The sequence below is a fragment of the Phyllobacterium sp. YR620 genome, assembly GCF_900104165.1.
Taxonomy (GTDB): domain Bacteria; phylum Pseudomonadota; class Alphaproteobacteria; order Rhizobiales; family Rhizobiaceae; genus Phyllobacterium; species Phyllobacterium pellucidum.
The window spans coordinates 861,232-974,092 of sequence record NZ_FNJP01000001.1 but is presented as its reverse complement, the minus strand read 5'-3'; the positions used below and the strand labels follow the sequence as shown (position 1 = coordinate 974,092).

At 59.8% G+C, this 112,861-nt stretch carries 106 protein-coding genes and 1 pseudogene (2 of these 107 running past the window's edge); 44 read left to right on the top strand and 63 right to left on the bottom strand.

Translation table 11 applies throughout. From position 1 onward, the window contains the following. A protein-coding gene (locus tag BLR72_RS04525) for a LysE family translocator (protein ID WP_091946583.1) crosses the window boundary here: on the top strand, positions 1 to 453 show its 3' portion. The gene continues 168 nt to the left of window position 1, outside the view; only the last 453 of its 621 coding nucleotides appear in the window; its start codon lies off the left edge, out of view; it ends in the stop codon at positions 451 to 453. A 141-nt stretch (positions 454 to 594) separates the two neighbouring features. Further along, positions 595 to 1,569 (top strand): cysteine synthase A, encoded by a 975-nt coding sequence (cysK, locus tag BLR72_RS04520; RefSeq protein ID WP_091945510.1) that lies wholly within the window; start codon positions 595 to 597, stop codon positions 1,567 to 1,569. Positions 1,570 to 2,083: 514 nt separating this feature from the next. Here the strand turns inward: cysK and BLR72_RS04515 are convergent. Continuing rightward, positions 2,084 to 4,681: a cell cycle histidine kinase CckA gene (locus BLR72_RS04515; protein ID WP_091945507.1), complete on the bottom strand. Its 2,598-nt coding sequence runs from the start codon at positions 4,679 to 4,681 to the stop codon at positions 2,084 to 2,086. A gap of 323 nt (positions 4,682 to 5,004) precedes the next feature. Here BLR72_RS04515 and BLR72_RS04510 point away from each other — a divergent pair, with 323 nt between their 5' ends. Then, positions 5,005 to 6,117: a flagellar biosynthetic protein FliO gene (locus BLR72_RS04510; RefSeq protein WP_091945505.1), complete on the top strand. Its 1,113-nt coding sequence runs from the start codon at positions 5,005 to 5,007 to the stop codon at positions 6,115 to 6,117. Between the two features lie 62 nt (positions 6,118 to 6,179). Here the strand turns inward: BLR72_RS04510 and dksA are convergent, their stop codons facing one another. Beyond that, positions 6,180 to 6,596, bottom strand: a complete 417-nt coding sequence (dksA, locus tag BLR72_RS04505) for an RNA polymerase-binding protein DksA (RefSeq protein ID WP_027231664.1) — start codon at positions 6,594 to 6,596, stop codon at positions 6,180 to 6,182. Between the two features lie 387 nt (positions 6,597 to 6,983). On the opposite strand from dksA, the gene BLR72_RS04500 reads away from it, so the two are divergent. The 4 genes from BLR72_RS04500 to BLR72_RS04485 all read left to right on the top strand — a co-directional run bounded on the left by BLR72_RS04500 (position 6,984) and on the right by BLR72_RS04485 (position 10,789). Further along, entirely contained in the window at positions 6,984 to 7,502 is a 519-nt protein-coding gene (locus BLR72_RS04500; protein WP_091945502.1) for a SixA phosphatase family protein, read from the top strand. A gap of 75 nt (positions 7,503 to 7,577) precedes the next feature. Further along, a complete protein-coding gene (locus tag BLR72_RS04495) occupies positions 7,578 to 9,041 on the top strand; it encodes a YcjX family GTP-binding protein (RefSeq protein WP_091945499.1) in 1,464 nt (487 codons plus the stop codon). Next, complete coding sequence (locus tag BLR72_RS04490; RefSeq protein WP_091945497.1) at positions 9,038 to 10,120, top strand: YcjF family protein; 1,083 nt, start codon at positions 9,038 to 9,040, stop codon at positions 10,118 to 10,120. Before BLR72_RS04495 ends, BLR72_RS04490 begins: the two co-directional genes overlap by 4 nt. A gap of 132 nt (positions 10,121 to 10,252) precedes the next feature. Beyond that, positions 10,253 to 10,789, top strand: coding sequence for a hypothetical protein (locus BLR72_RS04485; protein WP_091921960.1), 537 nt, complete (start codon positions 10,253 to 10,255; stop codon positions 10,787 to 10,789). Between the two features lie 88 nt (positions 10,790 to 10,877). Here the strand turns inward: BLR72_RS04485 and folK are convergent, their stop codons facing one another. Both folK and folP read right to left on the bottom strand, forming a co-directional pair. After that, complete coding sequence (gene folK, locus BLR72_RS04480; RefSeq protein ID WP_244506613.1) at positions 10,878 to 11,399, bottom strand: 2-amino-4-hydroxy-6-hydroxymethyldihydropteridine diphosphokinase; 522 nt, start codon at positions 11,397 to 11,399, stop codon at positions 10,878 to 10,880. Further along, on the bottom strand, positions 11,396 to 12,235 hold the full coding sequence (folP, locus tag BLR72_RS04475; protein ID WP_091945494.1) for a dihydropteroate synthase: 840 nt from the start codon (positions 12,233 to 12,235) through the stop codon (positions 11,396 to 11,398). Before folP ends, folK begins: the two co-directional genes overlap by 4 nt. A gap of 122 nt (positions 12,236 to 12,357) precedes the next feature. Here folP and BLR72_RS04470 point away from each other — a divergent pair, with 122 nt between their 5' ends. Beyond that, positions 12,358 to 12,975, top strand: coding sequence for a DUF922 domain-containing Zn-dependent protease (locus tag BLR72_RS04470; protein WP_027231671.1), 618 nt, complete (start codon positions 12,358 to 12,360; stop codon positions 12,973 to 12,975). A 6-nt stretch (positions 12,976 to 12,981) separates the two neighbouring features. Here BLR72_RS04470 and BLR72_RS04465 read toward each other — a convergent pair whose 3' ends face one another. The 5 genes from BLR72_RS04465 to BLR72_RS04445 all read right to left on the bottom strand — a co-directional run bounded on the left by BLR72_RS04465 (position 12,982) and on the right by BLR72_RS04445 (position 18,500). Beyond that, on the bottom strand, positions 12,982 to 14,010 hold the full coding sequence (locus tag BLR72_RS04465) for an NAD(P)/FAD-dependent oxidoreductase (RefSeq protein WP_027231672.1): 1,029 nt from the start codon (positions 14,008 to 14,010) through the stop codon (positions 12,982 to 12,984). Positions 14,011 to 14,198: 188 nt separating this feature from the next. Beyond that, a complete protein-coding gene (locus tag BLR72_RS04460) occupies positions 14,199 to 14,519 on the bottom strand; it encodes a 2Fe-2S iron-sulfur cluster-binding protein (protein WP_091945491.1) in 321 nt (106 codons plus the stop codon). A 122-nt stretch (positions 14,520 to 14,641) separates the two neighbouring features. Next, complete coding sequence (locus BLR72_RS04455; protein WP_091921969.1) at positions 14,642 to 15,013, bottom strand: Hpt domain-containing protein; 372 nt, start codon at positions 15,011 to 15,013, stop codon at positions 14,642 to 14,644. A gap of 429 nt (positions 15,014 to 15,442) precedes the next feature. Further along, a complete protein-coding gene (locus tag BLR72_RS04450) occupies positions 15,443 to 15,703 on the bottom strand; it encodes an acyl carrier protein (protein ID WP_210183716.1) in 261 nt (86 codons plus the stop codon). Positions 15,704 to 16,205: 502 nt separating this feature from the next. Next, a complete protein-coding gene (locus tag BLR72_RS04445) occupies positions 16,206 to 18,500 on the bottom strand; it encodes an alpha/beta hydrolase family protein (protein WP_091945488.1) in 2,295 nt (764 codons plus the stop codon). 427 nt (positions 18,501 to 18,927) lie between these two features. On the opposite strand from BLR72_RS04445, the gene BLR72_RS04440 reads away from it, so the two are divergent. Further along, on the top strand, positions 18,928 to 24,063 hold the full coding sequence (locus BLR72_RS04440; protein WP_139202493.1) for an apolipoprotein A-IV repeat region-like domain-containing protein: 5,136 nt from the start codon (positions 18,928 to 18,930) through the stop codon (positions 24,061 to 24,063). A gap of 50 nt (positions 24,064 to 24,113) precedes the next feature. Here BLR72_RS04440 and BLR72_RS04435 read toward each other — a convergent pair whose 3' ends face one another. From BLR72_RS04435 to BLR72_RS04415, 5 genes are all read right to left on the bottom strand, one after another. After that, the gene (locus tag BLR72_RS04435; protein WP_091945481.1) at positions 24,114 to 24,392 is read right to left on the bottom strand and encodes a hypothetical protein; all 279 of its coding nucleotides are present in this window, start codon (positions 24,390 to 24,392) and stop codon (positions 24,114 to 24,116) included. Between the two features lie 111 nt (positions 24,393 to 24,503). After that, positions 24,504 to 25,085 (bottom strand): ABC-type transport auxiliary lipoprotein family protein, encoded by a 582-nt coding sequence (locus BLR72_RS04430; protein WP_228018108.1) that lies wholly within the window; start codon positions 25,083 to 25,085, stop codon positions 24,504 to 24,506. Between the two features lie 71 nt (positions 25,086 to 25,156). Beyond that, positions 25,157 to 26,149 (bottom strand): MlaD family protein, encoded by a 993-nt coding sequence (locus tag BLR72_RS04425; protein ID WP_027231677.1) that lies wholly within the window; start codon positions 26,147 to 26,149, stop codon positions 25,157 to 25,159. Positions 26,150 to 26,152: 3 nt separating this feature from the next. Beyond that, positions 26,153 to 27,028, bottom strand: coding sequence for an ABC transporter ATP-binding protein (locus tag BLR72_RS04420; protein WP_091945478.1), 876 nt, complete (start codon positions 27,026 to 27,028; stop codon positions 26,153 to 26,155). 23 nt (positions 27,029 to 27,051) lie between these two features. Beyond that, positions 27,052 to 28,227, bottom strand: coding sequence for an ABC transporter permease (locus BLR72_RS04415; protein ID WP_027231678.1), 1,176 nt, complete (start codon positions 28,225 to 28,227; stop codon positions 27,052 to 27,054). Between the two features lie 66 nt (positions 28,228 to 28,293). On the opposite strand from BLR72_RS04415, the gene dgcA reads away from it, so the two are divergent. Continuing rightward, positions 28,294 to 29,277, top strand: a complete 984-nt coding sequence (gene dgcA / locus BLR72_RS04410) for an N-acetyl-D-Glu racemase DgcA (protein ID WP_091945475.1) — start codon at positions 28,294 to 28,296, stop codon at positions 29,275 to 29,277. Here the strand turns inward: dgcA and BLR72_RS04405 are convergent. From BLR72_RS04405 to BLR72_RS04395, 3 genes are all read right to left on the bottom strand, one after another. Continuing rightward, positions 29,274 to 30,476, bottom strand: a complete 1,203-nt coding sequence (locus BLR72_RS04405) for an MFS transporter (protein ID WP_175492264.1) — start codon at positions 30,474 to 30,476, stop codon at positions 29,274 to 29,276. The two genes, dgcA and BLR72_RS04405, sit on opposite strands and share 4 nt — an antisense overlap. Before the next feature lie 121 nt (positions 30,477 to 30,597). Continuing rightward, positions 30,598 to 31,695, bottom strand: a complete 1,098-nt coding sequence (locus tag BLR72_RS04400; protein ID WP_091945469.1) for a glycosyltransferase family 4 protein — start codon at positions 31,693 to 31,695, stop codon at positions 30,598 to 30,600. Then, positions 31,685 to 32,506, bottom strand: a complete 822-nt coding sequence (locus BLR72_RS04395) for a UDP-2,3-diacylglucosamine diphosphatase (protein ID WP_027231681.1) — start codon at positions 32,504 to 32,506, stop codon at positions 31,685 to 31,687. Before BLR72_RS04395 ends, BLR72_RS04400 begins: the two co-directional genes overlap by 11 nt. Positions 32,507 to 32,734: 228 nt before the next feature. Between BLR72_RS04395 and BLR72_RS04390 the strand changes: the two genes are divergently transcribed. Both BLR72_RS04390 and BLR72_RS04385 read left to right on the top strand, forming a co-directional pair. After that, entirely contained in the window at positions 32,735 to 35,032 is a 2,298-nt protein-coding gene (locus BLR72_RS04390; RefSeq protein ID WP_091945466.1) for an NADP-dependent malic enzyme, read from the top strand. A 91-nt stretch (positions 35,033 to 35,123) separates the two neighbouring features. Further along, entirely contained in the window at positions 35,124 to 36,182 is a 1,059-nt protein-coding gene (locus tag BLR72_RS04385; RefSeq protein WP_175492263.1) for a DUF2865 domain-containing protein, read from the top strand. On the opposite strand, the gene gltX is transcribed toward BLR72_RS04385, so the two are convergent. From gltX to BLR72_RS04340, 9 genes are all read right to left on the bottom strand, one after another. After that, complete coding sequence (gene gltX, locus BLR72_RS04380; protein WP_091945461.1) at positions 36,100 to 37,473, bottom strand: glutamate--tRNA ligase; 1,374 nt, start codon at positions 37,471 to 37,473, stop codon at positions 36,100 to 36,102. The genes BLR72_RS04385 and gltX overlap by 83 nt on opposite strands. A gap of 68 nt (positions 37,474 to 37,541) precedes the next feature. Next, the gene (locus BLR72_RS04375; RefSeq protein WP_091945458.1) at positions 37,542 to 39,356 is read right to left on the bottom strand and encodes an ABC transporter ATP-binding protein; all 1,815 of its coding nucleotides are present in this window, start codon (positions 39,354 to 39,356) and stop codon (positions 37,542 to 37,544) included. 367 nt (positions 39,357 to 39,723) lie between these two features. Then, a complete protein-coding gene (locus tag BLR72_RS04370; RefSeq protein WP_091946575.1) occupies positions 39,724 to 41,394 on the bottom strand; it encodes an NAD+ synthase in 1,671 nt (556 codons plus the stop codon). A 51-nt stretch (positions 41,395 to 41,445) separates the two neighbouring features. Then, the gene (locus tag BLR72_RS04365) at positions 41,446 to 41,796 is read right to left on the bottom strand and encodes a diacylglycerol kinase (protein WP_091945456.1); all 351 of its coding nucleotides are present in this window, start codon (positions 41,794 to 41,796) and stop codon (positions 41,446 to 41,448) included. A gap of 48 nt (positions 41,797 to 41,844) precedes the next feature. Then, complete coding sequence (locus BLR72_RS04360; protein WP_091946572.1) at positions 41,845 to 42,279, bottom strand: GFA family protein; 435 nt, start codon at positions 42,277 to 42,279, stop codon at positions 41,845 to 41,847. 32 nt (positions 42,280 to 42,311) lie between these two features. Beyond that, positions 42,312 to 43,499, bottom strand: coding sequence for a Na+/H+ antiporter NhaA (gene nhaA, locus BLR72_RS04355; RefSeq protein WP_091945454.1), 1,188 nt, complete (start codon positions 43,497 to 43,499; stop codon positions 42,312 to 42,314). 75 nt (positions 43,500 to 43,574) lie between these two features. Then, positions 43,575 to 44,150, bottom strand: coding sequence for an ester cyclase (locus BLR72_RS04350; protein WP_027231690.1), 576 nt, complete (start codon positions 44,148 to 44,150; stop codon positions 43,575 to 43,577). A gap of 147 nt (positions 44,151 to 44,297) precedes the next feature. Continuing rightward, positions 44,298 to 45,677 (bottom strand): class II 3-deoxy-7-phosphoheptulonate synthase, encoded by a 1,380-nt coding sequence (locus BLR72_RS04345; protein ID WP_027231691.1) that lies wholly within the window; start codon positions 45,675 to 45,677, stop codon positions 44,298 to 44,300. A gap of 284 nt (positions 45,678 to 45,961) precedes the next feature. After that, the gene (locus BLR72_RS04340) at positions 45,962 to 46,255 is read right to left on the bottom strand and encodes a putative quinol monooxygenase (RefSeq protein ID WP_091945451.1); all 294 of its coding nucleotides are present in this window, start codon (positions 46,253 to 46,255) and stop codon (positions 45,962 to 45,964) included. A gap of 256 nt (positions 46,256 to 46,511) precedes the next feature. Between BLR72_RS04340 and BLR72_RS04335 the strand changes: the two genes are divergently transcribed. After that, complete coding sequence (locus BLR72_RS04335) at positions 46,512 to 47,399, top strand: alpha/beta hydrolase family protein (RefSeq protein WP_091922002.1); 888 nt, start codon at positions 46,512 to 46,514, stop codon at positions 47,397 to 47,399. A gap of 39 nt (positions 47,400 to 47,438) precedes the next feature. Here BLR72_RS04335 and gor read toward each other — a convergent pair whose 3' ends face one another. From gor to rpiA, 3 genes are all read right to left on the bottom strand, one after another. Beyond that, positions 47,439 to 48,830 carry a glutathione-disulfide reductase gene (gor, locus tag BLR72_RS04330; RefSeq protein ID WP_091945448.1) on the bottom strand — a complete coding sequence of 464 codons (1,392 nt, stop codon included), beginning with the start codon at positions 48,828 to 48,830 and terminating at the stop codon, positions 47,439 to 47,441. Between the two features lie 119 nt (positions 48,831 to 48,949). Next, positions 48,950 to 49,516, bottom strand: a complete 567-nt coding sequence (locus tag BLR72_RS04325; RefSeq protein WP_091922006.1) for a DUF2059 domain-containing protein — start codon at positions 49,514 to 49,516, stop codon at positions 48,950 to 48,952. A gap of 4 nt (positions 49,517 to 49,520) precedes the next feature. Beyond that, entirely contained in the window at positions 49,521 to 50,225 is a 705-nt protein-coding gene (gene rpiA / locus BLR72_RS04320) for a ribose-5-phosphate isomerase RpiA (RefSeq protein WP_091945445.1), read from the bottom strand. 197 nt (positions 50,226 to 50,422) lie between these two features. Between rpiA and BLR72_RS04315 the strand changes: the two genes are divergently transcribed. The 6 genes from BLR72_RS04315 to BLR72_RS04290 all read left to right on the top strand — a co-directional run bounded on the left by BLR72_RS04315 (position 50,423) and on the right by BLR72_RS04290 (position 55,975). Next, a complete protein-coding gene (locus BLR72_RS04315; RefSeq protein ID WP_091945442.1) occupies positions 50,423 to 51,106 on the top strand; it encodes an HAD family hydrolase in 684 nt (227 codons plus the stop codon). 173 nt (positions 51,107 to 51,279) lie between these two features. Next, the gene (locus BLR72_RS04310) at positions 51,280 to 51,750 is read left to right on the top strand and encodes a BA14K family protein (RefSeq protein WP_091946569.1); all 471 of its coding nucleotides are present in this window, start codon (positions 51,280 to 51,282) and stop codon (positions 51,748 to 51,750) included. Between the two features lie 233 nt (positions 51,751 to 51,983). After that, the gene (locus tag BLR72_RS04305; protein ID WP_027231699.1) at positions 51,984 to 53,396 is read left to right on the top strand and encodes a circularly permuted type 2 ATP-grasp protein; all 1,413 of its coding nucleotides are present in this window, start codon (positions 51,984 to 51,986) and stop codon (positions 53,394 to 53,396) included. Positions 53,397 to 53,454: 58 nt separating this feature from the next. Further along, positions 53,455 to 54,396, top strand: coding sequence for an alpha-E domain-containing protein (locus BLR72_RS04300; protein WP_027231700.1), 942 nt, complete (start codon positions 53,455 to 53,457; stop codon positions 54,394 to 54,396). Between the two features lie 5 nt (positions 54,397 to 54,401). Then, complete coding sequence (locus BLR72_RS04295; RefSeq protein ID WP_091946566.1) at positions 54,402 to 55,199, top strand: transglutaminase family protein; 798 nt, start codon at positions 54,402 to 54,404, stop codon at positions 55,197 to 55,199. A 32-nt stretch (positions 55,200 to 55,231) separates the two neighbouring features. Beyond that, on the top strand, positions 55,232 to 55,975 hold the full coding sequence (locus BLR72_RS04290) for a proteasome-type protease (protein WP_027231702.1): 744 nt from the start codon (positions 55,232 to 55,234) through the stop codon (positions 55,973 to 55,975). Between the two features lie 100 nt (positions 55,976 to 56,075). On the opposite strand, the pseudogene ubiA reads toward BLR72_RS04290, so the two are convergent. The 3 genes and pseudogenes from ubiA to BLR72_RS04275 form a co-directional block, all read right to left on the bottom strand. Next, a pseudogene (gene ubiA / locus BLR72_RS04285) lies at positions 56,076 to 56,995 on the bottom strand (4-hydroxybenzoate octaprenyltransferase). Between the two features lie 159 nt (positions 56,996 to 57,154). Continuing rightward, positions 57,155 to 59,074, bottom strand: coding sequence for a L,D-transpeptidase family protein (locus tag BLR72_RS04280; protein WP_091945439.1), 1,920 nt, complete (start codon positions 59,072 to 59,074; stop codon positions 57,155 to 57,157). Between the two features lie 224 nt (positions 59,075 to 59,298). After that, on the bottom strand, positions 59,299 to 59,673 hold the full coding sequence (locus tag BLR72_RS04275; RefSeq protein WP_091945436.1) for a gamma-butyrobetaine hydroxylase family protein: 375 nt from the start codon (positions 59,671 to 59,673) through the stop codon (positions 59,299 to 59,301). Positions 59,674 to 59,867: 194 nt separating this feature from the next. On the opposite strand from BLR72_RS04275, the gene moaA reads away from it, so the two are divergent. The 8 genes from moaA (at position 59,868) to BLR72_RS04235 (ending at position 66,354) form a co-directional block, all read left to right on the top strand. Further along, positions 59,868 to 60,857, top strand: a complete 990-nt coding sequence (gene moaA / locus BLR72_RS04270; protein WP_091946563.1) for a GTP 3',8-cyclase MoaA — start codon at positions 59,868 to 59,870, stop codon at positions 60,855 to 60,857. 86 nt (positions 60,858 to 60,943) lie between these two features. Further along, the gene (locus tag BLR72_RS04265; protein WP_244506612.1) at positions 60,944 to 61,867 is read left to right on the top strand and encodes a DMT family transporter; all 924 of its coding nucleotides are present in this window, start codon (positions 60,944 to 60,946) and stop codon (positions 61,865 to 61,867) included. Positions 61,868 to 61,869: 2 nt separating this feature from the next. Then, positions 61,870 to 62,499 carry a molybdenum cofactor guanylyltransferase MobA gene (gene mobA / locus BLR72_RS04260; protein WP_228018084.1) on the top strand — a complete coding sequence of 210 codons (630 nt, stop codon included), beginning with the start codon at positions 61,870 to 61,872 and terminating at the stop codon, positions 62,497 to 62,499. Further along, on the top strand, positions 62,496 to 63,023 hold the full coding sequence (gene mobB / locus BLR72_RS04255; protein WP_091945433.1) for a molybdopterin-guanine dinucleotide biosynthesis protein B: 528 nt from the start codon (positions 62,496 to 62,498) through the stop codon (positions 63,021 to 63,023). Before mobA ends, mobB begins: the two co-directional genes overlap by 4 nt. Positions 63,024 to 63,246: 223 nt before the next feature. Beyond that, on the top strand, positions 63,247 to 64,038 hold the full coding sequence (locus BLR72_RS04250; protein WP_027231709.1) for a transporter substrate-binding domain-containing protein: 792 nt from the start codon (positions 63,247 to 63,249) through the stop codon (positions 64,036 to 64,038). Between the two features lie 121 nt (positions 64,039 to 64,159). After that, a complete protein-coding gene (locus BLR72_RS04245) occupies positions 64,160 to 64,873 on the top strand; it encodes an ABC transporter permease (RefSeq protein ID WP_027231710.1) in 714 nt (237 codons plus the stop codon). Beyond that, on the top strand, positions 64,870 to 65,706 hold the full coding sequence (locus tag BLR72_RS04240) for an ABC transporter permease (RefSeq protein WP_091945431.1): 837 nt from the start codon (positions 64,870 to 64,872) through the stop codon (positions 65,704 to 65,706). Before BLR72_RS04245 ends, BLR72_RS04240 begins: the two co-directional genes overlap by 4 nt. Positions 65,707 to 65,733: 27 nt before the next feature. Beyond that, complete coding sequence (locus BLR72_RS04235) at positions 65,734 to 66,354, top strand: glutathione S-transferase family protein (RefSeq protein ID WP_027231712.1); 621 nt, start codon at positions 65,734 to 65,736, stop codon at positions 66,352 to 66,354. Positions 66,355 to 66,361: 7 nt separating this feature from the next. On the opposite strand, the gene BLR72_RS04230 is transcribed toward BLR72_RS04235, so the two are convergent. After that, positions 66,362 to 68,821: a penicillin acylase family protein gene (locus tag BLR72_RS04230; RefSeq protein WP_091945429.1), complete on the bottom strand. Its 2,460-nt coding sequence runs from the start codon at positions 68,819 to 68,821 to the stop codon at positions 66,362 to 66,364. A gap of 62 nt (positions 68,822 to 68,883) precedes the next feature. On the opposite strand from BLR72_RS04230, the gene BLR72_RS04225 reads away from it, so the two are divergent. Further along, positions 68,884 to 69,753: an NAD(P)-dependent oxidoreductase gene (locus BLR72_RS04225; RefSeq protein ID WP_091945427.1), complete on the top strand. Its 870-nt coding sequence runs from the start codon at positions 68,884 to 68,886 to the stop codon at positions 69,751 to 69,753. An 18-nt stretch (positions 69,754 to 69,771) separates the two neighbouring features. On the opposite strand, the gene BLR72_RS04220 is transcribed toward BLR72_RS04225, so the two are convergent. The 4 genes from BLR72_RS04220 to BLR72_RS04205 all read right to left on the bottom strand — a co-directional run bounded on the left by BLR72_RS04220 (position 69,772) and on the right by BLR72_RS04205 (position 72,317). Further along, positions 69,772 to 70,251 carry an Lrp/AsnC family transcriptional regulator gene (locus BLR72_RS04220; RefSeq protein WP_027231714.1) on the bottom strand — a complete coding sequence of 160 codons (480 nt, stop codon included), beginning with the start codon at positions 70,249 to 70,251 and terminating at the stop codon, positions 69,772 to 69,774. Between the two features lie 193 nt (positions 70,252 to 70,444). Beyond that, positions 70,445 to 71,065: a uracil-DNA glycosylase family protein gene (locus BLR72_RS04215; protein ID WP_091945424.1), complete on the bottom strand. Its 621-nt coding sequence runs from the start codon at positions 71,063 to 71,065 to the stop codon at positions 70,445 to 70,447. A 2-nt stretch (positions 71,066 to 71,067) separates the two neighbouring features. Next, positions 71,068 to 71,679 (bottom strand): glutathione S-transferase, encoded by a 612-nt coding sequence (locus BLR72_RS04210; RefSeq protein WP_091945421.1) that lies wholly within the window; start codon positions 71,677 to 71,679, stop codon positions 71,068 to 71,070. After that, positions 71,676 to 72,317, bottom strand: a complete 642-nt coding sequence (locus BLR72_RS04205) for a thermonuclease family protein (protein ID WP_091945419.1) — start codon at positions 72,315 to 72,317, stop codon at positions 71,676 to 71,678. The genes BLR72_RS04210 and BLR72_RS04205 overlap by 4 nt, the downstream gene beginning before the upstream one ends. 157 nt (positions 72,318 to 72,474) lie before the next feature. On the opposite strand from BLR72_RS04205, the gene BLR72_RS04200 reads away from it, so the two are divergent. Beyond that, on the top strand, positions 72,475 to 73,995 hold the full coding sequence (locus tag BLR72_RS04200) for a sensor histidine kinase (protein ID WP_091945416.1): 1,521 nt from the start codon (positions 72,475 to 72,477) through the stop codon (positions 73,993 to 73,995). A gap of 88 nt (positions 73,996 to 74,083) precedes the next feature. Next, a complete protein-coding gene (locus tag BLR72_RS04195; protein WP_091945413.1) occupies positions 74,084 to 74,530 on the top strand; it encodes a DoxX family protein in 447 nt (148 codons plus the stop codon). A 31-nt stretch (positions 74,531 to 74,561) separates the two neighbouring features. Here BLR72_RS04195 and cobT read toward each other — a convergent pair whose 3' ends face one another. Continuing rightward, entirely contained in the window at positions 74,562 to 75,581 is a 1,020-nt protein-coding gene (cobT, locus tag BLR72_RS04190; RefSeq protein WP_091945410.1) for a nicotinate-nucleotide--dimethylbenzimidazole phosphoribosyltransferase, read from the bottom strand. 125 nt (positions 75,582 to 75,706) lie between these two features. Between cobT and cobS the strand changes: the two genes are divergently transcribed. From cobS to BLR72_RS04175, 3 genes are read left to right on the top strand one after another with little or no spacing between them, the layout of a single operon-like run. After that, on the top strand, positions 75,707 to 76,474 hold the full coding sequence (gene cobS, locus BLR72_RS04185) for an adenosylcobinamide-GDP ribazoletransferase (protein WP_091945407.1): 768 nt from the start codon (positions 75,707 to 75,709) through the stop codon (positions 76,472 to 76,474). Positions 76,475 to 76,493: 19 nt separating this feature from the next. Further along, entirely contained in the window at positions 76,494 to 76,727 is a 234-nt protein-coding gene (locus tag BLR72_RS04180; protein WP_091945404.1) for a DUF1289 domain-containing protein, read from the top strand. A 5-nt stretch (positions 76,728 to 76,732) separates the two neighbouring features. Next, positions 76,733 to 77,437 carry a TIGR02281 family clan AA aspartic protease gene (locus BLR72_RS04175; protein ID WP_091945401.1) on the top strand — a complete coding sequence of 235 codons (705 nt, stop codon included), beginning with the start codon at positions 76,733 to 76,735 and terminating at the stop codon, positions 77,435 to 77,437. Between the two features lie 95 nt (positions 77,438 to 77,532). Here BLR72_RS04175 and dusA read toward each other — a convergent pair whose 3' ends face one another. After that, positions 77,533 to 78,534 carry a tRNA dihydrouridine(20/20a) synthase DusA gene (dusA, locus tag BLR72_RS04170; protein WP_244506611.1) on the bottom strand — a complete coding sequence of 334 codons (1,002 nt, stop codon included), beginning with the start codon at positions 78,532 to 78,534 and terminating at the stop codon, positions 77,533 to 77,535. A gap of 129 nt (positions 78,535 to 78,663) precedes the next feature. Further along, positions 78,664 to 79,554 (bottom strand): dihydrodipicolinate synthase family protein, encoded by an 891-nt coding sequence (locus BLR72_RS04165; RefSeq protein ID WP_091945396.1) that lies wholly within the window; start codon positions 79,552 to 79,554, stop codon positions 78,664 to 78,666. Positions 79,555 to 79,909: 355 nt separating this feature from the next. On the opposite strand from BLR72_RS04165, the gene BLR72_RS04160 reads away from it, so the two are divergent. Further along, positions 79,910 to 80,971 carry a porin gene (locus BLR72_RS04160; protein ID WP_091945393.1) on the top strand — a complete coding sequence of 354 codons (1,062 nt, stop codon included), beginning with the start codon at positions 79,910 to 79,912 and terminating at the stop codon, positions 80,969 to 80,971. Between the two features lie 61 nt (positions 80,972 to 81,032). On the opposite strand, the gene phnN is transcribed toward BLR72_RS04160, so the two are convergent. The 14 genes from phnN to phnG all read right to left on the bottom strand — a co-directional run bounded on the left by phnN (position 81,033) and on the right by phnG (position 93,085). Beyond that, the gene (gene phnN, locus BLR72_RS04155) at positions 81,033 to 81,647 is read right to left on the bottom strand and encodes a phosphonate metabolism protein/1,5-bisphosphokinase (PRPP-forming) PhnN (RefSeq protein ID WP_348271819.1); all 615 of its coding nucleotides are present in this window, start codon (positions 81,645 to 81,647) and stop codon (positions 81,033 to 81,035) included. Between the two features lie 11 nt (positions 81,648 to 81,658). Then, positions 81,659 to 82,798, bottom strand: a complete 1,140-nt coding sequence (locus BLR72_RS04150; RefSeq protein ID WP_091945387.1) for an alpha-D-ribose 1-methylphosphonate 5-triphosphate diphosphatase — start codon at positions 82,796 to 82,798, stop codon at positions 81,659 to 81,661. Between the two features lies 1 nt (position 82,799). Further along, complete coding sequence (locus BLR72_RS04145; RefSeq protein ID WP_091945382.1) at positions 82,800 to 83,507, bottom strand: DUF1045 domain-containing protein; 708 nt, start codon at positions 83,505 to 83,507, stop codon at positions 82,800 to 82,802. Positions 83,508 to 83,592: 85 nt separating this feature from the next. After that, positions 83,593 to 84,924 carry a phosphonate ABC transporter, permease protein PhnE gene (gene phnE, locus BLR72_RS04140; protein WP_091945379.1) on the bottom strand — a complete coding sequence of 444 codons (1,332 nt, stop codon included), beginning with the start codon at positions 84,922 to 84,924 and terminating at the stop codon, positions 83,593 to 83,595. Next, positions 84,921 to 85,892 carry a phosphonate ABC transporter, permease protein PhnE gene (gene phnE, locus BLR72_RS04135; RefSeq protein ID WP_175492297.1) on the bottom strand — a complete coding sequence of 324 codons (972 nt, stop codon included), beginning with the start codon at positions 85,890 to 85,892 and terminating at the stop codon, positions 84,921 to 84,923. The genes phnE (BLR72_RS04140) and phnE (BLR72_RS04135) overlap by 4 nt, the downstream gene beginning before the upstream one ends. A gap of 72 nt (positions 85,893 to 85,964) precedes the next feature. Further along, the gene (phnD, locus tag BLR72_RS04130) at positions 85,965 to 86,882 is read right to left on the bottom strand and encodes a phosphonate ABC transporter substrate-binding protein (RefSeq protein ID WP_091945374.1); all 918 of its coding nucleotides are present in this window, start codon (positions 86,880 to 86,882) and stop codon (positions 85,965 to 85,967) included. Between the two features lie 84 nt (positions 86,883 to 86,966). Next, entirely contained in the window at positions 86,967 to 87,800 is an 834-nt protein-coding gene (gene phnC / locus BLR72_RS04125; RefSeq protein ID WP_091945371.1) for a phosphonate ABC transporter ATP-binding protein, read from the bottom strand. Between the two features lie 119 nt (positions 87,801 to 87,919). Then, positions 87,920 to 88,534: a DapH/DapD/GlmU-related protein gene (locus BLR72_RS04120; RefSeq protein WP_091945368.1), complete on the bottom strand. Its 615-nt coding sequence runs from the start codon at positions 88,532 to 88,534 to the stop codon at positions 87,920 to 87,922. Further along, positions 88,531 to 89,241 (bottom strand): phosphonate C-P lyase system protein PhnL, encoded by a 711-nt coding sequence (phnL, locus tag BLR72_RS04115; protein WP_027231735.1) that lies wholly within the window; start codon positions 89,239 to 89,241, stop codon positions 88,531 to 88,533. Before phnL ends, BLR72_RS04120 begins: the two co-directional genes overlap by 4 nt. Before the next feature lie 9 nt (positions 89,242 to 89,250). Next, positions 89,251 to 90,027, bottom strand: a complete 777-nt coding sequence (phnK, locus tag BLR72_RS04110; protein WP_027231736.1) for a phosphonate C-P lyase system protein PhnK — start codon at positions 90,025 to 90,027, stop codon at positions 89,251 to 89,253. Then, positions 90,024 to 90,905, bottom strand: a complete 882-nt coding sequence (locus BLR72_RS04105; RefSeq protein ID WP_091945365.1) for an alpha-D-ribose 1-methylphosphonate 5-phosphate C-P-lyase PhnJ — start codon at positions 90,903 to 90,905, stop codon at positions 90,024 to 90,026. Before BLR72_RS04105 ends, phnK begins: the two co-directional genes overlap by 4 nt. Further along, a complete protein-coding gene (locus BLR72_RS04100) occupies positions 90,902 to 91,996 on the bottom strand; it encodes a carbon-phosphorus lyase complex subunit (protein WP_091945362.1) in 1,095 nt (364 codons plus the stop codon). The genes BLR72_RS04105 and BLR72_RS04100 overlap by 4 nt, the downstream gene beginning before the upstream one ends. A gap of 4 nt (positions 91,997 to 92,000) precedes the next feature. Then, a complete protein-coding gene (gene phnH / locus BLR72_RS04095) occupies positions 92,001 to 92,612 on the bottom strand; it encodes a phosphonate C-P lyase system protein PhnH (RefSeq protein WP_091945359.1) in 612 nt (203 codons plus the stop codon). Further along, positions 92,612 to 93,085 carry a phosphonate C-P lyase system protein PhnG gene (gene phnG, locus BLR72_RS04090; RefSeq protein WP_091945356.1) on the bottom strand — a complete coding sequence of 158 codons (474 nt, stop codon included), beginning with the start codon at positions 93,083 to 93,085 and terminating at the stop codon, positions 92,612 to 92,614. The genes phnH and phnG overlap by 1 nt, the downstream gene beginning before the upstream one ends. 90 nt (positions 93,086 to 93,175) lie before the next feature. Here phnG and phnF point away from each other — a divergent pair, with 90 nt between their 5' ends. Further along, positions 93,176 to 93,919, top strand: a complete 744-nt coding sequence (phnF, locus tag BLR72_RS04085; RefSeq protein WP_091945353.1) for a phosphonate metabolism transcriptional regulator PhnF — start codon at positions 93,176 to 93,178, stop codon at positions 93,917 to 93,919. A gap of 1 nt (position 93,920) precedes the next feature. On the opposite strand, the gene BLR72_RS04080 is transcribed toward phnF, so the two are convergent. After that, complete coding sequence (locus tag BLR72_RS04080) at positions 93,921 to 94,532, bottom strand: pyridoxamine 5'-phosphate oxidase family protein (RefSeq protein WP_091945350.1); 612 nt, start codon at positions 94,530 to 94,532, stop codon at positions 93,921 to 93,923. A gap of 139 nt (positions 94,533 to 94,671) precedes the next feature. Between BLR72_RS04080 and BLR72_RS04075 the strand changes: the two genes are divergently transcribed. Then, the gene (locus BLR72_RS04075; protein WP_091945347.1) at positions 94,672 to 95,589 is read left to right on the top strand and encodes a sugar kinase; all 918 of its coding nucleotides are present in this window, start codon (positions 94,672 to 94,674) and stop codon (positions 95,587 to 95,589) included. On the opposite strand, the gene BLR72_RS04070 is transcribed toward BLR72_RS04075, so the two are convergent. The 3 genes from BLR72_RS04070 to BLR72_RS04060 all read right to left on the bottom strand — a co-directional run bounded on the left by BLR72_RS04070 (position 95,586) and on the right by BLR72_RS04060 (position 99,171). Further along, positions 95,586 to 96,614: an aldose epimerase family protein gene (locus BLR72_RS04070; RefSeq protein ID WP_091945343.1), complete on the bottom strand. Its 1,029-nt coding sequence runs from the start codon at positions 96,612 to 96,614 to the stop codon at positions 95,586 to 95,588. The genes BLR72_RS04075 and BLR72_RS04070 overlap by 4 nt on opposite strands. Continuing rightward, complete coding sequence (locus tag BLR72_RS04065; RefSeq protein WP_091945340.1) at positions 96,615 to 98,072, bottom strand: NAD-dependent succinate-semialdehyde dehydrogenase; 1,458 nt, start codon at positions 98,070 to 98,072, stop codon at positions 96,615 to 96,617. It lies immediately after the preceding gene. A 142-nt stretch (positions 98,073 to 98,214) separates the two neighbouring features. Next, complete coding sequence (locus tag BLR72_RS04060) at positions 98,215 to 99,171, bottom strand: AEC family transporter (protein ID WP_091945338.1); 957 nt, start codon at positions 99,169 to 99,171, stop codon at positions 98,215 to 98,217. Positions 99,172 to 99,273: 102 nt separating this feature from the next. On the opposite strand from BLR72_RS04060, the gene BLR72_RS04055 reads away from it, so the two are divergent. From BLR72_RS04055 to BLR72_RS04030, 6 genes are all read left to right on the top strand, one after another. Continuing rightward, positions 99,274 to 99,864, top strand: coding sequence for a histidine phosphatase family protein (locus BLR72_RS04055; protein WP_091945336.1), 591 nt, complete (start codon positions 99,274 to 99,276; stop codon positions 99,862 to 99,864). 105 nt (positions 99,865 to 99,969) lie between these two features. Then, a complete protein-coding gene (locus BLR72_RS04050; protein ID WP_027231748.1) occupies positions 99,970 to 100,251 on the top strand; it encodes an acyl carrier protein in 282 nt (93 codons plus the stop codon). Positions 100,252 to 100,324: 73 nt separating this feature from the next. Beyond that, the gene (locus tag BLR72_RS04045) at positions 100,325 to 101,509 is read left to right on the top strand and encodes a beta-ketoacyl-ACP synthase (protein WP_091945333.1); all 1,185 of its coding nucleotides are present in this window, start codon (positions 100,325 to 100,327) and stop codon (positions 101,507 to 101,509) included. Positions 101,510 to 101,520: 11 nt separating this feature from the next. Further along, complete coding sequence (locus tag BLR72_RS04040; protein WP_091945331.1) at positions 101,521 to 102,798, top strand: beta-ketoacyl-ACP synthase; 1,278 nt, start codon at positions 101,521 to 101,523, stop codon at positions 102,796 to 102,798. A gap of 26 nt (positions 102,799 to 102,824) precedes the next feature. Beyond that, a complete protein-coding gene (locus BLR72_RS04035; protein ID WP_027231751.1) occupies positions 102,825 to 103,853 on the top strand; it encodes a zinc-binding dehydrogenase in 1,029 nt (342 codons plus the stop codon). Positions 103,854 to 103,859: 6 nt separating this feature from the next. Further along, complete coding sequence (locus tag BLR72_RS04030; RefSeq protein ID WP_091945328.1) at positions 103,860 to 104,789, top strand: lipid A biosynthesis lauroyl acyltransferase; 930 nt, start codon at positions 103,860 to 103,862, stop codon at positions 104,787 to 104,789. A gap of 4 nt (positions 104,790 to 104,793) precedes the next feature. On the opposite strand, the gene BLR72_RS04025 is transcribed toward BLR72_RS04030, so the two are convergent. The 5 genes from BLR72_RS04025 to BLR72_RS04000 all read right to left on the bottom strand — a co-directional run bounded on the left by BLR72_RS04025 (position 104,794) and on the right by BLR72_RS04000 (position 110,894). After that, positions 104,794 to 105,696, bottom strand: coding sequence for a dimethyl sulfoxide reductase anchor subunit family protein (locus BLR72_RS04025; protein WP_091945325.1), 903 nt, complete (start codon positions 105,694 to 105,696; stop codon positions 104,794 to 104,796). A gap of 513 nt (positions 105,697 to 106,209) precedes the next feature. Continuing rightward, complete coding sequence (locus tag BLR72_RS04015) at positions 106,210 to 106,977, bottom strand: 4Fe-4S dicluster domain-containing protein (protein WP_091945322.1); 768 nt, start codon at positions 106,975 to 106,977, stop codon at positions 106,210 to 106,212. After that, on the bottom strand, positions 106,974 to 109,829 hold the full coding sequence (locus BLR72_RS04010; protein ID WP_091945319.1) for a molybdopterin oxidoreductase family protein: 2,856 nt from the start codon (positions 109,827 to 109,829) through the stop codon (positions 106,974 to 106,976). The genes BLR72_RS04015 and BLR72_RS04010 overlap by 4 nt, the downstream gene beginning before the upstream one ends. A 355-nt stretch (positions 109,830 to 110,184) precedes the next feature. After that, on the bottom strand, positions 110,185 to 110,589 hold the full coding sequence (locus BLR72_RS04005) for a hypothetical protein (RefSeq protein ID WP_091945317.1): 405 nt from the start codon (positions 110,587 to 110,589) through the stop codon (positions 110,185 to 110,187). Next, positions 110,586 to 110,894, bottom strand: a complete 309-nt coding sequence (locus BLR72_RS04000; RefSeq protein WP_139202492.1) for a hypothetical protein — start codon at positions 110,892 to 110,894, stop codon at positions 110,586 to 110,588. Before BLR72_RS04000 ends, BLR72_RS04005 begins: the two co-directional genes overlap by 4 nt. Before the next feature lie 165 nt (positions 110,895 to 111,059). Here BLR72_RS04000 and BLR72_RS03995 point away from each other — a divergent pair, with 165 nt between their 5' ends. Beyond that, positions 111,060 to 112,331 (top strand): acetylornithine deacetylase/succinyl-diaminopimelate desuccinylase family protein, encoded by a 1,272-nt coding sequence (locus tag BLR72_RS03995; protein WP_091945310.1) that lies wholly within the window; start codon positions 111,060 to 111,062, stop codon positions 112,329 to 112,331. 18 nt (positions 112,332 to 112,349) lie between these two features. Then, positions 112,350 to 112,861, top strand: the 5' end (the start) of a protein-coding gene (locus BLR72_RS03990; RefSeq protein ID WP_091945307.1) for an ABC transporter substrate-binding protein. Its footprint extends 973 nt past the window's final position; 512 of the gene's 1,485 nt are visible here — the first part of the coding sequence; its start codon is at positions 112,350 to 112,352; its stop codon lies off the right edge, out of view.

Genomic DNA, 112,861 nt, shown 5'->3' with positions numbered 1-112,861 from the left:
GTCGTCCTAGGCCTCGCCGTGGTGGCGCAGACTTTTGGAACCGTCTTCCTCATCATCAAATGGGCTGGCGTTGCCTACCTCGCCTATCTTGCCTGGGGCCTCTGGTCCGCTGGTATTTCCGCAGAAAAGATCGAGGCGAAGAAAAGCCGTGGCGGCCCAGCTGCAAGCGTTCTTTCGGGACTTGCCGTCACGCTCGGCAATCCAAAGACGATGCTATTCTATATCGCCCTCACGCCGACGCTGGTTGACCTTCACGCTGTCACCCTCGCCGATTATTCGATACTGGCGACCATTACCGTGCTGGTGTTGCTGATCGTTTTGATCCCTTACCTCGCCCTTGCAGCAAGGGCGCGCGGCCTCCTTGCATCGCCACGGGCGTTGAAGCGGCTAAACCGGACTGCCGCCGCCTTCATGGCCGGAGCAGCGCTTGCGATCGCCGGGCGCGCTTCCTGACTGGAATGATTTTCCAGTTTTCGCGCGATAATGGCAGGATTTTCCAATGACGATGCGTCGACCGAACGGCTTCGACTAGGAAATTCCGCCGCTGCCCCATAAGATCGGCGCAACGACGCAATCCAGGATGGGAGTTCATCAATGAGCAACAATGACGCGCGCAAGCCGGGCCGTGGCCGCATCTACAATTCGATCGTGGATACGATTGGCGATACACCCATCATCCGGCTCGATAAGCTCGCCAAGGAAAAGGGCGTGGGCGCCAACCTTCTCGCCAAGCTCGAATTCTTCAACCCAATCGCCAGCGTCAAGGATCGTATCGGCGTCGCGCTCATTGAAGCGCTTGAGGCGCAAGGCAAAGCGACGCCGGGCAAGACGACATTCGTCGAGCCTACATCCGGCAATACCGGCATTGCGCTTGCCTTTGCCGCCGCCGCGAAGGGGTACCGCCTGATCCTGACCATGCCGGAAACCATGTCGGTAGAGCGGCGCAAGATGTTGAAGCTGCTTGGCGCCGAGCTTGTGCTTACCGAAGGTGCCAAGGGGATGAAGGGCGCGATTGCCAAGGCCAATGAGCTCGTCGAAACGACGCCCGATGCGATTATTCCGGGGCAGTTCGACAATCCGGCCAACCCTGAAATCCATCGTCGCACCACCGCCGAGGAAATCTGGAACGATACCGAGGGCAAGGTCGATATCTTCGTCGCCGGCATCGGCACGGGCGGCACGATCACGGGAGTCGGCCAGGTGCTGAAGCAGCGCAATCCGGAAGTCCGGATTGTTGCGGTCGAGCCAAAGGATTCGCCGGTGCTTTCCGGCGGCAATCCCGGTCCGCACAAGATCCAGGGCATCGGCGCAGGGTTTGCCCCTGCTGTGCTTGACACGCATATCTACGACGAGGTGATCCAGGTCTCCAATGAGGATTCCTTTGCCAATGCGCGTCTCGTGGCCCGGCTTGAGGGCGTCCCGGTCGGTATCTCCTCCGGCGCCGCGCTGACGGCGGCGATCGAGATCGGCAAGCGCCCGGAAAATGCAGGCAAGAACATCGTTGTGATAATCCCGTCCTTCGCCGAACGTTATCTTTCCACGGCACTGTTCGACGGGCTCGATAGCTAGGATTCGCGCGTCCGCGCCACTGTGCTACTTTGGCTTGTCCCGAGGATCAATTATCCGGCCGGAAGGTGGGTTCTCGGGACAAGGGCCCGAGGATGACGGCGGTGGTAGGTCGACGGTAGTGCTGCAAGGATGATGGCAGGGGTGGAAGGATGCGGTAGTTGCCCGACCTTGGTGGCGCGAGGTCGGATGGTCACGCGACCATGACTGCTGTAGAGCAAGGATGACGCAGGCGGTGTGCGAATTATGGCCGTAGGCGGCTGGCCGTAGTGGCCGGAGGATGACGTAGTAATGGGGTGGATGGCGCTAGTGATCCAAGGATGACGGTAATAATGAGAGAATAAGGACGGGCAGACGTTGGTGCGTGGTTTAAGCCCCGCTGTCGACTGACTAGGAAGGGGGTCCCTATTTCCCTATTTCCCTATTTCCCTATTTCCCTATTTCCCTATTTCCCTATTTCCCTATTTCCCTATTTCCCTATTTCCCTATTTCCCTATTTCCCTACTTCCCTACTTCCCTACGCGCCCTCCAGCATCTCCTTGACGGCCGTCGCGAGCTGTTTCAATGAGAACGGCTTCGGCAGGAATCCGAACTTTGCGTCCTCGGGCAGATTGCGGGCAAAGGCGTCCTCGGCATATCCCGAGACGAAGATGAATTTTATGTCGCCATATTCCTTTCGTAACTCGCGCAGCAGCGTCGGCCCGTCCATTTCCGGCATCACCACGTCCGACACGATAATATCGACCTTGCCGCCCAGTTCCTTCATTACCTCCAGCGCCTCGACGCCGCTGGAAGCCTCGTGCACCGTATAGCCGCGCGACTGCAGCGCACGAAGCCCGCCCATGCGCACCGCATCCTCGTCCTCGACGAGGAGAACCGTGGCAGAGCCTGAAAGGTCGGTAGCCTTCTCCGCCTTCTTCTCGCGCTTCGGCGCTTCGGCGGCGATAACCTCGCCATCGGCATTGACGGTCGAGGCCTGCTTCTCCTCCACATAGCGCGGTAGGAATATTCGGAAGATCGTGCCCTTGCCGGGTTCGGATTCGCAGTGGATCGAACCGCCGGTCTGCTTGATGATGCCGTAGACCATGGAAAGGCCGAGGCCCGTCCCCTTGCCCACCTCTTTTGTGGTGAAGAACGGCTCGAAGATCTTGGCGATGACCTCCGGCGGCATGCCGGTGCCGCTGTCTGCAACCTCGACCAGCACGTAGTCCCCCGGAACGAGATCGCGGTAATTGAGCTCGGCAGATTCGGCCTCGCCGACATTGCGGGTGCGGATGATGAGGTCGCCGCCATCCGGCATCGCATCGCGTGCATTGACCGTCAGGTTGACGACCACCTGCTCGAACTGGCCGAGATCGGCCCGTACCGGCCAAAGGTCTCGGCCGTGCTCGATCTTGAGGTTTACTTGCGTGCCGGCAAGCCGCGTCAGCAGCATGCGCACATCGGCAATCACGTCGGTGAGGTTGAGAACCTCCGGCCGCAGGGTCTGACGGCGCGAGAAAGCGAGAAGCTGGCGCACCAGCGATGCGGCGCGGTTGGCATTCTGCTTGATGTTCATGATGTCGGCGAAGGACGGATCGGACGCGCGGTGATTGGACAGGAGCAGGTCCGACGACATGATGATGGCGGTCAGCACATTGTTGAAATCGTGGGCGATACCGCCGGCCAACTGGCCCACGGCCTGCATTTTCTGGCTCTGGGCCATCGTGGCCTCGAGTGCCTTTTGTTCCGTCGTCTCCACCACCGAAACGATAGCGGCTTCCTCGGCGCCGTCCTCCGATCCCGCATCGAACACCGGGCTGATGTAGAAACGCAAATGGCGTTCCTCATTGCCTGGAACGACCGTATCGACAGGCGAAATCTCGGCCTGACCGGCAAATGCAGCCGCAAGTGCCCGGTCAAAGGCTTCGCGGTCGCGCTCGTGCACCACAGTCTCCAGCGGGATGCGCCGGTCGATGTCGTCACGGTCGACGATGGGCGCGAAAAGACCGAGGAACCGCGCATTGGTACGCAGAATCTTGCCTGTGGCATCGACGGCGGCAATTGCCATCGACGCGGAATTGAAGAAGCGCGTGAACCTCACTTCCGCTGCGCGCAACGCGGCCGAGTTGTCCTCGCCCTCGGCGCGATTGAGAACGATTGTGCGGCTCGGGCCCCGCCTTCCGTCGCGCTGCACCTGCACGCGATGGTAAAAACGCACGGCGAGACTCTGGCCGTTGGCCTTGGCAAGGTCGAGGTCAATCACGGTATTGCGGCTGGTGCCGGGCTCGGTCTTGACCGCATTGATCAGCGCCATGCCATTGCCGGCGACGATCTCGCGAACCATCATCGATCCCGGCGTAAACCGCGTCAGATCGACGCCGAGCCATTCGGCGAGCGTCGCGTTGATGTAGATGATGCGACCGTCAGGATCGGCCGAGAAGAAACCGGCAGGCGCATGGTCGAGATGGTCGATCGCTTCCTGAATGTCTTGGAAATAGCGTTCCTGCTCGGCGCGCTCGGCCGAAATATCGGCGATCTGCCAGGCATAGACCGGAGCGGTCTGGTCAGGAATGCCGGCGACCGGGCGCGCCTTGATGCGGTACCAGGTCGGGACCGGTTCGCGCGACGGATCGAGAGGACGCGACAGCCTGAGTTCTTCCTGCCCGGAAATCCCGTCGCGCACGGCATTGGCGAGACGGTAGATGGGATCTGAGGCGGCAGCTTCACCGGAAAGAATATGCTCGATCGGGCGAACATCATTGGAGTTGGTGACACCCGTCAATTGAGCATAGGCGCGGTTTGCGTAGACGATGCGCCCCTTCTGGTCGCAAACGACGGTGCCTTCGGGCAGCGTATCGACAAAGGCGCGTGTCAGCTCGTCGCTCGTGCCACGCGGGGTAAACTGGATGACGTTGATCGCCGAGCCGAAAAGATAGAATACGCCGGTCATGGCCAGCGTGCCGAGCAGTCCAAGAAGGAACTGTTGCCCCAACTGGTCCCGGTAAATGAAGTAGAGGATCGAAACGCCGACGAGCAGCACACCGAGGATGACGAGACGCAGACCCGCCTTGTTCGACTTGGTATTCGCAATGATCGGTTCTGGATAAAGATCGCTGTTCGTTTCTTGAGACATGCGTCTCAAACCCCTTTTTACCTCACAATCGCCGCCACAACCCTGGCTGCGCTGTCTCGCTTCGAATCGTTTGGATCATATCTTTTCGGCGCTATAAACCCTATCTTTCAAATGCAGGGCGTTCGTCCACTACTCGTTGGCTGACTGCCGATTCCATATCGCCGCCGGGCGAATGCTTCCGGCTAATGATTTATCCCAGGGTAGACTGACGGCATCAGGGTTGCGGCGGGCATTGGCTCGCACTAGTGTCACGCAAAGTATTGCGTGGAATCCCATGTCGGGGAACAGGTTTTGGGCTCGCAGACCTTAAAGGAGAGTTCGTCATGAACGCTTGGCTCGCCCCTATCGTCGGTGACACAGCCGCCCCCATTGTCGGTTTTGTCCTGCTGTTCCTCCTGGTGATCCTGCTGTTGCTGATCGTTTTCGCCATCTTGCGGCGCGCAACCGGCGGAACCTTCGTCGCCGGCGGCCGCAACAGGCAGGTGCGCCTCTCCGTCACTGACGCAGCAGCCGTCGACAATCGCCGGCGTCTCGTGCTCGTACGGCGCGACGATGTGGAACATCTCATCCTGATCGGCGGCCCGAGCGACGTTGTCATCGAGCAGAATATCCGCCAGTTCGCAAAGCAGCCATCGCGCAACGAAACAATAGCACCGCCGGTTTCTGCGCCCGCGGCCGAGGTTAAGCGCCCAGCGGCGGTGGATGAACCGCAGCCGGAGCCGATTGCTCCGATCGCCGCCCCGGAACCGGTCGCGCTCGTCGCGGCGCCCGCCCCGTCACGTCCGGCGGCGCCAACCGCACAGGCCGCGCCGCAAATCCCCTTGCGCCCTGCACCGCCCCAACAGCGTCCGGTCGCGCCGCAGCGGGATTTGCGTCTCGCCGAACCACCGAAGCATGCGCCGGCCGCCGTTCCCGTTCCTCCGCTGCCCGCCGCTGCTGGAGCCGCTCGCGTCGCAACGGTTGCGACGGCAGTAGAGGCCCCATCCTTCGCCGCACCAGCCGTCGAGACGCCAGTCGTTAGTGAGCCTGCGGCCGAAAACGGCGTCTGGCCTCGCGTCATGCGGCAGGCATCCGCCCCGCAAACGCCAGCGCCGAAGATGGAATCGCCTTCGCCCGCACCCGCAAGCGAGCGCCCTTCGGAACCGCGCACGACCACCGCCGCAGCTTTTCCCTTTGCCGTGCGCAATGAACCCGCCTCGGCTGCGCCTGCACCTTCGGCCTATAAGGAACCGACGCTCGAAAACGTCGGCCCTGCCGAGACGGTGGAGCCCGACGTGACCCTCGGCGAGATCGACTTCTCCGAGGCCTTCGAGGCGGATCTTGAAAGCGAGCTCAACATTGCACCCGGCAAGGACGAGGCGCCCAGGAAAGCCGACAATATCGAGGACGAGATGGAGCGTCTCCTTGGCGAACTCTCCAAGCCGGAAAAACGATAGACCGTATAAAAACGAAAGGCCCGGAAAACCGGGCCTTTCTCTGGTGCTTTGATTTTCTCCGCTCAGTCGTCGCGGTAAACTTTCTCGCGTCGTTCGTGACGTTCCTGAGCTTCGATAGAAAGCGTTGCAATCGGCCGTGCATCAAGACGCTTCAGGCTGATCGGATCCCCGGTCTCCTCGCAAAAGCCGTAGGTTCCGTCGTCGATACGCTGCAAAGCGGCGTCGATCTTCGAGATGAGTTTGCGCTGGCGGTCACGGGCGCGCAACTCGATGGCGCGGTCAGTTTCGGACGAGGCGCGATCGGCTATGTCCGGCAGGTTGGCGTTTTCCTGCTGCAGGATCTCAAGCGTTTCGCGCGCCTCCCGCAGAATGTCGTTTTTCCAGTTGATGAGTTTTTCACGAAAATAGGATTTCTGCCGATCACTCATGAAGGGCTCGTCATCCGTGGGCTTGTAGTCAAGATCGATCAGTTCATTCATCTTTGAATCACCCTGCACCTATGAGACGCGAGGAGGCCTATATAGGTCGTGTCACATGGGCACACAACTACAAAAAGACATGTAAATCGCAGAAACAAATGGCAGGAATTTGCTCAATTTATTGGCAAAATTGGCAGGATGTTCGAATTTTCTGCACCGAAATGATTGGTTTTCGGGGCCAAACGCGGCCTTTTATAGCTCTTACACTCTACTGGGAGTTGTAGCTTGCACTCCCAAAACGCATGCAGCACAGAATTTCCGCAGACGCCTTTTGCACAATTATTTGATTATTTTGACATTTGCGCCACAGCTGAATCCAGCAATTGCGTCTTTTGAAGAAGCGTGCAACCACTTCTAAAGGGCATCATAGCGCTGGGAAATCGATAGATGAGTCAGGTCTTTTTGTTGCGGCATGCAAAAGCGCTCTGGCCCTCGGCCGGTCAGAAGGACTTTGACCGTGCACTCGATATTGCCGGCATCGAAGCTGCCAAGGTCGTCGGCGAGGAGCTGAAGAGGTCTGGATTTCGGCCCGAAATCGTCCTGTGTTCACCTGCAATCCGGGCACGGCAAACTCTTGAATATATCGCTCTCGAACCACCCTTTATCGTTGAAGACGCCGAAAAGCTCTACTCGGGCGGCGCCGATGGCTACCTTTTGAGCGTGCGCATGGCCGGCCTCGAACACGAAACCGCCAATTCCGTCATGCTTGTCGGCCACAATCCCATGATGGAGGAGCTTGCGATCGCGCTCATAGACCAGGCAAAATCACCGGCACACCCTGACCTGGTATCGGGTTTCCCCACCGCCGGCCTCGCCGTCATCAGTTTCGACGCCCCTCTCGCCGAAATTAACCCGGGAACCGGTATGCTTCAGGCGTTCTTCTCACCCGCCGAACACCACCTCTGAGATGTCAATTCCTTGCCATCGACCGGGCTTCGTCCCATATGGCTGAAACTGTGACCGCGCCATGGGACGATAGAATTGGGAACATTGACGACATTTACCGACGAAGCCAAAATTGCGCTCGATACATTGGCCGACCGGACCAGTGCGCTCGTTTCGCCGTCGCTCCGCCTCGGCGTAACCGGCCTTTCGCGTGCCGGCAAGACAGTCTTCATCACCGCCCTCGTCCACAATCTGATCCATGGCGGCCGGTTGCCGCTGTTCGAAGCGCAGAAATCCGGACGCATCGCCCGCGCCTATCTGGAGGAGCAGCCGGATGATGCCGTACCGCGCTTCCAATATGAAGAACACTTGAAGGCGCTGATCGACGACCGCATATGGCCGGAATCGACGCGAGCCATTTCTGAACTCCGTTTGACGATCGAATATGAATCCGCCTCGATGTGGAATCGCATGTTTTCGGGCGGTAAGCTCTCGGTCGATATCGTCGACTACCCGGGCGAGTGGCTGCTCGACCTGCCGCTTCTCGGTAAATCCTACAGCGAGTTTTCGAGGGATTCCTTTGAGTTGGCTCAACTCGCCAGTCACCGCGATGTCGCAACCGATTGGCTCCAGGAGGCAGCCGGCGCCGAGGCCGATGGCCCGGCCGATGAAATGCTGGCGCAGAAGCTGGCGAAAAGCTTCACCGCCTATCTAAAGGCCGGCAAGGCGGACGAACGTGCGCTTTCGACCCTGCCGCCCGGCCGTTTCCTGATGCCGGGCGATCTCGACGGTTCGCCTGCACTTACCTTCGCGCCGCTTCCCGGCCTTGCCGATGGCAAGCATCGACCCGGGACACTCGCCGCCATGATGGAGCGCCGCTACGAGGCCTACAAGACCCATGTCGTCAAGCCGTTCTTCCGCGAACATATCGCCCGCCTCGACCGCCAGATCGTTCTCGTCGATGCCATGCAGGCCATGAACGCCGGTGCGGCCGCGGTCGCGGATCTCGAAAGAGCGTTGACGGAAATTCTCTCATGCTTTCGCCCTGGCAGCACAAACTTCCTGACGGGACTGGTGCAGCGGCGCATCAGCCGCATCCTCGTTGCCGCAACCAAGGCCGACCATCTCCACCATGAAAGCCACGACCGGCTTCAGGCCATCGTGCGCCGCCTCGTCGACCGCGCGGTGAGCCGGGCCGATTTTTCGGGTGCGAGCGTCGATGTGCTCGCCATGGCCGCCGTTCGCACGACGCGCGAGGCAACCGTGACCCAAGGCAGGGAGGTATTGCCCGTGATCGTCGGTACGCCCTTGAAGGGCGAGACGATCAATGGCGAGACATTCGACGGCAAGACTGAAACTGCCATATTTCCCGGTGACTTGCCGGCAAAACCGGATTCGATCTTTGAAGTTCCGGACCGCCCCACCGACGATCCGGCCATTCGCTTCGTTCGCTTCCGGCCCCCCAAGCTTGAACGCACCGCCGAGGGTATAACACTGTCGCTGCCGCATATCCGGCTCGATCGCGCCCTACAGTTCCTCATCGGAGATCGCCTCGCATGACGGACCAGAACTCGCGCAAGCCCGCAGCCTTCCGCCTCGACCCAGCACCTGCAGCGGAAACACGGCACGCTGCCAGCGCGCCGAAATCACAGGTGCGCCGCCCGACAGCGATCAAGGATGTTGCGGTAATAACGCCGGCTGCTGTCGATGTTTTCGACGCCGATGACGCCGTTGCCAATGAACTCGACGCGCTGACGCCGCCGCCTGCCCTTGCCCGCAAGTCGCGCTTTTCTTTCGCATCGCTCTTCACCGGCGCACTCGGCATCCTGGTATCGCTTGCTCTGGGTTTATGGGCCGACAATCTTATCCGCACCTTGTTTGAACGGGCGCCCTGGCTCGGATGGCTGGCGCTTGCCGTTGCTTTCCTTGCGGCATTTGCACTTGTGGCAATCGTCCTGCGCGAAGGTCTCGCCTTGCGCCGGCTGGCGTCCGTGCAGCATTTGCGCGAAGAGGCAGCGAAAGCCGCCGAGGGCAATGACAGCCGCGCAGCAAAGGCCGTCGTCGGCAAGCTCGTCGCGATCGCCGAGACATTGCCACCCACTGCGAAGGGCCGCGCGCTGCTCCACGATCTGCGCGACGAGGTCATCGATGGTCGCGACCTGATCCGCCTCAGCGAAACCGAGTTGCTGCGCCCGCTCGACCGCCAGGCACGTGACATGATCCTTGCTGCCGCCAAGCGCGTCTCCATCGTCACCGCGGTCAGTCCGCGCGCTCTGGTCGATATCGGCTACGTCGTGTTCGAATCCGCGAGGTTGATCCGGCGCCTGTCGGAACTTTATGGCGGCAGGCCCGGCACGCTCGGCTTTCTGCGACTGACGCGCAATGTGATCGCGCACCTTGCCGTCACCGGTACCGTTGCCATGGGCGACTCGATCATCCAGCAATTGGTCGGCCATGGGCTTGCCGCAAAACTTTCCGCGCGCCTCGGCGAAGGTGTGATCAACGGCCTGATGACGGCGCGCATCGGCATTTCGGCAATGGATCTGGTGCGGCCATTTCCCTTCAATGCCGAACGGCGCCCGAATATAGGCGATTTTATCGGAGATTTGGCCCGTATTGGCGGAACGAAAAAGGAATAGTGCCACGTTCGCCAATTATTGGTTGCAATCTTCGTCGCGACACGTTTTCTGTGGACGGCAACTTTCCGTTAACCATTCCGGACCATGATCGCCCCACGTACCTATTCCAATGATTTGTGTTGAGTCCCGCCGATGAAGAGAAGCGCAACAGCCGCTGCCCTGTCCCTGTTCGCCTGCGCGCTTCTCGCGCCGCCGGCGCATGCGAGGGACAACGATGCCGAGTTCTTCCGCACGGTCGAGGGTCAATGGACCGGACCGGGCGAGATCGTCGCCGGTAAATACAAGGGCACGAAATTCACCTGCACCCTTGACGGAACAACGCCGGCAGAAAAGCCGGGCATGACGCTCGACGGCAGCTGCCGCGTCGGCATCTTCAACCAGCCGATGAAGGCGACGGTCATCCGCTCCGGCAATAGCTACAAGGGCACATTCCTTGACGGCTCCGCCGGCAAGGGCCTCGATATCACTGGCGGCAATGTCGCCGGCGACCGCGTCGTTCTTTCGATCAGCCGAAAGCAGCTCACCGGCGCGATGCAGGCAAAATTCACCAGCGACAACACGATGAACGTGACGATATCCGTTCGCCTTGAAGACCAGCTTATTCCGGTAGTCGGGGTTTCCTTGAAGCGCGTCGATTCGGTGGCTGTCGGAAGTATCGCAAAGAACTGAACCTTCGGCCCTCTTTCGCGTACCCAGAACCTCCCCTTCTCCATCACCTCACGTTTGCCACGGGCTGGCTTGGGATAACGGAGGCGCCTTAAGCCCCTTCGCGCCACCAGCCCGAATCGCCCAGCGCTTCCTCCACCCCGGCCTTGTCGCAACGGGCTAGCCAGTGCGACACGGGCTTGCCAGCAACCACCAGACCCGGGGCGATATCGGCGAGCGGGACGAGCACGAAGGCCCGCTCGGTCATGCGCGGATGCGGCAGAACCAGGGTCGGACTCGCGAAAGTCTCGAATCCGGCATAGGCAAGCACGTCAATATCGATGATGCGCGGTCCCCAGCGCTCGATGCGTTCGCGCTTCATCTCTTTCTCGATGTCGAGGCAGGTCGCAAGCAGCGCCTCTGGCTCCAGCGCGGTCAAAACCTCGGCGCAGGCATTATGGAACCAGGCCTGGTCGGTCTTGCCCCAGGGCGGCGTTTTGTAAACCGGCGAAACAGCGACGACATCCGTATCCTCGCGTCCATCAAGCGCACGCAGCGCCTGCGCCATGGCCGCCACAGGGTCGCCGATATTGCCGCCGAGGCCAAGCCAGGCCTTGTGCATGGGTTGCTTCATCGGCGTTCCCGCCGGGTAGCAAGCATCGCATCGGCAAGCGCGAGGGCGCTACGATTCATTGCCACATTGTGCACGCGGAAAATATCGCCGCCGGCGAGGCGAAGCATAGCCGAAGATGCGGCCGTCGCGACGTCGCGCTGCTCCCCCTCGCCGCCGGACGTTGCGCCGAGGAAACGCTTGCGCGACGTTCCGGCAAGGAACGGATAGCCGAATGCCGCAAGTTCGGCGAACCGGTCCATAAGCGCGATGTTTTCCGCGGTGTCCTTGGCAAAGCCGAAACCGGGATCAAGGACGATCTGCTCGCGGGCAACGCCGGCAAGCTTGGCGATTTCGAGCGAGCGATTGAGAAACGCGAACTGGTCGACGATGACGTCTGGATCGCGCTCGCGTTCGCGCCCTGTATGCATGATGACGAGACCCGCGCCCGTCTCGGCGGCAAGGTCGGCGATGGCAGGCTCCCGCTGGACGCCCCACACATCGTTGACGATATGGGCGCCCGCGCGAACGGCAAGCCGCGCCGTCTCTTCGCGATAAGTATCGACGGAGATGATGACGTCGCTCTCCTTCACGAGGGCCTCGATGACCGGCAGAACCCGCGACTGCTCCACATGCGGTTCTACTCGCGTTGCGCCCGGGCGGGTCGATTCGCCGCCGACATCGATGATATCGGCGCCTTCGGCAATCATCTGCCGGGCTCCGGCAAGCGCCTGGTCCAAGGAATAGTGCTGGCCGCCATCGGAAAAGGAATCCGGCGTAACGTTGAGGACGCCCATGATCAGCGCGCGGTTCCCAAGCGTTAGCGTGCGGCCATGCCCGAGCTTCCAATTCCAATCCATCGCCTTACTCCCTTCACATTCCCCTGTTTTTGAACAGAACGCGCACGGCGTCAATTCATCCGCAATGTTTTTGACGATAGGGTCTGGATCGGGCAGACTTGGCCGGAACACAGGAACAGATCATGCGTATTTTTGCTAAAGCTGCAGCGTTTGCCACAGCGATCGTCCTTGCAGCACAGCCTGCCAACGCAGCGACCGTCCTGCGCAGCTATGAATACTTCAACCTGAACGGCAAGACGGCGGCGGATCTCGACCGCGAGCTATACCGCCGCGGGCCGGTCCTGCAGAAAACCGGGCAGCGCCATCCGGGCATGACCAAGATGCGCTTCGAAAGCCGCATCAAGTACGGCTCCAATGGCAAGACCTGTCGTGTGGTAGATGCGACGATCATCGTCCACGCGCATGTCTACCTGCCCCGCTGGGCGCAGCGGCGCACCGCGCCGGCCGATCTTGCGATGATCTGGGACACACTGTCAGCCGATATCAAGCGGCACGAGGAAAGCCACATCTCCATTGCCCGCACCGCGGCAGGCAATATGGAACGCCAGATCGAAGCGCTACCCTGGCGCAGCGACTGCGCAACATTGAAGAACGATATCAGCACGCTGACCGCGAAACTTATGAAGCAGCACGACCTTGCCCAGGTGCAGTTCGACAAGGTCGAGGCCCTCAATTTCGAGGACCGCTTCGGGCGGCTATTAAGCTACCGCCTGATCCGCGAGTTCGGCAAGACGCCGTAACCGGGCCTAGTTGGCGACGCCGAGTTTCTTTTGCAGACTTGTCGATGATGTCGTGTACTGGAAGACGATCCGCTCGCCCGGGCTGACAATGTGCTTTGCCGCCTGTGTCATCAGGGCGGCTTCGTGGAAGCCGGAAAGGATGAGCTTCAGCTTGCCCGGATACCAGTTGATATCGCCGATGGCGAAGATGCCCGGTTCCGACGTCTCAAAGTTCTCTACATTCACCGGAATGAGATTCTCATGCAGATTAAGCCCCCAATCGGCAATCGGTCCGAGTTTCATCGTCAGTCCGAAGAACGGCAGCATGCGCGTGACCGGAATATCGATTTCGCCTTCGCTGCCCTTGATCGTCGCATGGCTGAGTTGCCCGTCCTCGCCTTTGAGCCCTGATACCTGCCCAAGCTCAAAGCGGACGCTGCCGCTTTCGACGAGTTCGAACATCTTCTTGACGCTGTCGGGCGCTGCGCGAAATTCCGCGCGGCGATGCACGACGGTCAGGCTTCGTGCAATCGGCTGCAGGTTGAGCGCCCAGTCGAGCGCGGAGTCGCCGCCGCCGACGATGAGGATATCCTGGTCGCGGAACTCCTCCATCCGGCGCACCGAATAGAACACGCTCTTGCCCTCATAGGCTTCGATGCCGGGAACTGGCGGGCGCTTGGGCTGGAATGAGCCACCACCGGCCGCGATCACGACCACCTTGGCCTCGAAGACCTCGCCCTCGTCGGTTTCGACATGAAAACCGCCGTCGGCCTGACGCTCCAGCTTCGTAACCATCCGGTTGAAATGGAATTGCGGCGAGAAGGGCTTGATCTGCTCCATGAGCTTTTCGGTGAGATCATGGCCGCTGATGATAGGCCAGGCCGGGATGTCATAGATCGGCTTTTCCGGATAGAGCTCGGCGCACTGGCCGCCCGGACGATCGAGAATGTCGATGAGGTGGCATTTCAGGTCATAAAGGCCAAGCTCGAACACCGCGAAAAGACCGACGGGGCCGGCGCCAATGATGACAATATCGGTTTTGATAACTTCGCTCATCGAAAATTCCTCACGCCAGAAGGTTCTGTATGCCGTGCAGACGAAATTGGGATCTTGGCTGGTGCATACGGGACGCACGGGCTGCACAGCGCGTAGCGACTGCATTCACCAAGGTCAAGTGAGTGCATCCTCGCCCACCCGCAAAATGGCGCGCCGAGCAGCGATTTTAATCCATCGATGAGAAAATATCAGGCCTGCCGCTCGGGAACATGCACCACGAGACCGTCGAGATCGTCGGATACGCGGATCTGGCAGGACAGGCGCGAATTGGGGCGCACATCATAGGCGAAGTCGAGCATGTCTTCTTCCATGGCTTCCGGTTCGCCCGCAATGGCCGTCCACTCTTCATCGACGTAGACGTGGCACGTGGCGCAGGCACAGGCGCCACCGCATTCCGCATCGATGCCCGGCACCGCATTGCGGATCGCATTCTCCATCACGGTCGAGCCGTTTTCTGCGTCCGTTTCGAACCGTGCGCCATCAAAAGTGACAAATGTGATTTTTGCCATAGCATGCCCCAAGCAGGAAATTTTATCGCTGACATAGGGATTTGGGGCGGGAAGTCAATTGCACTCCCTGACGCAGCCCGAGCACGCGCGGCACCGGGCAACGTTATGTCGGAAGCTACGCCTCAACGGGTAATGGCAGCGATATAGTCGCGCACGTCGTCGATGATGGGCCGCAGTTCCTTGAGCTTGCTCAGGTCGGCCGGCGCATATTCGATGGCTTCAGCCACGTCGGCAACGCCGAAAGCGCCGATGATGCGGGCCGAACCCTTGAGCGACTTTGCAAGCCGTGCACGCTCGTCCGGTGTCGCATGGGCGAGCCGATCGACAATGCTGCTGGTCTGGCGGGAAAAGAGGCCGAGAATTTCGGTCTCCAGCGTGCGGTCGCCGAAAGTCTCGCGGGTCAGGTGAACGAGGTCGATCGGTCGTTTGCGCGAAGGGAGCGATTGCTCTCCGCCCGGCAATGCGAATGCCATCGATGCCGCCTGTTGTGCCATTGCTACTCTCCAGAACACGTTTACGAATGAACGAACAAGTTTCATCAAATTGCGCTGATTCAAGGTTAAAACTTGGCAATCGCCGGGCGTTTTGAGGATTATGGTGAACGTTCGGTAAATTTTGATGTTCTGCTGAAATTTGGGCTGCCTTCGTTTATCGACGTGGTGCGGATGTCCGCGCCCAGTGTTCTTGATTAATATGCGATTGAAAATGCGCATCCCGCCTCGGGGTATGCCCGAAGCGGGATGCGTGACTTCATATGCGCTATTTCCGGGCAGATAGTGACAGCGACGCATCCCGGCTGAAGTTTTGCAGCCGGATATCGGCGACCGCCTTGCACCTTTACCCTGGAAAGCTGAACCTCAGCGGCTTCATCCCGGACATAGCGTAGGCAGGTAGCCCTGCCCGTTCAAAACCGCACTGTAAGATCAGGCTGGATTGAACGTCTTGTAGAGGTAGTTGACGACATCCTCATAGCGATAAAACTTCGTAGAATCCTCATCTGCGATTTTGATTCCGAACTCCTTTTCGTATCCGTTTAACAATACCGCGAGGTCGGCTTGATCGGCGCGAAGGTCATCGATGAATTTCGATTCCGGCTTGATCTGGTCATTGGTGACATTGAGTATGTCCATGACCACTTTGCGTGTCCGCTCGTCGATTTCAGCCATGCCTATAGGTGCTACCATTTTTCACTCCCTGGGTTTGGCCGCACTGGCCGGTTGGCCTGCCCGCGACGGCGGGCAGGCTTCTCTGCGATCTGCACGAAGCTTCGCGAGAAAACTGTGGTGGATATCGAATCAGAAGTAAGGGGACTGTATCCCCGGCACTATCAACAAGAATTATAGTTTGCGTCAGGCATTGTGACCTTTCCATTACTGGAAGGAACGCCGACAGCCATCGATTCACCCGGTGTGTTTAGTTGTCAAACACCAATCTAATCACAACTATACGTTGAGCTTACCTGATTGTAAATATATTGGATTGGAAATTCTCCTCCGCGCAGGCCATCCCGCATGGTTTGCGGCGCCATGCTCAAAACGGGTGATCGCATGGGAATTCCCCAATCGCTTCGGCGGCAGGGTCTGCGGGCGCCAATGCGATAACGTCGCCTCAGCAGGAATGAAGTTTGTGAAAGGTGCATCCCGCCTCGGGCAATGCCCGAAGCGGGATGCACGGCTTTAAAATGGGCTACTTCCGGGCGAGTGCCGCCGGCGGCGTCTCCCGGCTGAAGTTCTGCAACTCGATATCGGTAATGGCCACCTTGCCGCTCTCCCTGGGGAAAGTCAGTTTCAGTTCCTTCAGCCCGGTCGTATCGACGCCGCCGAACGCCTTGAGCGGGATCGCCACCATATTGAGTAGCACTTTCATCCGCCCAGTTATGAAAGGCCTATCGCGGGGATCGTCGGTCATCGGCAGTCCGCTCTCCATTTTGCGCGGAGCATTATAGAGCGCGTCGGTGAAAGCGCTTGCGGCAACCGTGGCTGTCTTGCCGCTCTTGTCAGTCAGCGTCACGTTGATTTCCTGTCCGGCGGGACGCACGACCCCAATGCGGAATGTCAACGTATCATAGGGCTTGGCGGAAATATTCTTCATGTCCGTCGCAATCGTCGCGTTGGGTTTTGTCCAGGCAAGCTCGAGATGATCGGCGATCGAATACAGCGTAATAGCAAATGCGTCCAGCGGGGTGCAGACCGTTTCTCCCGAACCGTCCAATTCCATCGGACAAGAGCTGGCCGCATCAAAACCGCTCAAGCTGAAACTGCCGCCAAGTTCATTGCGCTCCATACTGCCACTGCGCTCGAAGCGTTGAATGAGCTTGCGCTTGTCGACACCTTTCTGCACGCTCAGGGCAACCCATTCATCGCATGGACCGTCGGTGAAGGGGCAGGCGGCATTCGGCAGGCGCGCCGCCGCGTTCCAGTAGGCGGCAAATTTCTGCTCGCCGCCTACATGGTAGCGCATGAACGAGCTGATCAGGAAATTGCCGCTGCGCCGCTGATTGTCCTGGCTCAAACGGATGCCGTCCTGCCTGGATGCGTCGCAATATTGTGGCAATTCGCCGGGGAAATAAGAATGTGCTTGATCGTCACGCGTCCATACGGTGTTGTAGTAATTATGGTTGGCGCCCTTGACCATGATCTGGTAGCGCGGCGCCATATCGCTGGCGGGTCCGAAGCGATTGTGATCGTAGGCAAATGCCCCTTGAAGATCGCGCACATCACCATCACAGCCGGGCAGCAGAACGGCAAGCGGCACATTGTTGATGCCGCGATTCCCATCAAAATCGGTCGGAGCCAGCATAAAGGCGCCCTTGAAGTCATAGGGCTTTACGCTCTCGCGCCCGGCGGCATAGAAGAGATTGTATTCCTTGACGGCCGCCGCGAATTTATCGTCATCGATCTCGGCCGGGGCCGCGGCGACCCCTGGGCTCCTTGGAGTCCCCGGAGTGGCTTCGGTTGCCGGTTTGACCGCTTCAAGCAAGTCAGGATAATAACCCTTAAAGAGATCAGGATGGGCGATCAATGACGCGCGCAAATCGTCCTCGGTTACCCCAAGGCGGGTCTGGTTGAACTTAATGGCATAAGAGACGCCCTGTCCGCCGCGCGAATGGCCCATGATGCCGATACGGTCGAAATCGAGCTTGTCTTTCAGCCCATCGAGCGGGCCGGGCTCATTGTCTGAACCGACCTGGCCGGATGCATCGATCTGGCGCAGCCGGTCGAGCGTACCCAATATGAGCTGCGCCCGCGACTGACTGGAGCTATCTCCATCGATCGGGCTGCCGCCATTAATCCAGTTGGCGTCGATCGAAACCACGACATAACCATGCGCCGCCAGATCCTGAGCCATATAATCATAACCCTCATAACTCGGGTCCTCGTTCGAATGATTGCCGTGCAGAAAGACGATGATCGGAAAGCGGTCTGTCGGTGCGGCTGAAGTCAGCGGCGTCGGATAGCGCACCTGGCCCCTGATTGGCGTAACGAAAACCACATCGTCGCTGGCCGTGGCAGTCTCATAACTAACAAAGAGATCATCCCGTCCAGCTGTCGAGGCCACCAGATTGCCGAGGTCATATTGAAGGATGGGCGAAGGCTTAAATTTGGCGCCACCAACCGTATCGGGCGCGATTTCGGTAAACCGGGCCACCTTTTCTTCTTGAGCGGGCGTCACTATTTGCGCGTCGGTTGGCCCGGTGAGCGGAATCGCCTCGCCGCCACCCGATTGCGGAGCGAGCGGCTCCGTTCCCGGGACGACGGTGACGGTGCCGACGACCGGCCCTTGCGGCAGCCCGGGTTTTGCGGTCTCGGTCTGGGTCGAGGCGGCGGTGATTTCGAAGGTCGAGGCCACGACTGCGGGTTCGCCCGTTTGCTCTGCCGACCCGGGCGCTTCCGAATCGCCCTCGCTGCACGCCGATAGAAATATCATCATCATGCCAGCAATGAGCTTTTTTTGTGCAATATGCTTTGTTTTATATGTCATCCAGTTTCACCCCAATATGGCGATGTGCGTTTAAAAATGAATCAAACATGGAGTTTGCCGATTAAGCATCCGGCAGACTTTGTTGGCGCATCCCACGAAGCAATTTTCATGCCAAAGAGGGCGAGGCCCGGCTGCTTTTGAACAACCAAGCCTTGTGAGGAATTGAATCGACACCGCTGTTGCTCGGATCGAAGCTATCCAAAACGAAAGGGGCGCAGGGAGGCGGACTGGCCTTGGGCTGCCAGCACCTGACGCCATAAATTTTAGCGGTGCCACCTTCCCGTTAACCTTGTGTTTAAACTTTTAAGCATTTGCCGAATCCGTTGTTTCTTTCCAATCCATGTGTCAGTACGATAAAGTAGCGGCGTAATGAGTATGGCGCGGGGGACTTCGCATGTGGTCAACCGCCCAATATTGTGAGGTAAACATGGCCACAGCCCCTAGAAGCAAAGCAGCCAAGACCGAAGACGAACTCGGCCAAGCTCTTGAAAAGGCGCTAGAAATCGATTTCGACGAATCGACGCTCGGCATGGATATGGATCTGTCGCCGATCGACGATGATCTTTTGTCCTTGAGCGACCTCGAAGCCCAGATTTCGCAGGCGGCGCAGGAGTTGGCGGCTGAAAAGCACAATTTGACGCCGGAAGCCGAACCCGTGCTGGTGGCTGAAACCAAACCTGCCCCTGCTCCCGTTGCCCCTGCCGCAAATGTTGCACCGCTTCCTGCACCAAAGCCGCAGATCAAGGCCGCGAACCCCATTCCCGCAGCGCCGCCCGCCCCGCCCAAGGCGCCTGCCGTGCCGTCGCAGACTTTCAAGCCGGCAAATGATGACCTGTTGCAAAAGGCCAAAGCTGCCCGCGCCTCGACGCCCGCCGCACAGATGCCGCGCTCTTATGCGCTGCCCACCACAATCGTCAGCGTATTGTGGGCCGCAGGCGTGCTCGCCGTAGGCAATGCGTTCTTCCCGGGGCTGCGCTCGATCCGCTCATTGTCCGACTTTGCCGCTGCTCCATATGCAATCGGCCTTGCCGTCGCGATCATCGTACCGATCATGCTGTTCTGGGCCTTTGCCCTCATGGTGCGCCGCGCGCAGGAAATGCAGTATGCAGCGCGCTCGATGGCAGAAGCCGCCATGCGCCTGTCAGAGCCGGAAATGCTCTCATCCGATCGCGTCGCGTCACTCGGTCAGGCTGTACGCCGCGAAGTTGCCGCGATGAGCGAAGGCGTCGAGCGCACCTTGGCACGCGCCGTCGAACTTGAGACGCTGGTCCAGACCGAGGTTAACCAGCTCGAACGCGTCTATACGGACAATGAATATCGCATCCGCACCCTCGTCGACCGTCTCGGCGGCGAACGCGAATCCGTCATCGGCCATGCCGAGCGCGTACGCGCCTCGATTTCGAGCGCGCACGAACAGCTCAAGGAAGAGTTGTCGCTCGCCGGCGATGCGCTGCGCGACAACATCGCCAATGCTTCGACAAACCTCACAATGTCGATCAGCCAGTCCGGCGAAGGCCTTATCGATCGGCTTACCCAGAGCGGCCAGGCGATCACGGAGTCCATCGTTTCGCGCTCCGACGATATCTCGCACAAGATCAGCACATCGGGCGAAGCCTTTGCGAATCTTCTGGAAATGCGCATCGCTGCGCTTTCGGAGCAGACCGACGCGGTAAGTCTCAAGCTCGCCGACACCCTGGATGGACGGACCAGCAGCATGTTGTCGCTGCTCGGCGACGCAACGCAGACGCTGGTCGGCGAATTCGACAATCGCCTTGCCGGTCTCGACGCGACCATCAACGAACGCGGCCGCTCGCTGTTGGCTGAGTTCGAAACCCGCGCCCAGTCGCTCGATACGAGCACCGAACGCCTCAATTCCGCGCTCGAGGCGCGTGCCCGCCAGATCAACGAACAGTTGATCGAGCGCACGCGCGACATCGCCAAGACCTTCACGGATGGGCGCGCCTCCATCGACGGCATCGTCGACGAAACCAAGGCGAAGATCGGCAACGACCTGTCGAGCCTTTCAGAATCGGTCGGCAGCCTGCTTTCGACCAATGCAAATGCCTTTGCGGACCGCCTCGCCGAAAATCGCGAAGCGCTCGCTGCCACGCTTTCGGGCGAAACCGAACGCGCAGCCTCGATCATCCGCGAACAGGCGGGTCAGATCGGCGACCACACGTCCAATCTGCGTTCGATCCTCGAAACGAGCACCGCCGCCATTGGACAGATCATCGACAGTCACGCTGGCTCCCTCGAAGAGCGCACCTCCGGGCTGCGCGCAGCCCTCGACGACAATGACGCCCGTATCGGCGCCACGCTCGAACAGCACGCCAAGGCGATCGAGGACCGCACGTCCGGCATGCACGCCGCGTTCTCGGATACGGATGCCAAGATTCGGGAGACCCTCGAAGAGCACGCACGTACCATCGACCTGCGCAGTTCGACCATCGAGGCCGCGATCAACGCCAACGATTCCCGTATCGGCCAGACGCTCGACGCCCATGCCAAGATCATCGACGATCGCACATCCGGCATGCGCGCTGCCTTCGTCGACACGCATTCGAAGATCGCGCAGACCCTCGACCATCACGCCAAGAGCCTCGACGAGCGCAACCGTGAAATCCAGATCGCCCTTTCGAGCAGCGACATCAAGCTCGGCGACACGCTGGCAGCGCATACCCAGGCGATCGATGCGCGCAATGCCGAGATCCAGACCACCCTGCTCAATAGCGGTGCACGCATCGACGATACGCTCGGCGGCTTCATCGACTCTGTCGACGATCGCACCAATCGTATCGAATCTGCCCTCGTCAACAGCGATGCGCGGATCAGCGATGTGCTCAATACCCATGCGAGCGCGATCGAGGACCGCACGTCTGGTATCGAGCAGGCTCTGAGCCATAGCGACGAGCGCATCAACCGCACGCTTGCCTCCCACGCCTCGTCCCTCGATGCCCGCGCCGCGGACATCCAGGCCGCGCTGGACAGCACGCATTCGCGCATTGGCGATACGCTTGCCAATCATGCCAGCGATATCGAAGAGCGTACCGTCCGTATCCGTTCGGTGCTCGACGGCAGCAACAATGCCATCGGCAACACCCTCTCCTCGCACATCGCCTCGCTCGAAGAACGCGCATCGGATATCCGCTCGCTCCTCGACAGCAGCAACAATGCCATCGGCGATACGCTTGCCTCGCATATCGGCGCTCTCGAGGCGCGCACCTCCGATATCCGCTCGGTGCTGGACAACAGCAACAATGCAATCGGCAACACGCTCTCGTCGCATATCGGCGCCCTTGAGGCACGTACGGCCGATATCCGTTCCGTGCTCGACGGCAGCAACGGCCAGATCAACGACACGCTTGCCTCGCATGTCGGCGCACTTGAAGAACGGGCGGCGGCGATCCGCGCGCTTCTCGCCGACAGCGACACGCGCATTGGCGATACGTTGAATGCCCATGCAGGCATGCTCGATGACCGCATCGCCTCGATCCGTGCAGCCATGGAACAGGGCAATTCGCTGCTCGGCCAGACCCTGGACGACAAGGCGAGCACGATCAGTGACCGCACGATTGCGCTGCAGGCTGTCTTGCAGGACAGCGCGGACGTTCTCGCCAAGGCCTTCGAAACGCACGGCGGAACCATCGACGAGCGCACCAACACCATGGAGAACGCGCTTTCCATGGGTGTCGAGAACGTGCGCAAGTCGCTCGAACAGAGTGCCTCCGTCGTGGCACGCACGCTGCGTGACAAGATCACCGATGCCGCTGCATCGCTCACCGGCGAAGCGCAGAAGGCAGGAGAAGCTCTCGACGGTCACGGCGAGGCATTCAGCCAGCGCATGAACGAGAGCCTTGCCGAAACCGAGCGTCGTCTTGGTGAGCGGGCCCGCGAAGCTGCGGCCAATCTCGAAGCTCTGGAAGCCCGCTTCTCGGCAGCCACGGATTCGACCGCATCGAAGCTCGCCGAAAGCACCCGCGAACTCAACGAGGTTCTCGCCGCCCGTTCGCAGGAGATACTCGGCATCCTCGACAATACGGCTCAGCCGCTGGTCGACAGCCTTGCCGACAATGGCCGCACCCTTGCCTCGCAGCTTGTCGAAGCGACAACTGCAGCAACGGAACGCCTGCGCGTCGAGAATGCCGCGCTTATCAATGCGATCGCCAGCCGCACGGCCGAAACGATCACGGCCGTTCAGGCCGCGAAGGCCGGCCTTACCGACGACGTAAGCAACCTCATCGACCGTCTATCCGCTTCCAACGCGAAGCTTGGCGAACTCATCGACATGGCCACCAAGAACCTGGGCGATATCGATGGCCGCTTGCTCGACACGACCACGGCCTTTGCCGAGAATGCGACCAAGGCGGCAGAGTCCTTCCAGACGTCGACACGCCTTATCGACGGCAATCTTGGCAAGCTCTCGAACCTCTCGGAGTCGACGCTCACCGACATCGCCTCGATCGCCAAGCGCTTTGACGAGCATGGCAAGATGCTGAACTCGGCTTCCGAGTTGATCAATGCGTCGCAATCAAACCTCGCCTCGACCTTCGACGAGCGCCAGGACGCATTGCAGAAGCTTGCGGCCGGCCTCATCTCCAAGTCGGAAAGCATCGAGAAGACCATGCGTTCGTTCGAAACGCTCGTCTCCTCCGCCTTCGACCGCGCCGAAGGCCGCGCCTCGCAGACCACCGAGCAAATCCGCAATTCGATTTCCGAAGTGGTGGAACAGGCATCGCAGAAGTTTGCGACCGCAACGGACGAAATCCGCCGCTCCTCCGCGGCAATCCGCGCGGAACTCGAAGAGACCCGCTCCGAACTGCAGCGCGGCGTCATGGATATGCCGGAAGAGGCCAAGCAATCGACCGCCCAGATGCGCAAGGCCGTTTCCGAACAGATCAACGCGCTCAAGGAACTCTCTGAAATCGTTCAGAAGTCGGGTCGCCTGACCGATGTTGGTGAAGGCCGCGCCGCACGCACGGCGACCGCTGGTCGGACAACGGCAACCGTCGCCCCGCAGCCGCAACGCACCCCTCCGGCACCCGCGGCCCAGCCAGCGCCTGCCCCTGCTGCACCGCCTCTGCGCGGCAGCCTCGACGCGCGCGCTGCTGCGCCCCGCCCTGCCGGCAATGGCTGGGTTTCGGATCTCCTCCGCCGCGCTTCGAGCGATGAAGGCCCGTCCGAGCCAAAGGCGAAGGCAACGGAAACGCGGTCTCCCGGCCAGGTCGTGGAATCGCTGAACTCGTTGTCCATCGATATCACTCGCGCCATCGACCACGAAGCGTCCGTGGAACTCTGGCAGCGTTACCGTGCTGGCGAGCGCAACGTCTTTACCCGCCGCCTCTATACGCTGAAGGGCCAGCAGACCTTTGACGAGATCAAGCGCAAGTATCAGGCCGACAGCGAGTTCCGCCGTGCCGTCGATCGTTACATGGACGATTTCGAGCGCCTGCTCGAAGATGTCAGCCGCAACGACCGCGACAATGTCACAACGCAGAATTACCTGACGTCCGATACCGGCAAGGTCTATACGATGCTGGCGCATGCGAGTAACCGCCTGCGCTAAAGTGGCGGATAAAGTGGAAACAATAAAAACGCGGCTCTCGGGCCGCGTTTTTATTGGATCGTCCGATCTTTATTCTGCAATTTCTGCACTACTGAACCAAGCTTTTCGCGCAAGGCATCTGCGTCGCCCGAGAGCCTGCGGTTCGCATCGGAAAACCGCCCCACCCGCTCCCGCTCGCTATCGAGACTGTGCTGCAGGTCGGCAACCTTCCGTTCGAAGCCGGCAATCAGTTCGCGGCTTTCGGCGTGTATTTCGGTCTTGCCGGCAGTGCGGCCCGCGAAGAACGAGCAGGTTATCGCGGTCGATCCCGCAACCGCCAGAAATACCATCTGCGTTACGGATAGATGCCTGACAATTTGTAAAAACGATTGCTGGCGATACATCGGCAATCCAATTTAAAAACAACTGCTGGGCTCAAATGCATTCGTAAGTTCGAAAAATTAAATGACCGACAGCGTCCATGAGACAACATCGGACGTCACATTATCAAAGGCGCGGTCGAGGGCAGAAATGTAGGCATCGTTGCCCGGTCCGCTGACGGGCGAGGACGATCGGAAAACCCGTGATGCGCGCACAGTGCCGTTCTTGTCGTTCAGGATTCTGATGGCGATTTCGACCACGGCATTGTTGCCGCGCTCGACATCGATATCGAAGGTGCGGACTTCGCTGAGCACCTGATAGTCGATGGCAAGGCCATCGCCCGGACGCCCGACGCCGCCTAGACGGTGCGTGCTTTCAAAAGCCTGGACAAAGCGCGACTGGACGATGCTCGGGAGTCGGTCCGCCCATTGCGCACCCTTCAAATAGGAAATCGAATGCGGACCTGAGCGCACGACGACGTTTTCGCCATCTAGCGCTTTCAGCGCCGATGGCGCAGCGATGAGAATCTGCCTGCCTTGCTTGCGCGAGGCCGATACGGCAGGCGACGGGCTGGAGAGATCGAACGTGTCAAGTTTCTTGCTGCTGGCGCAGCCAGAAACGGACAAGGCAATAAGTAACGCGGGAACGGTCCTGAAACTCACCAATGCCCCCCAACGAAGCAAAACGAACTGTAAATATCTATTAACCTTCATGCTTTGCGAATCGACCAAAGTCAACGGCGTGTGCGTCCGTCATACTCAGGAACGCTACCGCTACCGCCGAAAATGACCCGCTGCGGATTTTTCTCAAGATCGGTGATCGCCCGCTCGATGCGCTGCACCGACTGGCGGCTCTCATTGACGAGCGACTGAACGTCACGCAGGCCCTGCCCCGAAAAGCGGTTGATATTGTCGGTGATCGGTCCGAGCCGGGCATTCAAATTATCGGCAACCGCGCGATAGGACTTCATCGTCTCACGCGCCTCGCGGACCACGCTGCCGTCCTGATCGGACAATTGCGTGTCGAGCTTGGCAAGCACGCCATCGACGCGCGTCGAAGCGGTGTTGAGCTTGGCCATCATCTCGCGCGCTTCCTTGACGACCGCCTGCACATCCTCGGCGCTCTGGCTGAACTTGTCGATGACCTCGGAATTCTTGGCGAGCGCATCGGTGAACTTCTTGGTGTTGTTGACCGTGTCGACCAGCGGTCCCTTGACCTCGGTAATGAAGCTTTCGATCGAACTGACCGCCCCATCCACGCGCTCGAGAATGGTTTGCGCCTTTTGCAGAAGGTTGTTGACCACGGAGGGGTCGGCGTCCATGCGCGCAATCTGCTCGTCCTTGGCTGCTTCCTCGAGGAGGTTCGGCTCGTTGAGCTTGCCGCCCTTGAGTTCGATGAAGGCCTGGCCGGTCAAGCCGGCAAAGCCGAGCGTCGCCTGCGTGGACCGTGTTATCGGCGTTGTCGCATTGACTTCCGTCTGCGCAATCACGGCGTCGGGATTATTGTCGTCGATCGAGAGCTTCTTGACCGTACCGACCTTGATGCCGTTGAACAGCACCTGGCTGCCCTCGGAAAGACCGGTAACCGAGCCGAGAATACGGATTTCGAGCGTCGCTGTCTCGCTGCGATCGCCATAGCGCGCAATCCAGTATACGAACGCGAACGCAAGGGCGCAGATCACAAGCGTGAAAACACCGACCAGAACATAGTTGGCTTTCGTTTCCATGCGTTAGCTTACCTGACCCTTTTGCCCTTGCTCAGATACCGCCGCCGCACGGACGCCTTCTGATTTGCGCTTTGTCTTGCCGTCATTGACGATCTGGCGCGCACGCTTGCCGCGGAAATATTCCTGAACCCACGGATCGTCAAACGCCAACATGTCTTCGATGGTTCCTTCGACAAGAACCTTCTTCTTTCCCAATACAGCGATTCGGTCGCACACCGCGAACAGGCTGTCGAGATCGTGGGTCACCATGTAGACGGTAAGACCCATCGTATCGCGCAGGTTGGCGATGAGTTCGTCGAAATCGGCAGCGCCGATGGGATCAAGGCCGGACGTCGGTTCGTCGAGGAAGACGATCTCGGGGTCGAGCGACAGCGCCCGCGCCAGCGCCGCGCGCTTGATCATGCCGCCGGAGAGTTCGGAAGGAAACTTTTCGGCTGTATCGGGCTTCAACCCGACGAGCTCGATCTTGAGCCGCGCAAGTTCGTCCATCAGCCTTTCGGGAATATCGAGATATTCGCGCATCGGCACCTGGATGTTTTCAAGCACAGTCAGGGACGAGAACAACGCGCCATGCTGGAACAGGACGCCCATGCGCATGTCGACACTGAGTTTCTCCTGATCATTCGCACTGTCGATGTCATGACCGAAAATGCTGATCGTGCCGGATTGCTTCTGGTTGAGCCCCAGGATCGTGCGCATGAGCACGGACTTGCCCGTGCCGGACGCGCCGACGAAGCCCAGAATTTCGCCGCGATAGACATCGAGCGAGAGATTATCGAGCACTTTGGACCGACCAAAGGAAACGCTCACATCCTTGACCGACAGGATGATGTCTCGTTCTTCGGTATTGCCGTTTTCCTGCTGCGCTGTCGGCGTCATTGGGTCTTCTTAAATCTCCGGCTTTAAAAATTGATCGATGCGTAGAATACGGCAAAAATGCCATCGACCACGATCACGACGAAAATGGATTTAACAACGGATGCGGTCACGCGCTGGCCGAGAGACTCGGCGCTGCCACCGACCTTCATGCCCTCGACAGAGGCCATGACGCCGATGATCATGGCCATGAACGGCGCCTTGATCAAGCCCGCAAGATAGCTCGAAATATCAATGGCATCGCGCAGACGCTGAATAAAGGCATCTGGCGGAATACCGGAATAGGCCCAGGTAATGGTCATGGCGCCGGCAAGCGCGGCAAAATCAGCGATGATGGTCAAAAGCGGCAGCGAAATGACCAGCGCGACCAAGCGGGGAAATACCAGCACGCCGACTGGATTGAGGCCGATGACCGTCAGCGCATCGGTCTCCTCGCGCATTTTCATCGAGCCGATTTCGGCGGTGATCGCGCTGCCGGAGCGGCCGGCGATCATGATCGCGGTAAGAAGCACGCCGATCTCGCGCAAAACCAGGATACCGACGAGATCGACGACGAAAATCTCCGCGCCGAAATAGCGGAGCTGGAATGCACCCTGCTGCGCGATGATCGCCCCGATGATCGTCGACATCAGCACGACCACCGGAATGGCCCCAATGCCCATGCTGTCGATCTGGTGCACGATCGCCGCAGGGCGAATGCTGCCCCGGCGGCTGCCCTTCATCTGCGCGCCGCGAACGGTAGCGCCGAGTATGTGCATGGATTTGACGAAGTCGTCGCCAAACGCATAGACGTTGCGTCCGATTGCGGCAAAGAAACGCACCGTAAGGGATACGTGCTCCGGCGGCGGCGAATCATCAGGCGTGGTCGCAACTTCGCCGACGGCATCGAAGAGCGCGCCCCAGCTTTCCGATTGACCCTCGATCTTGACGTCCTTGCCGGCCTCCTGCAGCGTCGTACGCAGGCGCTCGATCAGCCACGTTCCTGCCGTATCGAGGAGTTCAATGCCGGAAAGGTCGATCACGAGCTTGGAAATGCTGGTATCGCGCTCGATTTCGCGCATGCGCTCGTCGACACGCCTTACATTGCGGGTTGTCCAGGCACCCGATAGCGCAACAGTCGCGCCGTCGCCTTCCTTCTGGAATTCGACGTGGGGCGGCGCGGCGGTAGAAGCACTTGAATTGTTTGCTCTATCGGTCAACATCACACACACATATCGAGTCTCTCGACCGATGTCACTTGAACAATAGTTTCGGATAGGGCCCAAACAATGGCGCTGGAAATTTCGATTTCGGTTGAACGCTGGCCCATTGCCGGAACCTTCACGATCTCGCGTGGATCGAAGACGGAGGCAGCCGTGGTCATCTGCACATTGACGGATGGCCCATTCATTGGAAGAGGCGAATGCGTGCCATATGCGCGCTATGGCGAGAGCCTCGAATCGGTTTGCGCCGAGATCGAGGCCTTGCGCGGCGCACTGACAAACGGCGCGACACGCGATGACCTGCCGGCCCTGCTCAACGCCGGCGCCGCCCGCAACGCGGTCGATTGCGCATTGTGGGACCTCGAAGCGAAGCGCAGCGGAACCTCCGTTGTGGCCCTTGCCGGTCTCGCTCCTCTTCGCGAACTGACCACGGCGGTTACGGTGTCGTTCGGCGAAGCCGAGGCGATGGCAGCTTCGGCCAGGAGTTTCGCCGACAGGCCCGTGATCAAGGTCAAAGTCGGCGGCGAGAACGATGCGGCGCGCATCGCGGCGGTGGCGGCGGCAGCGCCGGCAAGCCGCATTATCCTCGACGCCAACGAGGGCTGGACCGATGCAGATATCATCGAAAACATGCTGGCGGCGGCCAAGGCCGGCGCCGTGCTGATCGAGCAACCGCTGCCCGCTGGAAAGGATGCGATCCTGTCCAGGATACCGCACCCGGTTCCGATCTGCGCCGATGAAAGTGCGCACGGCACCGACGATCTTCCCGCCCTGATCGGCCGCTATGACAGCATCAACATCAAGCTCGACAAGACCGGCGGCCTGACGGAAGCGCTGCGCATGCAAAGGACCGCCCGCGCGCTTGGATTTGGCGTCATGGTCGGCTGCATGGTCGGAACCTCGCTCGCAATGGCACCAGCGATGCTGGTCGCCCAGGATGCGGATTTTGTCGATCTGGACGGTCCATTGATTCTCAAGGAGGATCGAGCGCCGGGCCTGATATTCGAGGGCAGCCGGGTTTTCCCGCCGAGCCGCGATCTCTGGGGCTAATTTTGCCTCTGTTCCAGCCGTAGCGACACGCCCGCAAGCACAAGACCGCAGGCGGCGAGTGCAACCATCACATAGAAGCCGTAAATTTCCGTCCTGGCATAGAGCGGCCCCGAAACCATCGTGGCGATGGCCAGCGAGGTTCCGATGAAGAATGTCGAAAGGCCTTGGGCGGTGCCGCCGCGTTCCTCGGGGATCGTCAGCGCAATCATCTTCTGCATGCCAAGAAATGAGAGCGCGAATGAGAAAGCGTGGAGACTCTGGATGAGAAGGAAACCCGCGACACCCGATCCCGAAGGGGCGACCAGCGGAAACGCGGCCCATCGAAACATGGCAAAGGCCGAGCCGACCATCAGCACCCGCGCAGGGTGAAGCTTTCCGAACAGGCGTCGAAACATCGTGAACATGATCACTTCGGCAACAACCGAGATCGACCATAATGCGCCGATCACCGTTTCGCCTATTCCGATCGACTTCCAGTAGATTGCCGAAAAACTGTAGCCATAGGCATGGCTGGCCTGCGTGATCCCGGTTGCGATCAAGAAGGTGACGAAGGCGGGACGACGCAGTGCCCTGCCCGCATCGGCAATATCGACATCGGAAAGCGGCGAGAGCCGGCGCGGCTTGCCGATGCGCGGTACGACGAAGCTCATGGCGCATGCGGCAATGAGCGTGGCCAGCAGGGCCGAAGGGATGATCCACTCGCCGAAATACTGGATGAAGACGCCGCCCGCGAAGGAGGCAAGCAGGAAGGAGATCGATCCCCAAACCCGCATCTTCGCAAAGTCGGCTCCATAACGTCGCACGCCGGAGAGCGCAATCGTATCGGCGAGCGGTACTTGCGATGTCCATGGCGGCGCCAGCATCAGCGACACAATCAATATGCCGGCAAAGCCGAAGGGAACGAAATAGAAGGCAGCGACGATGACCGCAAGAACGGTTGCTGTCGTCAGGATATGCGCCCGGTCGTTGGACCGGTCGGCGAGCATTGAAACAAGGGGCGCGGCGATGACGCGCACGAAAAGCGGCATGGAAAGGACGATCGAAATCTCGGTCGGTGTCAGCGCCCGGTATTCGAGCCACAAGGGAAAATACGGCAGGTGCAGGCCGCTCGAGGCGAAGATGGCGAAATAAGCGAGAGCCACCCGCAGCTCGAAGCGAGGCGGCTTGTCGAGACCCGGATCCGCAGAGGCGGTGATCATTGCAGGACTTTCGGAAGAACGAAGACGGCCGGGGAGAATCGCAATCATGATCCGCCCGCGCCACGCACCTATCACGAAATACTGCACCCGCCTAGAAATGCTCGCGATAATTGTGGGAGTTCTATAGGTCCGACGGTTGCCGCGCCGGGACCGCGCGCTTGCGGCTAATCCACCTGGCGACTGCTTCGCGCGAAGCAATGATCTCCGTCAGCGCGCTTTCGAAGATATCGGCGCAAGCCTCCCAGCTGAAGCTCCTGAGCCTGGCATCGGGATCGACCTTGCCCATCGCCAGCGCGCCAAGCGCGGCTTCGTTGAGATCATCGGAAAGGACGCCGGCGCCCGAGACGCCAATCACATCCTTCGGACCTGGGACCGGATAGCCAGCCACGGGCACGCCACAGGCGATCGCTTCGAGCAGCACGAGCCCGAACGTGTCAGTGCGGCTCGGGAAGACGAACACGTCAGAACCCGCGTAGTAGCGCGCCAGTTCCTCACCCTCCTTCTTGCCGGCAAAAACCGCATCCGGATATTTGCGTTTGAGCTCCGGCAAACTCGGCCCGTCACCGACGACGAGTTTCGTTCCTGGCAGATCGAGCGCCAGGAAAGCTTCGAGGTTCTTCTCCGGCGCGACCCGCCCGACACACAGGAAGATCGGCCGGTTAAGTTTGAGATCGACCTCCGGCTGCGGACGGAAGAGCTTGCGATCGACGCCGCGGGTCCAGACCTTCAGCGTCTTGAAACCGCGCGCGGAAAGTTCGTCGTTGATCGATTGCGTCGGCACCAGACAGGTTTCCGCGGCATTGTGAAAGCGGCGCAGGAAGGCATAGGTCCAGGCCAGCGGCACCGGCAGGCGCTCGCGCAGATATTCGGGAAAGCGCGTGTGGAAGCTGGTCGTGAACCGCCAATTATTCCTGAGGCAGGCACGTCGCGCCATGATGCCCAGTGGACCTTCCGTCGCGATATGGACGAAAGCCGGCTGCAGCGCCTCGATGCGCGCTTTCACGGCATGCGGCAGCGTTAGCGCCAGGCGAATTTCCGGGTAGGTCGGGCACGGAGCCGAACGGTAGTCGGCCGGCGAGATGATCGTTACCTCGAAGCCGCGCGCCTCCATTTGCTCGCGCAGCTTCGTCAGGGTACGAACGACCCCATTGACCTGGGGATGCCAGGCGTCCGAAACGATAACGAGCCGTTTGGGCTGCGCGCTTGGCTCAGGCCGCATTCGCCGCCTTCGGGCGCTTGTCATCAAGGCGGATCACTGGAGCAAATCCAGCCTGTTCACCGATCAGGTGCGTCCACGACAGGAGTTCCATGCGGCCGTCAAAATGCTCGACGATGGCAGTGCAGCTCTCCACCCAGTCGCCGGTATTGATATATTCGATACCGTCGATCTGCTCGATGGTTGCGTGGTGAATGTGCCCGCAGATGACACCGTCGGCGCCGATGCGGCGCGCTTCATCGGAAACGACTGTCTGGAACGAGCCGATGAAATTGACCGCCTTCTTGACCCGGAATTTCGCCCAGGCCGAGAACGACCAGTAGCGCAGGCCGAGCATGCGCCGCACCTTGTTCATGATGGTGTTGATCGCGAGGGCCGCGTCATAGGCCCAGTCGCCGAGATAGGCGATGTGGCGGGCGTTGCGCACCACCACATCGAACTGGTCGCCATGAATGACGAGGAATTTTCGTCCATCCGCGGTCTCGTGCATCGTCCGGTCCATGACCTCGATGCCACCGAAATGGGTGCCCTGGAAATCGCGCAGGAACTCGTCATGGTTGCCGGCGATATAGAGGATGCGCGCGCCCTTGCGGCTCTTGCGCAGCAGCTTCTGCACGATATCATTGTGCTCCTGCGGCCAGTGCCAGCTGCGGCGCAGGCGCCAGCCATCGACGATATCGCCGACGAGATAGATCGTATCGGCATCGTGATACTTCAGGAAATCCAGTAGAAAACTGGCTTTCGCACCTTTCGAACCGAGATGAACATCGGAAAGAAAAAGAGTGCGGAATTTGCGGGCCTCGTTCTCGACCATGATGCTGATCTCCGTTCAGCGCTGACGCGGGGCGTCCGGTTGCGCTGACACAAACCCGATTCATGTCACAATCATATGACGGTGCGGAAAACTGCATGTTTTCGGACGATAAACACTTGTAACAAAATGGACTTCATTTATGCGTCTGGATGTTATTCAAGCATGCTAGAAATGCCTGAACTGATGATTTGTGAACGCGCCGCACCAATTTCCGGAAGGACCCGCTCCATGGCCAACGACAAAACGCCCAGCAGCTCTGACCTCGATGAAAGCGCGCTGTTCTACCACCGCTTTCCTCAGCCGGGTAAGCTGGAAATCCAGGCCACCAAGACGCTCGGCAACCAGCGCGATCTCGCGCTCGCCTATTCCCCCGGTGTTGCCGCCCCATGCCTTGCCATTCACGGAGACCCGGCGACCGCCGCTGACTATACGAGCCGCGCTAACCTCGTAGCCGTGGTTTCCAACGGAACTGCGGTGCTTGGCCTTGGCAATATCGGCCCCCTCGCCTCCAAGCCGGTCATGGAAGGCAAGGCGGTGCTCTTCAAGAAGTTCGCCAATATCGACGTCTTCGACATCGAGATCGACGCCAAGGAAATCACCCGCATTGTCGACGTCGTCTCCGCGCTTGAGCCGACCTTCGGCGGCATCAATCTCGAAGACATCAAGGCGCCGGAATGTTTCGAGGTCGAGGAACAGCTGCGCGCCAGGATGAACATCCCCGTCTTCCATGATGACCAGCACGGCACCGCCATCATCGTCGCCGCTGCAATCCTCAACGGCATGGAGCTTGCCGGCAAGGACCTTTCCAAGATCAAGATCGTTGCTTCGGGCGCCGGCGCTGCCGCCCTCGCCTGCCTCAATCTTCTCGTCAAGCTTGGTGCGGACCGCAACAACATCTGGGTCTGCGACATTGACGGCGTTGTTTACGAGGGCCGCAATACGCTTATGGACCGCTGGAAATCGGTCTATGTGCAGAAGACCGATGCCCGCGTCCTAGCCGATGTCATCGGCGGGGCGGACGTCTTCCTCGGCCTTTCTGCTGCAGGCGTGCTCAAGCCAGAGCTTCTCAAGCAGATGGCGCCGAACCCGCTGATCATGGCGCTCGCCAATCCGACACCGGAGATCATGCCGGAGGAAGCCCGCGCCGCGCGCGCCGACGCGATGATCTGCACCGGCCGCTCCGATTTCCCCAACCAGGTCAACAACGTCCTTTGCTTCCCCTACATCTTCCGCGGCGCGCTCGATTGCGGCGCGAGAGCGATCAACGAAGAGATGAAGATGGCCGCCGTCCAGGCCATCGCGGCGCTCGCCCGCGAAGAACCATCCGACGTTGCTGCCCGCGCCTATTCGGGCGAGACGCCGACCTTCGGACCGAACTACCTCATTCCCTCGCCCTTCGACCCCCGCCTCATCTTGCGCATCGCCCCGGCCGTCGCCAAGGCAGCCATGGATACCGGCGTCGCCGAGCGTCCGATCGACGACTTCGATGCCTATCTTGACCGCTTGAACCGCTTCGTCTTCCGGTCCGGACTGATCATGAAGCCGATCTTCACGAAGGCGAAAACGGCCGAGAAGAAGCGCGTGATCTATGCCGATGGCGAGGACGAACGCGTCCTGCGCGCCGCACAGGTCGTGCTCGAGGAAGGGATTGCGCTGCCGACGCTGATCGGACGCCCGCAGGTGATCGAGACGCGCCTCAAGCGCTACGGCCTGAAGATCAAGGTCGGCAAGGACTTCGATATCATCAACCCCGAGGACGATCCGCGCTACCGCGATTACGTCGATCTTCTGGTCAAGCTCACCGGGCGGCGCGGCACCACCCCGGAAGTGGCGCGCACCATGGTTCGCGCCAGCAGCACCGTCATTGCGGCGCTCGCCATCGTGCGCGGCGAGGCCGACGCCATGATCTGCGGGCTTGAAGGACGTTTCGAGCGGCATTTGCGCAATGTCGACCAGATCATCGGCAAGCTTGAAGGGATCCGCAATTTCTCGGCGCTCAGCCTGCTTATTTCGCAGCGCGGCGTTCTCTTCCTCACCGACACCTATGTGAGCATCGATCCGACCGCCGAGGAGATCGCCGAAAAGACTGTGCTCGCGGCGAGCGAAATCAGTCGCTTCGGCATCGAGCCCAAGGCGGCCTTGCTGTCGCATTCGAATTTCGGGTCGCGCGATTCCGAAAGCGCCGCAAAGATGCGCCATGCATCCGAACTGCTCCGTGCCAAGGCACCGCATCTCGAGCAGGACGGCGAAATGCATGGCGATTCGGCGCTGTCGCAGGTGCTTCGCGAACGCGTGCTGCCGCATTCGCGGCTGAACGGCGAGGCCAATCTCCTCGTCTTCCCCAATCTCGATGCTGCGAACATCACGCTCAATGTGGTCAAGAGCGTTACCGACGCGCTCCATGTCGGGCCGATCCTGCTCGGCGCTGCCAAGCCGGCCCATATCCTGACGCCTTCCGTGACATCGCGCGGCATCGTCAACATGACTGCGCTTGCCGTGGTGGAGGCATCACAGCGCGTTGATTGAGACAGGGACCGTCTTATTGCTGCCGCATGGCCGTGGATGGTTCAGGCGCATTCGCACCCGTCGAATGCCCCTGAACTTTCCGGACCGCCTCATGCATCGGACACTCCAATCTGGCATCATCGCCGCGGCCGCAATTCTCGCGACGGCCCCGCTTGCTTATGCCAATTCCGACAATTGCGTGCGGATGCAGGAGCGTCTCGACCAATTGAACAGCAATGCCGATGTCGACGACTACGAGTTGCAGCTGCGCCGCGACCGCGTGGTGGCCGCGCTCGATGCTAATGACTGCCCCATCATTGACTCGCCCATTCACGATGAGCCGCATTACGACGTGCCGCTGCGCGATCAACCAATACCCGACTATCCGGTACACGAGGCACCCCAGCGCGATTACCCGCTGCGTGACACGCCGCGGCGTGCGACTGCCGCGCCTTCCTATGAGATTTACGGAACCGAGCCGGAACATGTCGAGCCGGAAATGAGCACGGCCCCCGTCTCCGGCGGACGTTACCAGACGCTGTGCGTGCGCAGTTGCGACGGCTATTATTTCCCGATCTCCTACGATACGGGTGCGGAGAATTTCGCGCGCGATCAAGCGCAATGCCAGTCTCAATGTACCGGCGCGAAACTGTTTTATCGGCCGACCGAGAATCAGGACCCCGCCGCGATGATTTCGCTGCGCGGCGATGCCTACCGGAACACGCCGAACGCCTTCAAATTCCGCAAGGTCAGCGCCAATGGAACGCCGCAATGCAGCTGTCAAAAGACGGCCGGCGACTTCAAGGCACTCGGCGATCCGAGGAAAGTGGCAGCGCCAACGCCCAAACCCGCTATAGCCGAGCCAACCAAACCGGCCGCACCAACGATCGAGACCGCGACGCCTACCGAGGCTGCAAAGCCATCAGCCCAACCACAAGAGGCGAAGACCGAGCCTGCCGTTCCTGCCGGCCAGCCTGCGACGCAGGCCTCCTCGATCATTCAACTCGGAGAACCAGAGGCGAAGAAGGCCGAGGTGGAGAAGCCGAAGCCGCTTACCGAAGACAAGCCGATCGATCCCAACCGCAAGGTCAGGGTCGTCGGGCCAACGTTCCTTCCCGACCAAGAAGGGGCAGCAGATCCGCAAGTTCCGGACCAGAAGTCAGCCCGGTAAGCGCGATGCGCAGCGGCATGAACAGGCCCTTGCCCTTGCGCCCGCTTTGATCCTTGACCGCATCGGTCCACTGTTTCCAGGTCTCGCGGCTCCAGGGCTCGGCCGGCAGCAGGTCGAAGGCGGCGCGCACGAAATCAATATCCTCCGCGGCCACAGCCACATCCGTTGCGGGCCCCTCGTTCACGATCGTCCACCAGGCGGCGGCATCTGAAACCTTCGAAAGGTTGCCGCGCACGGCGAGCCAGAAGGCTCCCGCCCGGTCGCCCTTAATGCCAAGCGCGGCGAGCCGTTCACTGACTTCCTCGAAAGGCATCGCATGGATCAGGGCACGGTTAAGCGCATCGAGATCGGCAGGATCGAATTTCGAAGCGGATTTCGATGTCGCAGCCGGATCAAAAATCGCGGCCAGCGAAGCCATGTCCGGTAGGGCCGTAACATTTTCCGATGTGCCGATCAGCACGGCAAGGCTTGCCACCGCCATCGGCTCGTAGCCATCGCGGCGCAGGCTGCCGATCGACAATGCCCCGGTGCGCTTGGAAATACCTTCGCCAGATGCCGTAGTCAGGAGATTGATATGGCCGAGCGCCGGAACCTTCGCGCCCAGCGCCTCGATAATCGAGATCTGGACGCCGCTATTGGTGATGTGGTCATTGCCGCGGATGATATGGGTAATGTCCATGTCGATATCGTCGACCACCGAAGTGAAGGTGTAAAGATAGGTCCCGTCTTCTCGCACCAGGACCGGATCGGACAGCGAGGAGAGATCGACGGTTTCGCGGCCGCGCACCAGATCGTCCCAATGAACCTCGGTGCGCGCTATCGCAAATGGATCGTCCTTGAAATTCGGCAGTAGAAAGCGCCAGTGCGGCCGGCGACCCTCGGCCTCGAGCTTCTCCCGATCGGCCGCGGTCAGCTTCAACGCCTCGCGGCCATAGATTGGCGGAAGCCGGCGCGCCAGGCGCAGCTTGCGCTTGCGCTCGAGTTCCTCGGCGGTCTCATAGCACGGATAAAGGACGCCCGATGTCTTGAGCTTTTCGGCAGCAGCGTCATAGAGCGTGATGCGCTTCGACTGATATTCGATGCGCACTGGCTCGATGCCCAGCCATTCAAGATCGGCGATCGTTGCCTCGGCATATTCCGTCTTCGAACGCACGGTATCCGTATCGTCGAAGCGCAGGATGAACTGCCCCTTGTTCTGCAGCGCGAACAGCCAGTTGAACAAGGCGATGCGTGTGTTGCCGATATGGATAAAGCCGGTCGGAGACGGTGCAAAACGGACGATGGTGGTCATTGGTGGGGCATATCGGATGGCGCCTGCAATGGCAATATGGGCCGCGATTGCGCGCGGCCCATATTTCTTTAGTCGTCGTTGAGGACGAGGCCCTTCGTCAACTCCAGCGCCTGCCGTTCGAACAGACTGCGGTAGATGCCGCCCCCGAGCCGGATTAGTGCCTCGTGGTTGCCCTCCTCGACGATCTTGCCGTGGTCGAAGACCAGCAGCCGGTCAAGCGAGCGCACCGTGGAAAGACGATGCGCAATGACGAGCGTCGTCCGTCCCTGCATCAGCCGCTCCATCGCCTGCTGGATCAGCACTTCGGATTCTGAATCGAGGCTCGATGTCGCCTCGTCTAGAATGAGGATCGGTGCATCCGCAAGGAACGCCCTGGCGATCGCCACACGCTGCCGCTCACCGCCCGAAAGCTTGACACCACGCTCACCGACGAGCGTGCTGTAGCCCTTTGGCAACGCCGAGATGAACTCGTGCGCGCTCGCCTGCCGCGCCGCTTCCTCAATCTCCTCCTGTGAGGCGCCGGGATGGGCATAGGCGATGTTCTCCGCCAGCGTCCGGTGAAACAGGATCGGCTCCTGCTGCACGATGGCGATCTGCTGGCGCAGCGACGCCTGCCTCACCTCGGCGATATCCTGACCGTCGATCAGAATCCGGCCCGCTTTCACGTCGTGCAGACGCTGGATCAACTTGACGAATGTCGTCTTACCCGACCCGGAATGACCGACGAGCCCCACCCGCTCGCCCGCCCGGATCGTCACCGAGAACCGGTCATAGAGCGGCAGGCGGTGCGCACCGTAGAGGAAGGTGACGTTATCGAACTCAATCCTGCCATCGGTGATGACAATCGGCTTTGCACCCGGACGATCCTCGATGCCGAGGCGTTGACTCTGGATATCAACCAGTTCCTCCATGTCGTTGATCGAGCGCTGCAAGTTACGAATGTGCATCCCGACTTCGCGCAAGTATCCCTGCAGGATAAAAAACGACGTCAGCACGAAAGTGATGTCACCGGCGCTGGCATTTCCGTCTGCCCAGAGGATAAGCGCAAAACCGATCACCGCCGCCCGCAGGAAGAGCAGCATCGTTCCTTGTGTCGTCCCGTTCCACGTCCCCCTGATCCAGGTGCGCGCCGTCCGGTCCTTCCACTTGTCCAGAACCTTGACGAGACGCGCATCCTCGCGGCTTTCCGCGCCAAAGCCCTTCACCACCATGTTGCAACTGACGGCGTCCGCAAGCGAACCGCCGAGCTTCGTATCCCAGCGATTGGCAAGGCTTGCCATCGGCGCGACGAAGCCGAGCGACATCATCACCGTGACAGTGACGAAAACCAGCGAACCGATGCCGATAATGACACCCATCAGCGGCCAATACCAGGCCATCAGGATCGTCGATCCTGCGAGCATGATGATCGATGGAAACAAGGCCAGCAGCAGCGTATCGTTAAGCAGGTCGAGCGCCCACATGCCGCGCGTTACCTTGCGCACGGTCGATCCGGCAAAGCTGTTCGCGTGCCAGTCCGTCGAGAAACGCTGAATGCGATAGAATGCACCGGACGCGATGTCGGTCATCATCTTCAAGGTCAGGTGCGTAACGGCAACGAAGGTGACATGCCTGAGAATGATCGCGCCGAGCGACAGGGCAAGAAGCGCCCCGAATGCCGCCATTGCCGCATTCCAGACAATTTCCTCACGGGCGTGCCCATTGACGACGGCATCGACAAGCCTGCCGGAATAGAGCGGCGTCAATACGTCGGCAAGGGTCGAAAGCATGACGGCGCCGACGATAATGCCCACGCGCACCGGCTGTTTCTGCCAGTGGCGCCAGGTGAATCCGAGAACGGCGCGGAATGCTCCCCCGCGCAGGTTGAAACGCAAAAAATTCATGACAATGTCCGGCGCCCCAATTGCACCGGCCTCACAGATAATCAGGAACGAGCTTGCCGTGTAGTGAATAGGAAAGTCAGTACGGCAGAAGTGATTTGGCGACTTGCCCGAATACGGGAAAGGCCAATGTCGGCGATGGGTTACCTTGACATGTGAAGGTAATTGAAAAGCCTCGTGGGCTTTTCCGCATCACGTGTCAGGAACGAACGCCGCCCCGCGGGGACATATGGAAAACTGTCATTCGAAAACCTCCCGGTCTTCATTGCCGGACTTGGGCTTATAGGTGAATCGCTTTCGCGCGCCAAGCACCAATTTTTTCAACTTCGCGTGTTTGCGACATAGGTGAGGCGCGCTTGCAACAGTTGCCTCAGCGGTCCCGGAATCGATTGGTGATCGGATAGCGGCGGTCCCGGCCGAAATTCTTCCTGGTGACCTTCACACCCGGAGCCGATTGCCGGCGCTTGTATTCGGCGATGTAGAGAAGGTGCTCGATCCGCTCGACCGTCGCCCGATCGTGACCGCGCTCCACGATTTCATCGACGCTCATCTCGTTCTCCACGAGGGATTCCAGAATATCGTCGAGAACCGGATAGGGCGGCAGCGAGTCCTGGTCGGTCTGGTTTTCACGCAGTTCGGCCGACGGCGCCTTGCTGATGATGTTGACCGGAATGACCTCGCCCGATGGCCCGAGTCCACCGGCCGGAACGTTCTTGTTGCGCCACTCGGACATGGCGTAGACCTGCATCTTGTAGAGGTCCTTGATTGGATTATAGCCGCCGTTCATGTCGCCATAGAGCGTGGCATAGCCGACCGACATCTCCGATTTGTTGCCCGTCGTCACTACCATCGAACCGAACTTGTTGGAGATCGCCATCAGGATTGTACCGCGGGCGCGGCTTTGCAGGTTTTCCTCGGTGATCCCTTCCTTGGTGCCTGCAAAAATCGGGCCCAGCGCCTTGAGAAACCCTTCTACCGGCTCGAAGATCGGCACAATGTCGTAGCGGCAGCCGAGCATGCGGGCGCAATCCTCGGCATCCTTCAGCGAATCCTTCGACGTATAGGCATAAGGCATCATCACCGCGCGCAAGCGTTCTTCGCCAAGGGCATCGACGGCAAGCGCGGCGCAGATCGCCGAATCGATGCCGCCGGAAAGCCCGAGCACAACATCCTTGAAACCGTTCTTGTTGACGTAGTCGCGCAGGCCAAGCATGCAGGCACGGTAATTGGCCTCCTCCCCCTCAGGGATGCGCGACATCGGACCTTCGCCGCACGACCAGCCATCTGCGCCCCGCTTCCAGGTCGTCACCATCAGCTGCTCTTCGAACTGCGACATCTGGAAAGCCAGGTTCTTGTCGGAATTGAAGGCAAAGGAGGCGCCGTCGAAAATGAGATCATCCTGGCCGCCGAGCTGATTGGCGAAGATCAGGGGCAACCCCGTCTCGATCACCTGGCGCAGGGCCACCTGATAGCGAACGTCGACCTTGCCGCGATAATAGGGCGAGCCATTGGGAACGCAGAGAATCTCCGCACCGCTCTCCGCCAGCGTTTCGCAGACACCGAGATCACCCCAGATATCCTCGCAGATCGGAACACCGATCCGCACGCCGCGGAAGTTCACTGGGCCCGGCATCGGACCGGCCTGGAACACGCGCTTCTCGTCGAACTCGCCATAATTCGGCAGGTCCACCTTGAAACGCTCGGCGATGACCCTGCCCTCATCCAGCACCATGACGGCATTGTGCAGGCCCGATGGCCGTTTCAACGGAATCCCGATAATCACCCCCGGACCGCCATCCGCCGTATCGGCAGCAAACTCGTTCACCGCCTTCTCGCAGGCATCTATGAACGAACGCTTCAGAACAAGATCTTCCGGCGGATAGCCCGAGATGAATAGCTCGGTGAAGAGGATCAGATCGGCGCTCTGCCGCGCAGCGTCGGCGCGCGCCTCACGGGCTTTGGCAAGATTTCCTTTGATATCGCCGAGCACTGGGTTGAGCTGAGCGACAGCAATGCGGAGAATGTCAGTATTTTTGCTCATAATGAACATATATCGTTTCGTTGCAGGCGAGGCAAGGCGGGCGCGCTCTTCCTAGGCAAAAAACACGCCCCAGAGCATATAGAGCCATACGCCGGCCACAAGGATAACCGAGATGAGCACGGCGAGCGATCCACAATCCTTGGCGATCTGGATCTCCCTGTGAAAATCGAGCGAAACGGCATCGCAGGCAGCCTCAATGCCGGTATTGAGCACCTCGATCAGGATCAGGAACAGAACCGATCCGGTCAATAGCAGAAAGGCAAGTCCCGAAGGCGCAATGAAGGCGGCAACCGGTATCGAGATGAAGAAGAGAGCGAGTTCCTGTTGAACCGCTTTTTCATGCATGGCCAAATGTTTCAAAGCCCGCATGGAATTGATGAATGCCAGTACCAGCCGATGCATGCCCACCCTCATTTGTCTGCACAAGCTTTAGAGCGACTTCGGCTAAGGTCAATCCCCGCGCGTTTCATTGACGGCCACGACAACGCCGCCGCCGCTCTTCTCATATTGGGGCAGATGATCCTCGATGGCATAGTAATCGCCCTTATCGGCGACGAAGATATGGCATGCGCCTCGCAGACTGGTTGGCTCCTCGAATGCGCCGGCCATGACGGAAATATGATCGAGATGGCGATGCTTCCAGAACAGCGCCGAACCGCAATTCCTGCAAAAGCCCCGCCGCGCGAAAGCGCTCGCCTCGTACCAGCTGACGTTCTCTTCGCCCGAAATGCTGATCGCATCGTTCTCAACATTGGTCGCAGCATAAAAATGTCCCGACTGCTTGCGGCATTGCGAGCAATGGCAATAGACGACCCCGCGCAGTTCCCCCCTCGCCTCAAAATGGACCCTGCCGCAAAGGCACGATCCTTTATGCGTTTCCCTCATGCCCATACCTCCCGATGATTGGCGGATTCCAGTTATTTTTTCGGCTCGGGCTTCTTTGAGCGGGCAGCCGCCACAGCAAGTACGAAGGCGCCGAACACCGCCGACAAGAGCGAGCCAAGGAGCACGCCAAGCTTCGTCTCGTCCTGCAGCAGCGGCGACTTGTCATAGGCGAGAAGCCCGATGAACAGGCTCATCGTGAAGCCGATGCCGCACAGGATAGCGACGCCATAGATCTGCACCCATGTCGCTCCAGGCGGGCGTTCGGCAAGACGAAGCTTGATCGCCAGCCAGGCAAAGGCGAAGACGCCAAGCTGCTTGCCGATGAAGAGGCCAGCCGCAACACCGATCGGCACGGGATCGGCAAGGTTTGACAGCGATACACCGCTGAACGAGACACCGGCATTGGCGAAACCGAAGATTGGCACGATGATGAAGCCTACCCAGGGCTGGATGGCATGTTCGAGTTCGACCAGCGGCGAATCAGCCTCGCCGCGCTTGCCTTTCATCGGAATTGTCAGGGCGAGGAGAACACCGGCGATCGTTGCGTGGATGCCGGACTTGAACACCAGAATCCAGAGGATGATGCCGAGAACGAGATAGGCCCAGAGCCGCACCATGCCGAGATAATTCATGGCGACGAGAATGGCGAATACCGCCGCCATGCCGGCGAGCGCCGGAACATTCAGTCCTTCGGAATAGAACAGCGCGATGATGATGACCGCACCGAGATCATCGATGATGGCAAGGGCGGTCAGGAAAACCTTGAGCGAAAGCGGCACGCGCGCGCCGAGCAGCGAGAGGACGCCCAACGAAAAGGCGATATCCGTCGCCGAAGGAATTGCCCAGCCGCGAATGGTGGCGCCCTCATTGAAGAACAGAAAGATCAGCGCGGGGACCATCATCCCGCCGACTGCCGCAAAGCCTGGCAAAGCGCGCCGCGACCAGGTGGACAATTGTCCGCTGATCATTTCGCGCTTTATTTCAAGCCCGACAAGCAGGAAGAAAATCGCCATCAGGGCGTCATTGATCCAATGGAGGATGCTGAGCCCGCCGACGTAAGTCTTGAGAAAACCGAAATAATCTTCGCTGAGCGGTGAATTGGCGATGATCAGGGCAAGAGCCGCAACCGCCATCAAAATGATGCCGCCAGCAGCCTCATTCTCCATGAACGAACGGAACGACGCAGTCAGGCGGATTCGGCGCGTGGGTTTTATGTCCATGCAAACTTGATAGAATCCTGAAACGGAAAACTCCAGTCCCGAAATCCGCCTTTCCCGCGTTGGTTGCGTGGCGGGCTATTGCGCCAGCCCGATCTGCTTCATGAAACTCAAATTGTCCCAGAAGAGATATTCCTCGTCCATCACGCCGGCAGGCGTCCAATGGCCAAGCGTCGCCATCGTCAGCTTGAACGGCTTGCCGGTGGGCGCGATGGACTTTCCATCGGGTGTCGGCATCGGTTTGGTGAACGTGCCTTCCATCACTCCAATCACGCCGGTCCATTGCCCTTGGCCGAACCGCACCGGGTGCACATTGATATGCGTATCCGGCGCATAGACGAATATCGCCTTCAATTCCTCGACGTGATCGTGAAGCCCCTTCGTCGTGTGACCATCGGGATAGTGGACGAGAATATCGGCAGCGTGGCTTTCACCCAGACGATCCCATTTCTGGTTCGTATAGACATCGAAGTCGAGCGTATCGAATGTTTTCAGATTGGTGTCCGTCGTCTTCTCGGCATTCTGATATTTGGCGAGTTCTTCCATGAGGGCGGGAAGAGCCTTCTCCGCAGCCTTTGCGGGATCTTCTGCATGTGCTTGAGCTGGCAGTCCGATCGTCAATGCAGCGAAGGCAACAACAATATAGTTGTTCATGGCTGAATTCCTTTTCTGGAAATATTTGGAATGGAAATCGTCAGTATTGGCCAGGCCAAAATCGCCAGCCTGCCGTGACGTACGTTATATAAACAAAGGGCGGCCATAAAGACCGCCCTTTGGGAATAGTGGCAGACAGTGCGTCGCTCAGGCGTTGACTGCCAGCTTCTGCGGGTGGCTGTCGCGCTCCTTCTTCAGAAGCTCGGCGACGAGGAATGCCAGCTCCAATGCCTGGTCGGCATTGAGACGCGGATCGCAGTGCGTGTGATAACGATCCGAGAGGTCGTCCGCCGATATGGCGCGGGCGCCGCCAGTGCACTCCGTGACGTTCTTTCCGGTCATCTCGATATGGATGCCGCCGGGATAGGTCCCTTCGGCATGATGAACTGCAAAAAAGCTCTCGACCTCCTTGAGGATACGGTCGAAGGGCCGCGTCTTGTAGCCATTGGCGGTGATCGTGTTGCCATGCATCGGATCGCAGGACCAGACCACGTTGCGGCCTTCCTTTTGTACCGCGCGGATCAGCTTGGGCAGATGGTCGCCGACCTTGTCATGGCCGAACCGGGCGATGAGGGTAAGGCGCCCTGCTTCGTTGGCCGGATTGAGCAGGTCGATCAGGCGGATCAGGTCATCTGGCTCAAGCGTCGGGCCGCATTTCAGGCCGAGCGGATTCTTGATGCCCCGGCAGTACTCCACATGCGCGTGATCTGCCTGACGCGTGCGATCGCCGATCCAGATCATGTGGCCGGACGTGCCGTACCAGTCGCCGGAGGTGGAATCGACGCGGGTCAGCGCTTCCTCATAGCCGAGCAGCAAGGCCTCATGGCTGGTGTAGAAATCCGTCTCGCGCAGTTGGGCGTTGGTTTCCGAGGTGATCCCGACGGCGCGCATGAAGTCCATCGTATCGGCAATGCGGCGGGCCAGCTTGCCATAACGCTCGCCCTGCGGGCTGTCGGAAACGAAGCCGAGCATCCACTGGTTGACGTTTTCGAGATTGGCATAGCCGCCCTGCGCGAAAGCGCGCAGCAGGTTCAGCGTAGCGGCGGACTGGCGATAAGCCATCTCCTGACGCGCCGGGTCCGGGATACGGGCCTGCTCGGTGAATTCGGTGCCGTTGATGATATCGCCGCGGTAAACGGGCAGCTCAATGCCATCCTTCGTCTCCGTGTCGGCCGAGCGCGGCTTGGCGAACTGGCCGGCGATACGGCCGATCTTCACCACCGGCTGCGACGCGCCGAAGGTCAGGACAACGGCCATCTGCAGGAAGACGCGGAAGAAGTCGCGAATATTGTCGGCGCCATGCTCGGCAAAGCTTTCGGCGCAATCGCCGCCCTGGAGCAAAAATCCCTCGCCGCGCGAGACTGCGGCCAGCTGCTTTTTCAGCTTGCGCGCTTCACCTGCAAAAACGAGCGGCGGATAGGTACGAAGACGGGCCTCGACATCGCTCAAAGCCTGAGCGTCCGGATAAAAAGGCATCTGCTTTACCGGTTTGCCTCTCCAGGAAGTCGGTGTCCAGTTCTTAGTCATTATTGCACCCTGTTATGACCTTCAATATCGGTTGTAATTGATTGTGTTTTCCCGGGCTTTGCCGGAGGCGCTCATATAGTCCAATTGCTGCAGATATACCAGTCCCGTCGGCAACAGCGGACAATATCAAGCGAACATGCCCATGGACATACGGGACGCCCCTCTCAGGAACCGACATTTGAGCGTTCAGAGGGTCATTATAGCGTCTGCCATAACGTGTTGATTATGGCCTATGGGCAAGGGAAGACGCGATCGATTACACGATGAAACGGTTCCTGCAATCTCTACTCAAGTTCCTCGACAGTGTATTCTCGGGGGATGGTGGACGTCGCAGTAAACCACTCCGACGCGCGGGTTCGTTGCTGATGAAAATCAAAGGCAGCGCGATCTACAAAAAGCTCCTCCACCCGCCACACCAGAGCATCATCGGTCTGCAACACATCAAAAGAGATGCAGCCTGGCTCGGCCCTGGTAAGTCGAAGGTGGTCGGGAAGATAATCGATGACAAGCGCAACATCGTGCATCGATGCGCATCGCAGGAAGCCGGAGAGTCTGACTGCGCCTGTTCTGTTATCCATAATATTCCATCCATTTACGGCATCGATTTCATCGTGCTGCTGCCCTTAGCCCGCCGGTTTCAGGGTCAAACAGGTCTTGAGTGTACCAACGTCAGCGTACCGTTTGATTTTCGCTTTTACATCAATGAGCGCGGCGTGGCTCCAGAGCCGAGAGACATTAGTTTTTAAGTTCGCGTGTTGCCAGTTGCGAAAATCACCATTGTCGGCAGCGCCGTTTTGATTTACGTTAACGTCAAGGTAAGATCTGGGAGGATCGATGAAGGATATACGTTTTCTGGCGGCGGACGGCTTTCCGCTGCACGGTCATCTGTATGAAGGCGGCGGCGAAGAGCCGGCCGTCCTGATTTCGTCTGCAGCCGCCGTCCCTGACGCAATCTACCGGCATTTTGCCGCCCACCTCATCGATCTCGGCGCATCCAAGGTTCTTACCTACGATTACCGCGGCGTCGCCCGCTCCGAGGCTCCCAGCCGCTGGAAATCGCGCCTCAACCTCAAGGATTGGGGCGTTCTCGATTTTCCGGCCGCTGTTGATGAACTCAGGCGCCTCTCGGGGTCGCGGCCCATGGTGGGTATCGGCCATTCCTATGGCGGCGTTGCTCTCGGTCTCAGCAACCGGTCTGCGAGCTTCGAGCGATATGCACTGCTGGCGTCCTTGTCCGGCTACTATCGCAATACGGCGCAGCCCTGCGCCATGTACGCCAAGATGAACCTTGTCGGAGTGCCGCTTACAATTCCCTTCGGCAAATTGCCCAAATGGGGCGGGCTCGGCGAAGCCGTGCCGGGCACGATATTCCGTGACTGGGCCCGCTGGTGCCGCAATCCGAACTTCCTGTTCTCCGACCCTGCGGTTCCAGAAGCGCAAAACTTTCAGAAGGTGACGATCCCCCTCCTCTCGGTTGGCATCACCGACGATGTCTGGGGAACGCCCCGCGCGGTCGAAAGCCTGCTGCGCCGCTTCGACAATGCCTCCGTTCTGCACGAGATGTGGTATTCCCCGGCAAGTTCGGACGGCGCGCCGATCGGTCATCTCGGTTTCTTCCGCAAACACCAGGCCAATAAGTTGTGGCCGGCCGTGACGGATTGGCTGCTTAACGCCAAGGTTCCGGATGGTGCGGCATTGCGGCCGGAAATGCGTGCCGCCTAGGCCTGCCTTTTGACGCGAGCCACCGCAGCGCGGGCCCGGTCAATCGACACGTTTGCCATCGACCACCCGGTAGCTCGGCCTGTACATCGTCACCAGCTCTTCGGAAGCTGTCGGATGCACCGCCATCGTCCTGTCGAAATCATCCTTGGTGCAGCCTGCCTTGATCGGAATGGCGAGGAGCTGCGCCATTTCACCGGCATCCGGCCCGAGGATGTGCGCGCCGATGACCCGCCGTGTTGCCGCATCGACGATGAGCTTGGTCATCATTTTGTCCCTGGCGCCGGATAGCGTGTTGCGCATTGGGCGGAACAGGGCTCGGTAGACTTCGAGCTCCTTGTATTCCCTTGCAGCGTCCGCCTCGCAAAGGCCGACCGTGCCGATCTCGGGCTGCGAGAAGACCGCCGTCGCAATGTATTTGTGGTCAGGTTTGGTCGGATTGTTCTTGAATGCCGTCTCGAGGAAGCACATCGCCTCGTGGATGGCGACGGGCGTAAGCTGCACGCGGTTGGTCACGTCGCCCACCGCCCAGATATTGTCTTTGGTCGTGCGCGAATAGGCATCGACCTTGATCGCGCCAAGTTCGTCGACCTCGACGCCGGCTGCTTCAAGGCCAAGCGACGTTGTGTTCGGGACGCGCCCGATGGCGAGCATCACCTGGTCGGCTTCGATGCTGTCGCCCGAGCCGAGCTGCACGGCGAGCCTGCCGTCACCCGAACGCCTGACTTCCTTGATCATCTCGACGCAGCGAATGCGGATACCCTTCTCGGTCATCGACGCATGCAGCAATTGCCGCAAATCATGGTCGAAGCGCGAAAGGATTTCCTTGCCGCGGTAGATGAGGGTCGTTTCAACGCCGAGGCCATGGAAAATATTCGCAAACTCGACGGCAATATAGCCGCCGCCTTCGATGACGATGGCTTTCGGCAGTTCGGCAAGATGGAACGCCTCGTTGGAACTGATGCAGAGATCATGTCCCGGCAACGCCGCATGCGGATTGGGATGACCGCCCGTCGCCACAAGAATTTGATCCGCTGTCACCCGCTTGCCGGTCTTGAGGATCTCGATCGTGTGGTCATCGATGAGCACTGCCCGGCTGTCATGGACCTCGACGTTGGAATTGTCGAGCCCCAGCCGGTAAAGGCCTTCGAGGCGGGCAATTTCGCGGTCCTTATTGGCAATGAGCGTCGGCCAGTCGAAGCTCGCCTCCCCGACGCTCCAGCCATAGCCGGCCGACGCCTCGAAATGTTCCGGAAATTGTGACGCGTAGACGAAGAGCTTTTTCGGCACGCAGCCGCGGATGACGCAGGTGCCGCCCATCCGGTATTCTTCGGCAAGGCCGACTTTTTTGCCCATGGCGCCCGCAAGCCTGCCGGCGCGCACGCCGCCCGATCCGCCTCCGATAACGAAGAGGTCATAATCAAAGCCTGTCATGGCAAGGCACTCCGAATCTGCTGAGGTTCATTGCATATGGGTTCTATCGCGGTGTCTTGAAAGAACAAAGCCCGGCGCTGGGGCCGGGCTCTGTGGAAAATTTCAAAGGGGCGACGCCGTTACTGCTTCGGCTTTGCCGGCGTCTCGGCCTTGGCAGGCGCCGGTGCATTGGCTGGCGCCATCGTCGCAGCGGTTGCCGCAATCTTCTCGGCGACAGCCTGCGCGAGGTCGCGGGCGACGCCGCGCTGCCAGATCGAGGCGGCCTTGTTCACTTCACGCGTCACGATCGGCCCTTCCGAAAGGAGCTTGAGGCCGGCCGGGGACGTGTAGAAACCGGTGATGGCGTTAAGTTCCTCTTCAGTGAAGGAAACCGCATAGGCACGGGCGGCTTCGTTCTCAAGGTCGGCACGGCGCGCTGCGAGCTTGATCGCCTGCTCGTCGACGGCAGAACTGATCACCGATTCGAGATTGGGATCTTTCTGGATGAGCTCGGCCTTGAGGCCGCGCGCAGCATCGGGAAGGATCGAGTCGAACATGTCAGTCGCCTTGATGGCGGCCACCGCTGCACGGGCAGCTGCGAGATGCGAAGGGGTGATTTCCTGCGCTTGTGCCGAGCAGAGACCGCCCAGCACGATCGCAACAGACAAGGGTGCAATCAAGCGGCGAAAGCCAGATGCAAGGTTCATGAGTTTATCGCTCCGTTTTCGTTGTCAGTGTGCGGATGCCGTCAGCGCCAGCTAGAATGGCCACGCGCGCCAGATCCAGAAAAAGTCCATGCTCCACCACGCCGGGAATGGCGTGCAAAGCGAGTGATAAGGCTCTTGTATCCGGAATGCGGCCAAAAGATGCATCCAGGATCAAATGCCCGCCGTCTGTAACAAATGGTTCGGCTCCCGTCATCCTCAATGTAAGCGACCCCGACAGATCGAGTGAGGATGCGGCGCGCTCGATGGCAATCTTCGTCGCTGCTAGCCCGAAACGATTAACCTCGACAGGCAGAGGAAACGCACCGAGTGCTTCGACAAGCTTGGTTTCGTCGGCAATAACCACCATCCGCTTGGAGGCGGCAGCAACGATCTTCTCACGCAGCAGGGCCCCGCCGCCGCCCTTGATGAGGGTCAGCTCGGGATCAACCTCGTCCGCGCCGTCTATCGTCAGGTCAAGTTCCGGCGTCTCTTCGAGCGTCGTGAGCCTGACGCCAAGTTCGCGGCAAAGCGCGGCCGTGCGCTCCGACGTCGGCACGCCAATGACATCAAGACCGTCCTTGACCCGAACCGCGAGCAGCCGCACGAATTCCTCTGCGGTCGAGCCCGTGCCGATGCCGAGCCGCATGCCGTCCTCGACATAGGTCAGCGCCTCGGCCGCGGCCTTGATCTTCAATGTTTTGGCATCCATCGGTGGTGCGCCTTCTTGTAGCTTTGACTTGATATGGCTTTGCCTTGACACTGGGCTCCCTAACACGTCAGACGATCGGGTCAAGGCTCATTGCCGGATTTATCCCGGCCTGATTATCGTACATGCATGCATCAGGGCACCGAACTCACAATTTATCGCAACCTTCGCTCCGAACCGCGAATGCCACAGGAAAAAATATGCCTCAGCCAATCGTTGTTTTCGACCTAGACGGAACCCTGGTGGATACGGCCCCTGATCTTCTCGACAGCCTCAATCATTGCCTTGAGGCCAAGGATATGGAGAAAATCGATCCGGTCGCGCTGCGCCGCTATGTCGGTCATGGCGGCCGCGTCATGATCGAGCGCGCCTTCGAGGCGCAGCAGAAGCATTTAAGCACGGACGAACTCGACCGGCTGGTCGACATCTTCATCGAACACTACGGCATGCACATGCCGGGTCGCTCGGCGCTTTATGAAGGTGCCGAACAGGCGATGGAACAGTTGGCCGAAGCCGGCTATCTCCTCGCCGTCTGCACCAACAAGTTCGAGGGGTTGTCGGTCAAGCTTCTGGACGGGCTTGGCCAGACCTCCCGCTTCGGCGCTATTTGCGGCGGGGATTCATTCTCCTTCCGCAAGCCCGATCCGCGCCATCTCCTCGAGACCATCCGCAAGGCGGGCGGCGATCCGGAGCGCGCCGTCATGATAGGCGACAGCCGCACGGACATCGACACGGCCAAGGCGGCAGGCATTCCTGTTGTTGCCGTCGACTTCGGTTATTCGGACTTGCCGGTTTCTGCTTATGATCCTAGCCGCATCATTTCGCATTTTCGCGAATTGAAGGTGGAACTCGCAAATGAGTTGATCGGGTCGGTGGATGCATGAGGCAAGCAGCCTGCCGGAACAAATGAAGACCGGGCACGTTTAAGTTTCCGAGATAAAAGGCCGTTTTGGCCGAAATCTGCGTATTTCTTACTTCTATGAAACGTGTGCGAGGCACTGCGTCTCGCAAGGAGGAGAAATTGAAGAAACTGACCTCGATACTTTCTGCCTTGGCAATGGTTGGGGGCGTGGCGACTGCCACAAGCGTTCCTGCCTACTCGGCACCGCTTGCGCCGGTGACGATTGAAACCGGGAACGCCAACATCGATCAGGTCCAGTACCGGCGCCATTGGCGCGGCGGTGGCTGGAACGGCAACCGCGGATGGTATGGTGACCGCGGCTGGGGCGGACGCCCGTATTGGCGCGGTGGCGGCGGCTATTGGGGAGGCTATCGCGGCTACAATTACTATCGTCCAGGCTACAGATACTACAACGGGGCATGGTTCCCGCTTGCAGCCTTTGGCACCGGCCTCATCATAGGCAATGCTTTCAGCGCGCCGCCTGTCTATCGCTACGGTGGACCTGTCTATAGGACTGGCGGATCCCATGTGCGTTGGTGCTATGACCGCTACCGCTCATATCGTGCTTACGATAATAGTTTTCAGCCCTATTCCGGGCCGCGCCGCCAGTGTGTTTCGCCTTACTGAACAAATGAATCGGGGTGATTCATCAGGGCCCGGGACCAAAATCTCGGGCTTTTCTTTCGGTTATCCCCATTCGTAGCCCATGGATTAGACGAAAGTCGTCTTGCGCTTGCCTCTGCCGTGATGCAGTTGCCTAATTTTTAATCCGGCCGCCCGGCTACAGCCTTAAACGATGGATTGTGCTTGCTTTTTTCGATGAACCCGCTTGAATGTCCCTTATATGAAGGGGATTTTGAGTGAAGCCATTTGACGAGATGATCAAAACAGGCGGCGACGTTCGACCGCCCTATGAACAACTGAAATGCTGGCTCGACACCCAGAACCCCGAGCGGTTGGCACAAAAAGCCCTTGATGCTGAAAACGTTTTTCGCAAAACGGGTATCACTTTCGCCGTCTACGGCGATGAAGAGGCAGCCGAGCGCATCATACCCTTCGATATCATCCCGCGCATCATCACCGGCAATGAATGGCGTCGCCTGTCACAAGGCATCGAACAGCGTGTCATGGCGCTCAACGCCTTCCTCGACGATATTTATCATCGCCAGGAGATTATCCGTGCCGGACGCATCCCGCGCGAACTCTTCACGCACAACGATGCCTACCTTCCGGAAATGGTCGGATTTCGTCCGCCCGGCAACGTCTACACGCACATTATCGGCGTCGACATCGTCAGGACACAGGAGAACCAGTTCTACGTTCTCGAAGACAATGCCCGCACGCCTTCCGGCGTTTCCTATATGCTGGAAAACCGCGAAACCATGATGCAGTTGTTCCCGGAGCTCTTCCAGCAGATCAAGGTTCGCCCTGTCGAGACCTATCCGAAGCTGCTCAGGCAATCGCTGGCCGCAGTAGCGCCGCCCGGATGCAAGGGCCCGCCCACGATCGCAGTCCTCACCCCTGGTATTTTTAATTCAGCCTATTTCGAACATGCGTTCCTAGCCGATCAGATGGGCGTTGAACTCGTCGAAGGCAGCGATCTCAAGGTGGAAGACGGCAAGGTTGTCATGCGGACCACCGAAGGCAATCGCGCCATCGACGTGCTTTACCGGCGCGTGGACGATTCCTTCCTCGATCCCCTCACCTTCCGCAGGGATTCCGCGCTTGGCGTGCCCGGCATCATGGATGTCTACCGCTCGGGAAACATCACGATCGCCAATGCGCCCGGCACCGGAATCGCCGACGACAAGGCGCTCTATTCCTATATGCCGGAGATCGTCGAGTTCTATACGGGCCGCAAGGCAATCCTCGAAAACGTGCCGACGCATCGCTGCTCCGAGCCCGACACCCTTAAATATGTGCTCGAGAATCTTGCCGATCTCGTCGTCAAGGAAGTGCATGGCTCGGGCGGTTACGGAATGCTGGTCGGTCCGGCTTCGACGAAGAAGGAACGAGAGGTCTTCGCCGCCAAGCTCAGTGCCAATCCGAAGAACTACATCGCCCAGCCGACGCTGGCGCTTTCGACGACGCCGATCATGACCGAAAAGGGCCTCGCCCCGCGCCACGTGGATTTGCGCCCCTTCGTCCTGGTCTCCGACCGCATAAGGATCACGCCCGGAGGCTTGACGCGGGTCGCGCTCAAGGAAGGTTCGCTCGTTGTCAACTCCAGCCAGGGCGGCGGAACGAAAGACACATGGGTGCTCGACGACTAGCATTTTGATCAAGAGCCGCCGAAGACGGTTCCACAAGAACGAGGGATGATACTGGAAAATGCTGCTCGGCCGAACCGCAAATGGTCTTTACTGGATGTTCCGCTATATCGAGCGGGCGGAAAACATGGCTCGGCTGATCGACGCCGGTTTGCGCATGGCCCTGACCAAGACCTCCGATGCGCCTGAAGAATGGTCCTCCGTCCTGATGAGCGCCGGCGTGAAGATCGGCTATGACAGCAAGTACGCCGAATACAATGCCGGCCTCGTGTCCGACTTCCTGCTGCGTGACCTCAACAATCCCTCGAGCGTGATGTCTTGCGTGGAGACGGCGCGGCTCAACGCCCGCATGGTGCGAACCGCCCTGACGCGCGAAGCTTGGGAGAGCGTCAACGAGACGTGGATGATCCTGAAATCCACGCTCGCCAACCCGATACCGGAAACCGACCTGCCGCGCGTCCTCGACCAGATCAAGCGCGAGACAGCGATCATCCGCGGCGCATTTCATGGCACGATGTTGCGCAATGAAATCTTCAATTTCGCCCGTATCGGAACGTTCATAGAGCGCGGCGACAACACCGCCCGCATCCTTGACGTCAAATATTACGTGCTCCTGCCTTCGATCTCCTATGTCGGCACGACTCTCGACAATTTTCAGTGGGAATCGATCCTGCGCTCGGTCTCGGCGCACCGTTCCTACCGCTGGGTCTATGACGTCGAATACAACCCCGTGAACATTGCCGATTACCTGATCCTCAACTCGCGCATGCCGCGCTCGCTCAACTTCTGCTACTCAAACATCGTCGACAATCTGAGATTTCTGGCCAATGACTACGGCCGCCGCCACGCCTGCCACGACATGGCGGAAGGCATCATGACCCTGTTGCAGGACAATGATATCCGGACCATATTCGACAGCGGCCTGCACGAGTTCCTGAGTGACCTCATCTATCAAACGAACAGCTTGAGCACGAAAATTGCTGAAGCCTACAACTTCGATTGAAGATCATGCTTCTCAACATCCAGCACATTTCCAGCTATCATTATGACGCTCCCGTACACTATTCGGTTCTACGGCTGCGTATGCACCCGCAAAGTGGACCGGGCCAGAAAGTCATCGACTGGTCTGTGCAAGTGGAGGGAGCGACACAAGAGGCAAATTACCGCGACGGTTACGGCAACCGCACCATGCTAATCCGCCTGCAGCGCGATACAGAACGCCTCGTCATCCGTGCCATGGGCCAGGTCGAGACCGAGGATAAAGCTGGCGTGCTCGGCAAGGTCTATAACTTCATGCCGATCTGGCTCTACGAACGCGATACCGCGCTGACCAAGGCCGGAGATGCGATCCGCGCTCTCGCCGCGGATCTCGACAGCAGCCTCGAGCGGCTGCCTCTCATGCATCAACTCATGGGTCTGCTGAACCAACGGGTTGCCTACACGCCGGGTTCGACGACGATCACGACGACGGCAGAAGAGGCGCTGCTTAACGGCAAGGGCGTGTGCCAGGATCATACGCACATCTTTCTTGCGACGGCGCGCCTGCTCGGCATCCCCGCCCGCTACGTCTCTGGCTACCTGATGCTCAATCACACGATTGAACAGACGGCGAGCCATGCTTGGGCGGAGGTGCATATCGACGGGCTTGGCTGGGTCGGTTTCGACGCCGCCAACGATCTGTGCCCGAATGAGACCTATGTGCGCATCGCCTGCGGGCTGGATTATCGCGAGGCGGCGCCGATTTCAGGTATACGCATGGGACCCGGCATTGAATCACTTGCCGTCGAGGTTAATGTGGAGCAGTAATCGGCTCTGGCTTTTAGAATCTGGGATTGATTATGACCTATTGCGTGGGGCTCAAACTAGACCGCGGCCTCGTGTTCATGTCCGACACGAGAACCAATGCGGGTGTCGACAATATTTCGACATTCAAGAAAATGTACACCTGGGCCAAGACTGGCGATCGGGTCATCACCTTGCTATCGGCCGGCAATCTTGCCACCACGCAGGCCGTCATCAGCATTCTCAACGAACGCACCAAGATGCCGTCCGAACGGGCGCCCAGCATCTATGACATGCCGTCAATGTTTCAGACCGCGCGCCTCGTCGGCGATACGATCCGCCACGTCATCGACGAGGTGGGCGCCAGTGGGCAGCGCGCCGATTCATTCGGCGCCTCGATTATCCTCGGCGGCCAGATCAAGGGCGGCGATCCGCGCCTGTTTCTCATCTACCCCGAAGGAAACTTTATCGAGTCGACGCCAGATACGCCCTTTTTCCAGATCGGCGAGCACAAATACGGCAAGCCGATCATCGTCCGCTCCTATGATCCGGCCATGACCTTCGAGGAAGCGACCAAGCTGCTTTTGGTCTCATTCGATTCGACGCTGAAATCCAATCTTTCAGTGGGCCTGCCGCTCGATCTGCAATTCTACCAGGCGGACAGTTTCAGGCTTGGTTTCGAACGACGCGTGGAACGTCACGATCCCTATTATGAAATGATTTCAGATGGCTGGTCGCAGGCCTTGAAGCTTGCGCTGCAAAGCCTGCCGCCCTTCGAAATCGAGCCCAGGGGACACTAGGTTAGAGCTTTGCCGTCTGCGCGGTGACCGGACTTGCCTCACGCACCGCCCGCGTCTTGTCGATCGCCTTCTGCAGAGGGAGGAGACTAAGACTCCACCGCTAGCGTGTTCCCAACAGTGCTGTGCCAGCTAAAATCATACTCGTCACGATGTTGGACTTGAACAGCCGATAATTGAGATCAGGCCGTTCCAGATCAATTTGTACAGTTTGCCGAATCAGCCGGGCAGCAATCACGACGGTTCCAACGGCATATCCTGCGACATTCCCAGCAGCCACCCACCCGATAACCAGCACGCGACTGCTAAGAAATACAGAAGCCCGACACACGCCTTACCCCTAACACCAAATAGGATGGCAGTCGATTTCAAACCTAGCCGCCTATCATCAATCACGTCGACATACGCATATACCGTGTCATATCCCATCTGCCAGGCAATCGCGCCGATCCACATCAAAACAGCACCTAATGGGATGTATCCAGCCACCTCGGTCCACGCGACTAACATGCCCCAGTTAAACGTCGCTCCGAGAATGGCTTGGGGCCAATGGGTAAATCGCTTGCAAAAGGGGTAAATGAAAACGAGCGGCAAAGCGGCTATCGCAATTAGCCTCGCATAGGGGCTCAAAAAGAATAATAGCGATCCCGCCAACGCCAGTTCACCGCAAAGAAAAATTAGAGCATGGCGAATGTCCAGCTTGCCACTCGCCAATGGACGAAATCGCGTTCGCGCTACATGTGCATCAAAATTGCGATCTGCGATGTCATTGGCCGTAGAACCTGCGCTTCTCATCAGGATCGCTCCCAAGGAGAATACCATCACCAATTTGGCTGATGGAATTCCCTGTGAACTCTGAAAAAGAGCCGCAAGTGTTGGAAACAAAGCCAGCCAAATGCCGACGGGTCGGTCCAAGCGCGCAAGTCTCGCATATGGCCGTAAACTTGGGGACAAGCCGCGATCAACCCAATCGCCGGCGACGATGTCACTCAAATCGGACCGGTTCGTCACGGTAACTTCCAAGTTTGCATTTCGCCATCAGCGACTCAGCGCCCCACCCGAGCCCCGGTGACGTCGCTGCCACAAGACATTAGTCACACCTTAGCCCTGCATCTATTATGCAATAGTATCAGTCGTGAAATACACTTTGGCGACGGGCTGGGGCGTAAAAGGCCTACGCCATCAGAGCTTCGCCGTCTGCGCAGTGACCGGACTTGCCTCACGCACCGCCCGCGTCTTGTCGATCGCCTTCTGCAGATAGGCGTCGCGCTCATAGACGTCGTCGTAGAACTTGATTTCGCCCGTTGCCGCATCCGGCCAGGCGGTGAAGTACGAGACATAGACCGGCAGCGGGTTGGCTACCTTCACGCTGCGCTCGTTCTTGCCGAAATACGGCGTCAAGTCCGCGACCGACATGCCGAGCACGGCTGCAGCCATGTCACGCGGGTGCTCGAGACGGATGCAGCCATGGCTGAGCGCGCGCATGTCCCGCTTGAAATAGGACTTCGCCGGCGTATCGTGCATGTAGATATCGTGGCTGTTGGGGAACAGGATCTTGAGTTCGCCGAGAGCATTGTCGAGGCTCGGCTTCTGGCGAATGCCGACGCCGCCACCGTTGGCGGCAACCTGCGACCAGTTCACCGCACTTGACGGAATGACGCGTCCCGACTTGTCGTAGACCTCGTAGCCGCTGCTTTCGAGATAGGACGGATTGTTGAGGATTTTCGGCATCATCTCGTTGAGGATGATCGAGCGCGGCACGCCCCAGGAAGGATTGAAAACAACGGTTTCGATGGCGTCGTTGAAGAAGTAGGTCTGGTTGGTCGGCGATCCGACGACGATATTCATCGCCAGCTTCTCGGTGCCGCCATCGAAATACTGGGCGCGAAAGGCCGGCTGATTGACGAATACATAACGCTGGCCGAAATCATGCGGCAGCCAGCGCAACCGCTCCATGGAATAGACGATGCGGTCGCGCTTCGACGTGTTCGATTCAGCCTGAAGCGCTCCGATCGTGCTGGTGCCGATCACGCCATCCGGCTTGCGTCCCTGATCACGTTGGAAATCCTTGATGGCCTCGACGAGGCTCTCGTCGTAGACGCTGGCATTCTCGTGGGCATCGAGGACGGCCTCGTGCGTGAGAAGATAAGATTTCGGCGCCTTCGCCTTGATCAACGTCACCACATTGCGCAATTCCGGATTGTCGTCGCCCGGACGGATCTTCGTGCCGGGTGCGACGCGGACGGTCGGCTCCGACGCATCGCCAAGCGCGGCGAGGCTCTGTTTCAGTTCGGCGTACCATTTGCTCTGTGGTGCAAAGCCGGCGAGCACCACGGCCGGATCGCTGGCGGTGGCAAGCTGATTCATCACGTCGCGGGGTTGCACGCGATCGACAGCAAAATCATGAAATCCGCTGAGGCGGTTCGGATTGATGCGGCCGTCGCCCTGATCCATCGCATAGCGGAGTGCGCGCGCCGACAGCGTCAGCTCGAAATCCGCGAGTTCTTTCAGCCGGGCCGGGATATCGCTGCGATCATAGTCGTCGGAGGGCATCTTGACGGCATAGTCGGCCGGATCGAGCCCCTCTTCGCCCGCCTTGGCAAACAACGCCATGACGGCCTTTGCCTTGGGGCTGACATCATAGGAAGCGGTCCAAATCGGCTGCTGCTTGGCGGCGTAATAGGAGACGACAGCATCGGCAATGTTCTTTTCCGCCAGGACATGCGCTTCCTTGAAGTGGTCGAGCTTTAGCCCGAAACGCTCCATCTGCGGTGGCGACACAATGCCGTGATCGGCGGACGCCGTCAGTTGCGGATCAACCTTAGAGAAGTCGATCTGAGTTACCTGCTCCGGCTTATAATCGTAATTTGTCGGGGCCGTAACCGTCACGCGCTTGATCGGTACGGATGGGCGCCTTGCCTCGCCGGGCGCCTCGCCCGGGCGAAGCGCGCGCGGCTGGACGACTGGCTGCGACTCGACGCGGCGCTGGCCGAACAACAGCTCCATCAGATTGTTTGCGGCAGATGCGGGCGACAGCGGGGTGGCTGTTGCCGAAAGCATCGCAGCCAAAAAGATCGCACGTTTTTTGGAATAGGAATTCATGATGTCCGCCCGGATGGTACTTGCCCACGGGTGTATCATGGGCCGGCCTCTGATTTGGTGTTCGGCCAGTTTCATCGCATCCTATTTAGAATCTTTTAACAATGCCCATCGATCGTTTGATTATTCTTGGACGGCACAATTTTGCCCCGTGTGCCGATTTCGACACAGGCGATTTTCACGGTGGCGAAGCAGAAATAACCCGCGCGACACGGCGTATGGTGGTGTCAGTGTGGCCGAATTGCCGGCTCGCGGCTCAAGCCCTTTTCAACAAGTTCGTCGAGATAGGACTGCCAGCGGTCGTCCTTGTTGCGCCCGAGTTCGATCAGGTAATCCCAGCTAAATAAACCTGTGTCATGCATGTCATCGAAAATGATTCGGACGGCATAATTGCCGACCGGCTCCATTTTCATGATCGCGACATTGATCTTGCCGGGCACCGTAACGCGCTGCTCAGCCGAGTGCCCCTGCACCTCGGCCGACGGCGAGGCAACACGCAGAAATTCGGCGGAAAGAATGTAAGTCTCGCCATTGTCGAAGCTGACCGTCAGCGACCGGCGGTCCTTGGCAACACGCAATTCTTTCGGCCAGGCACTCGTCATGGTGTATAATCCTCAACATTCGCCACCCTTGTGTAGCATGCGCAAGGCGGCCTGCAAGCCGGCGTATAGTTTTCCTTGAAACAGCATGCTAGCGGCGATGACTGGACAAGCAAGCGGCCGCACCTTATCTCTCCTTCAGGAGGAAGCTCGTGGATCACGTTTCACTGCTCGAACGACCCGGCATTCAGGCACCAATGGTCGACCCATTCGGTCGAACGATCAGCTATTTGCGGGTTTCGGTGACGGACCGTTGCGATTTTCGCTGCACCTATTGCATGTCCGAGCACATGACATTCCTGCCGAAGCGGGATCTGTTGACGCTCGAGGAACTCGATCGCTTGTGCACGGCCTTCATCGAGCGCGGCGTCAGGAAGCTGCGGCTGACCGGCGGCGAGCCGCTTGTTCGCAAGAACATCATGCATTTGATCGGCGAACTGTCGCGCCACCTTCGCTCCGGCGCGCTCGAAGAATTGACCCTGACGACGAACGGCTCGCAGCTGGCGCGCTTTGCCGCCGAGCTCGCCGATCACGGCGTCAAGCGCATCAACGTATCGCTCGATACACTCCATCCGGACAAGTTTCGTCAAATCACCCGCTGGGGCGATTTGGGCCGCGTCATGGAGGGTATCGATGCGGCACAGGCTGCCGGCATCAAGATCAAGCTGAACACGGTTGCACTCAAAGGTTTCAACGATCACGAAATACCTGAGATGATCCGCTGGGCCCATGGCCGCGGCATGGATCTGACATTGATCGAGACGATGCCTATGGGCGAGATCGATCTCGACCGAACGGACCAATATCTGCCACTGTCGCTGGTGCGTTCGAAACTTGCCGAAGAATTCACGCTGCATGACATCGCCTACAAGACCGGCGGTCCGGCGCGCTATGCGCAGGTCGAGGAAACCGGCGGCCGCATAGGCTTCATCACGCCGATGACCCACAATTTCTGCGAGAGCTGCAATCGTGTCCGCCTCACCTGTACCGGCACGCTCTATATGTGCCTCGGGCAGGAAGATGCGGCAGATTTGCGTGCGCCGCTGCGGGCATCCGAAGGCAACGGCCTTCTCAACGATGTCATTGACGAGGCCATCGGCCGCAAGCCCAAGGGCCACGACTTCATCATCGATCGCCGCCACAACCGCCCTGCGGTCTCCCGCCATATGAGCGTTACCGGCGGCTGATAATTCCGAATGCGCGGATTGATATAGGCTGATATATCAATCCTTGCGATTCCGGAGGAGGATCGCTGCAATTTCGGATAAAAGTCTTGGCATTATCTCCCAATCTGCGCGGCGCGATTTACATGGCCATCGGCATGGCCAGCTTCACCTTCAACGACGCGACGGTGAAATATGTCGGCGAACATATGAATATGGGCCAGGTCATGCTGGTGCGCGGCTCGATCGCCACCGTGCTCATCCTGGCGCTCGCATGGCACAAGGGCATGCTCATTCCGCTGCGCGAGGCGCTGCACAGGATGACCATTGTCAGGGTGATCGGCGAAGTCGTTGGAACCGTGAGCTTCCTCGTCGCGCTTGTTCATGTTCCGCTGGCGCTGACCTCCGCAATCCTGCAGGCGCTGCCGCTTGCCGTTACCATGGGCGCGGCGATTTTCTTCGGCGAGCCGGTGGGCTGGCGCCGCTGGGTCGCCATCGCTGTCGGTTTCTGTGGGGTGCTGATCACTGTGCGTCCAGGCGGCGAAGGCGTCAGCCCCTATATCCTGCTCATCGTCGTCACCGTCATTTTCGCGGCGCTGCGCGACCTTGCCACGCGCAAGGTGCCGAAGACCATCCCGGTGCTCATGATTTCGGCGCTGACATCCATCGGCGTATCGCTTGCTGGCGTTGCCATGATCGGGCCGCTCGGCGGCTGGAAGCCCATGTCATTGATGAATACGATGCTGCTGACGCTTGCCGCCTGCTGTGTCATCGTCGCCTATCATTTTCTCATCCTCGCCATGCGTGAAGGCGAGATCTCGTTCATCGCCCCGTTTCGATATACCAGCCTGCTCTGGGCGATCCTCCTCGGCTTCCTGTTCTTTGACGACCTGCCCGATGTCCCGATGATTGTCGGCTCGCTCATTGTCATTGGCAGCGGGCTTTATACGCTCTACCGTGAGCAGATCGTCGGCCGTATGAAGCCAGTCGAAATTGCGGCGGCCGCGGCGCGAACATCGCCAGATGGAGTTTAGCGGTGCGCATTGCAGGCATCATTCTCGCCGGGGGCCAGTCGCGACGCATGGATGGCCGGGATAAGGCCATGCTGCCATTCGGCGATCGCCGGCTCATCGACCACGTTCATCAGCGCTTGTCACGCCAGGTCGAAACGATCGCCCTCAACAGCAACGCCGATGCCGGGGGCTTCGCCAACCTCAACGTTCCGGTGATTGCCGACGACATTCACGGGTTCGCCGGCCCTCTCGCCGGCATCCATGCGGGCATGGAATGGGCGGCAGCACAGCCGCTCCCGTTCTCGCATATACTTTCGGTCGCGACGGATACGCCTTTCTTCCCCGAGGAGCTCTTGGCCGGGATCAGTCAGACGATCCTTGATGCAGACGGCCACATAGGCATTGCAGCCTCGGGCGGCCGGGTTCACCCTACCTTTGGCCTTTGGCCGGTGTCGCTGCGATCCGATCTAAAGCACTGGCTCGACGATCCTGCCAATCGCAGGGTTACCGCTTGGCTGCAAAGGCATCCGCACCGGGTTGTGGAATTTCCGCTCGTCAGGGCGCGGACAGGCGATCCATTCGACCCGTTCTTCAATATCAATACGCCAGCAGATATCGCGGCTGCGCGACAGCATTGGAAGACAGCGGAATGAACCCTAGCGATCACCCCATTTTCGGCATTACCGGCTGGAAGAATTCCGGCAAGACGACGTTGGCGGTCAAGCTCGTCAGCGAACTTGCCAGGCGCGGCTGGAAAGTGTCGACGGTAAAACATGCTCACCATGATTTCGATATCGACAAGGAGGGCACCGACTCATGGCGCCACCGGAAAGCGGGCGCCGGAGAGGTCGCCATCGTTTCCGACCGGCGCTGGGCGCTGATGCATGAATTGTCGGAAGAAGCGGAACCCACCCTCGCTGAAATCATCGCCCGCTTCGCCCCCTGCGATCTCGTCCTTGTTGAAGGGTACAAGCGTGAGCACCACAAGAAAATCGAAGCGAGAAGGCTGGATGCCCGATCGACGGATCCCTTGTCGACCGACGACCCGACCATCGTCGCAATTGCCAGCGATCATGCGATCAGCGGCGAGACGATCCCCGTTTTTGATCTCGATGACATTGCCGGCCTTGCCGATATGATCGAACGTGAAATGCAACTTTCGCGCGATCCGAGTTAGAAAATGCCGTTTCAACCGAAACGCGCGCAACAAAAGTATCAGATGCCAATTTTAATGCGATTGGGCTCGCCGGATTTGCGCGCCAGCGAACGATTCCCGGTTGCAATTCTTCAAAAACTAGTGGGAATATCGCGCCAGGAGCAGTAACAGCTGCGACTTGCCCGGAAGGCTGTTCAAAAAGAAACAGGGGAACAGCCGGGCCATAATAGAGAGGTTCAAATATATGCGTATCACCAAGCGTCTGGCACTTGCGTTTTCCGCTGCAGCCATTGCCTTCACAATGGGTGCGGCCCACGCAGAGGACGCCCTGAAACTGACGATTGCTTCCGAAGGCGCTTATCCGCCCTTCAACAACCTCACCCCCGACGGCAAGCTGGTAGGCTTCGACATCGATATCGGCAATGCGCTGTGCGAAGAGATGAAGGCGCAGTGCACCTGGGTATCGCAGGATTGGGACGGCATGATCCCGGCTCTGCAGGCCGGCAAGTTCGACGCAATCATCGCGTCCATGTCGATCACGCCCGAACGCCTTCAGAAGGTAGATTTCTCCAAGAAGTACTACAATACGCCCCCCGGCATTGCAGTTCCGAAGGATTCCGACGTCAAGGACATTACTCCGGAAGCACTGAAGGGCAAGACCCTCGGCGTTCAGGCTTCGACCAGCCATTCGAACTATGCGCAGTCCAAATATGCCGGTTCGGAAGTGAAGATGTATCCGACTGCCGATGAGTACAAGCTCGACATTTCGAACGGCCGCGTCGATGCGGTTATGGATGACGTGGTCGTTCTCGGCCAGTGGCTCGATAGCGATGCGGGCGCATGCTGCAAGCTCCTTGGCACGGTCACGCCTGACCCGGCGATCCACGGCCCTGGTGCCGGCGTAACCGTCAAGAAGGGCAATACCGCCCTCGCCGACAAGTTCACTGCCGCGATCGCAGCCATTCGCGCGAATGGCAAGTACAAGGAAATCAACGACAAGTACTTCAAGATCGACGTTTACGGCGGCGAGAACTGAGCCGTTTGACCTGACATAAAAAGGTGAATGGCGGTCAGCCGCCATTCACCGATCTTCCAAGAATGACGGGCAGGCCGGACTAAAGGGCCTTGGGGAATTGCCCGCGAAAAAGAAAGTCGCTATGGAAGGCTCAATTGCATTACTCGGTTTTGGCGAGGGCGGATGGGGCCCGAGCATTGCCAGCGGTGTCCTCGTGACGGTAAGTTTGGCGCTGGCGACGCTGCCCGTGGGGCTGGTGATCGGTTTCTTCGTTGCGCTTGGCAAGCAATCGCCTGAACCGTCGGTCAGGCTTGCCTCCAACATGTACACGACAATATTCCGCGGCCTGCCCGAATTGCTCACGCTGTTCGTCGTCTATTTCGGTGCGCAGATCGGTATCCAGAAACTCGCGGTGCTTGTCGGCTATACCGGTACCGTTGAAATCAATTCGTTTATCGCCGGCATGTTCGCGCTTGGCGTGGTGTTTTCGTCCTACGCCAGCGAGGTGTTCCTCTCGTCGTTCCGGGCAATCCCGAAAGGCCAATATGAGGGCGGCTATGCCATCGGCCTTTCAAACGGCCAGACGATGCGCAAGGTCATCCTGCCGCAGTTGATCCGTATCGCGCTGCCTGGCCTTGCCAACCTCTGGATGATCCTTCTCAAGGATACAGCACTCGTTTCCGCAATCGGCCTTGCCGACATACTGCGCCAGACCGGCGTTGCGGCTCGGGTAACCAAGCATGCTTTCCTGTTCTTCGGCACAGCCTGCATGATCTATCTTGTCCTCGCTGTCGTCTCTTCCTTCTTCATCGACGGCATTGAGCGCTGGGCTGCCAAGAGCGGGGTGAAGCGATGACCCAGACCTTTATCAACGCGCCGGCGCCGACAACGATGCGCCCGCCTGCCCCACCCCGGCGCTGGACGAAACCACGTATCGTCGGTAACGGGCTGGTGGCGCTGTGGGCCGCTCTGATCCTCGGCCTTGTATTTTACCTCTATACGGCCTGGGATCCGGAGGTCATCGGGAAATATGCGCCGAGCTACTGGGCCGGTCTGAAAACAACGATCGGCCTTGTCACGGCGTCGATCATCCTTGGCGCGATTCTGTCGGTACCGGTTGTCCTAGGCCGGTTGAGCAAAAACCGCATCATCGCGTCGATTGCCTATGGCTATGTTTATTTCTTCCGCGGCACACCGCTGATCGCGCAGGTGTTTTTGATCTATTACGGCCTCGGTTCATTCAAGCCGTTTCTGGAGGCGATCGGCCTCTGGGTCTTCCTGCGTGAGGCCTGGTACTGCGCCTTGCTCGCCTTCTCGCTGAACACTGCGGCCTACCAGGCGGAAATCCTGCGCGGCGCCATCAGAAGCGTTCCGCTTGGTCAATGGGAAGGTGCCGCATCACTCGGCGTCTCGAAGTTCGTCACCTTCCGCAAGGTGATCCTGCCGCAAGCACTGATCGTCGCCTTGCGTCCCTATGGCAACGAAGTAATCCTGATGATCAAGGGCTCGGCTATCGTCGCGCTGATCACGGTCTACGACCTGATGGGCTATACCCGCCTTGCCTATTCCCGCACCTTCGACTTTCAGGCCTATCTCTGGGCAGCCATCATCTATCTTATTTTGGTGGAAATCCTGCGCCACGTATGGGATTGGATGGAGCGACGCATCACGCGCCATCTCATCCGATAAACTCCCGTGCAGAAGTGATTTCCGGCCATGTTGAAGATTTGGGGTCGCATCAATTCGACCAATGTCAAGAAAGCGCTATGGGCCGCCGAAGAAGTCGGCGTCGCCTATGAGAACATCCCCGCCGGCGGCGCCTATGGAATCGTCGCCGATCCAGAATATCGGGCCAAGAACCCCAACAGCCTCGTGCCGACGCTTGAGGATGACGACCTCGTGCTTTGGGAAAGCAATAGCATCGTGCGCTATCTTGCCGCCAAGTACGGTCAATCGTCGCTCTTAACGGCCGATCCAGCGGCAAGGGCGCTTGCCGAGCGCTGGATGGACTGGCAGATATCGACGCTGGCCGGACCATTCCGGCCCGTTTTCTGGAACACGGTTCGCCTGCGACCCGAGGAACAGGATCACGCGGCAAAAGCCAAGGGCGTTGAAGAGTGCTCACGGCTCTTCGCCATTGTCGATGCAGCGCTTGCGCGCAGCCCCTACCTGTCAGGCGAGACGCTCGGCGTCGGCGATATTCCGCTCGGTTGCGTTGCCTATGCCTGGTTCGAAATGCCGATCGAAAGGCCCGACCATCCCAACCTTGCCGCCTGGTATGAACGGCTGAAACAGCGCCCGGCCTATCAGAAGTCCGTGATGACGCCTCTGACTTGAACCGTTCTCACTTCCCCGGCTTCAGGCTCCAAACGCCCAGCAAACCATCCTGATAGGCGGTCTCGTCGGTCGGGATGGTGATTGCTCCGGTGTTTGCCCATGTCTCGGCAAAGTCGCGATAGTTTGACGAGAACACGTTACCCGACTGACCTGTCGTCTGGATGTAGGTCGAGCGGTCAAGATCGGCTAAATCGAACAATCCACGGTAACTCGTGCCGTGGGTCACCCGGTAGGGATTGCTCTCGTCGGTATAGGCAAACTTGCCGCGGTCGAGCGTGAAGGCCCCGCCGGAAGCTGGGACGGTCACATTAAATATCCGGTCGAGCGGGCTGACCTGCGAAAACGGCCGATGCGCCCCATAGGCATAATGCAGCGCGCCATAGGTCCACGCGTTACGATCCGATCCGAGCCGCGCTTCGAGGTCCTTGAGCGCATCCTTGAGCGACAGCGCCAGGATGTCGCCGCAGCTTTCCTTCTCCGGGGTCCGCCGGTCGTCGCACCAGTCGCGTGCCGGGCTCGGTCCAAGCCAGCGCAGCATGGCGGTGACATGGGCCTGCCAATAGGAGGGCAGCGCATCGCCGAGATCGTCCTCGAGAATGCGCTTGATCGCAATGCGAAGCCAGGCATTGAAGAGCAACGGTTCTATTTTGGCGCGATCCTCGACGAAGTCCCAACCCTTGAGCCTTGCCAAAGCATCCTGATCAACGTCGCTGCGGCCTTCCAGGGCCTTTAGCATCACCGGCAGGAGCACTGCGAAGCCATCGCTGCGGGCGTCGCCCTGCACGTTGCGATTGCTCTCCAACGTTTGTCCGTCTGCGCCAAACACCAGGGTCTTGATGCGATTGAGCCGCCAGGGCTCATCCCAGTCGAAGGTGAGGAAATGCGGATAGCTCGAATCGACGATCTTGGTATTGGCGGTGGCGAGCACATTATCGGCTGGACTGTCGATGCGTGGCAGTTCGCCATAGGGAATGACGCCCTTCCAATCGTAGGTAGCATCCCAGCCCGGCGATGGAGCTCGCCCCATGATCTGGTTCGCGGGATCGCGCACCGGCACCCTTCCGGGCGCAATCATCCCGATATTGCCGTCGACATCAGCAATAACGATAGATTGCATCGGTGTGATAAAATCCTGCATGCCATTCTGGAAGTCGCTGACCGTTGCAAAATCCCACAGCTTGAAGCCCGCCGCGATCGTCTTGTCGTCGCCGGAAAGCGCAGTCCATGACAGGGCCGCGACGGTGCCTTCCGGCATGTAATGGTTGAGGCCGCGATAATCGGCAGGGAGGACGGGGCCGTGGCGCGTCGAGAGACGGTCGAAGCTGACGCTCTCTCCGCCCTTCACCGTGATGTCGATCCGTCTCTTGTCGAAGGCCTGAAAACCCTGCGGTGTCTGGTACTCGTCCGGATTGGCTGGATTGATCTTTTCAACGAAGAGGTCCTGTACGTCGGCGCCGGCATTGGTGAAACCCCATGCCAGCTTGTCATTGCGCCCAAGCAGGACAAGCGGCGCGCCGGGCAATGTAACGCCGACGAGGTTTTTTACCGTGCCGTCGCCCGCTTTCACCTGCAGATGAGCGAGATACCAGATGGCGGGCGCGCTCAAGCCAAGATGCGGATCATTGGCGAGAATCGGCTTGCCGGTTTCGGTGCGTGCACCGCCGACGACCCAGTTGTTCGATGCTCCAGTGGAGACGACGTCGTTGAGCGCGGCGTAGCGGCGTTCCGCTTCCGATGCTCCGGCTTTCAACGTTCCGGATTGAAGGCCGAGCACCTGCCGCAGATCCGGCAGCGGCGGCGGCGTATCGCCCTCGACCGGCGGCTCGAGATCGGTGATCTCCGCATCGCTCATCCCGAGCCGGGCGAATTTCAGGCGCAGGACTTCGTCATCGATATTGGCGCCGAGCGACACCGACATCAGCTTCAGGATTACGATGACGTCCGCAGCCGTCCATTTCTCCGGCTTGTGACCAAGGATTACGAATTCCGGTGAGTATTTGGAGCCGAACGTCGGCGGCGCGCTATCGATAAACGCATTGATTCCGTGCACATAGGCGTCGATCTTGCCACGATCCGCCGCGTCCAGAGATGCGACCGAGCTTTCAGCCGATTCGTAAAGACCAATCGACCGGATGCAACGATCAGTGAAAATGGTCTTGTCGCCGAATATCTCGGAAAGGCGGCCCTGCCCCGCCATGCGGTTCATTTCCATCTGCCACATGCGCTCCTGCGCATGGACGAAACCGAGCGCCATCAGCACATCCTCGACCGAACTGCCGCTTATGTGCGGAACGGCGTTCCTGTCGCGGGTAATGCTGACGGGTGCTGACAGGCCCGCAAGTGTCGCTTCACCTGCAGCCGGGGTAACCGAGCGGGCAAACCAGATATAGGCGAGGACCGAAGCAAGCAATGCTATGGGGATGAGCGAGAAGACAATCCACAATAGGCCTTTGATGATACGCCGCATTGTCCTAACGTCCCCCGAAGCCACACTTACACAACGACCTATCTGACAGAGGAATTTACGCAATGGCAACAGTCGCTTTTATTGGCCTCGGCGTCATGGGCTACCCGATGGCCGGTCACCTGAAATCACGCGGCGGCCATGATGTTACTGTCTTCAACCGCAACAATGCGAAGGCGGAGAAATGGGCCGACGCATTTGGCGGCAGTCACGCGCCGACGCCTGCGGCAGCCGCAGAAGGCAAGGATTTCGTCTTCTCCTGCGTCGGTAATGATGACGATCTGCGATCCGTGACAATCGGCGAAAACGGCGCCTTTCATGGCATGAAGCAAGGCGCAATCTTCATCGACAATACGACGGCCTCAGCTGAAGTCGCCCGTGAACTCGACGCGGAAGCGCGCAAGCGAGGCTTCCACTTCCTCGATGCGCCGGTTTCGGGCGGACAGGCAGGTGCGGAGAACGGCGCTCTGACGGTGATGGTCGGCGGCGAAGCAGACGCGTTCGAGCGGGCCAAGCCGGTCATTGAATCCTTTGCAAAGATGGTCGGGCTCATGGGTTCTGCCGGTGCGGGGCAACTCACCAAGATGATCAACCAGATCTGCATCGCCGGCCTCGTCCAGGGCCTTGCCGAGGGAATTCACTTCGGCAAGAAGGCCGGTCTCGACATCGAAAAGGTGATCGAGGTCATTTCCAAGGGCGCGGCCGGATCCTGGCAGATGGAAAACCGCCACAAGACCATGAATGCCGGGAAATATGATTTCGGCTTCGCCGTGGACTGGATGCGAAAGGACCTTGGAATCTGCCTGGCGGAAGCGGAACGCAACAAGGCCAAGCTGCCGGTTACTGCGCTGGTCGACCAGTTCTACAAGGACGTGCAGGAAAGCGGTGGCAGCCGCTGGGATACGTCATCGCTCCTGGCGCGGCTTGAGAAGTAGGCGAGACCCGGCCTGGACTCAGGCCGGCTCCTTCTCGATACTCATATAGTCGAGGGGCAGTTCCGTCGTGTATTTGATCTGCTCCATGGCGAAAGCCGAGGAAACGTCGCGAATGTCGATCTTGGTGATGAGGCGCTTATAGACGGCGTCATATGCGGCAATATCCGGCACGACCACGCGCAGGAGATAATCGACGTCGCCGCTCATGCGATAAAATTCAACGACTTCCGGGAAGTCCTGCACAACCTCCGAAAAACGCTTGAGCCACTCGTTCGAATGCGAGCCGGTCCGGATCGAGACGAAAACAGTCACCCGCGTATTGACGCGCACGGGATCGAGGATGGCGACGCGGCGCTGGATCACGCCGTCTTCCTCGAGCTTCTGGATGCGCCGCCAGCACGGCGTCGTCGAAAGCCCCACCTTCTTGGCGACATCCGCCACCGCGAGCGTTGCGTCTTCCTGCAAAAGGCGAAGGATCTTCCGGTCGAGTCTGTCCATTTGCGTGTTCCCCTTACTGCGCGCTGCCCGCTGGCCGCACAAACAACGCAGTAATTGTTTGAATTTGCGCACAAACCGTTCGGTTTTGGCTCATGCCCTGGAATGAGATACTTTATGGTCTGATAATCATCGAGCGTACAAGAAAATTATTCCAATCTTTATAATTCTCAAAAAAATTTCGTGCATATATTCACTAAGTTAGAATCCTGACCTTCTCCCGCAGCGCCGGAAGAACGTTATCTGCGAACCAAGGGTTTTTCTTCAGCCACCCGCTATTGCGCCAGGATGGATGCGGCAGCGGCAAAATTGCCGGACTGGTACTTGCGACAAGGTAATCCTGCCAGTTCTGAACCGTCGCCGTCATGCCGCGCCGGCGCCGGTCACGAAGGTGATAGGCCTGAGCATATTGGCCGATCGTCAGGATCAGTTCGAGTTGCGGCATCGAGCCGAAAACGCGTTCGTGCCAGGTTTCCCTGCACTCGCGCCTTGGCGGCAGGTCGCTGCCATGCGCATCATAGCCGGGAAAGCAAAAACCCATCGGCACAATGGCGAATTTGTCGGCATCATAGAAGATCGTTCGGTCGACACCCAGCCACTCGCGCAGCCTGTCACCCGAAGGGTCGTTGAACGGGATGCCGGAATTGTGCACGCGAATGCCGGGTGCCTGCCCGCAAATGGCAATACGCGCCGTGGATGAAAGAATGCAGACCGGGTTTGGCTCATGCGGCAGTGCCGGGCCGTAGCGCGGAGCATCCCGGCAAATCCGGCACGCCTTTATCTCGGCCGAAAGCGTGCCAAAGTCGGCGGTGGACATTGTCACGCCTTGGCGCTTGGCCGGCCGGATACCGCAACATGCCAACGGCGCAAATGCTCCAACTCCTCTGGTATCTGCAACTTGGCCGGCTTCAGGAAGTCTGTTGCAACGAGCAAGGTGATGTCGGCAATGGAGAATCGGCTCCCGGCAATAAACTCGTTCTGTCCCAGTTGGTCATCGACGATCTTCATATATTGCAAGGCCTTGGGGCGGTTTGCTTCGCCCCAGGCGGGAACCTGTGGCACTTCCCATTCGATCATGGCGGGGTGGGTATGGCGGAAGGCGGCGGTGATCGCCGCCATGAGATAGAGCTCGACGCGCCGGTTCCACATTTCCACCATGGCCTTGCCAAGTGCGCCGACGCCGAAGAGCGGAGGCTCCGGGTGCATCTCCTCGAAATAGCGGGAAATCGCCACTGACTCGGTCAGGATCGTGCCGTCATCGAGTTCGAGGATCGGCAGGCGCTGCAGCGGATTGAGGGCTGTGATCCGGGCGGACTTGTGCTCCATCGCTCCCATATCGATTGGGACCAGCTGCACCTCGATGCCCTTCTCGGCAAGGAAAATCCGCAATCGGCGCGGGTTGGGCGCTCGCCCTCCATCATAGAGTTTCACCACAATCCTCCCAATAGCCGGCCGAGCCAGGCAAAAAGCTCATCCATGGGACCTGGCAAGGATTTCGGCGCTTGTTCGTTGGCAGCCGCCTCATGTTCCCTGCGCCAATCCTGCGGAGTCTCGAATTCAATGGCCCATAGACCCCGCCTCGCCCGCACCGCTTTCGCTTCAACGTCATGATAATCGCCATAGGCGACTGCCTGTCCAGCCTCGACCATAGCGCGATTGAGATTGATGTCACCTGAATAACAGGTGGCGAGCGTCCGGTCGTATTTGTCTTTCCCGGATGCCTCGCAGCGGACATCCCGTCCACCGACGAAGCCTATCAGCGCCTGACGCGAAGCATGCCCGCAGCCCGTCGCAGCCTGCCCATTCCCGCAATCCTGCGCAAGCTCCGGCGCGTCGATCCCCTTGAGACGGATTCGATTGCCGGAAATCGAGACCGTGTCACCATCGATGACATAGACCCTGCCGGCAAGCGATTCTGCCAGCGGACGCACGTTTAGCCGCGCCGCAAGCAGTGCCACAAGCGCGAAGAAGATAATCATCAGCGCGAAATCGAACGCACGGCGCCAAGGCGGGCGCTGCGCCTGAACAGGCCGCGGCCATCGGCGGCGATACCTGCGATAGCTGCTCATTGGCAAACCATGAGAGTGTGTGGCATCTGGCGCTCGTGCCTGGCTTCAATCATTCGAATCGCAGCAATGGGTTTGATTCTCTATTAATCATTTCTGAATAGGGTTGCGATGCAATGCTGCCGACAAGTGCAGATTTGGGCCATCTGGAACGAGGCATATGGCATCGCTAGACGCAATCTCAGCAGACAAGAACATTGTTGACCGGCGCAAGCTGCCGCGCAACAAGGACCTGTCGGCCGTCATGCGCGGCGCCCGTGACCAGTTGATGGAACGCGCCGGCGGCAACCATCTCGAGCGCGAATTGCTGTTCATGCACACGCGCGCCCTGATCGTGAACACGGCAACCTTCCCGCTCCTGATCGTCATGATCGCCGGTGTCGGCGTCTTCTCGGGTTTTGGCGGCAGCATCATCGTCTGGGCCCTGGTCACCATGGGCCTTTACATGCTTCTCGGCCTGCTGGCACGCAGACTGGCAAAGCGCGGCATCGCCAATCGCCACGTCCATAAATGGCAGATGATTTTTCTCGGCGGTCACTTCATGACCAGCATTGGCTGGGCCTATTTCGCCGTACTCGATTGCGCGCCATGCGGCATCAGCTACTACCCTGTCGTCAAGGCCGTGGTGATCATCCTCGCAATGGCGATTACGGCCATCGTCACCTCCGCCTTGCGCGCCGCGATCCTTGCCGCTTTCACGCTGCCTGTCGTCGCCTATACGCTGCTTGCGGCCAAGCAACTCGGCAGTCCGCTTTCGGCCATCATGGTGGTTATGCTGTTTGCCGGCCTCATCTTCTTCTACCTCGTAGCGCTCCGGCTTAACCAGTCCGTCGCCATAACGCTGGCTCTCCAGGCGGAAAAGGACGCGCTGATCGCTGAACTTGAAACAGCCAATGCCATGTCCGACGAAGGGCGCAGGCGCGCCGAAGAAGCCAACCTTGCGAAATCACGCTTCCTCGCCTCGATGAGCCACGAACTGCGCACGCCGCTCAATGCCATTCTCGGTTTTTCCGAAGTGATGGCCAAGGAAGTGCTTGGGCCGATCGAGAACGGCACCTACCGCGAATATGCGAGCGACATTCATGCATCCGGTGAGCATCTCCTCAATTTGATCAACGAGATTCTCGACCTGAGCCGCATCGAGGCTGGCCGGTACACGATCAACGAGGAGCCTTTGCTTCTCGCCGATATCGCCAATGAGTGCATCCACATGATGAAGCTCAAGGCGCGCAACAAGGATATCACTATCGTTCCGCAGTTCGAGAAGGGCATGCTGCGCATCAAGGCCGATGAACGTTCGATCCGCCAGATCGTGCTCAATCTCATGGCCAATGCGATCAAGTTCACCCCGACCGGCGGGCGCGTCCACATCAAGGTTGGCTGGACAGCGGGCGGCGGGCAATATCTGACGATCCGCGACAATGGCCCAGGCATTCCGCCGGAGGAAATTCCCGTCGTCCTCTCGACGTTCGGTCAGGGCTCGATCGCCATCAAGAACGCCGAGCAGGGAACCGGCCTCGGCCTTCCAATCGTCCAGGCCCTCGTCAACCTGCATGACGGTCAGTTCCACCTGTTTTCGAAATTGCGGGAGGGCACCGAGGCGCTTGCAACATTCCCGCGCAGCCGTGTCATTGCTGACGAAGCCAGGCGCAGGGGTGTCCCGCACCGAAAAGCTGCTTGAAACACTCCACTTCAATTTATTGTCATTTGCCCTGGCGTGAGCGCGTCTGCATTGCTGGCGTTAACGCAACGAAATCAACGGGTAACCAATGAATGCCAACGGCAATGACCGCCCTCTCATCATCCCGGCGCTCGGCCGCATCTACCAATCGCTCGGCGACCTTTCCGAGACGATCCTGCGTGTCGTCACCGGTGCGGCACTCATTGTCCATGGATCGGGCAAGATCGCCAATCCTCTCGGCGCAGTCGGCATGGTCGAGGGGCTCGGCTTCTACCCCGGCGTCTTCTGGTCGCCTCTCCTGGCTGCCACAGAGTTCTTCGGGGGCATTCTGCTCGTGCTCGGGCTCTTGACGCGCCCCGCCGCCTTCGCAACGACGATCGTTCTTCTCGTCACCATCTACTACCACTGGATCGTGCAGGGACAGGGTTGGGGCGGCTCGGAAAAGTCGATCCTCTGGACGGCTATCCTGTTTTTCTTCGTCATTCGAGGCGCAAGCCGTCACTCGCTCGACGCGAGGATCGGCAAGGAGTTCTAAAAACGAAGGCCCGCTTGCGCGGGCCTTTGTGTCAATCGCGGTTGCTGACGCCAGCCTGGTCGAAGGTCGCCATCCCGGAGTGGCAAAGCGCTGCGGCCTTGACGATGCCGGCTGCAAGCGCCGCGCCGGTGCCTTCGCCGAGCCGCATCCCAAGGTCGAGCAGCGGCTTCTTGCCGAGTTGCTCGAGAACCTTGCGATGGCCCGGCTCCGCCGAGACATGCCCGAAAAGGCAATGATCGATCGCCTGCGGATTGGCGCGGTGCAGGATCGCAGCGGCGGCAGTCGCAACATAGCCGTCGATGATAACGGGGATTTTCTCGACGCGCGCTGCGAGGATGGCGCCGACCATGGCGGCAATCTCGCGCCCGCCGAGCCGGCGCAGGAGTTCGAGCGGATCCTTGAGATGCGACGCGTGCAAGGCAACTGCCGTGCGGACAGCTTCGATCTTGCGACGCAGGCCCTCACCATCGGCGCCCGTGCCCGGGCCGACCCATTCTTCAGCCGTGCCGCCATAGAGGCCGTGGAAGATCGCGGCGGCAATGGTCGTATTGCCAATGCCCATCTCACCGATGCAAAGAAGATCGGTGCCGCCGGCAATCGACTCCATGCCGAACGCCATCGTCGCCGCGCAGGTCTTCTCATCCATCGCCGCTTCCTCGGTGATGTCCGCGGTCGGATATTCGAGTGCGAGGTCGAAGACCTTCAGGCCGAGATCGTAGGCGATGCAAATCTGGTTGATTGCAGCGCCGCCCGCGGCAAAATTCTCGACCATCTGTGCGGTGACCGACGACGGATATGGCGAAACCCCCTTGGCGGTGACGCCATGATTACCGGCAAAGACCGCGACCAGCGGACGCGTGACCTGCGGGCGCGAACGGCCGGTCCATGCTGCGATCCACTCCACGATCTCTTCCATGCGGCCCAGCGCGCCCGGCGGTTTCGTCAGCGTCGCATCGCGCTTGCGCACAGCCGCGACGGCGGCTTCGTCGGGTCCGGGCAATGTCTCGATCAGCGTGCGAAAATCGTCAAACGGCAGGCCAGTGGTCATGATGGTCCCTTGCGGTCAAGTCTTCATGGCAAATTAGAAGTCCACGTCCTATAAGCGCTGGATCGAAAAAGGCAAAGGTCAACACGCGCCACAGAGTGTCGCGGCTTCCATATTGAGAGGTGTGCGGCATGGATTTGCTCAACGAGACGATGCGGGCGCTCGCTTTCCTCTCGCGACTGCCGGTTTCGTCGCGCTGGTTCCGCGATTATGACGGCGCGCTGGCAAGTTCGGTCCGCGGCTTTCCCCTCGCCGGGATCATCATCGCCCTGCCCGCGGCACTTGTGTTGTTGGTGACATCGTCGCTGCCGGCCTTTGCAAGCGCGCTGCTCGTCACCGCTGTCTTGGCCGTGACGACAGGCGCTTTGCATGAAGACGGCCTCGCCGACGTGGCCGATGGCTTTTATGGCGGAAACTCGCCGCAGCGCCGGCTGGAAATCATGAGGGATTCGGCGATCGGCTCCTATGGCACCCTCGCCCTTATCTTCAGCGTGCTCCTGCGTACTGCATTGCTTGCAACGGTCATCGGCGAAGTCGGTTCTTTGCAGGCGCTCGCTGTTCTTATTGGAACCGAGGCCGCGAGCCGCGCCGCACTTGCAAAGTTCTGGCAAAGCCTGCCCTCGGCGCGTCCTGGCGGCGTTGCCGACCGGGCCGGCGTTCCGACCACCAATGCCGCCAATTCTGCCCTCGCCATAGGTGGCGTCGTGCTTGCGGTGGGCTATGGCTTTGCCGCCGGCATCCTCGCAGTCATCGCCGCCGGCGCCTTGGCCACCCTTGTGTTTTTTGGCTTTGCCGCTCTCTGCCGCGCAAAGATTGGCGGCCAGACCGGCGATACGCTGGGAGCCCTGCAGCAGTTCGTCTCTATTTCCCTGCTGCTTGGGCTTGTCATTGTCCTCTGATCATACCAATTGTTGAAACATGAGCATCATAGAGTCACCGTGCATCCTCGTTTGCGCCATCGACATGAAGACCGGGTACTGCTTCGGTTGCGGTCGCACGCGCGAGGAAATCGCGGCATGGTCGAACTTTTCGCCGGAAGCCCGGCGCGCGATCATGGCGGTCCTGCCGTCCCGCCTCGAAACAGTCGAGCGGCGTCCCCGCCGCGAAACCCGCCGCAGCCGCATGGCGCGCGAGCGCGAAGAGGAGGCCTGACCAGCATGGGCCGGCTATTCTGGATTATCATTGCACTGGTCGGCGCAGCCTTGCTCCTTCTGATGGCCAACAGTGACGCCGGCTCGACCTTCGGCATGGCCAATGACGATTTTGCCCGCTTTGCCTATATGGGCATCTGGGGCATCGTGCTCGCCTCTGCGCTTCTCGGCTCAGGCATCCGGCTCGGCCATTTCCTGCGCAGCATGGCAATCTGGATCGTCATCATCCTCGCCCTCGTTGCCGGTTATCAATATCGCTATGAATTGCAGGATGTCGGCCACCGCATTACCGCCGGCCTTATTCCCGGCAGCCCGATCTCCAACCGTGATGCCAATGGTTTGATCACGGTGACGCTGGCGAAATCGGAAAGCGGACATTTCGAGGTGCGCGGCGAGGTCAACGGCGCGACGGTGCCGTTCATGGTCGATACCGGCGCTTCCTCCATCGTCCTTTCGGCCGGCGATGCACGCCGGGCCGGGCTCGATCCCGACAAGCTTGCCTATGCCACGTCCGTGCTGACCGCGAACGGCATGGCCAAGGCCGCCAACGTCACCCTGGACGAGGTCAAGATCGGCGCTATCGAGCGGCGCAACGTCCGCGCCATGGTGATTCAAGACGGCCGCATGGACGGCAGCCTGCTCGGTATGAACTTCCTCAACTCACTCAGCGGCTTTTCGATGCGCGGCGACCGACTGGTGCTTTCGGATTAGTCTCACTGCCGTCCGCAAGAACACTGGTGAATTCTGAAGGACGAGTGGGTCCTTGAGAAAAGAGCCCGATGACGACGGCGATTGCCTCCTCCCGGTCACGCCGCCTCGGCGGCGGCGTTGCCGATGCCCTCATAGGCACGGCGGATCACCGAACTGTCGGCGTCAACGCGATTGGCCTCCGTGGAAAGCATTTGACGCCACCGGCGCGCGCCAGGAGCGCCATGGAACATGCCGACCATGTGCCGTGTGACGTGCGAGAGCCGTCCACCACGGGCAATATGCGCATCGGAATAGGCGCACATGTGGTCGATGATGCCCTCGATCGTCGGCGAAACCGTCGGCTCGCCATAGATCCTGCGCTCGACATCGAGGAGAAGCAGCGGATCCTGATAGGCCGCGCGCCCGACCATCACACCATCAACGTGCTGCAGGTGCCGTTCAGCCTCTGCGAGCGACTGGATACCGCCATTGATGCCAATGAATTTCGCAGGATTGTCCTGCTTCAGGCGATAGACGCGGTCGTAGTCGAGCGGTGGAATCTCGCGATTTTCCTTTGGCGAAAGGCCCTTGAGCCAGGCTTTGCGCGCATGCACCCACAAGGCATCCGCCCCTGCCGCAAAGACACGGCCCGTCAGATCGTCGAGGGCGGCTTGCGTGTCCTGGTCATCGACGCCGATACGGCACTTGACGGTCACTGGTATCGCCACTGCCTGTTTCATCGCGTCGATGCAAGCCGCGACGATCTCGGGCGTTTGCATCAGGCAGGCGCCGAACGCACCCGACTGCACGCGGTCCGACGGGCAACCGACATTGAGGTTGATTTCCTTGTAGCCCATGGCCTCGCCGATGGCTGCCGCCTGCGCCAGCTTCGACGGGTCCGATCCGCCAAGCTGCAGCGCAACAGGATGCTCCTCGGCGTCGAAACCGAGGATTTTTTCGCGCTTGCCGTGGATGGCAGCATCAGCGACGACCATTTCGGTATAGAGCAGCGCGCGGCGCGTGAACTGGCGATGCAGCATTCTGCAATGCCGATCGGTCCAGTCGATCATCGGGGCCACGGCGAAGATATTTTCTCCGCTGGCATAGAGGTTTGCCATCAAATTCATCCAGGTCGTTAAGCTGAGCGCACGCCTTTTAGGGCCTTGCGCCTTCGCGGCTCTTTACCACGCCCTGCAGCGCAAGGTCCATCACCGGCTATTTAGCGCAGGATCAGCGCTGGACAAGGCTCAAACCGCATCCAATGCGCTGATTGCCGTCATGATGCGGTCCTGATCGGCGGTGGAAAGCGGCAAGATGGGCAGCGGCGGCTTTGTGGTCGCAAGCCCCATGGCATTTGCCGCGGCATGAACCACCCGATAGCTCGAAAGCTCCTTGAACAAGGCAAAGAGGGGCGCGAATAGGCCATCGATGCGCTCGACCTCGGCGACATTACCGACCTTTGCAGCACGCGCCAGTTTCAGCGATGGTACCGGCAGCAGCCCGGCAACCACGCTGTACCACGCGGCCCCGCCGGCAAGCAGCGCCCCCGGCGCATTCCAGTCGCCGCTATAGCCAATGGCAAACCCGACAGGGAGTTGGGCCTCAAGCGCTTGGTGCACCGCTCGCATCTCCGGTAAAGGCTGCGCGGGATTTTTCACTGCCACGATATTCGGTACCGCGGCCATGCGTGCGAGCAGGGCATTGCTGATCGTAAAATGCGTGGTGCCCGGATTGTTGTAGACGCACAGGGGAAGATCGGTGGCGCCGGCGACGCCACTATAATGCTGAAGCACTTCGTCATCGGTCAGCGGGGTATAGGAGACCGGGGCGAGAAGAAGGCCGTTTGCACCCGCACGCTTGGCGTCGCGCGCGAGATCCTCGGCGTCGCCCGTCCTCAAGGCGCCGGCGCCGACGATGACGGGCACCCGCCCGCCGAGACATTCCCTCGCCGCCTCGATCGTCCGGCGTCTTTCAGCACGCGAAAGATACATGTAGGAACCGGTACTGCCGAGAAGGCCGACAGAATCGACGCCGGCGCGCTCCAGCCGCTCCAGCAGCCTGCAAAGCGATTCGACGTTAACGTGCCCGCTCTCATCTGCAGGCGTAATCGGAAATGCGGACAGACCATGGAACAGCAAAGTTTTTCCCTCGGTTGAATCAACCTGAATTCGTTAAGACTGATCGTCTTAATACATCGATATACAATGAACATGTATGAAAACCAGGCGGATTTAGCCGTTAATGCACTCCGGGACATCCAATTCAGAGACTAAAGTCTAATTTTGCCTAATTCTTTATCGTGTTACGCAAAGCCCTATTGTTTGGGCAATTGCGCCCCGACGAAACCAAGTCATTACCCCGCGTGTCAAAACCGCAACAGCGATTTCCGAACCGGCGGTTCGATTGCATATCGATTTTGCGTGATCAAACGAACAGGAATATCCCTGCTGCGGGGACACGAGCTTTGGTATCAACTTGATCGGAGAACCGATAATGCGAATAAAGAGCTTCTTCCTTGGTTCCGCTGCAGCGCTGGTTGCAGTTTCAGGAGCACGCGCCGCCGACGCGGTTGTCGTGGCGGAACCCGAACCCGTCGAATATGTGCGGGTTTGCGATGCTTATGGCACGGGCTTCTTCTATATTCCGGGAACGGAAACCTGCCTCAAGGTAAGCGGCTATGTCCGCTATGACGCACAGGGGGGTGACGACGTCTATAATGGCGGCCCGCTCGACACTTGGGCCAAGCACACGCGCGCCGAGGTTCGCTTCGACGCCCGTTCCGAGACCGAACTCGGCACTTTGCGTTCCTACATCCAGTCGCGCTTCGACTTTACCGATGGTTCGGATGACGGCGCCAGCCTCCCGCAGGCGTTCATCGAGCTCGGCGGCTTCCGTGTCGGCGTTGCCGATGAAATCTTTGGCGCCTGGAACGGCTATGCCGGCGATATCATCAATGACGATGTGATCAACTACAACAGCTGGCAGAGCAACCAGGTGAGCTACACGTTCACAGGGGCAGACGGTTTCTCGGCCATCGTCGCCGCTGAACAGGGCTCGGTGCACGACGATTATCCCGACTATGTCATCGACAACTACATGCCGCATGTCATGGCCGGCGCCAAGTACGAGCAGGGTTGGGGAACGCTGTCCGGTATCGTCGGCTACGATTCCAACGTCGAGGCCTTTGCCGCCAAGGCGCGCCTCGATGTTAACATCACCGATACGTTCAAGGTCTGGGGCATGGGGGCCTACCAGTCCGACTACGACTCCACGCGCGAGGAACGCAACTTCCTGACGCCGTGGCAGGGCGACTGGGCCGCCTGGGCCGGTTTTGCTGCAAAGCTTTCCGACAAGGCGACGGTCAACGGTCAGGGTGCGTACGCATCTGAGGGGACCTACGCCTTTGCCCTCAATGTTGCCTACGAACTTGTACCTGGTTTCACGATCACGCCGGAAATCAACTACACCAAGTTCGAGGACTTCCGTCAGGGCGACGGCACACTCGTCAACGACGATGCCCTCGGTGGCATCGTCCGCTTCCAGCGGAATTTCTGATCGCCTGACACAAAAAATCCGGAGGCAAACGCCTCCGGATACCTCTACGACAAAGCTGCAATCAAATCTGGTCCGAAACCGCAGCGACTACTGCCGATTTTCGCAACAGCGCGACAAGTTCATCGCCCGCGTCGGCGACCGGACCTGAATTGTCAATGGTGACGGCATTTTCCGGATCGCATGGATTGGGCGCGGCCCGCGCCAGGCGACGCTCGATCTCCTCGGCGCTTTCGCGCCCGCGTGCCGCAAGGCGATGCGCCAGAACCTCGGGCGACGCCGTGATATGGACCACCAGGAAATTGGCGTAGGCCGATTTCAGATCGGGGAGAATGCCGCGCGATACATTGGCGATCGCGACCCCGCCCCGTTCGATCTCGTGATCGACTGATTTCGGCAAGCCGTAGTAAAGCCCATGGGCGAACCAGTCGTGGCAGAACGCTCCTTCGCGCTTGGCCGTCAAAAACGCGTCCTCGCTCAGCGTATCGTGGTCCTCCGCGTCGACCGCCGAGGGCCGGGTGACCACGCGGCGGACGAAATGGAATCCCGGCTCGTTGGCGAGCGCAGCGCGGGCATAGTCGATAATCGTATCCTTGCCGGCACCACTCGGCCCGACAACGGCAACGAAGGCGCCGTTGCGCAACGGCGCGGACCCCAATTCGAGTGCGCGTTCGATCATTGCGGCGGCCATCATACGACCCGGCGGCCTTCGCGCCAGACAGTGCGGACCACGGGAATGTGCTCATCGACGCGAACGCGTACGAGGTCGGCGCGCTTGCCGATCTCGATGACGCCGCGGTCGTCAAAACCAACCGCCTCAGCCGGGTTCTTGGTGACGAGGCGCACCGAATCCGGCAGCGATATGCTGTCCGCGGTCTCGCTCAGCATGAAGGTCGACTGGATCAGGCTGAACGGAATGTAGTCGGACGACAAAATGTCGAGATAACCATGCTCCACGAGTTCGCGCGCCGAGACATTGCCGGAATGCGAACCGCCGCGCACGACATTGGGCGCACCCATCAGGACGGCAAGGCCGGCGCGCTTGGACGCAGCCGCCGCCTGGAGCGTCGTTGGAAACTCGGCAACGTGGATGCCCTGCTCTATGGCCTCGTCCACGTGCGCTTGCGTCGCATCGTCGTGGCTGGCGAGAACGATGCCACGCGCGCGGCATTTTTCTGCCAGCGCCTCGCGCTGCGGCCCCGAATACTGCGCGGACTCGCCCATGCGTTTCTCGCAATACAACTGGAAATCGCGGTCGCTGAGCTTCAGCTTGCGCTGGTAATAATAGGCGTAGGTTTCGATATCGACGAACTGGCGCTGCCCCGGCGCATGGTCCATCAACGATGCGAGCCGCACGCGGCTGTCATTCTCGAACAGTTGAAAGCTCTCAAGGCAATCCGGCGCCGAGACTTCACAGCGCAGATGCAGATAGTGATCGGCTCTCAACCGGCCCTCATGGACGCTGTTCTCGATTGCGTCGCCGAGCTTGCGCATTTCCGGCGCCGAAAGGTCCGCATCCTCATCCATGCCGACGCGCAGCGCATCGAGAACAGTCGTAATGCCGGAGGTGGCGATCTGCGCATCGTGGGCAAGGACAGCCGCGATCGGGTTCCAGCGTACCCGCGGGCGCGGGAGATAATGCCCCTCGAGGTGATCGGTATGGAGTTCCACCAGGCCGGGTATGAGATAGTCGCCGCCGAAATCCTCGCCGCCGGATGCCGTTCCTTCCGCAATGTCGGCTATCTTGCCGTCACGCACCAGGACGGAACCGGTGATGACTTCGTTTTCGAGGACGATTTTCGCATTATTCAAGATCAGTTCGGCGGACATTTCAGGCAGACTTTCTACGGTTCGTTCCAGCAAGCGGGTGCAGTGAGTTGATTTCAAAAGGAGATCCGGGTTGGGCCTCGGTAAATAGAGCAAGATTGTTGATCTCGACCGGCTCTTCGAGAACCGGCTCGAGGAATTCACCGAGGATGCGCTCAATTCTTGGCTGGTCGGCCTCCGGTACCGGACCGGTCAGGGTCATGTGAAAACGGAACTCCTCGAACACGTAGGGATAGCCCCACTGTTCGAGATTGCGTTGCTCTGATACCGAAAGCGCATCGGGATTGCGCCGCTTGATCTCCTGCTCGCTTGGAGCGGCGCGGAAGCGATCGAAGGCGACAACGATATCGTTGGCCAACTGGTTGAGGCGGTCAAGCGGCTCGCTGGGAACAAGCGCGAAGAAACCGCCAAGGCAGCGAATTTCAAGTTTTGGAATCTCGACCGGATCGACCGAGGAGGCAAAATGCATCATGGCGGAAAGCAGTTCGCGCTCTTCAAACCCCTCCGCCAGACGGAAAGGCGCTTTCAGCGTCGCATGGAAACCGTAGCGGCGTGGCGAGTCGGTAAGCTGCGCGAAGTCCGCCGGATCGAGCCCGCGAATATGCGGGACCTTCACCGCTTGCCCGCTGAAGGCATTGCGGCCGAGCCAATTCGCCGCGACTTTGAGAAGCGGGTCGCTCGCCGGCGGCGTGAAGTAGATCGCATAGCGCATGTCAGTGTGATTCCCTAAAAACAGTCTCGCGTTACGCTCCAATTATGACAAGCTTTGTATCACTTGGGATCTGCGGATCGACAATCTAGTGCTGCTTTCCAGTCAGGCGCGAGCGCAGTGCGTTGGAAATATTGTCGAAGATGAAGATGACGATGAGAATGAGCACGACCATATAGGCGACATTATGCCAGTTGGTGTTGGTGCGCATCGCCTCCCACAGCTTGAGACCGATGCCGCCCGCACCGACGGCGCCGATGATCGTCGCCGAGCGCGTGTTCGATTCCCAGAAGTACAGCGCCTGGCTGGCGAATACCGGCAGGACCTGCGGCACGACGCCATAGCGTTGCACGTTCACCGGCGATGCACCCACGGATTTGACACCCTCGCGCTGCTTGTCATCGATGTTTTCCAGCGTCTCCGAATAGACCTTGCCGAGCGTGCCCGTATCGGTGAAGAAGATCGCGGCGATACCGGCAAGCGGCCCCGGACCGAAGGCGCGGGTGAAGAAAAGTGCCCAGATCAGCATGTCCACCGAGCGCAGGAAATCGAAGAAGCGCTTGGTGATCTGGTTGGCGAAGAAATTCGGCATGATGTTGCGGGCCGCAACGAACGCGAGCGGAAACGCGATGATCGTTGCAAGCAAGGTGCCGACGAAGGCCATGACGATTGTCTGCAGGAGCTTGGTCCAAACGTCGCCATGCTGCCACGATGAATTGTACCAGATATTGTCGAAGGCAAGCGCTGCATTCGACATCTCAGGCTTGATGCGCTCGCCGCTGCTGATCATCGACATCACTTCGCCGAACGACTTGCCCCAGAACGGCGATGCGGTATCGAAGACGAAATTGGCCCATCCGAGGAAGCGCCGGCTCACCACGACACGCTCGGGAATAATATCCGCCTGCCCGGCAAAGCCGAAATTCACCGTAACCTGGTCCTCCTTCAGCTGTGCCCATTTCGGCAAGGTCCCTTGCGGCTTGGCGCCGTTCGGTTCGAGAAGGATCGTCAGGCTTTCGCTTCCCCGCGTCGCAATCACGCGCTGGGCGTTGATATCGAGCGACTTGCTGGAGCCGAAGCGGATCGACACGTCATTGCCATTCTTGATCACCCAATCCGGATTGGGATTGTTGCCAAGCTCGGAAAAGCGCGGATAGGAAACCGTTGTCGCCTCCGGGCTCATCTTGACGGTCGCCCTGACCGCGTAGGAGACCCAGTCGCGCGCATAGATTTCGGCGCGCTGCCACTGCCCGCTCGCGAGCACGGTGCCGATCGAAAAGAACCACCAGCAGTAGACGACGTAAAGAACGATGCCGGCAGCGATGAACAGCGGCAGGAAGCGCTTCCACACAGGCGGGTTGAAGACCTCCGGGTGACGGCTTTCGTAATCGGCAATGGCGGCAGCGGACAGGGCGGTCATGACTGTTTGCCTCCAAAGGCGAAAGCCTGCTTGCCGACGAGACTGCGGCGCAGCCAGGCGGAAAACTGATCGACGGCGATGATGGTCACCAGCAGCAGAAGGACGATGGCAAGCGTCTTTGCCTGGTGGCCGCGGCCGATCGACAGGCGCAGTTCCTCGCCGATGCCGCCGCCGCCGACCGCGCCGATGATCGTCGAGGCACGCACATTGATTTCAAGGCGAAGCAGCGCATAGGACATGAAATTGGGCATCACTTGCGGCACGATGCCGAAACCGACCCGTTCGAACCAGTTGGCGCCGGCGGCGCGCAAACCCTCATCCGGTTTCATGTCGGCATTCTCGACGACTTCGAAGAAAAGCTTGCCGAGCGCGCCGATCGTATGGATGGCCACGGCGAACATGGCGGGTATGGCGCCGAGCGAGAGGATTGCGGCGAAGAAGCCGGCGATAACGATCTCTGGGAACGCGCGCAGGATCTCCATCGTCCGGCGCACAACTCCGCGGATCAGCCGGTTCTTGACGAGGTTCTTGGCGGCAAGGAAGCAGAGCAGGAAGCCGAAGATGAAGCCGACAAGTGTTGACAGGATTGCGATATTGAGGGTCTGCAGCATCTTGTGGAAATACTCCGGAAAGTAGAACCCGCCGAACAGATAGACCCGGCCTTCCGGATAGTCGTATTTAAGGCTGCCGTCGTAATAGGGTGACGGCAGATCGAACAAGGCGCGCCACACTTCCCAGCCGTCGCGCGGAACGAGATCGCCCGCAAACTCGAAGAAGTGCGGCAGACGGTCGAAGAACTTGCCGGCGTTTGAGTCGTTGGCGAACCACAGGGACCCGGCGACCGCCACGAGCAGACCAATGCCGATCAGCCATGAATAGGCACGCCGGCGCGTCGCAAGCTCCAGCCAGTGGCGTTCTATCTCGATACCGTCGGGCGACAGCGTGGTGGTCGTAGCCTGGCTCATCAACCGATCCTTAGTGAGCACAAAAAATTCACGGCCAGAACCTTGAGGGAACTGGCCGTGATCATTGGATGGCTATCAGCCGCCGATCTGCGCCTTGCGGGCGTCGATGATCGGCTGGTAGAACTGCGCGTTAACTTCCGTGTAGCCCTTGCGGTCGCCACCGGTCGAAGAAGCCGCGGCGAAGCAGGCTGGATCGGTCTTCGGCAGGTTCATCAGATATTCTTTGTACTTGGCGATCGTGTCCTTGTTCATCGATGAGCGAACAACGGTCGGACCGTTCGGAATAAGCGGCGACTTCCACAGTTCGACAAAATCCTTCATGTCGATCAGGCCCTTGTCGACCATCTTGCGCAGATTGCCGGAAGAGTATCCCTCTTCGAACTTGCCGACGCCCGAGCCAAAGGTCGTGCCGGCGTCGAACTTGCCGTCCTTGACGGCAAGAACGAGGTTTTCATGACCGCCGCCGAACCCGGTTTCACCGAAGTAATCCTTGACCGAGGCATGGATGTCCTTCGGCAGGGAGGTAACGGGGATGAGGTAGCCGGAGGTGGAATCTGGATCGGCAAAGCCGAGCTTCTTGCCCTTCATGTCGGCAAGAGTCTTGATGCCGCTGTCCTTGCGGGCAATCATGATCGAATAATAGCCGGTCGAACCGTCAGTCTGGACGTCGGTCAGGATCGGTTCGACTGCCTTCGGATTGGTCAGATAGATCTTGGCATATCCGGATGCACCGAGTTCAGCAGCATCGAGCGTGCCGCCGAGGAGACCCTGAATGACGCCGTCATAGTCGGTTGCCGGGAAGAGCTTGACTTCCTTGACACCGAGGACCTTGGGCAACTGGTCGACCACGCACTGGTAGTTGCGCAGGCGGTCTGCTTCGTTTTCGCCGCCGATCAGACCGATGCGGAATGTTTCGAGGTTTTCGGCACGCGCCATCGAACCGGCCAGCATGGCGCCGATTGCGATTGCACTAAGAAGGGCTTTCTTGAACATAGTTCTCTCCTGTCAAACGTCGATATGAGTTTGCGATCAGTTTCATTAGTGGCCCGTATCGTGGGCGAGCCGATCTCGGTGCGCTCAACGCGCAGCCAGAACGGCCTCCAGCTCTGAAATCGGCTTGGGTGTGCCGCGGCTGATACTTGTGGAAGTGATTGCTTCCGAAAAAGCATCCTTCATGCCGTCCGCGCCATAGATGCGGCGCGCGGCAAGTTCGGTGAGATCGTCGGGTCCGCCGTCAAAGACAACCTTGCCTCCCTGCATGCCGATGATACGCTGGCAGAAATGGCGGGCCGTATCGAGCGTGTGCAGATTGGTGATGACCGTCAGGCCCTCGCGCTCATTGATGTCGCGCAACGACTCCATCACCACCTGAGCATTGCGCGGGTCGAGCGAGGCGATCGGCTCGTCGGCAAGAACAACTTTGGGATTCTGCATTAGAGCACGGGCTATCGCGACGCGCTGCTGCTGGCCCCCGGAGAGCGTTCCGGCCCGCTGTAACGCGGTCTTCGCGATGTCGAGGCGCTCCAGCGCCGCAATCGCCATCGCACGCTCCTCGCGCGAAAACATGCCGAGCAGGCTCTTGATCGTCGAGCGATGATTGAGGCGACCGAGCAGAACATTGGTCAGAACGTCGAGACGCGGCACCAGATTGAACTGCTGGAAGATCATGGCGCAATCGCGCTGCCAGTTACGCAAGGCGGCGCCCTTCAACTGCGCCACGTTGGTGCCTTCAAAAAGGATCGCACCTTCCGAGGGATCGACGAGACGGTTGATCATGCGAAGCAACGTCGACTTGCCGGCGCCGGAACGGCCGATGATGCCTACCATCTGACCCTGGGGAATCTCCAGGCTGACATCGTCGATGGCAGTGAACTTGCCAAAGCGGCGCGTCACGTTTTCAATCTTCAGCATAAGCAGGTCCCTATTGGCGCTGCACTGTCCTAGGACACGGATGTGAACGTGCGATGTCGTTTTTGTTGCAGCCGAATGACAACTTGATGTCAGTCCGTTAACCCTATCGCTCGTTCGATTTAGACCGCGTGTTTCTCAAGGAACGCCTCGATGGAGAGCGAGCGAAAATCATCGAGCGCAGAGCGCAACTTAGCGTGGTCCCAATCCCACCAGGCAACGAACTGCAGTTGTTCAGCCCTTTTTCGGTCGAAACGATCACGAATTTTGTGTGCCGGAACGCCGCCAACGATCGTGTAGGGGTCGACGTCCTTCGTGACCACCGCCCCTGCCCCGATTACCGCGCCGTCGCCAACGGTGACGCCCGGCAGCACGGTCGCGCCATGGCCGATCCAGACATCATGGCCGATCGTGACCGTATTGGTGCGCCGCCAGTCGAAAAATTGCTCGTCAACCGTGCCATCGTCCCAATAGTCGCCCGAACGATAGGTGAAATGGTGCAGCGTCGGCCGCCACGTCGGATGGTTGGGCGCGTTGAGGCGAACGCTCGACGCTATATTGGCGAATTTGCCGATCTTGGCGCACCAGGCAGATCCGTCCTGCATGATGTAGGAATAGTCGCCGAAGCTCGATTCACTGAGGCGGCAGCGCTCGGCAACTTCAGTATAGCGGCCGAACGCGCAGCCTTCGACGCTCGCCGTCGGATGGATCAGTGGCGTTTCCGAGAGTTTCGTCATGCCGCAACTCCGCCTGCGGTGGAAAACGCCGTGACATCGATGATCCGGTCGGCAACGGCCTCGCGCACGTCCTCGTCGTGAAAGATGCCGAGCATGGCGACGCCCGCCGCCTTCTTGGCCTCGATCATAGACACAACGACGCTGCGGTTCCTGGCGTCGAGCGATGCTGTCGGCTCGTCGAGCAGCAGGATTGGATGATCGGTAATGAAGCCGCGCGCAATGTTGACGCGCTGCTGTTCGCCGCCGGAGAAGGTGGCGGGCGGCAGCGCCCAGAGCCGTTCGGGGAGATTGAGTCCCGAGAGCAGCACCGCCGCCTTGTCGCGGGCTTCGCCGCGATCGACGCCGCGGGCGACGAGCGGCTCGGCGACAACGTCAAGCGCCGAAACGCGGGGCACGGTACGCAGGAATTGACTAACATAGCCGACCATTTCGCGGCGGATACCGAGCATGGTTCGCGGATCGGCCGAGGCGATGTCAACAAGGCGGTCGCGGTAGGGAACGATGATCTGGCCCTGATCCACGGCATAATTGCCGTAGATCATTTTCAGGATCGAACTCTTCCCGGCGCCGGAAGGGCCGCCAAGAACGGCGCACTCGCCGGCCTTGATCGAGAATGACACGTTGGTGACCACCGGCAAGCGGATGCCGTCACGCAGGTGCATGGTGAAACTCTTGGCGACATCGGAGACAACGAGAGGCGTTGGCATGATCTTCTCCTAGACCTGCAGGATGGATGAAACGAGAAGCTGGGTGTAAGGCGCTTGCGGATCGTCGAGGACCCGGTCGGTAAGGCCGGTTTCAACGATATGACCGTCCTTCATCACCATCATGCGGTGCGAAAGCAGCCGCGCGACGGCAAGATCATGGGTGACGACGATAGCCGCAAGGCCAAGGTCGCTGACGAGGCCCCGCAAAAGGTCGAGCAATCTCGCCTGCACCGACACGTCCAGCCCACCGGTCGGCTCGTCCATGAAGATCAGGCGCGGGTTGGTTACGAGGTTGCGCGCGATCTGCAGGCGCTGGCGCATACCGCCGGAGAAGGCGCGCGGCTCGTCATCGATGCGGTCGGCGGCGATTTCCACCCGCCCGAGCCAATCGGTCGCGGTCGAGCGGATGCGGCCATAGTGTCGGTCGCCGACCGCCATCAGCCGCTCGCCGACATTGGCGCCGGCCGAGACGGTCATGCGCAAGCCATCGGCCGGGTTCTGGTGCACGAAGCCCCAGTCGGTGCGCATCAACAACCGCCGCTCGGCTTCGCTGATGCGGTAAAGATCGCGGAACTGGCCGTCCCGCATGCGGTATTCGACAGAACCTGCCGAAGGCGCAAGCCGGGTCGCCAGACAGTTCAGAAGCGTGGTCTTGCCTGAACCGGATTCGCCGACGATGGCGAGCACTTCGCCCGGCCACAGTTCGAACGAGACATTCTGGCAGCCGATCCGGCTTCCATAGAATTTCGAAACTGCGTTGACTTTGAGAAGTGGTGTATCGCTCATTCTGCTGCCTCCGCCGGATTGGCCGAAAGATGGCCGCGATGGCCATGCGCCTGCCGGTCTTCACAAAAATCCGTATCCGAGCACACGAACATGCTGCCGCCCTTGTCGTCGAGGATCACCTCGTCGAGGTAGGTACCCCTGGCGCCGCACAGCGCGCAGGGCTCGGAAAAGCTCTGGATTTCGAATGGATGATCTTCAAAGTCGAGGCTGACGACTTCCGTGTAGGGCGGAACCGCGTAGATGCGCTTTTCTCGTCCTGCACCGAATAGTTGCAGCGCTGGCGAGCGATGCATCTTCGGATTATCGAACTTCGGCGTCGGCGACGGGTCCATGACATAGCGCCCTTCGACCTTTACCGGGTAGGCATAGGTCGTCGCGATGTGGCCGTGGCGGGCGATGTCCTCGTAGAGCTTCACATGCATCAGGCCGTATTCTTCGAGTGCATGCATTTTCCGGGTTTCCGTCTCGCGCGGCTCGAGGAAGCGCAGGGGTTCGGGGATTGGCACCTGATAAACCAGGATTTGGCCTGCGGTGAGCGGTGTTTCCGGGATGCGGTGCCGCGTCTGGATGATCGTTGCTTCCGTTGTGCTGGTCGTGACACGGACATTTGCAGTCTTCTGGAAAAAAGCGCGGATCGATACGGCGTTGGTGGTGTCGTCGGCACCCTGGTCAATAACCTTCAGCCTGTCATCGGGTCCGATGACTGCCGCGGTCACCTGCACGCCGCCCGTGCCCCAGCCATAGGGCATCGGCATTTCGCGCGAGGCGAAAGGCACCTGGTAGCCCGGAATGGCAATGGCTTTCAGGATGGCGCGGCGGATCATCCGCTTCGTTTGCTCGTCGAGATAGGCAAAGTTGTATGTTGCGAGTTCGGTCATTCTGCTGCCTCCTGGACGTCGCGGCGTTCGTGTTCGGCCCGCATACGACGCACCAGGTCGAGCTCGGCCTGGAAATCCACGTAGTGCGGCAGCTTCAAATGCTCGACAAAGCCGGTCGACTGAACATTGTCGCTGTGGGAAATGACGAATTCCTCGTCCTGGGTGGCGGCGGTAATATCCTCGCCGAGCTCCCTCGCCCGCAATGCGCGATCGCAGAGCGACATCGACATCGCCTTGCGCTCGCTCTGGCCGAACACCAGGCCATAGCCGCGGGTAAACTGCGGCGGCTGCTTCGCCGAACCCTTGAACTGGTTGACCATCTGGCATTCGGTCAGGCGGATGCGCCCGAGCGTCAGCGGGAAATCGAGTTCCGCGACTTCAAGTTCGACCTCGACTTCGCCGATGCGGATTTCGCCAACGAAGGGATGGCTGCGGGCATAGCCCCGCTGTGTGGAATAGGCGAGACCGAGAAGAAAACCCTCATCGCCGCGGGCAAGCGCCTGGAGACGCAGATCGCGCTCAAGCGGAAACGCCAGCGGCTCGCGGGTCAGATCGCCAGGCGCTGTCCCTTCCGGCAACTCGCCATCCGTCTCGATCATGCCGTGATGGCCGAGAATGTCGGTGACGCGGGGCGCAGGCTCGTGCGTTTCCTCCACCCGCTCCTCCGGCGCTTCGACCGCGGCATCGGCGGCGAGTTCCGGATCGAGCAGGCGGTGCGTATAATCGAATGTCGGCCCGAGCAACTGTCCACCCGGCAGATCCTTGAACGTTGCGGAGATGCGCCGTTCTATCGCCATTGCCGCGGTTTCGACGGGAATCGTATAGCCAAAACGCGGCAGCGTCGTGCGATAGGCGCGGACAAGGAAGATCGCCTCTATCATGTCGCCCCGCGCCTGCTTGATGGCGAGTGCCGCAAGCTCGAGGTCGTAAAGCGATCCCTCGGCCATGACGCGGTCGACGCCGAGTGCCAGTTGTTCGACGATCTGGTCGAGCCGGATCGACGGCACGGAGCGATCACCCCTGCGCTTGTCGGCAAGAAGCCTGTGGGCATTGCGGATGGCGGTTTCGCCGCCTTTGACTGCAACATACATGGTCTTACGCCTCCTTCTTCGCAACGCGCGTCGTGCGCGGCAAGGCGGCGAGCGCTTCCCGTCCGGCAAAGATCAGATCGATGCCGCGCGGAAAGGCGGCGCGATTGCCCGTCCATTGATCGATGAACATTTTCGGCAGCTGGCTCGGCGCGAAGTCCTGCGTATCCTTGATACCGGGTCCACGGAAGGTGAGGACGTTCTCGCCCTCAAATCCATCGAGCTGCAAGATCACCGTCGTCGACCGGTCGGGATATTCCGACGTTCCCTTGGCAAAGGCTTCGAAGGACGGCATTGCGGCGACGTCTTTCACCAGCGCGAATTGCGCAGCCGCCGGATCGGAGACGAGTTCGAGGCCGGTATGAAATTTCAGCCAGCCGATGGCTTCCTTCGAGGCGCTGATCGACTTGTCGCACCAGACCGTGGCATCGTGATCGAACAGCGTGGCGGCGATCGCCGCCATTACTGGCGTCAACGGCGCCGGCGCTACGACGAGTTCCGGCACGTCAAAGACGCGGCCGGGATTGGCCATGGCATCCATCAGAGCCCGGAAAATCTGCTGCGATCCCATGACCGGATTGGCAAAGCCGCCCTCAAAAACCTGAGTATTCGTGCGCATCAGTCTTCCCCTCGCACCATTGTGAAGAAATCGACCTTGGTTGCTGCCGTCTCGGCCCGCTTGATCCTCAGTTCCTCGTCGAGCCGCTGCGCGATCGGCGCAAGGACGGACGTTTCGACCACGTCGCGTTGGGCATCGTCCTGCCAAAGCGCATCAAAGACGGCGGCAAGGCGGACCTTTTCGCCCTGGCGACCGAGCGCATAAGCGTGGCCGACGGCACCGCTGCCGAGCCGCACGGTCGCGCGGGTCACAGTCGCTTCCCCGAGATTGAACGGAGCCCCCGACCCGCCGATGCGTCCACGAACCATGACGAGGCCCGTTTCGGGCCCGCGCAAGGTCTCGACTGCCGGCTTGTCGGTCCAGACCGACCAGAAGCGGTTCATCTCATCGGCGGTCGCCTGGGCGAGCAATGCCATGGCGGCCTTGCGCCCGGCATCGACGGTCGCCGGCATTTCCTGAAAATCTTTGGTCATTGACACCTCGCTCAAACTTGTCTATTCGTCTATACAACTAGACAATAAATCCATCTATAGGGATGGTCAATGACAGGAGCATGACAAAGCGTGACTTCAGCGCGATTCATTACGCGAAACAGCGGTGTCGCCATCTGGCGGCAGATTGCCGACCAGATCCGCGGCGACATCACGGCGGGGAGAATGGCGAGTGGCGCACGCATGCCCCCCGAAATCGAACTGGCCGCGCGATTTTCCGTCAATCGCCACACCATCCGAAGCGCAATTGCCGCGCTTACGAAGGAAGGCGTGTTGCGCGCCGAGCAAGGGCGAGGCACATTTGTCGCTAACAGCCGCAAGTTGATCTACCGCATCGGCGAGCGCACGCGGTTCTCGCAGATACTCGCAACGCAGGTGCGCGAGACCAAGGGCGTATTGCTCTCTTACCGCACCGAAGCGGCGACGCCCGAAATTGCCGCGGCGCTTGGCATGCCGAAAGGAGACGTAATCCGCATCGACACGCTGCACACGGCGGATGGCAACCCTGTCACCTGCTCGACGGCCTGGTTCGATGCGGCGCGCGTGCCCAACGCCGCCGAGGATTATCGTTCATCCGGATCGATAACATTTGCGCTCAAGGCTGCGGGAATAGACGATTATCTGCGCAAGTCGACGATTATCGCGGCAAGACATGCCGATGCCGACGACCTGCGCCACCTGCAACTGTCGCCGGGGGCGATCGTGCTCGTTGCGACTGCGATCAATGTCGATATGGATGGCCGTCCGGTCGAATATGCCAAGACCCGCTTCGCCGCCGACCGCATGGAAATTGCGATCGACAACAAGGCGCTTTGATCTACCACATGGTCTTGGCTGCACGCTGCGGCCATTCGCGGTCATAGGCCTCGCCGCCGACACGGTCTTCGCTGAGAGCGGCGAGAACCTGGCCGGGGGTCGGAAACTCTTTCGGCGAGCGATGATTCTTCGGATTCCAAAGTTCGGAGCGGATCAAGGCGCGGGCGCACTGGAAATAGGCCTCCTCCACCTCGACGACCATCACCGATCGCGGCGTTTTTTCTTCGACGGCGAAACTGTCGAGCAATGCCCTGTCCGTATCGAGGAAGGCGCGGCCATTGACGCGGAACGTCGTGTTGACGCCCGGGATCAGGAAGAGCAGCGCGACGCGCGGGTCGCGGACGATGTTGCGCAGCGAGTCGACCCGGTTGTTGCCGCGGCGGTCGGGGATCATCAAGGTGCGATCGTCATGGATGCGGACAAATCCCGCCAGATCGCCGCGCGGCGAGCAATCGAGCCCCTCCGGGCCGGATGTCGCCAGGGTCACGAACGGCGAGCCTTCGATCAGGCGGCGATATTCCGGCGTGATTCGGTCGGTGACCTTGGCCGTCGATGCCTCGGCAACACCGCTGTAAATCGCCTCGAGTTGTTCGATCGACGTGATGCGCGACATTCGATTCTCCGTGCAAATATGGCGCGGCTACCATTGCATTATTAAGCAAATATGACAGCCCCTGCCCCCGGAACTTTCCCATGACAGCAGTCGCCCACTCGTATATCAGTCGCAACCGACCGGATTTGCGGAGGACTTCATGAACGGATTTGCGGCTATCGGCGAGTGCATGATCGAACTCTCGGGCGCCAATGGCGACCAGTGGCGCATGGGCTTTGCCGGCGATACGCTGAACACCACCTGGTATGTTCGGGCCCTCGCCGATCCAGACCTCGCCGTCGATTACGTGACCGCATTTGGCGACGATCCCTTTTCCGTCAAGCAAAAGGCATTCTTGCGCGACAATGGTATCAACACGGCCCACAGCCCGACGATTGTCGGCGCCCGGCCCGGCCTTTACGCAATTACCCTGACCGGTGCCGAGCGGTCTTTCACCTATTGGCGCAATGACGCCGCTGCGCGTCAGTTGGCGGATGACGCCGATGCGCTGGCCAAGAGCCTTGAAGGCCGCCGTATCATCTATTTCTCCGGCATCACCATGGGCATTTTGAGCCCAAAGAGCCGCCAGACTGTGCTCAACGCCGTCAGCAATGCGCGGCGTCACGGTTCGCTCATCGTATTCGATGCCAATTATCGTCCGCGTCTGTGGGAAAATGCCGAGACGGCGAAGCAGGTATTGAGCAACGCGTTCCATGTCAGCGATATCGCCTTGCCGACATTCCCGGATGAAAACGCGCTCTTCGGGGACGTCACGCCGGCCGATACGGCTGCCCGCCTTGCGAGCTATGGCGTCAAGGAAATCGTCGTCAAGGATGGAACGGAACCGGCGCTGGTCGTTTCGGGAGGAGTGAGTACCAACGTGCAGGCCGCCAAAGCCAATGCCATCGACACGACCGGCGCTGGCGACAGCTTCAATGGCGGCTATATTGCTGCCCGCCTCGCCGACCTCGATCCGGTTGCGGCCGCAAAACGGGCGCATAAGGTGGCGGCGCGCGTCGTCGAATTTCACGGCGCGCTTGCCCCGATGGACGAAGCGCGCAAAGCCTTTGATGCTTAAGCCTGCTTTGCCTTATTGAAACTGTACTTGGTCATTTGGCTGTAGGTCTCCTGCGGCCGAAGTATTGCCTGCGGGAAATACGGGAAATGGGTTGAGTCCGGCCAGACCTGCGCCTCAAAACAGAAGCCGGCATAATTATCGTAGGTGCTTCCTGTCAGCCCGATCGGTGGACGCCCGCCCAGGGTATTGCCGGCATAGAACTGCACGCCGGGTTCCGTGGTCAGAACGTTCATCTCGACGCCCGACTTCGTGCCCTTGGCCGATGCGACCCGCCGCAGGGGCTGGCGCTGGCTCGAGAGGCAGAAATTGTTGTCATAGACCACCTGGGCGCCACGTTCTTCGCGGCGGATCGACCGGTAATCCCGAAAATCATGCGTCGTGCCCGCCACCGGGAGAACCCGCCCGTCGGGAATGAGATCGGCATCGACCGGCAGATAGGCCGCCGCATCGATGCGCACTTGATGGTCAAGCGCATCGGTTGCACCGCCATCATCGAGATTGAAGTAGCTGTGATGGGCAAGATTGCAGATGGTGGGTTTGTCGGTCACGGCATCCATTCGGATTGCGAGTGTGCCCTTTGATTCCAGCATATAGGTGCAGGTGATGTTGAGATTGCCGGGAAACCCCATCTCGCCATCACCAAGCTGGATGGTCAGCGTCACATAATCCGAGCCGACGGCGACGACGTCCCAGTTACGCTTGCCGGCACCCCGGCTCCCACCGTGAATATTGTGCCTATCGTGAAAATTTCTCTCCAGCGCATAGGTCTCGCCGTCGATCGTGAGTTCGCCGCCACGAATGCGGTTGATCGACCGGCCGACCGTCGCGCCAAGATAGGGCGAGTGTGCCGGATAGTCGACGAAGTCCTGGTAGCCCAGGACCAGCGGCGGTTCGTGGCCCTTGAGGCGCAGGTCCTGGATAACTGCGCCCCAGGTCAGAACCTTGGCGGTCAGCCCCCCGCCGGAGATCGTGATGCGGTGGACTGCTTCGCCCTCAGGCGTGTGGCCGAATAACTCAGTGTTCATTTAGAGGCCGAGACCTCCGACGCAGACATATTTCGTATCGAGATAGTCTTCAATGCCCTGATGTCCGCCCTCCTTGCCGAGCCCCGATTCCTTAACGCCGCCAAAGGGTGCCTCGACCGTGGTGATCATGCCTTCGTTGACGCCCACCATGCCGTATTTGAGCCCCTCGGAAACGCGGAACACGCGGCCGAGGTCCCGCGTATAGAAATAGCTCGCAAGGCCGAACTCGGTGTTGTTGGCAAGGTCGATCGCTTCCTGCTCGGTCTCGAATTTGTAGACCGGCGCCACGGGACCGAAAATCTCTTCCTTGGTGAAAAGCATGTCTTCCTTGGCGTCGCTGATGATCGTCGGCTCGTAGAAGCTGCCGCCGAGCGCATGGCGCTTGCCGCCGGTCACGACCTTGCCGCCCTTCTGCTTGGCATCGGCGACGAATTCCTCGACCTTGGCGACTGCCTTCTCGTCGATCAGCGGACCCTGTTCTGTACCGGTTTCGAGGCCGTCGCCGACCTGGAGTTTCTGGGTCGCCGCAGCGAACTTCTCAATGAACGTGTCGTAGATACCCGATTGAACCAGGAAGCGGTTTGTACACACGCAGGTCTGGCCGGAATTGCGGAATTTCGCGATCATCGCACCCTGGACGGCGCGATCGACATCCGCATCGTCGAACACGATGAAGGGGGCATTGCCGCCAAGCTCCATGGACACCTTCTTTACGGTGTCCGCCGCCTGCTTGATCAGGATCTTGCCGATCTCGGTCGAGCCGGTGAAAGTGATCTTGCGCACGAGGGGATTGCTGGTGATTTCGCCGCCGATCTCAGAGGCAGAACCGGTGAGGATGTTGACGACGCCCTTCGGAATGCCGGCCTCCTCGCAAAGCGCACCCCATACAAGCCCGGAATAGGGTGTCTGCGTGGCTGGCTTGACGACCGCCGTGCAGCCTGCAGCGAGCGCGGGACCGATCTTGCGTGCCAGCATCGAGGACGGGAAATTCCACGGCGTGATGGCCCCGATGACGCCAACTGGCTCCTTCGTCACGAGGATGCGGCGATCGGCCCAGGGCGATGGAACGATATCGCCATAGGTCCGCCGCGCCTCTTCGGCGTACCAGAGAATATAGGCCGCCGACATGCCGACCTCACCCCTGGACTCGAACAGCGACTTCCCCTGCTCCAGTGTGAGGAGTTCGGCCAGGGCGTCCTGGTTATCGAGGATCGCGTCGTGCAACTTGCGCATCATCTTGGCGCGCTCGAGCACCGATGTCTTGCGCCAAGTCTTGAAGGCCTCGGCGGCAGCGTCGATGGCGCGCCGCGTTTCGGCCTTGCCGGAATTCGGAACCGTGCCAATCTTCAGGCCGGTTGCAGGGTTGATGACGTCGATCGTCTTGCCGGAATCGGCGCCCACCCACTCACCATTGATCAGGTTTGCCTGCTTCATGAACGGGCTGGATTTCTGCAACATCATATTTCTCCCTGTGTTCGAAGGGTTATTGTTGTCCGTGAGTTCCGTGAAGGATAACCCTGCATCGCCTTTGGCAATGTGCGTCTCGTGAAGACGATGGGGCTACCCTGCTCCTTTTTGCCAAAAGCTGCAACTGCCTTGCCTAGCCGAAAATATGCGTGACGACGGAAACCCAGAACGCGAGCGTGAGGGCCGATAGCGCCGTTGCCATGACCATGGAATTCGAGGCGAGCGCCTGCCCGGTGCCGAAGCGCGTCGCAATCAGATAGGAGTTGACGCCGGCAGGGAGCGCGGCAGCGGTGACGGCAATCTTGGCGGTAAAGGGCGGCAGGCCGATGAGCAAAGCCGCAGCAAGGACAACAGCCGGCATCAAGAGGAGCTTGATTGCCGACATGACAAGCGAAGCGGCGATATGGCCTGACACACCGAATTTCTTGAGGCCGATGCCCATAGCGAAAAGGGCGACCGGACCGGCGACGCTTCCCAACGTCTGAATGAGCGAATCGGCAACGACGGGCATCCGCAGGCCAGTCAGACGCCATAGCCAGCCAGCCAGGATACCGATAACGAAGGGGTTGCGCAGCAGGCTTTTGAAGAATGAGGCGACCACCGCGGATAAATGACTCTCGCCATCGAACACACCGTCGCGGCGCAGGGCAAACTCGTGCAGCGTTATGGACGCGGCCATCATGATCGGCATGTGAACGGCGACAATCAGCGACAGGATGGCGAACCCCTCCTGCCCAAAGACACCGAGCATCAGTGGCATGCCCAGGAATACGAGATTGGAAAAGGCACCCGAAACCCCGGCGACGACGCCGGCGCGATTGTCGCGGCCAAACAGCACCTTGATTGCCAGATCGGATGCAATCCAGGCAACGACCACACCAATGAAGTAGCTGATCCACAATTGCCAAGGGGCAGCCCCGTGGAAATCGGCCGTCACCATGGTCCGGAACAAGAGAAGCGGCGCAGCGACGACAAAGACGAAGTCCGACAATCCATCGCCCACCCGCTCATCAAGCAGCTTGAACTGGGCTGCAGCATAGGCGATGGCGATCACACCGAAGACGACAAGGATTGTTTCAACGAGACCCATTACATTCCGCAATAGGCGGGCGCGCCATGCCGCGCAAGCAGTTCCAGGACTTCACTTTATTTTTCTTCGCCAAATCACCATTTCGCCTGATAAGGAGGCCAGATGTCGAGGCTGCTTATCCATCCCTTACGTGTCCATATGCTCGCGTTGGCGTTGAGCGCGCTCGCATTTCTTTCTACCGCCGAAGCGACGGATGCGGCCTGGGCGCGGGTCCAGCGGGGTGGATATACGATCCTCATGCAAGGCGCCGATGTTTCGGGAACGCTAAGTCCAACCGTCGATCACTCCGTCGACTGCTCGGCGACGCAGACGCTTTCTGATCGCGGCCGCCAGCTCGCGCAGAAATTGGGCGCGCGGTTTGCGGCGCGCGGCGTGCGTATCGATCGCATCCTGACCAGTTCCACCTGCAATGCGCGTGAGACGGCGCGCCTGTCGTTCGGCTCCATTCCCGCCGAGATTTTCAAGCCGCTCGATCCGCTCCCTGCCGATGACGCGGAAAAGGCCGCTGAACTCGAAAAGATCCGCGTTCTGATCACAGGCTTCAAGGGGTCCGGAAATCTGGTAATGCTGACCGATCGCGCCAATATAACGGCTCTGACGGGCGTAACTCCGCGGCCGACGGAAGCCGTGGTGGTTATCCCCAATGAAGAGGGTGAAGCTATTCATGTGGCTGGACGAATTATATTCGACTAGACGACGCACAACCTTGGGTCTTTCCATAGACCTTGAAAAACGTTAGATACCGGCTCATCAGACATCAGTGCCTTCGACGGGCACCGGAAGAAAAAGGAAAATCAATTGTCCGAAACATTCGACAAGGTTGCCGATATCATTGCCGAAACCAGTGAGATCGATCGCGACTCCATTACGCCGGAAAGCCATACGATTGACGATCTCGGCATCGATAGCCTTGATTTCCTTGATATTGTTTTTGCAATCGATAAGGCCTTCGGTATCAAGATCCCGCTCGAACAGTGGACGCAGGAAGTCAATGACGGCAAGGTCCCGACCGAAGAATACTTCGTGTTGAAGAACCTGTGCGCCAAGATCGACGAACTCGTCGCCGCCAAAAAGGCCTGATTTCCGAGCAACGATTCGGACCTGGTCAACTTCCACCTAACGGGGTGCACCGCGTGGACGGTGTTGCGAGACAATGCAGAACAACACCGTCGTCATCACTGGGATTGGACTGATCTCATCGCTGGGCGAAGGCGCCGATGCCCATTGGCAGGCGTTCAGCGGCAAGGCTGAACCGCGCACCGACAGTGAAACCTTCCGGCCATATACGGTCCACCCGCTCGGCGAGGTTGACTGGAACAATCAGATACCGAAGCGCGGCGACCAGCGGCAGATGGAAACCTGGCAGCGCATCGGCACCTATACCGCCGGCCTCGCGCTGCAGGATGCGGGCATCAAGGAAGACGAGGCGCTTTGCGCCACCATGGATATGGTCGTTGGTGCCGGCGGCGGCGAACGCGATGTTGCAGTTGATCTGCAGATCCTTGCCGAAGCGCGCGTGCGCAATGACCTCGGCACGATGCTCAACGAAAAACTATCGACGGAACTGCGCCCGACGCTGTTCCTCGCCCAGCTTTCCAATCTCCTTGCCGGCAATATTTCGATCGTCCACAAGGTCACCGGTTCCTCGCGCACTTTCATGGGTGAAGAGGGCTCCGGCATTTCTGCGATCGATACAACAGTTGCGCGTATCCGTTCGGGCCAGAGCACCCACGCTCTCGTCGGCGGCGCATATAACGCCGAACACCCGGACATGCTGCTCGGTTATGAGCTGAACAACATGCTGCTGCAGAATGGCTGGGCGCCGCTGTGGCAACGTGAAGACGCGGCCGGCGGCGGCATCGTCACCGGTTCGGGCGGCGCATTCCTGGTCCTCGAAAGCGAGGAACACGCGAAGAAGCGCGGCGCCCGCGCATATGCGGCGATCGACGGCGTTTACAGCACGCAGATCCGCCGCAGCCGCGACGACCTGAAAGAAACGATCGCCAAGCTTCTCGGCGCGGCAACGGCCGACTCGCCGGCTGACGTCATCATTTCCGGGGCATCCGGCGCCAAGCGCATCACCGCTGCCGAGAAGGCGGCGCTCGACGCATTCTCGAGTTCGTCCATACGCGGTATCGCCGGCAAGCTCGGTCATTTCCGCGAGGCGCAGTTCCCCCTGGTCGTTGGCCTTGCCGCGCTCAGCATCTATCACGGCACCGCTTTTCCCCCCATCGATCCCGACAATGAAAAGGCCGGCCCCGAGCGTGTCGACACTGCGCTGGCTACCTCGATCGGCGGCTCGCGCGGCGAAGGCGTTGCCCGTCTGGTCAAAGTTTAAGGATATGCCTCATGTCCAAATATACTGATCATCAGGGCCGCCCGCTTGTTGCGATTACCGGCCTCGGCGTTGTTTCCTCGCTCGGTCAGGGCAAGGAGGAAAACTGGGCAGCGCTGACATCCGGTACGTCCGGCATCCACAGGATCACCCGTTTTCCCGTCGATGGACTGCGCACGCAGATCGCCGGCACCGTTGATTTCCTCGAAGAAAGCAACAAGGGCGCTGTCGCGCTGTCGCAGAAACTCGGTTCTCTCGCCGGCGAGGAAGCGATCAAACAGGCCGGCCTCTCCGTCGATGATTTCGGCGGTCCACTGTTTCTGGCAGCGCCACCGGTCGAACTCGACTGGCGCAACCGCTTCGCGCTCGATGCGCTGATCCGCAATGAAGGCGAGCCGGGCTACGATCTCCTTCTCGCGGCCTGCCGCCGCGCGCCGCAGGTCGACATGTTCAATACTGTTGAGTTCGGCTACATCGCCGAACAGCTCGCCGAGAAGTTCGGAACGCGCGGCCTGCCGGTGACGCTGTCGACGGCCTGCGCGTCTGGCGCGACAGCGATCCAGCTCGGCGTCGAGGCGATCCGCCGCGGCGAAAGCGACAAGGTGCTGTCAATCGGCACCGATGGTTCGGTTTCCGCTGAAGCACTGATCCGCTTCTCGCTGCTCTCTGCCCTCTCCACCCAGAACGAGCCCGCTCACAAGGCTGCAAAACCATTCTCCAAGGATCGCGATGGCTTCGTCATGGCCGAGGGTTCCGGGGCGATGGTGATGGAATCGCTGGAAGCAGCCGTCGCCCGCGGCGCCAACATTCTCGGGATCATGCGCGGCTGCGGCGAAAAGGCCGACGACTTCCACCGCACCCGTTCGAAGCCGGATGGATCGCCCGCCATCGGAGCGGTCCGTGCAGCGCTCGACGATGCCGGCATCGCAGAGGATGCGATCGACTATATCAACGCCCACGGCACCTCCACGCCGGAGAATGACAAGATGGAATATCTCGCCCTGTCGACCGTGTTCGGGGAGCGCATCTCGAAGCTGCCGACGTCGTCCAACAAGTCGATGATCGGCCACACATTGACGGCGGCCGGTGCCATCGAGGCGGTATTCTCGATGCTGACGATCCAGACCGGCACTATCCCGCCGACGATCAACTACGACAATCCCGATCCAGCCATCGATCTCGACGTGGTGCCCAATGTGAAGCGCGAGGCGAGCGTTTCATCGGTGCTTTCCAGCTCATTCGGGTTCGGTGGACAAAATACCTGTCTTGTCATGACCGCAGAACCGAACTAATCCGTGGCCTGAACAAGGAAACGGATATGCGTGCACTACAGCTGATCGACGACCGCAAGCTCGAATTGGTCGATATTGCCCCTCCGCCCCCGCCTGGCGTCGGCGAGGTCACGGTGAATATCAGGGCCGTTGCGCTCAATCACATTGACGTCTGGGGCTGGCGCGGCATGGCCTTCGCCAAGCGCAAGATGCCCCTGACGATCGGCGCGGAAGCATCCGGCGTTGTCGATGCGATCGGCCCGGGCGTCAGTTCGGTGCTGCCCGGACAGCTTGTTTCGATTTACGGCGCGCAGACCTGCGGCCTTTGTCGGCCCTGCCGCGAAGGCCGCGACAATCTCTGCGAACACGTATCCGGGGTCCATGGCTTTCACCTTGACGGCTTTGCCCAGGAAAAAGTCAACTTGCCGGCGCGCCTCCTCGTCCCGGCGCCTCCCGGCGTCGACGAGATCGGCGCTGCGGTCGCGCCCGTTACCTTCGGTACGGTCGAGCACATGCTCTTTGACAACGCCAAGCTCGAGCCCGGCGAGACGATCCTCGTACACGCCGGAGGGTCGGGCATTGGCTCGGCCGCGATCCAGCTTGCCAAGAAGATCGGCTGCACAGTCATTACGACTGTCGGTTCCGACAACAAGATCGAGAAGGCGAAGGCGCTGGGCGCCGACCACGTCATCAACTACCGCGAAGATCGCTTCGAAGGTGTCGTGCGCAAGCTGACGAAGAAGAAGGGCGTGGACGTTGTGTTTGAACATGTCGGCGCGGACACCTGGGCGGGTTCCATGCTGTCGCTGCGGCGCGGCGGGCGTCTTGTCACGTGCGGCTCGACATCCGGCGTATCGACGAACATGAACCTGATGATGCTGTTCCAGCAGCAGTTGAAGCTGCTCGGCTCCTTCGGCTGCCGCATGGAGAACATGGCGGATGCGATGCAGAAGATGGCGCGCGGCCTCGTTCATCCGGTCATCGATACGCAAGTCGGTTTCGATGAAATCGACACGGCGCTGAAACGGATGGAAGGCCGGGACGTTTTCGGCAAGATCATCCTGCGCATCAACTGATTTCCGATGAAGCTCAATACGAAACTTGCTCTGTTCCGGTGGAGCCAGAGGCTCAAGTCGTTTAACTACTGGCTGACGGCGAATGTCGTCTTCGGCATTTTGTGGCTGTTGCGCCGCCTGCCCGCACGGGCAGCAATGGATTTCATGGACGCCGCGGCGCGTAAGATCGGTCCGCTGATGGGACGTCATCGCGTCGCCATGAACAACCTGCGCAAGGCCTATCCGGAAAAGTCCGAGCAAGAACTGCAGGACATCGCGCGCGACATGTGGGGGAACATGGCGCGCCTTACTGCCGAATATGTCTTCCTCGACGCCATCTTCGACTATGATCCGCACAGCGACAAGACCGGGATCATCGAAGTGCACGGCCGGGAAATCTTCGAGCGCCTGCTCGGGGAAAAAGACCGGCCGCACATATTCTTCACCGGGCATACGGGCAATTTCGAACTCTTGCCAATCTGCGCCGCGACATTCGACTTGAATGTCACAGCGCTGTTTCGCCCGCCGAACAATCCCTATGTCGCCAAGCGCATCCTGGGCGCTCGCCGCACCAATATGGGGCACCTCGTTCCATCGAAGGCCGGGGCGGCATGGTCGCTCGCGACTGTCCTCAATGCCAACGGCAATGTCGGCATGCTCGTCGACCAGAAATTCCGCCGCGGCATCCCCTCGACCTTCTTCAATCGCCCCTGCAAGACCAATCCGCTTCTGGCTAAGCTCGCGCGCCAATATGATTGCGATGTCTATCCAGCCCGCTGCATCCGCTTGCCCGGCGGCCGCTTCCGCCTCGAACTCGAGGAAAAAATGGAACTGCCGCGCGACGAAAAGGGTGCGGTAGACCTTGCTGCCACTGTGCAAGCCTTGAACGATAAGGTTGAGAGCTGGGTGCGCGAGTATCCCGGCCAGTGGATGTGGTTCCACAAGCGCTGGAACTGATCACCTAGTAATAGTTCATCACCGCGTGCCGGGCCTCGGCGAAGAAGAGCCAGCGCTCGGTAAGGAGGCCGAGAAGATGCGCGAGGACGCCTACGGCAAGGACGAATTGTGCCAAGAGGCCGCCGCCAATCGCCATGGCAGCAAGCAAGGCAACGACCGGCAGCACGATGCCGCTCAGGAACGCTATCATCCAGAGCTTGGCCGCATGCTTGCGGGCAACGCGAAAGCCCATTTCGCGCGTCAAGTAATTCTCCAGCGCGTGAGGACGCTCGAACAACCGCACCTTGCCGATATGTCCGAGCCCGGTTGCCGTCTCCGGCGTCGACAGGGGAACGAGTGTCATTGCCCCCTTGCGCCAGATCATCTTGGCGACAAGGGCAAGCAGAATGAATGACAACGCCAGAAGCTCGAGACCGAGCGCGCCTCCGGCAAAACTCGCCGCAAGCAGAAACCCGCCGGCCAGCGAAAACAGCAGGAAGCAAAGCGGCGTCAGCGGGGTATTCCAGTTGCCGACGGTCTTGAGCGACGCGTAGATCATCGATGTGCAATAGACGGTGATCAGCGCGCCGGCGACGGTGATCAGGCCAAGCAGCACATCGTGGCGATCGCCGAAGACAGCCAGTGCGGCGCTCAAGGTCAGCGGCACGAAGGTTGCGATCGCCATCACTCCTTCGCGCGACAGCCAGCTCGATCGCCATTGGCTGAGCGCCCTCCACGCGCGCTGGGGATTGCCGAGATGGAGAAGCGACGACGACAGCCCGATGCCGATCAGCCCAATCGAAACGACATAGGCGATCTTGGTCGAGAGCGAGGCCGGATCGAGAAAGCCAAGCCCGAGGACAACGGCAAGACCATAGCCAAGGCCGGACAGGGTCGTGAAGACGATGATCGAATAGGCTGGATGCATTTATTGCGGCCTCGACATTGCGGGGACGCGGAGATGTTGAGCGTTACCCCCCTCTGTCCTGCCGGACATCTCCCCCACAAGGGGGGAGATCGGATGGCCGCAAGCCTGTGTTCCAATTGGTACGGCGGTAGTTAGGCAAACCCGTGAAGCAGGCTGATCTCCCCCCTTGTGGGGGAGATGTTCGGCAGGACAGAGGGGGGTGGGTGCATCATCGGTCAATGACTTTCGAATGCAGGGCGCCGCCTTTCCCTCCCCCTTGTGGGGAGGGTGGCTGCGCAGCAGCCGGGAGGGGCGTGCCTGGTAGGGAACAAATCGCTTTGCCGTCGCAAGGACCCCGCCCCGGACCTTCGGTCCGACCCTCCCCACAAGGGGGAGGGAAGCACGGAATCCGCCGAGCCCAAGGGTTTGCTGATTTGTGAAACGGTCCGCTGCCGATCGATCTCCCCCCTTGTGGGGGAGATGTCCGGCAGGACAGAGGGGGGTATCGTAGGAATGCAACCCTGACATGCTAACTCACATCCGATCGAGCGCTCTGTCGAGCCAGGCAAAGAAACCGGTCGCACCTTCGCTGTTCTCGGCAAGCGGCACCAATGGCGCACTCTCGCTCAGTGCCTTTCGCGGGCGCGGCGGCAAGTATTTGTTGGTCGGCCGCGTCCCCTGCTCCGGCATCAGATCGAAACCACCGCGCTCCGCCACCATGATCGACACCTCGGATGTCGGATCGCCGAGATCGCCGAAGTGGCGCGCGTTGGCGGGACATGTGCGAACGCAGGATGGTATCCGGTCCTCCTGCTGCAACGTCTCGTTGTAGATGCGATCGACGCACAGAGTGCATTTCTTCATGACACCGGCGGCGAGATCCATCTCGCGTGCGCCATAGGCGCAGGCCCAGGCGCAGAGCCCGCAGCCGATGCATTTGTCCTCGTCGACAAGCACAATGCCATCTTCAGCTCGCTTGTAGGAAGCGCCGGTCGGGCAGACCGTGACGCAGGGCGCATCCTCGCAATGCAGGCAGGATTTCGGAAAATGAACGATGCGCGCATCGCCTGCTTCCCCGATGACTTCACCACCCTCCGGCACCACTTCGAAACTGTGAATGCGGTTGAGAAACGTGCCCGACACGTCGTCGCCGTAAGGATGCTGGTCCGAGAGTGCATTGCCGTAGCCGCCCGTGTTCCATTCCTTGCAGCTGATGACACAGGCATGGCAGCCGACGCAGACATCGAGATCGATGACAAGGCCGAGCTTCCTGGAGGTGCGGTTTTGCGGCAGGCTGGTCATTTGAGCGCCCACTCCTGACCGTAGCGAATCTCTTCGGCCCCAGGCTTCTGGCTGCCGGGCCGTTCAATGGCACCAAACTGCGGCTCGCTCATCGCATCGCCTTCCTCGGCCTTTTCGATACGGACGCGCAAATCATACCAGGCCGCCTGTCCGGTGATCGGGTCGGAATTCGACCAGCGCATGCCGTCGGCCTTGGGCGGCAGGAGTTCATGGATGAGGTGGTTGAGCAGGAATCCCTTCGTCGCCTCCGGCGCATCGGGCGCGAGAGCCCAGGCGCCCTTGCGCTTGCCAATGGCGTTCCATGTCCACATGGTGCGCCCGTTTACCGCCTCTGTCCGCGCAATCTCGCATTTGATGCGGCCATGATGCGAGATTACCCACGCCCAATCGCCGTCGTTGAGCCCAAGCTCGTCGCAGATCCCACCCGGAACATAGAGCGGGTTGCGCGTATGGATTTGCCGGAGCCAGGCATTTTGCGACCCCCAGGAATGGTACATCGCCATCGGACGCTGCGTCAGCGCGTGATAGGGAAAGGCGTTCGTGTCGATGCCCTGTTCCTCGAACGGCCGGTACCAGTCCGGCAGCGGATCGAAGCAATCGATGAGGCGCTGCCTGTACGCTTGCGGCGCAACCGGCTGGCGCACGCCCTCGGCGGACAGACGGAACTTCTGCAGCGTCTCGACATAAAGCTGGATCGTGACCGGCTGCGGGGCGTCGAAGAAGCCCATATCGATGGCAAATTGCTGGTAGGCCGCGTTATGATGCTTGAAGTAGAGCGCTTCCTCCGGAATGTGCTTCACCCAGAAGGCGCCGTGTTCGATATATTGCTTGAGCTGATCCTTGTTTGGCGCGCCCCTGCCCTCATCCTCGCCAGCCTCGCCGCGAAAGCCGGAAAGCGGCCCGATGCCGGGCTTGCGCTGGTGATTGACGATGTAATCGGCGTAATCCTTGTAGAGCGCTTTGCCATCCGCATCGACGAAGCCGGGCAATTTCAGGCGTGCACCAAGATCGATCAGTGCCGACTGGAAGCCGCGCACGTCGCGGTCGGGTTTCAGCACCGGCCACCGGATTGCGTCGCAAGCCGCTTCCGGCTCCGAGATCGGACGATCGAGCAGTGAAATGCAGTCATGGCGTTCGAGATAGGTCGTATCCGGCAGAACAAGATCGGCATAAGCCACCATTTCCGACGAGTAGGCGTCGGAATAGATTATCTTGGGTATCCTGTACTCGCCTGTCGCAGGATCGCGCTCCTCGAGCATCCTGATCGTGCCGCGCGTGTTCATCGACGAGTTCCAGGCCATGTTGGCCATGTAGAGAAAGAGCACGTCGACGGGATAAGGGTCGCCCGCCGAGGCATTGGCGATCACCATATGCATCATGCCATGGGCCGAAAGCGGCGCCTCCCATGAAAAGGCCTTGTCGATCCGTTGCGGCTTGCCGTCTGCGTCGACCAGTAGGTCCTCCGGCCCCAGCGGATAACCGAGATGGGGTCCTGCCAGCGGCTGGCCAGGCCTCACATGCTCAGGCTTGCCGTGCGGGCGAGGATGAGCCGTGGCGGGTTTCGGATATGGCGGCTTGTAGCGATAACCGCCGGGGCAGTCGATCGAGCCGATGATGGTCTGCAGCACGTGCAAAGCACGGGCAGACTGGAACCCGTTGGAATGGGCGGAAACTCCGCGCATGGCGTGAAAGCTGACCGGGCGCCCGATCATCACCTCGTGCTGTTCTCCCTTCATGTCCGTCCACGGCTGCGCAATGACGATCTCTTCCTCGAAGGCGACCCGCGCGATTTCGGAGGCAAGGCCGCGAATGGTTTTTGCGTCGATCCCGGTTTCGGCCGCCACTGCCTCCGGCGCATACTTCGGATCGAGATATTTTTCAGCCATCAGGCGAAGCACGCTGCGCACCTTGCGATTGTCGGCAGTCGTGAAATCCGCGTTGAGATCCGCGACATGTCCGGGCTCGTCAAATCGAACGAGTGCCCCGGTCGCGCGGTCGCGCACCAGTGCCTTGCCGAGATCGTCGCGCAGAAAGAGCCCATGATCCTCATGACCCGGATCGTCGATCACCAGCCAGGGGGCGTTGGTGTAGCGGCGCAGATAGTCGAGATCGATGCGGCCGGTGCGAAAGAGTTCATGGATAATGGACAGGATCAGCAGGCCATCGGTGCCAGGCCGGATGCCGATCCAGTTGTCGGCGACGGCGGAATAGCCGGTGCGGACGGGATTGACCGAAACAAAGCGCGCGCCCCGCTTTTTCAGCTTGGAAATGCCTATCTTGATCGGGTTGGAATCGTGATCCTCGGCAACGCCGAAGAGAACGAAAAGCTTGGTCTTGTCCCAATCCGGTGCACCGAACTCCCAGAACGCACCGCCTATCGTATAGATGCCGGCGGCCGCCATGTTGACCGAGCAGAAGCCGCCATGGGCCGCATAATTCGGCGTGCCGAAATTCTGCGCCCAGTAGCTGGTCAAGGCCTGCGACTGGTCGCGCCCGGTAAAGAAAGCCAGCTTCTGCGGCGCATTTTCTCGTACCGGTTGCAGCCAATCGACGGCGAGCGACAGCGCCTCGTCCCAGCTGATTTCCCTGAATTGGCCGGAGCCGCGCGGCCCGGTGCGCAGGAGCGGCGCCCGCAGGCGCGCGGGCGAATAGTGCTGCATGATGCCGGCAGAGCCCTTGGCGCAGAGCACACCCTTGTTGATGGGATGATCGCGATTGCCCTCGATATAGCGGACCTTGCCATCCTTCAGATGGACATCGATGCCGCAGCGGCAAGCGCACATGTAGCAGGTGGTCTTGCGAACTTCATCACCAACCGGCTCCGACAGGGCAAGGTCTGGTTCTGAATTCATCTCTTGAGTCGCCCCGCTGTTTGCATACCCGATTGTTTCACAATGCGTAGTGAAAACAATCCTGTAACAGTCGATCAGTTGCAGTTTGGCGAAGCGTTTCAGCCTCGACTGCGAGAGCCTGCCCGACTCGGAGGCATTTTAGCGGTTTTGCAGCGGGGTATTGTAGGGAAAGCGGCACATGGCTTTATTTGTGCAGACAAATCGCAACCGGGCGCGAATCAGGACCGATCGGCACGCCGCCGCTTGTACATGGTCCAGGCGTCGCGGATCTCCCGCAACGGCATCTGGGGATCAATGATCCTGGCCAGCGGCACAATGTCCGCGAGCGACCCAGCCTTGGGCCGCTCCACGCATATCAAATCGATGAGCCGTTCGCGCCGATCGAAAAGCGGCGGAATTTCCAAAGGCCCATCGTGTCGGCGGTCCAGGCGCCCTGGCGAACCATGCGGCGCCTCGCCTTGAGGAAAAGCACTGCTGCCAGCGCCGCGATCAAGAGGCCGGCGCCTACGTTCCAGACCATCGAGATACCGACGGCTATTAGGATGACGAGAACCGGGATGAGGCGGCGAAACCAGGTTTCGACGACGGCGTCGCGGTCGGCCTTGAGCCGGCGCTCGCGCATCAGTTCAGCCTTTTCGTGCCTGGTCATCACGACACCTTCAAACATGACGGCACAAGGGTCATAACCTGCGGCTTCGGGGTCGAAAGCCTCGTCAATACGTCGTTGGCGGCGATATTCCGCCAGAGTCCAGCGTGTCATTTTACGAGTTCTACAGCCAAATGGGGCATCGGCACGTCAGCATGTGATGGCGCAAGCAGCGCCAGCGCAAGGATAAGGCCAATAACGCAGAGGACACCAATAGCACAGGAGCCGCGGCGCTCGTCGGAGCTGCCTTCGTGCTCTTGTTCCATGCGTGCATATTCAGTCTCTGCTACTCGTTCTTCGCGGAGCATCGTCGTGGTCCTGTTTGGTGAAAAAGTTGCCGTTACATTGCGGCGATTGACCAGATGGCCCTTGTCGAGTTCAAGTTCAATCGGGTGCGACAAAACTGTACAAATGCGCAATTTACTTGCTGCGAAGGGCCACTTTGTAACGCTTACTTACGTTTGCCGGGCATCCGTCAAAGAAAGTGCAAAGTAGTGCAATGCATTCGTGAACCTGTTGCAATGGCGCCTTGGCGCAGCACTTGCCTCTTGCCAAATCAGCGGGTCCCCTGATTTGATGCGCGCATGGACGAAAAGCTGCGCCGGGCCATTGATAGACGCCGTGACGACCTGGTCGCGCTGACGCGAGATCTCATCCGCTTTCCGACGATCAATCCGCCCGGCGAAGCCTACACGCACTGCGCCGAATATCTGGCGAAGCGCCTGCAAAAATCCGGATTCGAAACGCAACTGATTCGGGGCGTCGGCACGCCGGGTGATACTGACCGCTATCCGCGCACCAATATTATCGCCCGCTTCGACGGCCGCACCCATGGCCAGACCGTGCATTTCAACTCGCATATCGATGTCGTCGATACCGGTGAGGGCTGGACGGTCGACCCGTTCGAGGCCGTGGTCAAGGACGGCAAGATTTATGGTCGCGGCGCCTGCGACATGAAAGGCGGACTGGCGGCATCGGTCATTGCCGCCGAAGCCTTTCTCGAGGTCTATCCGGATTTCGCCGGCGCAATCGAGATTTCCGGCACCGTCGACGAAGAGTCGGGCGGATTTGGCGGCGTCGCTTTTCTTGCGAGCAAAGGCTTTTTCTCGAAGCCGCGTGTCGACCACGTCATCATTCCCGAACCGCTGAACAAGGACCGTATCTGTCTCGGACATCGCGGGGTGTGGTGGGCCGAAATCGAGACCAAGGGTGAAATCGCCCACGGTTCGATGCCGTTCCTCGGCGACTGCGCGATCCGGCATATGAGCGCGGTGCTCGACGCCTTCGAGAATGAGTTGTTCCCGGCACTCGACAGGAAACAAACCCGGATGCCGGTCGTACCGGAAGGCGCGCGACGCTCGACCATGAACATCAACGCCATCCATGGCGGCCAAACCGACGACTATTCCGGCCTGCCCTCGCCCAACGTGCCGGATTCCTGCCGGCTGACGATCGATCGCCGCTTCCTGCTTGAGGAAGATATTGCCGAAGTGAAACGCGAGGTCACCTCGATCCTCGACCGGTTGCAATGGGAACGGCCGAAATTTCACTACGAGATTCGGGACATCATGGAGGTGCAGCCCATCATGACCGAGCGCGACGCGCCGGTGGTGACAGCGGTGGCGGAGGGCATCCGGACCGTATTCGGACGCGAGCCCGCCTATGTGATTTCGCCCGGCACCTATGACCAGAAGCATATAGCCCGCATCGGGCTCCTGCACGATTGCATCGCCTATGGGCCCGGCATTCTCGATCTCGCTCACCGGCCGGACGAATATGTGGGCATCGACGACATGCTCGAATCCGCTAATGTCATGGCGCTTGGGCTCAAGATTCTCTTGTCCGGATCGGTTTGACCTGTTGGGAGTGGTTGAATGAACAATTTCGCAAAATCGGCACTGGTGGGCGCGGCCCTGGCGCTGCTCACCTCGAGCGCAGCCTTTGCCGCGCGCGCCGATCTCGTGCTCGGCATCGTCCTCGAGCCGCCGCATCTCGATCCGACAGCAGGCGCGGCTGCTGCCATCGACGAAATCGTCTACGCCAATATCTTCGAAGGGTTGACCCGAATCGGGCCGAAGGGCGAAGTCCTGCCGGCGCTGGCGGAAAGCTGGACGCTTTCCGACGACGGCAAGACATACACGTTCAAGCTGCACAAGGACGTGAAATTCCACGACGGCACCAGCTTCGACGCGGAAGACGTGAAGTTCTCGCTGGACAGGGCGCGCGGCGGCGACTCCACCACTGCGCAAAAGGGCCTGTTTGCAGCAATCGATACAGTCGAGGTTGTCGATCCGTTGACGGTCAAGGTCACGCTGAAGCAGCCGAGCGGCGACTTCCTTTATAATATGGGCTGGGGTGACGCCGTCATCGTCGCGCCGGAAAGCGC

Excerpts from the sequence above, each read along its gene's own strand:
- cysK (WP_091945510.1), top strand. The coding sequence starts at position 595 with ATGAGCAACAATGACGCGCGCAAGCCGGGCCGTGGCCGCATCTACAAT.
- BLR72_RS04515 (WP_091945507.1), bottom strand. The coding sequence starts at position 4,681 with ATGTCTCAAGAAACGAACAGCGATCTTTATCCAGAACCGATCATTGCG.
- BLR72_RS04510 (WP_091945505.1), top strand. The coding sequence starts at position 5,005 with ATGAACGCTTGGCTCGCCCCTATCGTCGGTGACACAGCCGCCCCCATT.
- dksA (WP_027231664.1), bottom strand. The coding sequence starts at position 6,596 with ATGAATGAACTGATCGATCTTGACTACAAGCCCACGGATGACGAGCCC.
- BLR72_RS04500 (WP_091945502.1), top strand. The coding sequence starts at position 6,984 with ATGAGTCAGGTCTTTTTGTTGCGGCATGCAAAAGCGCTCTGGCCCTCG.
- BLR72_RS04490 (WP_091945497.1), top strand. The coding sequence starts at position 9,038 with ATGACGGACCAGAACTCGCGCAAGCCCGCAGCCTTCCGCCTCGACCCA.
- BLR72_RS04485 (WP_091921960.1), top strand. The coding sequence starts at position 10,253 with ATGAAGAGAAGCGCAACAGCCGCTGCCCTGTCCCTGTTCGCCTGCGCG.
- folK (WP_244506613.1), bottom strand. The coding sequence starts at position 11,399 with ATGAAGCAACCCATGCACAAGGCCTGGCTTGGCCTCGGCGGCAATATC.
- folP (WP_091945494.1), bottom strand. The coding sequence starts at position 12,235 with ATGGATTGGAATTGGAAGCTCGGGCATGGCCGCACGCTAACGCTTGGG.
- BLR72_RS04470 (WP_027231671.1), top strand. The coding sequence starts at position 12,358 with ATGCGTATTTTTGCTAAAGCTGCAGCGTTTGCCACAGCGATCGTCCTT.
- BLR72_RS04465 (WP_027231672.1), bottom strand. The coding sequence starts at position 14,010 with ATGAGCGAAGTTATCAAAACCGATATTGTCATCATTGGCGCCGGCCCC.
- BLR72_RS04460 (WP_091945491.1), bottom strand. The coding sequence starts at position 14,519 with ATGGCAAAAATCACATTTGTCACTTTTGATGGCGCACGGTTCGAAACG.
- BLR72_RS04455 (WP_091921969.1), bottom strand. The coding sequence starts at position 15,013 with ATGGCACAACAGGCGGCATCGATGGCATTCGCATTGCCGGGCGGAGAG.
- BLR72_RS04450 (WP_210183716.1), bottom strand. The coding sequence starts at position 15,703 with ATGGTAGCACCTATAGGCATGGCTGAAATCGACGAGCGGACACGCAAA.
- BLR72_RS04445 (WP_091945488.1), bottom strand. The coding sequence starts at position 18,500 with ATGACATATAAAACAAAGCATATTGCACAAAAAAAGCTCATTGCTGGC.
- BLR72_RS04440 (WP_139202493.1), top strand. The coding sequence starts at position 18,928 with ATGGCCACAGCCCCTAGAAGCAAAGCAGCCAAGACCGAAGACGAACTC.
- BLR72_RS04435 (WP_091945481.1), bottom strand. The coding sequence starts at position 24,392 with ATGGTATTTCTGGCGGTTGCGGGATCGACCGCGATAACCTGCTCGTTC.
- BLR72_RS04425 (WP_027231677.1), bottom strand. The coding sequence starts at position 26,149 with ATGGAAACGAAAGCCAACTATGTTCTGGTCGGTGTTTTCACGCTTGTG.
- BLR72_RS04420 (WP_091945478.1), bottom strand. The coding sequence starts at position 27,028 with ATGACGCCGACAGCGCAGCAGGAAAACGGCAATACCGAAGAACGAGAC.
- BLR72_RS04415 (WP_027231678.1), bottom strand. The coding sequence starts at position 28,227 with ATGTTGACCGATAGAGCAAACAATTCAAGTGCTTCTACCGCCGCGCCG.
- dgcA (WP_091945475.1), top strand. The coding sequence starts at position 28,294 with ATGGCGCTGGAAATTTCGATTTCGGTTGAACGCTGGCCCATTGCCGGA.
- BLR72_RS04405 (WP_175492264.1), bottom strand. The coding sequence starts at position 30,476 with ATGATCACCGCCTCTGCGGATCCGGGTCTCGACAAGCCGCCTCGCTTC.
- BLR72_RS04400 (WP_091945469.1), bottom strand. The coding sequence starts at position 31,695 with ATGCGGCCTGAGCCAAGCGCGCAGCCCAAACGGCTCGTTATCGTTTCG.
- BLR72_RS04395 (WP_027231681.1), bottom strand. The coding sequence starts at position 32,506 with ATGGTCGAGAACGAGGCCCGCAAATTCCGCACTCTTTTTCTTTCCGAT.
- BLR72_RS04390 (WP_091945466.1), top strand. The coding sequence starts at position 32,735 with ATGGCCAACGACAAAACGCCCAGCAGCTCTGACCTCGATGAAAGCGCG.
- BLR72_RS04385 (WP_175492263.1), top strand. The coding sequence starts at position 35,124 with ATGCATCGGACACTCCAATCTGGCATCATCGCCGCGGCCGCAATTCTC.
- gltX (WP_091945461.1), bottom strand. The coding sequence starts at position 37,473 with ATGACCACCATCGTCCGTTTTGCACCGTCTCCGACCGGCTTTATCCAT.
- BLR72_RS04375 (WP_091945458.1), bottom strand. The coding sequence starts at position 39,356 with ATGAATTTTTTGCGTTTCAACCTGCGCGGGGGAGCATTCCGCGCCGTT.
- BLR72_RS04370 (WP_091946575.1), bottom strand. The coding sequence starts at position 41,394 with ATGAGCAAAAATACTGACATTCTCCGCATTGCTGTCGCTCAGCTCAAC.
- BLR72_RS04365 (WP_091945456.1), bottom strand. The coding sequence starts at position 41,796 with ATGCATCGGCTGGTACTGGCATTCATCAATTCCATGCGGGCTTTGAAA.
- BLR72_RS04360 (WP_091946572.1), bottom strand. The coding sequence starts at position 42,279 with ATGAGGGAAACGCATAAAGGATCGTGCCTTTGCGGCAGGGTCCATTTT.
- nhaA (WP_091945454.1), bottom strand. The coding sequence starts at position 43,499 with ATGGACATAAAACCCACGCGCCGAATCCGCCTGACTGCGTCGTTCCGT.
- BLR72_RS04350 (WP_027231690.1), bottom strand. The coding sequence starts at position 44,150 with ATGAACAACTATATTGTTGTTGCCTTCGCTGCATTGACGATCGGACTG.
- BLR72_RS04345 (WP_027231691.1), bottom strand. The coding sequence starts at position 45,677 with ATGACTAAGAACTGGACACCGACTTCCTGGAGAGGCAAACCGGTAAAG.
- BLR72_RS04340 (WP_091945451.1), bottom strand. The coding sequence starts at position 46,255 with ATGGATAACAGAACAGGCGCAGTCAGACTCTCCGGCTTCCTGCGATGC.
- BLR72_RS04335 (WP_091922002.1), top strand. The coding sequence starts at position 46,512 with ATGAAGGATATACGTTTTCTGGCGGCGGACGGCTTTCCGCTGCACGGT.
- gor (WP_091945448.1), bottom strand. The coding sequence starts at position 48,830 with ATGACAGGCTTTGATTATGACCTCTTCGTTATCGGAGGCGGATCGGGC.
- BLR72_RS04325 (WP_091922006.1), bottom strand. The coding sequence starts at position 49,516 with ATGAACCTTGCATCTGGCTTTCGCCGCTTGATTGCACCCTTGTCTGTT.
- rpiA (WP_091945445.1), bottom strand. The coding sequence starts at position 50,225 with ATGGATGCCAAAACATTGAAGATCAAGGCCGCGGCCGAGGCGCTGACC.
- BLR72_RS04315 (WP_091945442.1), top strand. The coding sequence starts at position 50,423 with ATGCCTCAGCCAATCGTTGTTTTCGACCTAGACGGAACCCTGGTGGAT.
- BLR72_RS04310 (WP_091946569.1), top strand. The coding sequence starts at position 51,280 with ATGGTTGGGGGCGTGGCGACTGCCACAAGCGTTCCTGCCTACTCGGCA.
- BLR72_RS04300 (WP_027231700.1), top strand. The coding sequence starts at position 53,455 with ATGCTGCTCGGCCGAACCGCAAATGGTCTTTACTGGATGTTCCGCTAT.
- BLR72_RS04295 (WP_091946566.1), top strand. The coding sequence starts at position 54,402 with ATGCTTCTCAACATCCAGCACATTTCCAGCTATCATTATGACGCTCCC.
- BLR72_RS04290 (WP_027231702.1), top strand. The coding sequence starts at position 55,232 with ATGACCTATTGCGTGGGGCTCAAACTAGACCGCGGCCTCGTGTTCATG.
- BLR72_RS04280 (WP_091945439.1), bottom strand. The coding sequence starts at position 59,074 with ATGAATTCCTATTCCAAAAAACGTGCGATCTTTTTGGCTGCGATGCTT.
- BLR72_RS04275 (WP_091945436.1), bottom strand. The coding sequence starts at position 59,673 with ATGACGAGTGCCTGGCCGAAAGAATTGCGTGTTGCCAAGGACCGCCGG.
- moaA (WP_091946563.1), top strand. The coding sequence starts at position 59,868 with ATGGTCGACCCATTCGGTCGAACGATCAGCTATTTGCGGGTTTCGGTG.
- mobB (WP_091945433.1), top strand. The coding sequence starts at position 62,496 with ATGAACCCTAGCGATCACCCCATTTTCGGCATTACCGGCTGGAAGAAT.
- BLR72_RS04250 (WP_027231709.1), top strand. The coding sequence starts at position 63,247 with ATGCGTATCACCAAGCGTCTGGCACTTGCGTTTTCCGCTGCAGCCATT.
- BLR72_RS04245 (WP_027231710.1), top strand. The coding sequence starts at position 64,160 with ATGGAAGGCTCAATTGCATTACTCGGTTTTGGCGAGGGCGGATGGGGC.
- BLR72_RS04240 (WP_091945431.1), top strand. The coding sequence starts at position 64,870 with ATGACCCAGACCTTTATCAACGCGCCGGCGCCGACAACGATGCGCCCG.
- BLR72_RS04235 (WP_027231712.1), top strand. The coding sequence starts at position 65,734 with ATGTTGAAGATTTGGGGTCGCATCAATTCGACCAATGTCAAGAAAGCG.
- BLR72_RS04230 (WP_091945429.1), bottom strand. The coding sequence starts at position 68,821 with ATGCGGCGTATCATCAAAGGCCTATTGTGGATTGTCTTCTCGCTCATC.
- BLR72_RS04225 (WP_091945427.1), top strand. The coding sequence starts at position 68,884 with ATGGCAACAGTCGCTTTTATTGGCCTCGGCGTCATGGGCTACCCGATG.
- BLR72_RS04220 (WP_027231714.1), bottom strand. The coding sequence starts at position 70,251 with ATGGACAGACTCGACCGGAAGATCCTTCGCCTTTTGCAGGAAGACGCA.
- BLR72_RS04215 (WP_091945424.1), bottom strand. The coding sequence starts at position 71,065 with ATGTCCACCGCCGACTTTGGCACGCTTTCGGCCGAGATAAAGGCGTGC.
- BLR72_RS04205 (WP_091945419.1), bottom strand. The coding sequence starts at position 72,317 with ATGAGCAGCTATCGCAGGTATCGCCGCCGATGGCCGCGGCCTGTTCAG.
- BLR72_RS04200 (WP_091945416.1), top strand. The coding sequence starts at position 72,475 with ATGGCATCGCTAGACGCAATCTCAGCAGACAAGAACATTGTTGACCGG.
- BLR72_RS04195 (WP_091945413.1), top strand. The coding sequence starts at position 74,084 with ATGAATGCCAACGGCAATGACCGCCCTCTCATCATCCCGGCGCTCGGC.
- cobS (WP_091945407.1), top strand. The coding sequence starts at position 75,707 with ATGGATTTGCTCAACGAGACGATGCGGGCGCTCGCTTTCCTCTCGCGA.
- BLR72_RS04180 (WP_091945404.1), top strand. The coding sequence starts at position 76,494 with ATGAGCATCATAGAGTCACCGTGCATCCTCGTTTGCGCCATCGACATG.
- BLR72_RS04175 (WP_091945401.1), top strand. The coding sequence starts at position 76,733 with ATGGGCCGGCTATTCTGGATTATCATTGCACTGGTCGGCGCAGCCTTG.
- dusA (WP_244506611.1), bottom strand. The coding sequence starts at position 78,534 with ATGGCAAACCTCTATGCCAGCGGAGAAAATATCTTCGCCGTGGCCCCG.
- BLR72_RS04160 (WP_091945393.1), top strand. The coding sequence starts at position 79,910 with ATGCGAATAAAGAGCTTCTTCCTTGGTTCCGCTGCAGCGCTGGTTGCA.
- phnN (WP_348271819.1), bottom strand. The coding sequence starts at position 81,647 with ATGATCGAACGCGCACTCGAATTGGGGTCCGCGCCGTTGCGCAACGGC.
- BLR72_RS04150 (WP_091945387.1), bottom strand. The coding sequence starts at position 82,798 with ATGTCCGCCGAACTGATCTTGAATAATGCGAAAATCGTCCTCGAAAAC.
- BLR72_RS04145 (WP_091945382.1), bottom strand. The coding sequence starts at position 83,507 with ATGCGCTATGCGATCTACTTCACGCCGCCGGCGAGCGACCCGCTTCTC.
- phnE (WP_091945379.1), bottom strand. The coding sequence starts at position 84,924 with ATGACCGCCCTGTCCGCTGCCGCCATTGCCGATTACGAAAGCCGTCAC.
- phnD (WP_091945374.1), bottom strand. The coding sequence starts at position 86,882 with ATGTTCAAGAAAGCCCTTCTTAGTGCAATCGCAATCGGCGCCATGCTG.
- phnC (WP_091945371.1), bottom strand. The coding sequence starts at position 87,800 with ATGCTGAAGATTGAAAACGTGACGCGCCGCTTTGGCAAGTTCACTGCC.
- BLR72_RS04120 (WP_091945368.1), bottom strand. The coding sequence starts at position 88,534 with ATGACGAAACTCTCGGAAACGCCACTGATCCATCCGACGGCGAGCGTC.
- phnL (WP_027231735.1), bottom strand. The coding sequence starts at position 89,241 with ATGCCAACGCCTCTCGTTGTCTCCGATGTCGCCAAGAGTTTCACCATG.
- phnK (WP_027231736.1), bottom strand. The coding sequence starts at position 90,027 with ATGAGCGATACACCACTTCTCAAAGTCAACGCAGTTTCGAAATTCTAT.
- BLR72_RS04105 (WP_091945365.1), bottom strand. The coding sequence starts at position 90,905 with ATGACCGAACTCGCAACATACAACTTTGCCTATCTCGACGAGCAAACG.
- BLR72_RS04100 (WP_091945362.1), bottom strand. The coding sequence starts at position 91,996 with ATGTATGTTGCAGTCAAAGGCGGCGAAACCGCCATCCGCAATGCCCAC.
- phnH (WP_091945359.1), bottom strand. The coding sequence starts at position 92,612 with ATGCGCACGAATACTCAGGTTTTTGAGGGCGGCTTTGCCAATCCGGTC.
- phnG (WP_091945356.1), bottom strand. The coding sequence starts at position 93,085 with ATGACCAAAGATTTTCAGGAAATGCCGGCGACCGTCGATGCCGGGCGC.
- BLR72_RS04080 (WP_091945350.1), bottom strand. The coding sequence starts at position 94,532 with ATGTCGCGCATCACGTCGATCGAACAACTCGAGGCGATTTACAGCGGT.
- BLR72_RS04075 (WP_091945347.1), top strand. The coding sequence starts at position 94,672 with ATGAACGGATTTGCGGCTATCGGCGAGTGCATGATCGAACTCTCGGGC.
- BLR72_RS04070 (WP_091945343.1), bottom strand. The coding sequence starts at position 96,614 with ATGAACACTGAGTTATTCGGCCACACGCCTGAGGGCGAAGCAGTCCAC.
- BLR72_RS04065 (WP_091945340.1), bottom strand. The coding sequence starts at position 98,072 with ATGTTGCAGAAATCCAGCCCGTTCATGAAGCAGGCAAACCTGATCAAT.
- BLR72_RS04060 (WP_091945338.1), bottom strand. The coding sequence starts at position 99,171 with ATGGGTCTCGTTGAAACAATCCTTGTCGTCTTCGGTGTGATCGCCATC.
- BLR72_RS04055 (WP_091945336.1), top strand. The coding sequence starts at position 99,274 with ATGTCGAGGCTGCTTATCCATCCCTTACGTGTCCATATGCTCGCGTTG.
- BLR72_RS04045 (WP_091945333.1), top strand. The coding sequence starts at position 100,325 with ATGCAGAACAACACCGTCGTCATCACTGGGATTGGACTGATCTCATCG.
- BLR72_RS04040 (WP_091945331.1), top strand. The coding sequence starts at position 101,521 with ATGTCCAAATATACTGATCATCAGGGCCGCCCGCTTGTTGCGATTACC.
- BLR72_RS04035 (WP_027231751.1), top strand. The coding sequence starts at position 102,825 with ATGCGTGCACTACAGCTGATCGACGACCGCAAGCTCGAATTGGTCGAT.
- BLR72_RS04030 (WP_091945328.1), top strand. The coding sequence starts at position 103,860 with ATGAAGCTCAATACGAAACTTGCTCTGTTCCGGTGGAGCCAGAGGCTC.
- BLR72_RS04025 (WP_091945325.1), bottom strand. The coding sequence starts at position 105,696 with ATGCATCCAGCCTATTCGATCATCGTCTTCACGACCCTGTCCGGCCTT.
- BLR72_RS04015 (WP_091945322.1), bottom strand. The coding sequence starts at position 106,977 with ATGACCAGCCTGCCGCAAAACCGCACCTCCAGGAAGCTCGGCCTTGTC.
- BLR72_RS04010 (WP_091945319.1), bottom strand. The coding sequence starts at position 109,829 with ATGAATTCAGAACCAGACCTTGCCCTGTCGGAGCCGGTTGGTGATGAA.
- BLR72_RS04005 (WP_091945317.1), bottom strand. The coding sequence starts at position 110,589 with ATGACACGCTGGACTCTGGCGGAATATCGCCGCCAACGACGTATTGAC.
- BLR72_RS03995 (WP_091945310.1), top strand. The coding sequence starts at position 111,060 with ATGGACGAAAAGCTGCGCCGGGCCATTGATAGACGCCGTGACGACCTG.